Origin of the sequence: Micromonospora sp. NPDC050417 (assembly GCF_044458865.1) — a bacterium.
Classification (GTDB): domain Bacteria; phylum Actinomycetota; class Actinomycetes; order Mycobacteriales; family Micromonosporaceae; genus Micromonospora_G.
In genome coordinates this window covers 168,917-253,712 of the sequence record NZ_JBITIH010000006.1, presented here as the reverse complement: position 1 = coordinate 253,712, position 84,796 = coordinate 168,917, and the positions used below count along the sequence as shown (strand labels likewise).

The following is an 84,796-nucleotide window of genomic DNA, read 5'->3' as shown; positions in this document are numbered from 1 at the left end:
CGTAACCCCCCCCACAAACCCGCAGCCCACCCCGCCCCCGTTGTATCGGCGGGCCCCCTTGTAACCTCTTTGCTTAAACACGGGGCCCCTCCTTTCACTGCGACTCAGGCGGGGGGAAGGACGGCGTCCCGTCGGGCGGCCCACTCCAGCGAGTGTCGGATGCCGTCCTCCAGGGTCAGTTCCGGCTTCCAGTCGAGCAGTCGCCGGGACCGGCCGGTACGGGTGTAGGAACCGGCCGAGTCGCCCGGCCGGGGTCCGGTCTCCCGTACCCGCAGGGGCCGGTCGCTGACCGCGTTGAACGCGGTGACGAACTCCCGCACGGTGGTGCCGTTCCCGGTCCCCAGGTTGATCACGTCGTGCGACCGTCCGCCGCCGGGCGGCAGGATGTCGTCGAACCGGCGTAGCGCCTGCACGTGTGCACGGGCCAGGTCCCAGACGTGGATGTAGTCACGGATTCCGGAGCCGTCGCGGGTCGGCCAGTCGACGCCGGTGATCAGGAATTCGTCGTCGCTCTCGACCGCGCTGATCATCTTGCCGAGCGCGTGACTGGGGCGGCGCAGTTGCAGCCCCGTACGCATCATCGGATCGGCGCCGACCGGGTTGAAGTAGCGCAGCGACAGCGCCCGCAGCGGGGAGGCGTCCGCGGTGTCGGCGAGGATCGCCTCCAGCATCGCCTTGGTGCGGGCGTACGGGCTGGTCGGATCGAGCACCGAGTCCTCGTCGACGGAGAAGTCCTCGCCCGGCCGGTAGATCGAGGCAGATGAGCTGAACAGCAGCCGCTCGCAGCCGTTGCGGAGCAGATGGTCGAGGAAGTCGACCGACTTGGCCACGTTCTCCCGGTAGTAACGCAACGGCTGGGCCACCGATTCGGGGACCACGATCAGGGCCGCCGCGTGCACCACCGCCCCGATCTCCGGGTGCTCGGCGAAGATCCGGTCGATCAGCGCGCCGTCGGCGATGTCGCCCTGGTAGAAGATCCGGTCGCGGGTGAACTCCCGTCGGCCGGTATTGAGGTTGTCCAGGATGACCGGCTCCAGCCCGTCGTCCAGACAGGCCGAGACCACGGTGCTGCCGATGAAGCCCGCACCACCCGCTACCAGTACCTTCAACGCCGCCTCCGTGTCGCCCTGCCTGGTCACGATCAACCTACCGGACCGGCTGGGGGGACCCGACGTACGCGGTGTGGCCTGGGCCACAGAAGGTGTACTGACAGCGATAGTTACTGGCAAGTAGCATCCGAGACACACCCCGCCGCCAAGGAGGCTCAAGTGCCCCGTGAAGTCCGGGATGTCGTCTTCGTCGACGGCGTCCGCACCCCGTTCGGCAAAGCGGGTGGCATGTACGCCAACACCCGCGCCGACGACCTGGTGATCCGTTGCATCCGCGAACTGCTGCGACGCAACCCCCAACTGCCACCGGAGCGGGTCGACGAGGTCGCCATCGCCGCCACCACCCAGATCGGTGACCAGGGCCTCACCATCGGCCGGACCGCCGCGCTCCTCGCCGGCCTGCCGAAGACCGTGCCCGGCTACGCCATCGACCGGATGTGCGCCGGCGCGATGACCGCGGTGACCACAGTGGCCGGCGGCATCGCCATGGGCGCGTACGACGTCGCCATCGCCGGTGGCGTCGAGCACATGGGCCGGCACCCGATGGGCGAGGGCGTCGACCCGAACCCCCGCATCCTGGCCGAGAAGCTGGTCGACCCGTCCGCGCTGGTCATGGGCTCGACCGCGGAGAACCTGCACGACCGGGTCCCGCACATAACCAAGGAACGCACGGACGCGTTCGCGCTCGCCTCGCAACAGAAGACCGCCAAGGCGTACGCGAACGGCAAGCTCCAGGACGACCTGGTGACCGTGGCGATCCGCGACCCCGAGACCGGCTGGGGCCTGGCAAGTGTGGACGAGGCGCCCCGGGACACCTCCCTGGAGAAGCTGGCCGGGCTGAAGACACCGTTCCGCCCGCACGGCAGGGTCACCGCCGGCAACGCCGCCGGACTCAACGACGGCGCCACCGCCAGCCTGCTCGCCGCCGAAGATGTCGCCCACGAACTGGGCCTGCCGATCGGCATGCGCCTGGTGTCGTACGGCTTCGTCGGGGTGGAGCCGGAGGTGATGGGGATCGGCCCGATCCCCTCCACGGAGAAGGCACTGCGGATCGCCGGCCTGACCATCGACGACATCGGCCTGTTCGAGCTGAACGAGGCGTTCGCCGTCCAGGTGCTCGCCTTCCTGGACCACTTCGGCATCGCCGACGACGATCCCCGGGTCAACCAGTGGGGCGGGGCGATCGCCATCGGTCACCCGCTCGCCTCCTCCGGCGTACGGCTGATGACCCAGCTCGCCCGGCAGTTCGCCGAGCAGCCCGAGGTCCGGTACGGCATCACCGCCATGTGCATCGGCATTGGCATGGGCGGCACGGTCATCTGGGAGAACCCGCACTGGACCGGGGAGAGCGCGAGGAGTGAGCCGGTCCTGCGAGCCCCGCAGTCGGGAGCGGAAGGTGTGACGGCGTCATGAGCACCGTGCAGAACCCGAACGAGGTCGTCACGAAGGCGCTGCTGCGGCTGGTCGCCGTACCCGGGCTGGACCGACCCGCCGCACTGATCACCCTGGACAACGGCTTCGACCACAGGAAGCCGAACACCCTCGGCCCGGCCGGTCTGGCCAGTCTGGACGAGGCGATCACCGCCGCGCTCGCGGCCGAGCCGGCGCTGGTCGCGGTGACCGGCAAGCCGTACATCTTCTGCGTCGGCGCGGACGTGACCGGCATCCCGCTGGTCACCGACCGGGAGCAGGCGCTCGAACTGGGCCGCCTCGGCCACCGGGTCTTCGCCCGGTTACGGGACAGCGCGGTGCCGACCTTCGCCTTCGTCAACGGCGCGGCGATGGGCGGCGGGCTGGAGTTGGCCCTGCACTGCCACTACCGGACCCTCTCCGGGGGCGCGGCGGCGCTGGCACTGCCCGAGGTGTCGCTGGGGCTGGTCCCCGGCTGGGGTGGAACCCAACTGCTGCCGAACCTGATCGGCATCCCGATGGCCACCCAGGTGATCATCCAGAACCCGCTGATGCAGAACCGGATGCTCAAGCCGAAGCAGGCGGCCGAGATGGGCATCGCCGACGTACTGCTCGAACCGGCCGACTTCCTGGAGCGGTCGCTGGAGTGGGCGGCCGGTGTGGTCCGGGGCACGGTCCCGGTCAGCCGCCCCGAGGTCGACCGGGAGATGTGGGACGGGGTGATGTTCTTCGCCAAGCAGACCCTGGACGAGCGGCTGCACGGCGCGGTGCCGGCCGCGTACCGGGCGCTGGAACTGCTCGGGCTGGCCAAGGACGCACCGTTCGAGGTCGGTACGGCAGCCGAGGACGAGGCCCTGGCCGACCTGGTGCTCAGCGAGGAGCTGCGCAGCGGCCTGTACGCCTTCGATCTGGTGCAACGGCGTGCCCGCAAGCCCGTCGGTGCTCCCCCGGCCACCCTGGCCCGCCCGGTGACCAAGGTCGGCATCGTCGGCGCCGGTCTGATGGCCTCGCAGCTCGCGCTCCTGTTCGCCCGACGGTTGCAGGTGCCGGTGGTCCTCACCGACCTGGACCAGACCCGGGTCGACAAGGGCGTGGCGTACGTGCACGGCGAGATCGAGAAGCTGGTCGGCAAGGGCCGCCTCGACACCGGTACGGCAGCCAAGCTGCGCGGCCTGGTCGGCGGCTCGGTCGACAAGTCCGTCTTCGCCGACGCCGACTTCGTCATCGAGGCCGTCTTCGAGGATCTCGGGGTGAAGAAGCAGGTCTGGGCGGAGCTGGAGAAGATCGTCTCGCCGGAGGCGGTGCTCGCCACGAACACCTCCTCGCTCTCGATCACCGCGATGGCGGCCGACCTGGAGCACCCGGAGCGGGTGGTCGGCTTCCACTTCTTCAACCCGGTCGCGGTCCTCCCCCTGCTGGAGATCGTCCGAGGCGAGCGGACCGACGACGCCACCCTCGCCACCGCGTTCGCGGTCGGCAAGGAGTTGCGCAAGTCCTGCGTACTGGTCAAGGACGCCCCGGCGTTCGTGGTCAACCGGCTACTCACCCGCTTCATCGGGGAGATCTTCTCGGCGGTCGACGCGGGCACCCCGTTGGCGGTGGCCGACTCCGCACTGGACCCGCTGGGGCTGCCGATGCGGCCACTGGCACTGGTGCAACTGGTCGGGCCGGCGGTCGCGTACCACACCGGAGCGACCCTGCACGCGGCCTTCCCGGACCGGTACGGGACGAGCGAGAACCTGAGGCGGATCGCCGAGTCCGGCCGGCCGCTGCTGGTCGATGGCGAGGTGGACCCGGAGGTCGCCGCCCTGCTCCAGGTCGGTGACCAACCGCTCGACGCCGCACAGGTACGCCAGCGGGCGCTGGACGCGGTGGCCCAGGAGATCCGGTTGATGCTGGACGAGGGCGTGGTGGCCGGGGCGGCGGACATCGACCTCTGCCTGATCCTCGGCGCGGGTTGGCCGTTCCACCTGGGCGGCATCACGCCGTACCTGGACCGCAGCGGCACCTCGGAGCGGGTGACCGGCCAACGCTTCCTGCCGTACGGCGTGGCCGGCCTGCCGGCCTGAGTCCGACGGCCCGGAGGGCCGCACCTGGCGCCTGTCGGCGGCGGGTGCGGCCCCCGGGCACACACTCGGCTCAGCCGACGTCCGCCGTACCGCCCCCCGACGGGGTCGACGCCCCCGCCGCTCCCTCCGCCGCCGCCGTGGCCGGGGCAGGGACCGGGGCGGGGGCGGGAGCTGGGGCCGACGTCGGTGTTCCGGCGCTGGTCGGTGCCCGTGCCGGTGTTCCGGCGCTGGTCGGTGCCCGTGCCGGTGTTCCGGCGCTGGTCGGTGCCGGTGCCGGCGCGGCGGACTGGGTGGGGACCACCACCGCGGACGCCGCCACCACCGGGGTCGCTGCCGCGGCCGGCAACGTCACCGTGACCTCCAGCCCCCCACCTGGTTGGGCCACCGCGCTCACCACCCCACCGTGGGCATCGCAGACCGCCGAGACGATCGAGAGTCCGAGACCGGAGCCGCGGGCGCCGGTCCGTTCCCGACCACCGCGCCGGAACGCCTCGAACAGGCCCGGCACGTCGGCCTGCTCCACCTCGAAGCCGGTGTTGCCGACCACCAGTTGCACCTGGACGGCGTCCGAACTGGTCCGCACCCAGAGCCGGCCGTGCAGGTGGTTGTACCGAACCGCGTTCTCGATCAGGTTGCCGGCCAAGCGTTCGAGCAGGCTGGGATCACCGACGACCGGCGCCGGCCGCAGGGACGTGGTGACCTCCAGCCCGAGCCGGTTCACCTCGGCCCGCATCGCCGACAACGCGGCGGCAGCGCCGTCGGCCAGGTCGGTCGGTGCCTTGCGACTCAACCGGCGACCCGACTGGGCCTCGCTGCGGGCCAACACCAGGAGCGAGTCGACCAGCCCGTTGGCCCGTTCGGAGGCGTCCCGGACCACGGTCGCCATCCGGCGGTACTCGGCCACGTCCGCGTCCGGATCGGCCATGGTCACGTCGACCTCGGTACGCATCACCGCCAGCGGCGTACGCAACTCGTGCGAGGCGTTCGCGACGAAACGTTTCTGCGCCTCGAAGGCGCCACCGATCCGGTCCAGCATCGCGTCGAAGGTGTCGGCCAGTTCGGCCACCTCGTCGTCCGCCCCGGAGTAACGGATCCGCTGGTCGAGGGTTGCCTCGCCGAGTCGCCGGGCGGTGGAGGTGACCTGGTGCAGCGGGCGCAGGGCACGGCCGGCCACCGCGTACGCGCCAGCCACCCCGACCACACTGATCGCGAGCAGCGCGACCAGCCCCTTGACGAGCAACTCCCGGGTGGCGGCGGCGAGTAGCTGATCCTGCCACTCCAACGCGCTCACCTGCGTGTTGTCGGCGAGCACCACGGTGCCCGAGCGCAGCTCGCCGGCCCCCCGGAGCCCGCCGGTGACCAGCAGCCAGGCCAGCAACAACAGGATGGCGCCGGCACCGACCAGTAGCACCCCGTTGAGCAGGGTCAGTCGCAGGCGGAGCGTGGGCCGCAGCCGGGCGCGGCGACGGGTCAGGTAGACGGTCATACGCCCACCTGCTCGGGCAGGTAGCGCTCCGGCATCCGGTAACCGGCGCCGACCACGGTCTCGATCAGCGGTGGGTCACCGAGCTTCTTCCGTAGGGTCATCACGGTCACCCGTACCGTCGTGGTGAACGGGTCGGTGTTGGCATCCCAGACCCGTTCCAGCAGTTCCTCGCTGGACACCACCGCACCCCGGGCCTTGAGCAGTTCCTCCAGCACCCCGAACTCCTTGCGGGTCAGGTCGATCGGCATCCCGGCCCGGGTGGCCACCCGCCGGGCCGGGTCGACCACCAGGTCCGCGACGGTGAGCACCGGGGGCGCGGCCGGGGTGGCCCGCCGGCCGAGCGCCTGCACCCGGGCGACAAGTTCGTCGAACGCGAACGGCTTGGGCAGGTAGTCGTCGGCCCCGAGTTGCAGCCCCTCCACCCGGTCGGCGACCGTACCGCTGGCGGTGAGCATGAGCACCCGGGTCAGCGCGCCGGAGCTGACCAGGTCGGCGCAGATCTGGTCGCCGTGCACGCCGGGCAGGTCCCGATCCAGGACCACCACGTCGTAGCGGGTCACCATGGCCATCTCGTGCCCCACGGTGCCGTCGTAGGCCAGGTCGACCGCCATGCCCTGACGGCGTAATCCCCGCCCGATCGCGTCGGCGAGATTCCGCTCGTCCTCCACCACCAGTACCCGCACCGCGACCTCCAGTTCTCGGCTCTGCCCAGCCCTTGCGAAACAACCTAGCCGCGTCCGCCAAACCCCAGCTCAACCCGGTCCGCCGAGCAGTCGTCCAGGCTGGGTCTCCCGCAGGGCCACCGGGCTGGGCGGGCGGGTCAGACGGGTAGGCGCCAGACGCCGATCGTGGCGTCGAGCCGGCGGCAGATCAGCACGGCGTGGGCGTACCGGCAGTCACCGGAGATGCCGGACAGCACCGCCAGCGGCCGGGTCGAGACCGTCGCCAGGTCGACGGCGGCGACCAGGGCGCGACCGTCCTGCCCGGTGCGGAATCCGATCAGCCGAGGCCCGCCCGTCCACCCGTCGGCCGGGGCGGCGCCGTCGGTGAGCGACCCGAGCACCTGCCACGCGCCGAGGTCGCCGAGCACCCGGCCGGTGCCCGGATCCAGCACGCTCAGCCCGGGCGCCGGCTGCTGCCGGGCCTCGTCGCTCCCGATCAGGTACGGCCCCACCGAGTGCAGGACGCTCCACCGGTCGTCGGACCACCGGACCGCCCCGGTGTCGGGGTCGAGCACCCGCACCCCGCCGTTCGGGCGGAAGGCACAGAGCACGGCGCCGCACGGCTGGGGCCACGGATCCCGGTCGGTGTCCCAGTCGATCGTCCACCGCCGTTCGAACCGCTCCAGCCCGTACGCGGTCAGGCTGCGTGCGCCCTCGGGACGCAGCAACAGGTCACCGACGGCCCCCGGTGGCCAGGACCCGACGCCACCCGCCCCCGGCGCGGGCAGTTCCGCCGACCGGACCACCTGACCGGAGTCCAGGTCCCGCACCTCGATCCGGCCACCCGGCAGCCCGATCATCGCCCGGTCCGGCAGCGGGCCGTCGAACCAACCGGCGGCCTCGTCGGTCGTAGCGGTGTAGTCGTGCACCGCCCCGGCCGGCAGCTCGACCGACCACCGCACCGCACCCGAGTCCGGCGCGATCGCCTCCAGGGTGCCCGGGGTCCACATGCCGAAGCCGTCCGGGATTTCCTCCCCGTCCGGGACGCCCGCACCGGTGGTGTCGGCGTCCGGGGTCCAGAGCAGCACGTCGCCGTGGGCGCTCACGGCGTCGAAAGAGGCCGTACGAAGCCACGAGATCGCCCCGGTCGCGGTGTCCACGCCGACTGTCCGCCGGGGGGCGACCGAACCCCAGTCCGAGGTCAGCACCAGCGTGTCGCCGATCAGGGTGTAGCCGCCGAGCGGGCCGGGCACCGGCATCCGTACCCGCCACAGCGGCTCGCCGCCGGGCAGCCGGTACGCGCTGACCTGCTGCCGGGATTCCGCCGCCGGGTCGACCGGGTCGATCAGGAAGAGCCGGTCGACGCCGGTCACCACCGACGTGCCCAACCGGGCCGGAATGGTCACCTCCGAGATCCGGGCTGGCCCGGTGCCGGCCGCGCCCATGGTGGCGAGCAGCAGCGCCAGCAGCACACCGAGACGGACCGACCGGGCGGCCAACCAGGAGCGGGCCAGCGGCCGATCCTCCACCGTCGGCTCGGTCCACCGGTCACCCAACTCGATCTGGCCCACCCGCCACCCCCGTCCAGACACCCGCCGCCCACGCCGACCGGGAGCCACCGTCGCGGTCGGCCCGATCGGCGGCGCCGCGACGCCTGGTCCGCTGCCTCGGCGACGATCGGGGCGGCGACCGCGGGCCGATTCCGGCCGGCTGGCCAGGCTCACCCCAGCGCTCGCCTGTACGATGTCGCGTCGTGGCAATCCCGGTAGTAAATAACAATTCGGACGCAGAAGCCGGTTCCGGCCCGGAGCCCGCACCCTCGTCGTCGGTGGAAACCGACCAGGACCGAGCACGCCGACGGTACCGGAAACCGGCCCGCGCCGACCTGCTGGCCATCGCGGCGTACGTTCTGCTCGGCATCGTGGTCTGCGCCAACTACTGGGTCGACATCCAGCACCGGGTCTCGTCACACCTGCCCACCGACCACAGCTGGTTCGAGTGGCTGCTGTCGCACGGCGCCTACTCGGTCCGGCACTGGGAGAACCCGCTCTTCTCCGCCCGGCAGAACGCCCCGGACGGCGTGAACATGATGGCGAACACCTCCGTGCTCGGCATCAGTCTTCCGCTGGCCCCGCTCACCCTGCTGCTCGGACCACAGGTCACGTACGCGATCTACCTTGGCGGGGCGCTCGCGGCGACCGCGGCCACCTCGTACTGGATGCTCTCCCGGCACCTTGTCCACTCGCGCGGTGCGGCCTTCGTCGGCGGGGCGTTCCTCGGCTTCGCGCCGGGAATCGTGCACCACGCGAACGGCCAGCCCAACTTCGTCAGCAACTTCCTGCTCCCGGTGATCGTGGTCCGGGTGCTGCGCCTCGGCGAGCCGGGACGGTGGCTGCGTAACGGGATCGTGCTGGGCCTGCTGGTCACGTACCAGATCTTCATCAACGAGGAGATGCTGCTCCTGACCGCGCTCGCCTGCCTGGTGATCGTGGCCGCGTACGCGGTCCAGCGCTGGTCGGCGGTACGGGCCCAGGCGGTGCCGTTCCTGCTCTCGATCGGTGTCGGAGGGGCGCTGGCCCTGCTGCTCGCCGGCTACCCGATCTGGTACCAGTTCAACGGCCCGCAGTCCTACCGGGGACTACAGGGCGGCGTGTTCCACAGCTGGGGTGAAGATCTGGCGGCGTTCGTCACCTACTCCCGGGACACCATCGCCGGTTCCGACGCGGTGGAGAAGACAATCGGCCTGACCGAGCAGAACACCTGGTTCGGCTGGCCGCTGGTCGGACTCGCCCTGCTGGTGATCGTGCTGCTCTGGCGGATCTCGCTGGCCGCCCGTACGGCCGCCGTACTGGCCCTCGTCTTCGGCATCGCCTCGATCGGACCCTTCGTCCGGCTGGACGGCACACTGACCGAGGTCCGCGGCCCGTGGAGCTTCATCCCGGACGACCTGCCGCTGGTCGAGATGATGATGCCGACCCGGCTCAGCCTGGTCGTCGCCGCCGTGATCGGAGTGCTGCTCGCGCTCGCCTGGGACACCGTCGCCTCCACCCCGGCCGGCACCGGGCCCACCGGGCGCAGGGTCAAGGTCCTGGCGTACGCGGCGATCGCGCTCGCGCTGCTGCCGCTGGTGCCGAAGCCACTGCCGGCGATGCACGTCGACCCGCCGCCGCGATTCATCACCAGCGACGAGTGGCGCCCCTACGTGCCCGCGGGTCGCACCCTGGTCCCGGTGCCGGTGCCCAGCAACGTGCACGGCCTGTCGACGCTGCGCTGGAGTGCGCTGACCGGACACGAGTTCCCGGTCCCCGGCGGCTACTTCATCGGTCCGAGCGCGGAGGGCCTGGGGGTCTTCGGGGCCGTGACCCGTCCGACCGCGATGCTGATGTACGTCACGATCGACACCGGCAAGGTTCCGGACATCACCCCGGAGGTACGCGCCCAGGCGGTCGAGGACCTGCGGTTCTGGCGCGCCTCGGTGGTGGTGCTCGGCGACCACCCGCACGAGGGGGAACTGCGCGCCCTGATGACCGCACTGATCGGACCGGCGCAGCGGGTCGACGACGTGTGGCTCTGGGACGTCCGCTCCCTCGTCGGCTGAGGGGTAAGGAAGGGGCCCTTGTTAACGCATAGCGTTAACAAGGGCCCCTTCCTTACCCCACTTGGGAGCGGACGTCCCAGACCCAGGCTCCGGAGATCATGCGGCCGGGACCGAGCAGCAGGTCGACCGTCTCCTTGACCGGGTTACCCCGGTGCAGCCCGCCCTGTACGACGATCGCGGCGCGCCAGTGCCGCAGGTCCTCTACCGCCTGGCGCCGCTGCTCGTCGCCGATCACCGGCACCTGGCCGGTACGTGCCACCGCGTCGAGCAGCACCGATGTCGGACGGTCCGGGGTCCCCCAGCGGGCCTGCCGGTCGGCGGAACTGATCGGGCCGATGAAGTAACCACCGGGGGCGGTGAAGGCCAGTCCGGTCCGGGCCGACCAGTACATGCCGGCGATCGCCTCGCCGCCCCGGGTCGGCGGCACCGGCACGAGGGTGCGCCCCGGCGGGACGTAGGCGCGCCACTCGCCGGTGGCGACGAACTCCGGCACCGGCCAGGTCGGCACGGTCCGGATCGGCAGCGGCGCCACCGGCAACAGCACGGCGACCAGTGCCCCGCCCCAGAGCAACCGGACCGGCAGGACAGGGCTCTCCCCCGCCCTCCGGATCGGGGCCGGCAGCGGCACCGGTCCGCGCCGGAACACCTGGTCGGTGGCGAGAGCGAGCAGGGTGGCCAGCATGGGGAGGCAGACCAGCGGGAACCGGGCCGGCACCGCCAGGTCGATCAGCGGCAGGTCGGCGACGAGCCGGTACGGACCCGGCAGCCCGGTCAGCCTGCCGTCCAGCCGGATGTCGTTGCCCAACGACAGGGCGGCGAACGCGACCACACCGACGGCCAGTGCCTTGACCAGCGGACGCCGCCACTGCCAGACCACCACGACCGCACCGAGGACGAGCAGCGGCAATCCGAAGAAGGAGTTCTCCTCGGTCGGGTTCGGCGACAGCACCCCGGGCACCGAGTCGTGGCCGGTCAGCGACTGGCGGGCGGACGCGGTGAACGAGCCGAGGTCCAGCGCGTACGCCCCGGGTTCGAACGGCAGGCCCCGGTAGTGGCCGGGGCCGAAGAACTGGAACCAGAGCGGGTACGCCAGCAGTGCCGCCGCGACCAGCGCGCCGATCCCGAGCCGGCCGAGGAAGGCTCCCCCGAGCCGACGTACGGTCGCCGGGCTCGCCGCCGCGTAGCAGACGGTGAACAGGCCGCAGGCCAGCACCAGGAAGGCCAGCACCTCCTCGCCCAGGAAGACCTGGTAGGTGACGAGCAGCCCGAGCAGCAGCCCACGCCGGAGCACCCGGTCGGTCGCCGGGGCGAACACCACGGCAAGGATCGCCGGCACCAGGAACTGCGAGATCATGTGCAGGTGGCCGGTTGCCTGGGAGACCATGCCCGGGGCGAAGCCGCAGATCAGCCCGCCGACCGCGGCGGCGACCCGGGAGTCGACCAGGCGGCGGGAGAAGAGCAGGTACCAGGCGGTCGCGGTGCCGGCGAGCGAGCCGACGATGGCCACCAAAAACGTGGTGTGCGAGCCGAAGAGCAGGGTCACCGGGGCCAGCGGCAGGCCCAGGCCGAGCACCGACGTGTTCGCCATCAGGTTCACGCCGTCGGGGGCGTTGAGGGCGGTGCTGTAGAGCGGGTTCTCCAACTGGGTCACCGCGTGGGCGGCACGGGCCAGCATCCACTCGAACAGCATCTGGTCGTTGCCCGCGCGGGTCGTGTGGTCCGGGTGCAGCCAGAGTCGGCTGGTGACGTACCCGGCCGCCAGCAGATAGCTGGCGATCACCGCCAGGTCCGTCGGCCACCGCCGGCGGCGGGCTCCGGCGACCAGGCGGTCGAGGGTACGCCGCAGCCGTACCCGTGCCGTTGTCGCGGCCTTGCCAGTCGACGCACCGGGAGGGGTGTCCGTGACCACGGTGGTGGCCGTGGTCCGATCGGATTCCGCTCCCGGGGTCGTGTTCATCCGACCGGGACCGGTGTTCGCTCGCCGGGTCGACCGGCGTGGACCCGCCGCATCAGCTACTCGGGCCGGTCAGGCTGCGGATGTCCCAGAGCCAGACGTCGTCGACCCGCCGTCCTGGGCCGACGACCTGTTCCACGGTCCGGCGCAGTGGCTCGGCGTTGCGCTCGTCCACCGGGAGCACCAGGATCGCGGTTTTCCAGTGGCGCAGCTCGTCCATGGAACGACGGCGCTCGCGATCGGTGAGGGTGAGCACCCGGCCGGTGGTCGAGACCTGGTCCAGCAGTTCGCTGATGCCACTCGGACGGCCGCCGAATCGACCCGGGTCTCCGGTGTTGCCGTTGCGCGGGGCGAGGAAGTAACCCCCGGGAATCTTGAAATCGAGGTCGGTCGAGGCGGCCCAGCGCATCCCATTGGTGTGTCCCATCGCCGGCACCGGCACCGGCACCAGGGACTGGTTCGGGCCGACGTACGGCCGCCAGTGCCCGGACGTGATGAAGTCGGGCACCGGGGGCCGGGACCCGACTTTGAGCGGCAGGGGCACGAGCGGGATCAGCACGATGGCCAGTGCGGTGATCACGACGGTCCGACGGGTCCGACGGTCGACGCTCTCCATCAACCAGGCCCGGTCGACAGCCATGGCGAGCAGCACGCCGATCACGACCGTGGTGATCAGACCGAACCGGGTCGGCACCACCGCGTCCAGCAGCGGCAGCTTGACCAGCCACTCCCACGGTCCCCAGAACAGTTCCCGGTTCCAGTAGGAGACCCGCTCACCCAGGGACAGGATGGCGAAGAAGAGACCGGTGAAGGCGAGCGCCCGTACGATCACCTCGCGCCGCAGCCAGACCACGATAGCGACGGTGAGCAGGGCCAGGCCCCAGCCGAAGAAGGCGTTCTCCTCGGAGTAGTTGGGGGCCAGGTTGGCGTTGGCCCGCTCGTTGCCGCCGAGCGTCGGCGACCCGGGACTGATGAACGCGGCCAGGTCGTTGCCGTAGTCGCGAACCGCGTCGCTGAGGCCGTGGTACGCCTGCCGACCGGCGAACTGGACGTAGAGCGGGTAGGCGAGCAGGGCGACGGCGATGACAGCGCAGACGGCCAGACCGCCGGCGAGCGGGCGCCACGCCGCACGCCACCGCCCCGGTTGCTGGGCCAGTACGGCGAGCAGGAAGACACCGCAGGCCAGAGCGGTGAAGAGCAGGATCTCCTCGTTGATGAACGCCTGGTAGCTGACCAGCAGGGCGAGCACCACACCGTCGCGGACCACCCGGGTGGAGCGGGTCAGCAGGATGACCCGCCAGACGATGAACGGGAGCAGAAACTGGGAAATGATGTTCGGGTGCCAGTTGGCGTGTGACAGCAACGCCGGTGAGAACCCGCAGAACCAGCCGCCGACAATCGCCGCGATCGGGGTCCGGACCACGTGACGGGAGAGCACGAAATACCAGGCCGACGCGGTACCGGCGAGTCCGAGCGTCACCAGGACCACGAAGGACACCGCCGGGCCGAACAGCAGTGTCACCGGGATCATGGGGATGCCCAGTCCCAGGATGGCGGTGTTCGCCATCAGGTTGACTCCGTCAGGATAGTTCAACCGGTCCGTGAAGAACGGGTATTCGCCGTGCAACACCACGCGTACCGAGTGGGCGAGAAAGTACTGCACCTGGGCCGGGTCGCTGCTGTAGAGCGACGCCACCCGTCCGGCTGGGTCGAGCCAGATCTGGCTCGTCACCCAGAAGGCGGCGAGCAGAAAGGCGCCGAAGACCAGCAGGTCACGTCGCCGGGTGGGCCAGCGGCGCAACCGTGTCCCCTGGTCGGCGGTCCCCCGATCCGAGCCGGCGGCCGGGGGCGTGGGCGTCGAACCGGCCGCAGCCTCCGCATCGACGGAAACCGGGCCCTTTCTTGCCGCCGGATCAATGGCAGCGTGCCCGCCGGGCCCGGATGTATCCGGATCCGGTGTCGTTTCGAGACGGGGCTCGGCAAGCGTCACAGTCGGCGGAGTCTACCGGAGCGTCAGGGACGTATCGGACGGCACATACGGGATTGCGCCACGATATAAGCGGTAACGCGTAGTGTCCGGCGAAAGCTGGTACGGCTTTGCGAGGTGTGGCCCGGGCCCCGTCCGAGATCTCGTAAGATGTGGCTTCCGCAGCACGCCGACGGGATCGGGGGCTTACAGGTGGTTTCGGTCCGTCGTGGCGGTGTGCTGGGTGCGGCACTGGCGCTGGCGTTGTTTGTCTCCGGGTGTGGTCCGAGCACGACGGAACCTGCGGCGCCGTTGCGGGTCGGCGCCGACTCACGGGACGGTTCGCTGGAGGTCTGGCCCGCCCGGGGCGCACTCGCCGCCGATCCACAGGCGACGGCCGCGGTCACCCGGGCGGTGGCCGACTGGCGTTCGCCGGTGGACGACCGGGTGCACCTCTCCTCGTCCGGCATCCTCTGGCTCGGACAGCTCGACAGCGGCCCGGTCGCCCTGGTCGCCGCGGACGTACCCGGCGACTCGGCGTCCTGGCTGCTTCAGCTCTCCGGTCGGGGTGCCGAATTCGAGGTCACCAGCGCGGTCGACTACTCCGACCCGGGCTACCTGATCTACTCCGACGTGCTGCCCTTCAACGTGCCGCAGGGTCGGCGCTACCTGACCTCCGCCCGGGTCGAACGGTTACTCGGGCCGGACGGCAAACCGCTGACCGTGACCGACGGGGTGACCGAGCCGGTGAACGTACCGAGATGCGGGGCGGTGCCGATCACGGCCCGGCTGCGCACCACGGAGTCACTGCCCCAGGGAAAGGCGAACGATCGGCTGATCGACCTCGGCACCGGCGTCGCCGGCCCCCGGTATCCGCTGGTGGTGGACGACTCCGGCTCCGGGGCAAGCGCCCTGGACGGGTTGGACACCTGCGTGCTCGCCGCCGCCACGGGCCCGTTCGGCAGCGTTCCGCGCCGCATCCACGACCGGGAGCATCTCGGGTCGGTGCCGACCTCCTGGCCGGCGGACCGGGTGGCCGCCCGACCGCTGGGCCAGGTCGATCTGGGTACGGAGAAGGCCGGCCGGCTTGAGCAACTCTCCTGGCACACCGACGCGGGCGTGTGGAACGCGGTCGTGTTGCGCCCGGCCGAGGGCACGGCGGTGGCGTCCGAGGCGGACCGGGTGAACCCGCTCCAGGCGTACGAGCTGCCGACACCTGGCCGGAACCTGGTGGTGCTGGTCTGGCGGGCCAATTCGGAGACCAACCTGACCCTGCCGCCCGGCGCGAAGGCCCTGGTGAACCGGCCGGGCCTGGCGGTGGTCGAGGAACCGGCCGTCCGGCAGACGTTCACGCTGACCACCGCCGACAAGTCGTACCAGCGGCAGATGGGCGGCCAGTAGTTCCGCTCGCCGCAGCCCCGGCCAGCGGATGACCGGGGCCGCCCAGCGGGGGTGACCACGCCGCCCAGCGGGTGACGAGGTCGGACCGCAGCGGCGACCGGGTCCGGAAAAACGGCACCGCCAGCGCCGCCGCGACCCGGTGACCGGGCCAGGCGACGCTGGCGGTGGAGGTGTCGCGGGTCAGGCCCGGCCGTTGCGGCCCTTGGCCCGGTCCCCGGTGGCGGGCCGCTCCCCGGCGGGCGCCGAGATCCGTACCGGTTCGATCGGGGCGTCGAGGCGGGAGACCCAGCCGGTGACGTCGCGGGCCACGTCCTGGGCGGTCAGTCCGAGGTCGGCGAGGATCTGTGCCCGGGTGCCGTGGGGCTGCCAGACCGGCGGCACGCCGAGGTCCCGCAGCGGCACCATCAGGTCCGCGTCGCGCATCGCCTTGGCCAGCGCGTCGCCGACCCCGCCGGCGCGTACGCCGTCCTCGACGGTCACCACCAGCCGGTGCGAACTGGCGAGGGTGACCAGCTCCTCGGGGATGGGACGGATCCACCTCGGGTCGACCACGGTAACGCCGTAACCCTGCTCGGCCACCCGGGCCGCCACCTCGACCCCGAGTTGGCCGAACGCGCCGACAGCGACCAGCAGCACGTCGGTACGGCTGGACTCGGCGAGCACGTCGACCTGCCCCACCCGACGGACGGCCGGCAGGTCCTTGGCGACCGAACCGGTCGGGAAGCGCAGGATGGTCGGGCCGTCGTCGACCGCGACCGCCTCGCGCAGTTCGGCGCGGAGCGTGGCGGCGTCCCGGGGCGCGGCGATCCGGAGTCCGGGCACCACCCCGAAGACGGACATGTCCCAGATGCCGTAGTGGCTCGGCCCGTCCGGGCCGGTGATGCCGGCGCGGTCCAGCACGAAGGTGACCGGCAGCTTGTGCATCGCCACGTCGAGCAGGACCTGGTCGAAGGCGCGGTTGAGGAAGGTGGCGTAGACCGCGACGACCGGGTGCAGGCCACCGAGCGCGAGGCCGGCCGCCGAGGTGGCCGCGTGCTGCTCGGCGATGCCGACGTCGTAGACCCGCTCGGGGTACTTGCGCGCCAGCGCGGCGATGCCGGTCGGCTCGGCCATGGCGGCGGTGATGCCGACGACGTCGGGTCGCTCGTCGGCGATCGCCACCAGTTCGTCGGAGAAGACGTGGGTCCACTTCACCGACGGCGCGGCGAGTTGCTTGCCGGTGGCGACGTCGAAGGCGCTGGGGCCGTGGAAGCAGTCCGCCTCGTCCTCTTCGGCCGGCCGGTAGCCGTAACCCTTGCGGGTCACCGCGTGCACGATCACCGGGCCACCGAAGCCCTTGGCGCGGCGCAGGGCCGACTCGACCGCGGCGACGTCGTGTCCGTCCACCGGGCCGACGTACTTGATGCCGAGGTCCTCGAACATCGCCTGCGGCGCGACGGCATCCTTGATGCCCTTCTTGACCGCGTGCAGCACCTCGTACATCGGGCGGCCGACCAACGGCGTCGAGCCGAGCGCGTCCTTGACCACGTCGAGCACCCGCTCGTAACCGGGATTGAGACGCAGGGTGGAGAGGTGGTCGGCGAGGCCGCCGATGGTCGGCGCGTACGACCGGCCGTTGTCGTTGACGACGATGACCAGCGGGTTGCGCGCGGCGGCGATGTTGTTCAGCGCCTCCCAGCACATGCCGCCGGTGAGCGCGCCGTCGCCGACCACGGCGACCACGTCGCGCCGCTCGCCGCGCAGGGCGTACGCCTTGGCCAGGCCGTCGGCGTAGGAGAGCGCGGTCGAGGCGTGCGAGTTCTCGATCAGGTCGTGCTCGCTCTCGGCCTGGCTCGGGTAGCCGGAGAGCCCGCCGCGCTGGCGGAGCGTGTCGAATCCGCTCTGCCGCCCGGTCAGCATCTTGTGCACGTACGCCTGGTGTCCGGTGTCGAACAGGAAGCGGTCCCGGGGCGAGTCGAAGACCCGGTGCATGGCGAGGGTCAACTCGACCACGCCGAGGTTCGGTCCGAGGTGTCCGCCGGTACGGGAGACCTTCGTGACCAGGAAGTCGCGGATCTCGGCGGCGAGCAGGTCGAGTTCCTCGGCCGACATCCGCTTGACGTCCTGGGGGCCGCGGACGCCTGCCAGCAGCCGGCCCGGGTTGGCCGCACCCTCTTCAACTCTCATGACCGCAGAGTCTATCGGCCTCGGCGGCGCCCGCAGCCCGGGCCGAGATCGTGCCCGTAATTCGACCGACGCCGCTCCGGCTACCGTCCGGGTCGGCCGGTACGCCGATCAGGTAACCGGTTCTGACAGATCGTCAATAACTCCGAGCAGTAACGATGCGGGCACCCTGGGCGGAAGCGACGTTAACATGGCGGTAACACCCTCCTCTTCCAGAGGTGCAGCAGATGTCGCCTCGTCCCCGTCCCCCGCACTGGCCGGGTCAGGACGTCCCGCGCAACCGGCACTCCGGCCGGTACGCCACCGGTCAACTACTCGCGCTGCTGGTGATCGCCCTGATCAGCCTGCCGCTCCTGCCGTTGCTCCTACTGATCATCGCCTGGATCCGGCTGCGGGACCGGGCCCAGTCCCGGTCCGAGCGCCGGGCCGCCCGCCGGGCGAGCACCACCCCGACGGCACTGGTGCACGGTCTGCTCTCCCGCTGAGGCCACCACCTACGGTGACTACGCCGGCGTGAACAGCCCGACGCACTCCACGTGCTGGGTCATCGGGAAGAGGTCGTACCCGCGCAGCTCGACCAGGCGCCAACCGGCCTCGGCGAAGATCCGAACGTCCCGGGCGAACGCCGCCGGGTCGCAGGCCACGTACGCGACCGCGCGTGCCCCGGTGCCGGTCAGTGCCCGAACCACGTCGGCACCGGCGCCGGTACGCGGCGGATCCAGGACCACCAGGTCGACCGGACCGGTGATCCGGCGGCGGGCCAGCGCGGTCTCCACCTTCGCCGAGACGACCTCGACCTGTGCCAGGTCGGTCAGGTTCTCCCGAGCCGCCGCGATCCCGGACGGCGAAGCCTCGACCATGGTCACCCGCCCGGTGGGTCCGACCCGCTCGGCGAGCGCGGCGGCGAAGAGCCCTGCCCCGCCGTACAGATCCCAGGCGCGTTCCCCGGCGGTAGGCGCGAGCAGTTCCAACACCGCGCCGACCAGGGTGTCCGCGGCGGCCGGGTGGACCTGCCAGAACGCGTCCACCGGCAGTTGCCACTGTCGGCCGGCGGCCAGCTCACGAACGGTCGAGGGGCCCTGCTCGGCGAAGGACGTGCCGTTCACGACGGTCTGCACGGCCACGTCGCCACCGGTCGAGGCGACCGTCTCCACCGCTTCCGCCGCCGACCACCGCTGCCCGTCGCCGGAGAGCACCGGCAGGGTCTGGATCGCGGGGTGGGCGATCAGGCAGCGCTCCACCGGCACCACCTCGTGGGAGCGGTGCTTGAGCAGACCGGCCCGGCCCGCCGCGTCGACCGCGTACCGGACCCGGGAACGCCAGCCCAGTGACCCGCCGGGCAGCGGCGCGACCCGCAGGCCCAGCGCGTCGACCTCGACCTGGCTGAGGTGGCCGAGGCGGCGCAACTGCTCGCGTACGACCTCGGCCTTCCACTCAAGCTGAGCCTCGGGCGCGACATGCTGCAGGTCGCAGCCCCCGCAGCGATTCGGCCCGGCGTACGGGCACGGCGGGCTGACCCGCTGCGGTGCCGCCGCGAGCACGGAGACCGCGTCGGCCCGGAGAAATCCCCGGTTCACCTCGGTGATCTCGGCGATCACCCGTTCTCCGGGGAGGGCGTGCCGGACGAAGACGATCTGCCCGTCGAGCCGGGCCACGCAGTGTCCGCCGGGCGCGACCGCGTCCACGGTCAACTCGACCCGCTCCGCCTCGCCCGGGCCGGTCCGCTCCTGCGCCCGCGCCGCATCGGCGTCCGCCCCGGACCCCGGGATGGGGCGGGACTGCTCCGGGCTCGTCCGGCTCGTTTCTGCCCGGCTCATCGCTGTTCCGCCTTTGGTTCGGGGTCGTTCGGGGTGGGACCGGCCTGCGCCGGCCGGGGTGGGGTCGGGACGGCCTCCGGTGGCCGGGGCGAGGTGAGCAGGCCACCTGTGTTGGCCCCGCGCGGGCCACGGGCCGGGCCGCGGCTGAGCGTGGCGTCGTACCGGTCGAGGTCCTTGTTCGCCGACGAGGCGAGTTGCCAGGGCACGCTGGTCACCATCACGCCCGGCTCGTAGAGCAGCCGTCCCTTGAGCCGCAACGCGCTCTGGTTGTGCAACAGGTTCTCCCACCATCGGCCGACGACGTACTCCGGGATGAAGACGGTGACCACGTCGCGCGGCGCGTCGCGGCGCACCGAGGCGACGAAGTCGAGGATCGGCCGGGTGATCTCCCGGTACGGCGAGTCGATCACGGTCAGCGGCACCGGTACCCCGCGACGTTCCCACTCGGCCTGGATCGCCCGGGTGTCCTTCTCGTCGACGTTCACCGTCACCGCGGTCAGCGTGTCCGGCCGGGTCGCCTGGGCGTACGCGATCGCCCGCAGGGTCGGCTGGTGCACCTTGCTGACCAGCACGATGGCGTGGTTACGCGCGGGCAGCATCGGCCGCCCGTCGGCCGGGGTCAGCTCGGCCGAGACGGTGTCGTAGTGCTTGCGGATGCCGAGCATGAGCGCGTAGATCACGGCCATCGCGGCGATCGCGATCCAGGCGCCGAGCAGGAACTTCGTGATCAGCACGATCACCAGTACGACGCCGGTGAGTCCCATGCCGAAGCCGTTGATCGCCCGTGAGCGGATCATCTTGCTGCGGCGCTCCGGGTCCCGCTCCACCCGCAACAGCCGGTTCCAGTGTCGGATCATGCCGGCCTGGGAGAGGGTGAAGGAGACGAAGACGCCGACGATGTAGAGCTGGATCAGTCGGGTGATCTCAGCCTGGAAGCCGACGATCAACACGATCGCGGCGATGGAGAGAAAGACGATGCCGTTGGAGAAGGCCAGGCGGTCGCCCCGGGTGTGCAGTTGGCGGGGCAGGTAGCGGTCCTGGGCCAGGATCGAGCCGAGCACCGGGAACCCGTTGAAGGCGGTGTTCGCGGCCAGGAAGAGGATCAGCGCGGTCACCCCGGCGACCACGTAGAGCAGGAACGACCCGCTGCCGAAGACGGTCTCGCCGAGTTGGGTGGTTACGGTCTTCTGCACGTACCCGTCCGGGCCGGCGATGATCTGTCGGACCGGGTCCTCGACGAACTGCAGGTGGGTGAGGCGGGCCAGCCAGATGATGCCGACCAGCATGGTGATCGCGACGACCCCGAGCAGGAGCAGCGTCGACGCCGCGTTCTTGCTCTTCGGGGGCTTGAACGCCGGTACGCCGTTGGAGATCGCCTCGACGCCGGTCAGCGCCGCCGCTCCAGAGGAGAAGGTACGTAGCAGGAGGAAGACCAGGGCGAACCCGGTGACGCTGTGTTCGGCCTGGATGTGCAGGTCGGCGCTGGGCGCGCGGAGGTCGTCGCCGAGCACGAAGATCCGGAACAGACCGGTGAGGACCATGCCGATGATGACGATCATGAAGCCGTAGGTCGGGATGGCGAACGCCGTCCCCGACTCCCTCAGCCCTCGCAGGTTGATCGCGGTCAGGATCACCACCGCCGCCACCGCGACGCCGACCTTGTGCTCGGCCACGAAGGGCACCACCGAGCCGAGGTTCGCCACCCCGGAGGAGACCGAGACCGCGACGGTCAGCACGTAGTCGACCAGCAGTGCGCTCGCCACGCCCAACCCGAAGCGCGGCCCCAGGTTGACCGTGGCCACCTCGTAGTCGCCGCCGCCGGAGGGGTAGGCGTGCACGTTCTGCCGGTAACTGGCCACCACCGTGAGCATCACCACAACCACGGCGAGCGCCACCCATGGCGAGAAGACGAACGCCGAGGCGCCCGCGATCGACAGGGTCAGCAGGATCTCGTCCGGCGCGTACGCCACGCTGGAGAGCGCGTCGGAGGCGAAGACGGGCAGCGCTATGCGTTTGGGTAGCAGGGTGTGCTGCAACCGGTCGGACCGGAACGGTCGACCGAGAAGCAGCCGCTTCATCAGAGAGGTGGGACTGGCCACAACCGCTAAGAGTACGACCGGCCGATACCGGTCGACACCGGGTGGCGATCAACCTCTCCCCAGCCGTTACCGGTACGGTCGGGCGGCGTGAACGGCCCCCGGCATGGCACGCTCTGGAGGTTCCCCCGGCCGCCGGGTGGAACAGACGGCTCACGCCAGGAGGATGCACCGTGCACATCGTGATCATGGGGTGTGGGCGGGTCGGGTCGACGCTCGCCCACGATCTGGAGTCCCGCGGTCACTCGGTGGCCGTCATCGACCAGAACGCGGATAGTTTCCGCCGGCTCGGCCCGGATTTCGGCGGGGTCACGGTCACCGGGGTCGGATTCGACGGCGACGTGTTACGTCAGGCCGGCATCGAGCGGGCGGACGCCTTCGCCGCCGTCTCCAGCGGCGACAACTCCAACATCATCTCGGCCCGGTTGGCCCGGGAGACGTTCGGCGTGAGCCGGGTGGCGGCCCGGATCTACGACCAGAGGCGGGCCCAGGTCTACGAACGGCTGGGCATCCCCACCGTGGCCACCGTCCGGTGGACCGCCGACCGGATGATCCGCCACCTGGTGCCGGAGGGGAACGTGGAGATCTTCCGTGACCCGACCAGCACCGTCTCGATCATCGAGGTGCCGGTACACAAGGACTGGGTCGGCCGGCCGGTACGCGCCATCGAGGAAGCGACCGGTGCCCGCGCCGCGTACGTGATGCGGTTCGGAATCGGCACGCTGCCCACCGTGTCCAGCGTCCTACAGGAGGGTGACCAGCTCTTCATGCTGGTCACCGACGACATGGCCGGCGGGGTCACGACGGCGGCCAGCCAGGCGCCGGAAGGGGGACAGTGACATGCGGGTCGCCATCGCGGGAGCCGGCAACGTGGGCCGGTCCATCGCACAGGAACTGATCGACAACGGCCACCAGGTCATGCTGGTGGAGCGACAGCCGAAGATGCTGCGCCCCGAGCGGGTGCCGGCCGCCGACTGGGTGCTCGCCGACGCGTGCGAACTGGCCAGCCTGGAGGAAGCCGACCTGGCCAGTTGCGACGTGGTGGTCGCGGCGACCGGCGACGACAAGGTCAACCTCGTCGTCTCGCTGCTGGCGAAGACCGAGTTCGCGGTGCCCCGGGTGGTCGCCCGGGTGAACCGCGCGGAGAACGAGTGGCTCTTCACCGACCAGTGGGGAGTCGACGTGGCGGTGAGCAAGCCCCGGGTGATGGCCGCGCTGGTCGAGGAGGCGGTGACCGTCGGCGACCTGGTCCGCCTGATGACCTTCCGACAGGGGGAGGCGAACCTCGTCGAGATCACCCTGCCGGCCGCCGCGCCCTACGTCGGGCACCCGATCCACGCCGTACCGCTGCCCCGCGACGCCGCCCTGGTCGCCATCCTGCGCGGCCGGCGGGTGCTGGTGCCGAGTCCGGACGACCCGCTCGAGGCGGGCGACGAACTGATCTTCGTCTGCACCGCCGAGGTGGAGGACGCGGTCCGCGCGGTCATCCTCGGCGCGGACAGCGTGGAGCGGACCCGGGCGGAGAGCTGACCTGAGCCCCGGCCCGGCCGGTCAGCTCGCGCTGGTCGCGGTGGTCGGCACCGACGGCGACGCGTCGCGGGTCACCCGACGCACCGTCCACACCGTGATCGCCAGGAGCAACAGGTACGGCGGGTAGCCCAGCGCCAGCCGGGCGACGCCGAGCGCGGTGTCCTGGTCGGCGAGGTAGAGCGCGGCCTGCACACCGACCTTGGCCAGCCAGACCACGCCCCAGAGCACGGTCAGCCAGACGAACGTACGCACCAGCCGGGGGTCCTGGCGCCACTCGGACTTGCCGCCGGCGGCGAAGACCGACCAGACCCAGCCGACCAGTGGCTGACGGACCGCCGCCGAGACCAGCAGCGCCACCCCGACCGCTATGCCGTAGAGGATGCCGGGCAGGTAGAAGTCCTTCGAGTCGCCACTGCGGTAGGCGATGAAGGCGCCGATACCGAGGCCGAAGAGCCCGTTGACCGCGTGCCGGATCGGCCGCCGCTGGACCAGCCGGATCGCCGCGATGGCCAGCGCCACCGCCAGCGACGAGATCAACGCCGGACGCAGGTCGGCGAGTACGTTCACCAGGACGAAAACCAGCACCGGGATGCTCGACTCGACCATCCCCCGCCAGCCACCGAGCTGCTCGGACACCTGCTCGGCGATGCTCGGCAGCGGCGCCTCCTCGGCCGGGTCGGGGTCGACCCCGGCGGCCGGCTGTGGTCCAGTCGTCATCTAGGCGTCTTCCGTTCGGGGCGGCTGCCCGGCCTCGGACTTCAACGGGGCAGTTCCAACTCGTAGTGCGGGTTGTAGATGACTTTACGGTCATCGCGGATCGCGACGCGACCACGAACGGTCAATTGCCGACCCGGCTCGATGCCGGTGATGTGCCGGCGACCCAACCAGACCAACGTGACCACGTCGCTGCCGTCGTAGAGGTCCGCCTCCAGTGTCGGCAGGTTGGTCCTCGGCGTGTAGACCACCGTACGGAGCCGCCCGGAGATCGACACCTGCTCGCCCCGCCGGCACAGCCCGGCCGGCGTACCGCCACACTGCGCGCTCTCCCGACGCAGTTCCTGCGCCTCGATCTCCGCCTCGCTCGCGGTCAGCCGCTGCAGGAGGTTGCGCAGCGACCCCCGACCCTCGTCGGTCGCCATGACCTCTGTTCCTCCTTGATCCGCCCGGGTCACCCCGTCGCGGCCTGCTCACCGGCCCCGGCAAAGGAACCAACTACGCCAGCGTACGCCGATCAGCCGTCGCGTCGCGGACCCGGTGGAACCGACCCGGGGTGGCGGGCGACGCTGACCGGTCGGAGGTGTCAGGCCGAGCCGCGCGGACGCGGCGACGGCTTGCCCCGCCCCGGTCCCGGGTCGGAGGCGCCGTTGATCCGGGACACCGCCCCGGAGCCGTTCGGCCCGTCGCCGTCCGGCGAGATCACGGTCTCGCCACCCGGCCGGGTGCCGGCTGCCGCCGCCTCCGCCGCCTGCCGCTCGGCGATCTCCCGGGGCAGGCGCAGGGGCAGCGGCTCCCGCACCGGCTTGGCCTCCTGACCCCGGTCGACCACCAGGCCGTGCAGGCATTCGACGAGCGGGCCGCCGAGACCCGGGTCGCTCGCCACCCGCCCCTGGTAGACGCCACGGACCATCCAGCGCGGCCCGTCGATGCCGACGAACCGCAGGTCGGTCAGCTGACCGTCCGGGGTGCGCACCCGGGCGCGCAGTTCGACGCCGTACTCGCCGTCGGTCTCCTCGGCCGCGGTCCCCTCCTTGAACAGGGACTCCCGGATCTCCTGGCGCACCTCGTCCCAGATTCCCTCGGACCGGGGCGCGGCGAAGACGCCGAGTTGCAGGGCGTTCTCCCCGTGCAGCAGGACCACTTGCTGGACCGCACCGTCGGGGTCCGCCTGGACCCGGATCTCGACGTCGGCCACCGCGGGAATCCGCAGGCTGCCCAGGTCGAGGCGCTCCACGCCGGCGGGGGCCTCCGTGACGTCGTACGGGCCCTGGTCGCGGGTCGGGACGTCGGGCGAGGAGTCGACGTCCGGCTGGTCGGGCGCCGGGCGCTCGGACCGACCGGCCCGCTCCGCCCGGGCGTGCCGTCCACCACGTCCTCGAGAAAAGATCACCGTGCCGACCTTTCGTTGTGGTGCTCGCTTGCGTCGCGTGGGGCGACCAGGCCCGCGTGCCCGCCCGTCGAACCGTGCCCGCCCTCGCCCCGCTGGGTGGTCGGCAGTTCGTCGACAGGATGGAAGCGGGCACGTTCCACCCGCTGCACCACCAGTTGCGCGATCCGGTCGCCGCGACAGATCTTCGCAGGATTCACCCGGTCATGGTTGATCAGGTTCACCATGATCTCGCCGCGGTAGCCGGCGTCGACCGTACCGGGCGCGTTCAGCACCGTCACACCGAGCCTGGCCGCCAGGCCGGAACGCGGGTGGACCAGGCCGACGAAACCCTCCGGCAGGGCGATCGCGATCCCCGTACGGACCAGGGCCCGCTCCCCCGGCGCCAGCTCCACGTCGTGCGCGGCGAGCAGATCGGCGCCCGCGTCGCCGGGATGGGCGTACGCCGGCAGCGGTAGGTCCGGGTCCAGTTGACGGACGGGTACGGGCACGGCTTGGGTCACGGTCTCACTCTTCCGATCCGGTGGTCCCTGGACGGGTCGCCTCTATCCTGCCGGGTCATCCCACCGCGCCGCGCCGTACCCTCACACTGTGGCACCAACTCGTCTCAGTTCCGCCGCGGGCCCGGTCGGGTCCGGCGCCGACGGCTACCACGAACGGCTGCGCCTGCCCTGGTGGTGGTGGCTGGCCGGGGCGGTGGCGGCGTCCCTGCTGGCGATGGAGGTCTGGCTCGGCTCGGGCGGCGTACGCGCCTGGCTGCCCTTTGCCGTGCTGCTGCCCGCGACGGCGCTGCTGCTCTGGTGGCTGGGCCGGATCATGGTCCGGGTACGCGACGGCGAACTGCTCGTCGACGACGCCCGGCTGCCGGTCGGCTTCGTGGCCGACGCCATCGCCCTGGATGCGGAGGGCCGGCGGGAGGTGCTCGGCGTGGGCGCCGACCCGCTCGCGTTCGTGGTCCAGCGTCCCTGGGTGGGTGGCGCCGTACAGGTGGTGCTCGACGACCCCGCCGATCCGACCCCGTACTGGGTGGTCAGCTCCCGGCACCCGGTCCGGCTCGCCGAGGCGATCCTGGCCGCCCGCGACGTGGCCCACAGGACAGCGCCCGCGAGCGCCGGTTAGAGCCGGTCCGGGTCGTCCGTTCGCCGTTCCAGTTCTGCACCGTGCCCCGGTTGGGGCGGTCCGGTGATGGCCCGGAACTGCTTGCGCAGGTCGGTACGGATCGCGTCGCCCAACCCGAGGGTCGCCCGCCGGTTCAGGTAGCCCGCCACCGCCGCACCGGTCAGCATGGGACCGAGCGTGGTCAGGTTGCGGCCGAACCGCCGCAGCAGCATGTCGCGGAGCTGTTTGCGGGCCGGCGCGCCGAGTATGGCGCTGACCCCCATTCCGGGCAGGAAGGGGTTGACCCCGCGTCGACTCGCCCACGACTGGATCATGGCCCCGGCGCGTTGGGTGGTGCTGCCGGGCACCGGAACCCCGTACGCCTCGTGCAGTTCGCCGATCAGCTTGATCTCGATCGTCACCACCGCGATCGTCTCCGCGGCCAGCAGCACCGGCGCGGAGAGCAGGGACGGCGTCACCGCCCACTCGACCGCCGCCACCCCACCGCCGGCCGCCCCGACCCCGGCGGTGGCGCGAGCCGCGTTGCGGATCAACCGCTCGGCGAGCGCGTCCCCGTCGAGGCCGCCGTAGTGCCGCCGGAGCGTCTCCCGGTCCCGGATCGGGATGTGCGGCACCACCTCGCCGACCACGTCGCTCATCCAGCGGATCGCCGCCCTGGGCCGGAACAGGTCGCCCAGGCCACGGGCGCGGACCTGGCCGACGAGCCGGCCCAGTAACCTGGTCCGCCGCGCCGGCTCGATGTCGTCCTCGGTCAACGCGGCGATGGTCGCGCCAAGGTTTCCCTCGGCGCTTGCCGCCTCGGCATCCGGTGGTGGATCCACCGGGCCGGTCCCCCCAGTCGGCGCCGGCACCCCCGCAGGGGTTTCCGGCGCCTGCTCGGAGCGGGTCATGCGCTGACCTCCAGCCGTGCCGATCCGTCCAACGTCGAGTTAGTCGGATCGAGTCAAGCAGGTCGGTGCCACCCGCGCATCTCGAATCGATCGTCGGCCCGCCGGCCGCGCCTCACCCACGCCGCCCCCGGCGTCGGTGCGAACTCAGGCGCACTCGCGGCAGATCAGCTCACCGTTGCGCTCCACCGCCAGCTGGCTGCGGTGGTGTACGAGGAAACAGCGGGCGCAGCGGAACTCGTCCGACTGCATCGGCAGCACCTTCACCGTGAGCTCTTCGTCGGCCAGGTCGGCACCGGGCAGTTCGAAGCTCTCGGCAACTTCGGCCTCGTCGACGTCCACGGCGCCCGACTGTGAGTCGACGCGCCGGGCCTTCAGCTCTTCCAGGCTGTCCTCGCCGAGGTCGACCTCGTCGCGACGCGGGGCGTCGTAGTCGGTGGCCATCGGTTTCACTCTCCTATATCGATATAGTCGCTTCCGGTTGTAACGCCGGAAGACACTGTTTCGGTTCCCGCTGGCCGGTCATCTTTTTCCGGTCCCCCGACCCCGGCTACGTGCCCGGGCCACGGTCGCCTGGGGAACACCCCCGGCGAGCGCGGTACCTTACCCCCCATCGGGCGAGGCATGTATACCGCCCTCGCGGCATGCTTGTACGCCCGAGCGGCCAGAGTTGTTCCCAATGTGACTCAGGCGACACGAAGATAGGGGTAGCGGTAGTCCGAACGGCGTCGGCACGCCGGCATGTTCGCCGGTTTCCGCGCCGGGCCGGACAACAGCTAGCCTCAGCGGCATACTCGGTAGCCGACGGCAGCCCGGTCCGGCCAGCCGCCCGGCACCGCCGAACCGAACCTGTACGGGGAGCCAACCAGATGAGTTTTGCCCGGGTGCGTGCGCTTGTCGTCGTCGGGGTGCTGGCGGTCCTCGCCCTGGCGTTCGTCACCGCGGCACTGCTACGCGACACCCAGCGCGGCTCCGCTTCCGGCGACACCTGTCCGGCGGGGTTCAAGCGGGCCAATGTGGCGCTGCGCGAGCCCAAGGACGTCAAGATCAACGTCTTCAACGCGACAGACACCGTCGGCCTGGCGAACGGGGTCGCCACGGACTTCAAGAACCGCAAGTTCCAGGTGATCAAGCAGGGCAACGACAAGAAGCGGGTCGAGGAGGTCGCGGTCCTGCGGTTCGGCCCGAAGGGGGTGGCCTCGGCGCACCTGCTCAAGGCGTACTTCCTCAACGAGGCCACGCCCGAGTACGACCCGAACCGCGATGACGAGACGGTCGACGTGGTGATCGGTGGCAGCTACACCCAGCTCGCCACCACCACCGAGGTCAACCAGGCACTGAGCGCCGCCGGTGCGCCGACGCTCCCGGAGGGCACCTGCGCCGCCAAGGAGGGCGACAACTAGCACCGCGCGGCGCCGGTGGGCCGGTTCTCCCGACACCCACCGGTACGCCGACGAGGATTTCCACCGAAGGGTGGATCGATGCCGCCTGAAGGGACGGGATCGATCCACCCTTCGGCTTTCGGTCCGCCAACGGCGGGCCGGAACCTGCGCACCCCGCCGGCGTCCCGCTCGTGACGCGACGGCACGTCCGGCGGGTGGGCAGGGCCTACGGCCCGCCGGCGGCGTCGAGCTTGGCCAACCGTTCGTGCAGCGGGCCGAAGAGTGCCGGCGGTGCGGCGATGACCAGGTCCAGCCCGGGTGGGGCACCGTCCAGCCCGCCGACCAGGAGCCCGGCCTCGGTGGCGACGAGACCACCGGCCGCATGGTCCCAGGCGTTGAGGCCCTTCTCGTAGTAGGCGTCCACCCGCCCCTCGGCCGCCATGCACAGGTCCAGCGCCGCCGCCCCGAACCGGCGGATGTCGCGTACGTGCGCGATGAGTCCGGCCAGCACGCCGGCCTGGTGGGAGCGACGGGCGGAGTCGTACCCGAATCCGGTGGCGACCAGCGCCTGACCGAGATCGGTTTCGGTCGACCCGGTGAGTCGGCGTCCGTCGCGCCATGCCCCGCCACCCCGGGTGGCGGTCCACTCGTCGCCGGTCGCGGCGTTGCGTACGACCCCGGCGACGACTTCTCCGTCGACCTCGGCGGCCAGCGAAACGGCGTACTGGGGCAGGCCGTACAGGTAGTTCACGGTGCCGTCGATCGGATCGAGGATCCACCGTACGGAGCCCGGACCGGGCGTGTCCCCGCCGGCCGCGTCGCCGTACTCCTCGCCGAGCACGGCGTCATCCGGTCGTACCTCGCGGAGTGCGGCGATGACCTGCCTTTCCACGGCCCGGTCGGCGGCGGTCACCACGTCCGTGACGGTGCTCTTGGTCGCCACCGCCGATACCCCCTCGGCGCGCATCCGCCGGGCGGTGTCGGCCGCCCTTCGGGCCACCTCGACGGCGAGTTCCAGCAGTTCGTCGGCGCTGGGCTGACTGCTGACCATGACGTCCCCTTCTCGCACGGCTGCGACGTCCGCGCCGCACGCGAGTATCATCCTTACAAAGTCCACATGCGCTCCGAGTCGGCGGCCTCCAGCCGCCGTTTCGGCGTGCGGCGGGGGATGATCCCCGCAGACGGCGTTACAATTCACGCCTGCCCACGCGCCACGGACCGCCGACACCGGCCGGCCCGGGACTCGGGGGTCCCTCAACCACATCGGTCCGGCACGACGCCTAGCGCTGCGCTGGCCGACCCGGCCGTGCTCGCTCATCGCCTCCGGAAGGTCATTCGTGACAGAACCCCGCCACACCGGCGCCGACGTACGCTCCCTCACCGACACCCTGATCGCCCACGCGCAAAACGCCGGCGGCCAGCTCACGTCGGCTGAGCTGGCGCGCACGGTCGAGTCCGCCGAGGTGACCCCGGCCCAGGCCAAGAAGATCCTACGGGCGCTCTCCGACGCGGGCGTCACCGTCGTCGTCGACGGCTCCGCAAGCACCCGCCGCCGGGTTGCCGCCGCCCGGTCAGCGACTCCCGCCTCCAGGGCCACCACCGCCAAGGCGACCGCCAAGAAGGCGTCGCCGGCCCCGAAGCAGGCGCCCGCTGCCGACGAGGCCACTCCGGCCCGCAAGGCGGCCGCCCCCCGCGCCGCCGCCGAAGCGGGGAAACCCGCTGAGACGGCCACCAGAGCCGCGACCCGGACCACCCGGGCCACCAAGGCGGCCGGTGCGGGTTCCGGCGCCACCGGGGCCGTGAAGGCCGCCAAGACGGCGGTCAAGACCAAGCCCGGCGAGGACCCGGGGGTCGACGGCGAGATCGATCCCGAGGAGCTCGCTGCCGAAATCGAGGACGTCGTCGTCGAGGAGCCGGCCGAGCTGACCCAGGCGGCCGAGTCGGATGCGGCCAACTCCGCCACCGACAACGACTTCGAGTGGGACGACGAGGAGTCCGAGGCGCTGAAGCAGGCGCGTCGTGACGCCGAGCTGACCGCCTCCGCCGACTCGGTCCGGGCCTACCTCAAGCAGATCGGCAAGGTTCCGCTGCTCAACGCGGAGCAGGAGGTCGAGCTCGCCAAGCGGATCGAGGCCGGCCTCTACGCCGCCGAGCGGATCCGGGCCGCCGAGGAGGGCGAGGAGAAGCTCGTCATCACCATGGCCCGCGATCTCGGCTGGATCTCGCGGGACGGGGAGCGGGCGAAGAACCACCTGCTGGAGGCGAACCTCCGTCTCGTGGTGTCGCTGGCGAAGCGGTACACCGGTCGTGGCATGGCCTTCCTCGACCTCATCCAGGAGGGCAACCTCGGCCTCATCCGGGCAGTCGAGAAGTTCGACTACACCAAGGGCTACAAGTTCTCCACCTACGCCACCTGGTGGATCCGCCAGGCCATCACCCGCGCCATGGCCGACCAGGCCCGCACCATCCGCATCCCGGTGCACATGGTCGAGGTGATCAACAAGCTCGGCCGGATCCAGCGCGAGCTGCTCCAGGACCTGGGTCGCGAACCCACCCCGGAGGAGCTGGCCAAGGAGATGGACATCACACCTGAAAAGGTGTTGGAGATCCAGCAGTACGCCCGAGAGCCGATCTCGCTCGATCAGACCATCGGCGACGAGGGCGACAGCCAGCTCGGCGACTTCATCGAGGACTCCGAGGCGGTGGTCGCGGTCGACGCGGTCTCCTTCTCGCTCCTGCAGGACCAGCTCCAGCAGGTGCTCCAGACGCTCTCCGAGCGGGAGGCGGGCGTGGTCCGGCTGCGCTTCGGGCTCACCGACGGGCAGCCCCGCACCCTCGACGAGATCGGCCAGGTGTACGGGGTGACCCGCGAGCGGATCCGGCAGATCGAGTCGAAGACGATGTCGAAACTGCGCCATCCGTCCCGTTCCCAGGTACTCCGGGACTATCTTGACTGACCCGAAACGTCAACCAGTTGTGTCGCTTTGATCACCAGGTGTACAACACCCGATAGCGATCGGCCGGTTTCCCGGTTGTGATCGTTGACGTGGCACCCTTGGTGCACGGCACACTGTCTCTACCACGTGTGACCTCGGTCCCCCGCGGGCACACTGGGAAGGCCACACCCCGCCAGGGTGTTGCAGGATAGGTGAGCAACGACCGAAGAGAGTGTTCATCGGTGACGACCCGAGGAGGAAGGCGATGACCCCGACCCTCACGCCGCCGCCCGAGACGGTGGCTCCCCCAGCCGCCGATGAACGGTGCGACCGCTGCAACGCCGCCGGCAAGCTCCGGATCACCCTCGCGGGTGGGAGCGAACTGGTGTTCTGTGGGCATCACGCGAACAAGTACGCCGAGGATCTCGTGAAGATCACGGTCCGGTTCGCTGCTGACCCGGAATTCACGTGGCGTGGCGCCGATCTGATGGCGAACTGATACGAAACCCTAGATAGCTGACCGGAGGTACCCAGACGGGTGCCTCCGGTTAACTATCTCCGCTCCGACCAGCGGGACATCGGGGGATGGCTGTGACCCGTACCGGGACAGTCCGGACGTACGGGCGGGACGGGTCGGTCAGAGGGTCTGGACCGTCGCGATCCGCTCTTCCAACTGTTCGATCGTGGCCTGGGCACTCGGCGGGCCACCACAGAGCCGGCGCAGCTCCGCGTGGATCTTCCCGTGCGGTAGCCCCGTCCGGTGGTGATGGGCCGCCACGAGTGTGTTGAGCTGACGGCGCAGCGCGACCCGGCGCTCGGCGGCACTACGGGGCGCGGTCGGTTCCCGGGGTGCCGGCACCGGCTCCTCGGACGCCCGACGCCGCTTGGCGGCCAACTGTTCCGCCTGGCGCTTGTTCAGCAGCACCGCCACCTGGTCGGCGGTGAGCAGGCCGGGCAGACCCAGATACTCCTCTTCCTCGGGCGTACCGGCCTGGGCGGTGGTGCCGAAGGAGGCACCGTCGAAGATCACCTGATCCAGGTGTGCGGTCGCCTCAAGAACCTCGAACCGCTTCTCCAGCTCGCCGCTGGCCTTCTCCTCACGCTGCGCCCGCTCCAGCAGGTCGTCCTCGAAGCCCTCCCGCTTCTTCGGCTCGCCGAGTACGTGGTCGCGCTCCGCCTCCAGTTCGCTGGCGAGTCCCAGCAGGTGCGGAACGCTCGGCAGGAAGACCGAGGCGGTCTCCCCCTGCCGACGGGCCCGGACGAAACGACCGATCGCCTGGGCGAAGTAGAGCGGGGTCGAGGCGCTGGTGGCATAGACGCCGACCGCGAGCCGAGGGATGTCCACTCCCTCGGAGACCATCCGGACGGCGACCATCCAGCGCTGCTCGGAGGCGGCGAACGCGGCGATCCGGGCGGACGAACCCACATCGTCGGAGAGCACCACGACGGCCTTCTCACCGGTGTGCCGCTCGATCAACCGGGCGTACGCCCGCGCCGCCTGCTGGTCGGTGGCGATCACCAGACCACCGGCGTCGGTCATCCCGCCGTCTCGCAGCACCTGCAACCGGGCGTCGGCGGCCCGCAGCACCTGCGGCATCCAGTCACCGGCCGGGTCCAGGACCGTCCGCCACGCCTGGGCGATCAGGTCCGGGGTCATCGGGTCACCGAGTCGGGCGGCCAACTCGTCACCGGCGCTCGTACGCCACCGGGTCTCGCCGGAGTAGGCGAGGAAGATGACCGGCCGGACCACCCCGTCGCGGAGCGCGTCGGCGTACCCGTAGGTCGAGTCCGACCGCGAGCGGGGCAGCCCGTCACCCCCACGCTCGTACGTGACGAAGGGGATCGGGTTGTCGTCGGAGCGGAACGGCGTACCGGTCAGCATCAGTCGGCGTACGGCCGGTTCGAAGGCCGCCTTGACCCCGTCCCCCCAGGTACGGGAGTCGCCGGCGTGGTGCACCTCGTCCAGGATCACCAGGGTCCGGCGGGTCATCGTGCGCCGGCGGTGCACCTGCGGCGCCATGCCCACCTGCGCGTACGTCACCACGGCGCCGTGGAAGTCGGCGGAGGAATGCAGGTCGGCGTTGCGGAACGCGGAGTCGAGCTGGATGCCGACCCGGGCCGCGGCCAGCGCCCACTGCGTCTTCAGGTGCTCCGTCGGGGCGACCACGGTGACGGCCTCGACCGTGCCGTCGCAGAGCAGCTCGGCGGCGATCCGCAGGGCGAAGGTGGTCTTCCCGGCGCCGGGGGTCGCGACCGCCATGAAGTCCTCGGACGGTCGGCGCAGGTATCCCACCAGTGCCTTGCGCTGCCAGTCCCGCAGCGGCGGGAAGGTGTCGATCGCCGGCAGTCGGGCACCCACGCGAGAACTCCCCTCCGGCTACCGGAACGACCCGGTCGCGGACCGCCGGACTGCGGTGCGCCGGTGGTAGCGGTAACGGCGGACCATGAAAACGCCCCCGCGTCGCAGGTGGCGCGCGAAGGCCGTCCCAGCATAACCAGGCGGCGCGGGACGGCCCAGGCGACACCACCGCCCCAGCGGTCACACTCTTGTGTGCCCGCCCACCCCGTCGGAGGACGCCGCGCCGCCCGGGGCGGCATCGTCCGCAGAAGCCACGCTGCCGCTGTGGGCGGCATCGTCACCCGGGGTCGGGTCACCGTCCGGGGTGGTGGCGCCTGCCCGGGCCGTTCCACCGCCGGTCCGGTCGGTACGACCCCAGAGGCGGCGGGCCGCCGGTCCGGCTGCGGGTGTGGTCCTGCCAGCCTGCGCCGGGATGACCGCGACCGGGGCGGACCAGCGCCGGCGCAGTGCCACCAGACGCAGGCCGAAGACGAGTACCACGGCGCCGACCAGCGGCAGCGGTCCGGTCACACCGGCGAAGTCGAGTGACACCACCACGATCGCCCCGGCCAGGGCGGCCAGCGCGTAGATCTCCCGACGCAGCATCACCGGGATCTCACCGGTGAGCAGATCCCGACCGAGTCCGCCACCGATGCCGCCGAGCATGCCGATCAGCACCGCACCCACCGGGGGCACGTTCGCGTCGAGCGCCTTGAGCGTGCCGGTGACGGTGAACAGGCCCAGGCCGGCCGCGTCGAGGACCAGGACCGCGGTCCGCAACCGGGCCAGTTGGGGATGCAGCCAGAAGACCGCGCCCGCGGTGACCGCGGCGGTGACCGCGTACCGCCAGTCGGCGAAGGCCAACGGTGGCACCTCGTCGATCACCAGGTCCCGGAAGATCCCGCCTCCCAGGGCGGCGACGAACCCGACGAAGACCACGCCGAAGATGTCGAGCCGCTTCACCACCGCGGCCGACGCACCGGACGCGGCGAACACGGCGACGCCCAGCAGTTCAGCCAGGAGCAGGGCGGTCGAGGTGGTCACCGCAGAAGGTTACGCGGCCGGGTGGGAGGAGGGCGACGACTCAGTCACGCATCGAGTCGTAGATCTCCTTGCACCGGGGGCAGACCGGTGAACCCGGCTTGGCCGCCTTGGTGACGGGGAACGTCTCGCCGCAGAGTGCGATCACGAAGGTTCCCATGACCGCACTCTCGGCGATCTTCTCTTTCCGGACATAATGAAACATCTCGGGCCCGGTGTCCGCGTCCTTCAACTCCGGACGCTCGAGAACCTCAGTGCTCACGTCGGTAATACCTCCCAGAATGACCCCGCAACTTTCCAGTTTGGCAGGTGACGGGCGCAGGGTCCACCGGAACGACCGCCGAGCGCCCCCGTACTACCGTGATCATGTGACCAACTTCAACTTCCGGTACGGCGCCGAAGTGGCCGACGCCCGACGCGGCGGGCGCCCCATCGTGGCGCTGGAGAGCACCATCGTCTCGCACGGCCTGCCCCGGCCCGACAACCTCCGGGTCGCCCGGGAGATCGAACAGGCGGTCCGGGCCACCGGCGCCGTGCCCGCCACCATAGGCATGGTCGAGGGCACGCTCGTGGTCGGCCTCGACGACGCCCAACTGACCCGCCTGGCCAGTACGGACGGGGTGGTGAAGCTCTCCGTACGCGACCTCGCGGTCGCCGCCGCGACCGGAGCCGACGGTGCCACCACCGTCGCCGCGACCAGCGCGGTCGCCGCCGCCGCCGGCATCCGGGTCTTCGCCACCGGCGGCCTCGGCGGCGTGCACCGCGAGGCGGCACAGACCTTCGACGAGTCGGCCGACCTCACCGCCCTGGCCCGGACCCCGATCGCGGTGGTCTGCGCCGGGGTGAAGTCGATCCTCGACGTCGGCGCGACGCTGGAACGGCTGGAGACGCTCGGCGTCACCGTCGTCGGCTACCGCACCCGCCGCTTCCCCGGCTTCTTCATCAGCGACAGCGACTTCGAGCTGGACTGGTCGCTGGAGACACCGGAGCAGATCGCGGCGATGCTCGCCGCACGGGCGGAGCAGGGCGTGCAGCCCGGCGGAGTGATCGTGGCCAACCCGCTCCCGCTCGACGAGCAACTCGACCCGGAACTGCACGACCGTACCCTCGCCGACGGGCTGGCCCTGATGGCCGAGAACGGGGTGACGGGCAAGGCGGTGACGCCGTTCCTGCTCTCCCACTTCCATGCCTCCACCAGCGGCGCGAGCCTGGCCGTGAACATACGGATCATCCTGCGCAACGCCGCCCTCGCCGGCCAGATCGCGGTCGCGTCGGCGGCACGTACCAGCGCCACGGCCGGATGAGCGGCGCGGCGCGGATCATCGCCGTCGGCGACATCGTCACCGACGTACTCGCGGTGCTCTCCGCGCCGCTCACCACCGGATCGGACACCCCGGCGGGCATCCGGCTCACCGGAGGCGGCCAGGCCGCGAACACCGCAGCCTGGCTGGCCTGGCGAAACGTACCGGTGACCCTGGTCGCGGTGGTCGGCGACGACGAGCCGGGACGGTCACGGCTGGCCGAACTCACCGCACACGGCGTCGACTGCGCGGTACGTCACTGCCCCGACACGCCGACCGGCACCGTCATCGTGCTCGCCCGCGACGGGGAACGGACGATGGTCAACGACCGGGGCGCCAACCTGCGACTGGCCCCGGCCGACGTGGAATCGGCGCTGGATCGGGCGGGCGACGCGCGGCACCTGCACCTGTCCGCGTACACCCTGCTGGACCCCGCGTCGCGCGCCGCCGGCCGCCACGCACTCGCCGCCGCCCGCGGACGCGGGCACACCACCAGCGTCGACGCGGCCTCCGCGGAGCCGCTGCGGCAGGTCGGCCCGGCAGTGTTCCTGGACTGGGTACGCGACGTCGACCTGCTCCTCGCCAACGCGGACGAGGCAGAGGCTCTCGCCGGGGCGGGAAGCGCCCACGCACAGGCCGAGATGTTGACCGGCACCGTACGGAACGCGGTGGTCAAACGGGGCGGAGACGGTGCGGTCTGGGCATCGCGCGGCGGCGCGACCATCGAGGCGGTAACCCGGCGGATCCCGGTACGGGACGCGACCGGCGCGGGTGACGCCTTCGCGGCCGGACTGCTCGCCGCCTGGGTCGAGGGCGCGACGCCGGACGTGGCGCTGGCGCTCGGCAGCGAACTGGGGGCGGTGGCCGTGTCCGTGGTGGGTGCGCGGCCGGTTGGGTTTGGGGGTTGGGGGGCGGCGTACCCCGCTCTGGGCGGTCAGGCTTGATCCCGTCGCGGGGCACGCCGCCCCCCAACGCGTAGCGGGTCAGCGGTACGCGTTGGGCTCGGCTGGAAGCGGCTGCTGCTCGGTGTGCTGCCGGACGGATTCTCCCCGATGTTCCGAGTGTCACCGGATGCGAGGTTTCTGGGCTTGATCAACATGGTCCGGGGCGTGGTCGGTGGAATGTTGGCGGGGGTGGGGTCGTTATACATCGCGTACGACCGGAGCAGCGCCGAGGCAGTGTTCTTCCCCGCCTCATAGAGGGCCTGTGGCCTCGTACTTCTTCTTCCTTCGAGCACGGCACCTTCCCCTTTGTGTGTGCGTGCTGGGAGAGCCCCCGATTGGAAGGTGAACCATCGTGAAGACGACTTTCACCGCTGTTACCAAGACTTCGTTCGTTCGTAGGACCGCTCTGGGTGTCGCCAGCCTCGCCTTCGTTGGTGGTGCTGTTGCCGGTCCGGCGTCGCACGCGTTCGCGTCCCCGGTGGAGCACGCCGCCCCGGCGATGACCACGGTTGCCGCGGTGACCAGTGACAAGCCGGGCATGGACAAGCTTGTCCCGCACGGCACGCAGGGTGCCCAGTCGCAGATCAGCCTGTCGAAGGAGCAGACCGACAACGCCAAGGCGATCACTGATACCGCCAAGAAGTTGGGTATGGGTGAGCGTGGTGCGGTGATCGCGGTCGCTACCTCGATGCAGGAGTCGAAGTTGGAGAACCTGGGTCACCTGGGTGACATGAACGACCACGACTCCCTGGGTCTGTTCCAGCAGCGCCCGTCCTCGGGTTGGGGTACCCCGGCGCAGATCACCGACCCGACGTACGCGGCGACGGCGTTCCTGAGCAATCTGAAGCAGGTTGATGGTTGGCAGGATCTGCCGTTGACGGTGGCGGCGCAGAAGGTTCAGGTGTCGGCGTTCCCGGACGCGTACGCGCAGTGGGAGAACCAGGCCGCCCACATCGTCCAGGACGTCTGGACCAAGTAATTCCGAAACAGCAATATGAAAAGCCGGACCCCGAGAGGGGTCCGGCTTTTCGCTGTCCGCGTTCCGTTCTCAGCGGGGTCGGCTGGCCCGCACCGCCGGCTCAGGGTTCGGCGTCGATGACCGGGTGGGGACGCTCCTGCGCGGTGAGGCTGCGGGGCGGGGCGTCGTCGAGATTGCGCTGACGGAAACGAGCGAGCCGGTGCTGGTCCTTCGGCGGCCGGTCGTTGGCGAGCAGCACGGCCAGCCAGGGTACGAGGACCATGCCGACCGCACAGAGCGGCAACCAGAGCCAGAGCAGGGGCGCCTTGACGCCCACCAGGACGGCACCGGCGACGATGCAGACGATCCGGATGGACATCATCACGACGTACCGCACCTGCCGGCTGTGTAACTGGTCTGGCTGGCTCCGTGAGGCGTCGGTGATCAAAATTGGCTGGTACGCCTGGTGCTTCACACGGTCCTCCTCGGGGTGCCGCTCCATCCTCGCACCTCAAGGAGAGTGCCGCCGACGAGCTGACCAGGGACATCCGTGTTACGTACGTGGTACGCTCCCCGCGTGGGCAGCAGGTTCGGCTTCACCGACGAGGCATTGGACAACCTGAAGGTCTACGACGTCACCCCCGGCGAGGTCTGGGAGGCCCTGCACAGCGCACGGCGGGTCATCCGGCACCTCGGCGACGACGTGATGGTCGTGTACGCGACCGCACGGCGGGGACGGCGTCTGGCGATACTGCTGGCCGAGGCCGACCATGCCGACAACGACTGGGACATCCTCTCCGCGCGTGACCTCAGCGACACCGAGTCCAAGCGCTACGAGGAGGCCATCCGGGGATGGCGACGATGAGGAGGCGGTGACGATGAACCGACACGACGCAACCAAGCACTTCCACGAGGGCGGCGACCGGCTCGCGGACCTGATCGACGACGCTGCACCGGTCGAGTTGCCCACGCCCGACACCGACGTGCCGATGGTCAGTCGCTCGGTGCGGCTGCCAGTGGAGACGTACGAACGGGTCCGGGCCGCCGCCGACGCCCGTGGCATCGGAGTCACCACCCTGATGCGGCAGTGGATCGAGGCCGGCCTCGCCGACCTGGACGACTCCGCGACCGTGTCCCTGGCCGACGTACGCCGGGCGCTGGCCGCGCTCGCCCACCCGACCGCCGCCTGAGCCGTACCGGCCGGCAGAGGGTCAGGCTTTCGAGGCGGCCTTCATCCGCTGCTTGTGCACACGCACCTTGAGCAGCGACTCGGGATCGGTGATGTCGGCGACCGAGTAGTGGGCGTCCGCGTCGCCGTACTGACCGGCCGCCTCCTGCCAGCCCGTCGGCCGCACGTCGAACCGCTTGCCGAGCAGGGCCAGGAAAATCTGCGACTTCTGCTTGCCGAACCCCGGCAACTCGTTGATCCGCTTGAACGCGGTCCGGCCGTCCGGTGCCTCGGTCCAGATCTTCGCCGGGTCGCCGTCGTACCGCTCCACCAACACCCGGCACAGTTCCTGGACCCGCGCGGCCATCGCCTTCGGGAACCGGTGCGGCGCGGGCCGCTCGGCGAACACGGCGGTGAGCGCCTCCGGGTCGTACCCGGCCAACTCGGCGGCGTCCGGCTCGTGCCCCAGCCGACGCACCAGGTCGTACGGGGCGGCGAACGCCCCGTAGTGTCCGATTGGTTGGCCCGCAATCGGAAAAGGTTCGATAGAGTCTGCGGACTGGTTTGAGCAGAAGACGCAGGAGTCGAGCTGCCATGATGGCGAACCGAGTGACGGCTCGGCATGTCTGATGCGGTGAGCGTGAGAGACCGGTGGATCTATCACTTCACGCACGTGGACAACATCGAGGCGATCTTCAGTTCGGGCCACGTGGCCTGTGACGTGACCGCACGCGAGGGTCTGACTCGCACCGAGGTCGGCGACCCTGCAATCAAGGAGTCCCGTCGTCGACGACCGGTACTGGCCGGGCCGGGCGGACAGGTGGGCGACTACGTCCCATTCTACTATGCCCCGAGATCGCCCCATGATGTTCCGAATTGCCTGCGACCACCGGGACAGCAAGCCGAACTGCTATCCGGGCGGAGACCAGCCGCTCGTCTACCTCGTGACCAGGGTCGGTTCTGCGGTCGACGGCGCATCAGGATGGGTCGGCACGGACGGCAACGCCGCCACCGCCACCACGGAGTTCACCGCCGACGTCCAAGCGTTGAGCGAGATGGTCGACTGGCCGCTCATGACTGCCGAGCGCTGGAACAACACCGCCGAGGACATGGACCGCCAGCGCCGGCGTCAGGCAGAATTCCTCGTTCACCAGAAGTTGGACGCGCAGTTGATCACGTGGGTTGGCGTATACGATGATCACCACCAGTCACGGGTACAGGCGTTCCTAGCAGGGCATCCGCTCACAGAGCGCGTTATTGTCAGGCCAAGCTGGTACTACGGGTACGGAAGGAGGTGAGAAGCATGATTGAGGATGGGCACGGCAACCTGCTCACCGCCGAGGTCGAGGCTCTGGTCAACACGGTCAACACGGTTGGCGTTATGGGTAAGGGCATCGCTCTGCAGTTCAAACGGGCATTCCCCGCGAACTTCCGCGCCTACCGGAGCGCCTGCACGAGGGGTGAGGTTCGCTTGGGTCAGGTCTGGACGTTTGACAATGCCATACTCGGGCTCCATCGATACATCCTGAACTTTCCAACCAAGGGGCATTGGCGGGGCAGGTCACGCCTGGAAGACATCGCAGCGGGCCTGGACTCGCTGGTCGAAGTCGTCAACGAACGAGCCATCACCTCCATCGCCATACCCGCCCTGGGCTGCGGCAACGGTGGCTTGCGGTGGAGCGACGTTCGTCCGCTGATTGAGCAGGCCGCCGACCGTATGTCTAACGTCCGCGTCGTGATCTTCCCTCCGGAGGGAGCTCCAGAGCCTGCCGCGATGCCCAACGCAACGCCAGTCGCCGCCTTGACTCCCCTGCGCGCCGTGCTACTGATCGCGATCGCCCGGTACCTCGACCGCGCTCGGCTTCAGGAGGTTCGGGAGGGGATCAGTGAGCTGGAGATTCAGAAACTCGCCTACTTCCTTCAGGTTCTAGGCACACCGCTGAGGTTGGCGTTCAACCGGGGAACCTATGGGCCCTATGCGCCGAGCCTCGGCCATGTGCTGGACAGCCTTGAGGGTCACTACCTGTCGGGCATTGGAGATCGGTCTGCACCGGTGACTCAGTTCGCTCCGATCAACCCCCTTCCCGAGAGCGTCGAGGCAGCCGAGACAGCCCTACGAGGTGAAGATGAAATCGTCCGACGCGTGGATGAGCTTTTAGAGCTGGTCGAGAGCTTCGAAACGCCTTACAGTCTCGAACTGCTCGCCACGGTGCACTTCGCCTCTATTCAGGCACCCCTGACGGCCGAGCCAGCCGAGTTGGCCGACCGAGTGGGGTCTTGGAGTCTCCGCAAGGCACGCATGTTCACAGACAAGCACGTACGAGTAGCCGCAGCCCGTTTGCAGGAACACGAGCTTCTGCCAGCCCAACAGAAGCGAGCCCGCTTCCCATAGGCACCACATGCTGAGGTCGCGGACATTAGCGTGCGAGGCTCAGCCCACACCAATGGAAAGAAGTTCACTTGCGAGCCGAGGACTAACTCTCCGCCTTGGCCTCGGCCTTCATCTGCTTCTTGTACTCGCGAACCTTGGCCAACGACTCTGCATCAACGATGTCCGCCACGGAGCGGTACACCCCCTCGTCTCCGTACCCGCCCGCAGCCTTCCGCCATCCGTCCGGCTGTACTCCGTACTGCTTTCCCAGCAGCGCCACGAAGATCTGCGACTTCTGCTTGCCGAATCCAGGCAGCGCCTCGATCCGCTTCACCAATTCCTTGCCGTCACTCACGTTGCCCCAAAGCGCCGAGGCGTCCCCGTCATACTGATCAACCAGTACCCGACACACCTCCTGAGCCCGGGTTGCCATGGCCTTCGGAAAGCGATGCAGCGCCGGAGGCGTCGAGACGATCTCGATCAGCTGATCGGGGTCGTAATCGGCTAGTTCTGCCGCGGTCGGCTCATGTCCGAGTCGTTGCGCGAGCACGTACGGTGACGTGAACGCCTTCTCCATTGTGATTTGTTGATCCAGGGTCATGCCGAGCAGCAGTGCCAGCGGGCTGCGCTGAAGCAGTTCGTTCGCCTCGGCGTCGATGGGCAGCGACAACGTCATGCCCACCATCCTGCCGCCTGACCCACGGCACCGGCAGACGGACCCGCCGCCGGTTACCCTCACCTCGTTCCGCCGTCGCCAGGCCGAGCGGTCCCACCACCCCGACCGGAGCGGTCGGGGTGCGCCGACTGCGGCGTGGCGGACGGTAGCCGTACCCGGAAGGAGCGTCACCCGTGACCACGCCGCCCCGGCCCGACCTGGCCGCCCAGCTCGACCTTGCCCCCCACCCCGAGGGCGGCTGGTTCCGCGAGACCTGGCGGTCCGCACACACCTTCGAACCCCAGGGGTACGCCGGCAAGCGCAACGCCGCCACCGCGATCCACTTCCTGCTCGCCCCCGGGGAGGAGTCCCGCTGGCACCTGGTCCGCTCGGACGAACTCTGGTTCTGGCACTCCGGCGGCCCGCTGACGCTGCGCTTCGGCGGCACCGGAACGGAACCGGACGCCGACCCGGTCGAGGTCGTGCTCGGTGCCGACGTGGCGGCCGGCGAACGGCCCCAGGTGCTGATCCCCGGCGGGGTGTGGCAGGCGGCGGTGCCGGCCGGCGACGAGCCGGTGCTGGTGAGCTGTGTGGTGGCGCCCGGCTTCGACTTCGCGGACTTCGAGCTGCGCTGAGCGCCGCACCGGCTCACGGGCGCGGGGCGCAGGATCGCGCTCCGGGCGTTTCTGCCGGGGTTGCGCCGGGCGGCCCGGGACCACCGGGCAGGATGGCGGGGTGGACGAAAACGACATGCTCCTCTCCCCGGCCGGCGTCGACCAGCTACGCACCGCGCTGACCAACGCCGGTTACACGTCGAGCGGCATCGCCGAACGGCTCGGACCGCAGGCGACGAGCGGGATGGCCCGCAACGACTTCCGGGCCGCGCTGCGGGCCACCGCCGACCGGGACCCGCTCGGCACGCTGATCCGCCTCTTCGTCTGCGCCCAGACCGAATCGGAGTCGGCGGTCGCGGCGGCCCTCGCCCCTCTTCCGCTCGCCGACGCGCTCGCCGCCGGCATCGTCGAACCCGCCGACGGCGGCCTGCGCCAGGGCATCGACCTCGAACCGTACGGGGACGCCTGGTGGGCGCTCTCCGACGTCCCAGGGAGCGCCCGTCCGGGCCGTCCGCTCGCCGCCGACCATGTGCTCGGCATCGGCGGGGCGTCCACCACGCTGGTCGGTGCGACCGTACGGCGACCGGTCGAGACCGCACTGGACCTCGGCACCGGCTCCGGCGTACAGGCGCTGCACCTGGCCACGCACGCGCGCCGGGTGACGGCCACCGACGTCTCGGCCCGTTCGCTGCGTTTCGCGGCCACCACCGCCGCTCTGAACGGCCAGAGCTGGGAGTTGCTCTCGGGCGACATGACCGCGCCGGTCGCGGGTCGCCGGTTCGACCTGGTGGTGAGCAACCCGCCGTTCGTGGTGGGGCCCGGCACCACCACCCACAGCTACCGTGACTCGGGACGGGTCGGTGACGGGATCGCCGCCGAGTTGGCAGCCGCCGCCCCCGATCTGCTCACCGAGGGCGGAACCATGCAGTACCTGGCGAACTGGGTACACGTCGCCGGCGAGGACTGGGGCGAGCGGGTGGCCGGCTGGTTCACCGGCACCGGTCTGGACGCATGGGTGATCCAACGCGAGGTGGCCGACCCGATGGCGTACGTCGACCTCTGGCTGGCCGACGCGAGTGAGGCGGCCGACCCGTACCGGATCGCGGCGTGGCTGGACTGGTTCGACGCGCAGAAGGTGGAGGCGGTTGGCTTCGGTGTGATCAACCTGCGCCGCTCCGGTCATGACCAGCCGGTGGTCCGGGTGGAAGATCTCCGCCAGCCGGTGCAGCCGCCGATGGGCGATCAGATCGCCGCCTGGTTCGACCGCCAGGACTGGCTCCGGGTACGCGACACCGAGGCGCTGCTGGCGAGCCGTTACCGGATGGCGGAGGGTCTGAAACTGCGCCAGGAGGCGACGATGGGCCCGGAGGGCTGGGCGGTCGACCGTCAGGTGCTCGCCATGCCGAACGGGCTGCGGTGGAGCGAGGAGGTCGACCCGTTGGTGCTGGCCCTGGTCAGCGGTGCCGACGGGCAGTTGCCGCTCGGTGACCAGTTGGAGGTCCTGGCGGTCGCGCACGAGGTGCCGGTGGAGGATCTGGCGGAGGCTGCTGGACCGATCGTCGCCCATCTGGTCGAACGGGGTCTGATCACCCCCGAGACGGACTGACGCGGTGCGCGCACTGATCCAGACGGTCAGCCGGGCCAGTGTCACGGTCGACGGGGAGGTGGTGGGCGCGATCGCCGACGGTCTGCTGGTGCTGCTCGGCATCACCCACAGCGACACGGCCACGACCGCGGAAACCATGGCCCGGAAGGTTCATGAGCTGCGGATCCTGGATGACGAACGGTCGGCCGCCGAGGTCGGGGCACCGGTGCTGGTGGTCAGCCAGTTCACCCTCTACGGCGACGCCCGCAAGGGGCGGCGTCCGAGTTGGGGAGCGGCTGCTCCGGCGGAGTTGGCCGAGCCCCTGGTGACCGCGTTCGGCGAGGCGCTGCGGGCGCGTGGGGTGAAGGTGGAGACCGGGCGGTTCCGGACCCACATGCTGGTCGAGAGCGTCAACGTGGGACCACGGACGATTCTGCTCGACCTCTGATCCGCGCCGCCCCGCCCGGGTGATGCGAGTCCGGGCGGGGCGGGGGTCCAGGCACCTTCTTCCATGCCTGTTCTTCCAGGTCGAGTGGTCTAGAAGAACAGGCCGCGCTGGCGCATCGACTGGCGCAGCCAGCCGTCGAGCTGCGCGCCCCAGTCGGTCTGGTCGGCGGTGGCGTAGTCGACGGTGAATCGGCCGAAGGCGTCCCGGCCCTCGGTGAAGACACCGCCCCGCTTGTCGACCTCCAACACCACCTGAAGGTGCTGAGCGGTGCCGACGAAGGTCAACTCCAGTTGGTTGATCGCGCGGGCGTACTGGGGGGCGGGATAGAACTCGATCTCCTGGTAGAACGGGAGCGTCTGCTGCACGCCGTAGATCCGGCCCCGCTCGACGTCGGCGCGGGTGAAGCGGAAACCGAGCCGGAGCAGCGCGTCCAGGATGCGCTCCTGGGCCGGGAGCGGATGCACCGCGACCGCGTCGAGGTCCCCCTTGTCGACCGCGCGGGCCACTTCGAGTTCGGTCCGTAGCCCCATCGTCATGCCGTGCAGGTGCTGGCCGTATACCTCGGTGATCGGGGTCTCCCAGGGGACCTCGAACCGGAACGGGATCTCGTGCCGCTGCCCGCTCTCCAGACGGAAGGCGCCGGTGGCGCGCTGGCGCTGGAACTCCTGCGTGGTGTCGTACTCGCCGTCGCCGCTCTCCACCTCGACCCGGGTGACCAGACCGAGGGCGATGTACTCGATGTCGACCGGGTGGTCGCCACCGGCGACCTGGATCCGGCCCTCCAGTTGACCGCCGGGGCGGCAGTTCGGATTGTCGAGCACGGTTTCCACCGACGGACCCCCCACGCCCATCGCCTGCATCAGTCTCTTGAAGACCACGCCGTCCTCCGTTGGCACTCGTTGGCTGTCGTTGGCGGCCGGATGCGTTGCGGGCCGCATGGCCGATCGGTGGCACAGTATTCGGTCCTGGCAAGCCCGGCGCTGGGCACGAGCGCCAAGAACATTACCGACGCAAAGCAGCAAAAGGTGTACGACGGCGCTGCCAAGCTCCCGCTTTCATGCCACCTCGACGATCGCCTCACCTCCGCTTCACGCCCCACCGGCCAAGCTGTTTTCTATCGGCGCCACACGGCTGCCGGTGCGCACCACTTAGTCGACGCGGGGAGGCGACTGAAGATGGTCCTACAGATGACTCAGAACGAACTTCACCCGGCCGCCATCATCGGGCCCGATAGCAACCGACGTACCGAGAGCGACGCGAAGCTCGTCCCGAGCAACGCCGCGCCGACGGAGACCACCACCGACAACCTGGCCGACCTCGACGCCACCGACGAGCGCGGCGTCTCGGCCGACCTGGTCCGGGCGTACCTCAACGGCATCGGCCGGACCAAGCTGCTCACCGCTGTCCAGGAGGTCGAGCTGGCCAAACGGATCGAGGCCGGCCTGTACGCCGAGGAGAAGCTGGCCGGTGACCCGCCCGCCGCGCTCCGGCGTGACCTGGAGATCGTCGCCGAGCAGGGTCGGCTCGCGAAAAACCACCTGCTGGAGGCGAACCTTCGTCTCGTGGTCAGCATCGCGAAGCGGTACACCGGTCGTGGCATGGCCTTCCTCGACCTCATCCAGGAGGGCAACCTCGGCCTCATCCGGGCAGTCGAGAAGTTCGACTACACCAAGGGCTACAAGTTCTCCACCTACGCCACCTGGTGGATCCGCCAGGCCATCACCCGCGCCATGGCCGACCAGGCCCGCACCATCCGCATCCCGGTGCACATGGTCGAGCAGGTCAACCGGATGGTCCGGGCCCGGCGTGACCTCGCCACCACCCTCGGCCGCGAACCGACCGTGGCGGAGGTGGCCGTCGCGCTCGGCGTACCGGAGTTCCAGGTGATCGAACTGATCTCGTACGACCGGGAGCCGGTCAGCCTGGACCAGGCGGTCGGCGAAGACGGCGAGAGCGCGCTCGGCGACTTCGTCGCGGCGGTGGACCCGCGCGAGGAGCCTGGTGACGCGGTCTCCCAGGGCATGCTGCGCAACGAGGTGGAGATCGTGCTGGCCACGCTGTCCCAGCGTGAGCAGGCCGTCATCCGGCTCCGGTTCGGACTGGACGACGGTCGGCAGCGCACCCTGGACGAGGTGGGTCGCGAGTTCGGCCTCTCCCGGGAGCGGATCCGGCAGATCGAGAAGGTGACGCTGCTCAAGCTCCGTCACCCGTCCCGCGCTGACCGGCTGGAGGCGTACGCGAGCTGACCAGCTCACGGCCGCGAGGAGGGCCCCCGTCGACAGCGGTTCGCGTCGACCGGGGGCCTTTCCCTGTGCCGCTGTCTGCTCCCGTCGCCCCGGCTACCCGTTGCCCCGGTGCCCGTCGCCCCGGCTCTCCGCTCCCGCGCGGCCACGGAAGCGGCTGCCGGATGCGGCTGCCGGACACCGGTGCTTTCCGGAACCGACCGGTGCTTTCCGCGACCGACCAGGGCCACCCCGTACGGGATGAGAGAGTTCGGGGATGAGAATCGCCAACCTCGGCCTGCGATTCCTGCTGGAGCTATGCGCGCTGACCGCACTGGCGTACGGCGGCTGGCTCGCCGGCGGCCCACACCTCTGGCAGCGCGTGCTGCTCGCCGTACTCGCCCCACTCGCCGCGGCGCTGATCTGGGGCCGGTGGGTCGCGCCACGATCGGACCGAAAGCTGGCTGACCCGTTACGACTCATCCCGGAATGGGTGGTCTTCGGCGCGGCGACCGCCGTCCTCGTGGTCGCCGGCCATCCCGTCCTCGGTGGCGCGCTGGCCGTACTCGCCGCCGCCAACCGCTTCGCCCTGTGGCGCCTCAACAGCGACACCGACGGCCGGGCCATCGGTTAGGAAGGGCCCCCTATACCACCGAATCCGATAACAAGGGGCCCTTCCTTACGGGTCAGAGGCGGCGGGGGCCGGTGTCGGGGCGGGGAGCGGACAGGCCGAGGTGAAGTTCGGCGTGCAGGACCGCCAGGCCGTCGGGGCGGGCGAGGACGGGATTGAGACGCAGGAGCCGTACCCGTGGCTGCTCGTCGACCAGTCGACCGACCCGCTGCAACAACTCCGCCAACGCGGCCCGGTCCACCGGCTCGGCGCCCCGGTAGCCGTACAGCAACGGTGCCGCCCGTGGTTCCTCGATCAGCGCGGAGGCGTCCCGGTCGGTCAAGGGCGCGACCCGCCACGCCCGGTCGCCGAGAAGGTCGGTCGCCACGCCGCCCAGGCCGAATCCGACCACTGGACCGAAGGCGGGGTCCTCGACCGCCTCGACCACACAGGCCACCCCCGGCGGCACCATCGGCTGGACCAGCACCCGGGGGCCGAACGAATCGGCGATCTCCTGGTACGCCCGGCGTACCGCGTCGTCACCGAACTGGTCCAGCCGTACGGCACCCAGGTCGAGACGGTGCCGCAGCCCCTCCCGGGCCGATTTGAGCACCACTGCCGAGCCCCAGTGCCGCGCCGCCGCCACCGCCGCGTCGACGGAGTCGACCACCGTGGACGGTACGACCGGGATGCCGTACGCGGCGAGCAGCCGCTCGACCAGTCCAGGCCCGGCGTTCGCCGCCTCGGAGCGGGCCTCGGCGCTGGCGGATCCGTCGCCGAACGGCCCCGCCCCCTCGTCCGACGAGAAGGCGCTCCCCGGCTCCCCGGCCCTGGCGAGTACGGCAGCAGCGGTGTCCGGGGCGGTCCCGGCGAACTCCGTCAACTCGCCGACCGGCTGGCGCAGCCAGTCGGCGTAGCCGATCACCCGGGCCAGGGCCCGGACCGCCTCCTCCACCGTCGGGTAGGACGGCACCCCGACCGGCGGCGGCCCGACCGGGAACGTCGCCACCGTCGGCCGGTCACCGGCGAGCGCCACACTCGCCACCGCTGAGGTGAAGTCGGCGTCCGCATCGACCAGTTGTCCGGGCAGCGGCGGGGCGAAGTGCACGAGCAGGGCGTCGACCCGGGGATCGACCGCGGCGTCGGCGAGCGCGTCGGCGAAGTCGTGCGCGGTGGCCTGCGGCCCCACGTTGACCGGGTAGCCAACGGCGACGGGCAGCCCGTGGGACCGGCAGGCGATGGCGGCCAGGTCGGCCAGGGCGGTGGAGTTCCCCACGATGCCGACCCGCCGACCGGCCGGCAGCGGCTGGTGGGCGAGGAGCATCCCGACGTCGAAGAGTTCCGCCACCGTCTCCACCCGGATCACCCCGGACTGTGCGTAGAGCGCGGTCAGCGCGGTGCCGTCGGGCCCCCTCGGGCCCGGATCCGTATCCGTGTCGGCGGACTGGTCGGCGGGACGTCGGGCGGAGGCGGCGAGGGCGACCACGGGTTTCGTACGGCCGATCCGCCGCGCCAACCGGGCAAACTTGCGCGGGTTACCGAAGGTCTCCAGGTAGAGCAGGATGACGTCGGTGCCCGGGTCGTCCTGCCAGTACTGGAGCAGGTCGTTGCCGGAAACGTCGGCCCGGTTGCCGGCCGAGACGAAACTCGACAAACCCAGCCCACGCCGCTCCGCCTCGGCGAGCAGCGCCACCCCGAGCACACCGGACTGGCTGAAGAAGCCGACCCGTCCGGCCACCGGCAGCCGGGGCGCGAGGGTGGCGTTGAGGCGTACCCGCTGGTCGGTGTTGGCGATGCCGAGACAGTTCGGGCCGACCACCCGCATCCCGGCCGCACGGGCCGCCCGGATCAGCTCCCGCTGGGCGGCGGCGCCCTCGGCACCGGACTCGGCGAACCCGGCCGAGACCACCACCAACGCGTGCAGTCCGGCGTGGGCCGCGTCGGCCACCACCCCGGGGACGGCCTCCGGCGGCACCGCGACCACGGCCAGGTCCAGCGGCACGGGGGCATCGGCCGCCGACGGGTACGCGGGCAGGCCGCCGACCCGGACGGCGCTCGGATGCACCGGTACGAGGTGTCCGGTGAAGCCGCCGTCGCGCAGGTGCCCGAGGATGGCGGCGCCGATTCCCTGACCGGTGGCGCTGGCGCCGTACACGGCGACACCGTTCGGGGCGAGCAGACGGGCGATCGAACGCGCTTCGGTCCGGTGCTCCCGCCCCCACTGCACCCGCAACGACTCCTCCGTCGGGGCGATCGGGAAGCTGAGGTGGACCACGCCGTCGGCGTACCGGCGCTGCACCTGGTAGCCGAAGTCGGCGAAGACCCGCAGCATGGTCCCGTTGGCCGGGAGCACCTCGGCGAGGAAGCGGCTGATCCCCTCCCGGCGGGCCGCCTCGGCCAGGTGTTCCAGCAGCACCGGTCCGATGCCCCGGCCCTGGTGGGCGTCCTCCACCACGAAGGCGACCTCCGCGTCGCCCGCCTCCGGCCCGAGCCGGTCGAACCGGCCGACGGCCAGGATCCGCTCGCCGGAGAGCACCACGAACGCCTCCCGGTGGTGGTGGTCGACGGTGACGAAACGTCTCAGGTCCCGGTCCGGGATCCGCGGGTACGGCGAGAAGTAGCGCAGGTAGCGGGTGCGCTCGGAGAACCGCGAATGCATGGCGACGATGCCGGCCGCGTCGTCGGTGCGGATCGGTCGCAGGTGGACGGTCGTGCCGTCGCTGAGCAGTACGTCCGCCGAGCGGTCCGCTGCGCCGTCGACCACGCTCGGCTCGCCTCCGTTCAGTCCCTCGGGTCGTACGGGTCGAGACCGTGCAGCGGGAAGACCGCCTTGCGGGTCGCCAGGATGGCACGGTCCACCCCGTCCGGCTCACCGGTGGGCTGCCACGGCTCGTACGCCGGGTCGACGTCGTCGGTCATCCGCAACGGCACGTCCCGCTCCGGGCGGCGTTCCCGGGCCAGTTTGCGCCAGGCCGGTGGGGTCAGCGTCGCCGGTGCGATCGGGTCCCCGGTGGCGATCGCGAGCAGGTGCGTCCAGGCTCTCGGTACCACCTCGACCAGGGCGTACCCGCCTCCGCCGGTGGCGATCCAGCGGCCCTCGCAGAGTTCGTCGGCGAGCGCCCGCAGCGCCAGGTAGCTGGCGCGCTGCCCGTCCACGGAGAGTCGCAGGTCGGCGAGGGGGTCGAGCCGGTGGCTGTCCGCGCCGCACTGGGTGACCAGGATCTGCGGTCGGAAGGCGCGCAGCACCGACGGGACCACCGCGTGGAAGGCACGCAACCAGCCGGCGTCGCCGGTGCCGGGCGGTAGCGGCACGTTGACCGCGCTTCCCCTGGCTGCCGGACCGCCGATCTCGTCCGGGAACCCGGTGCCCGGGAAGAGCGCGAGCGGGCTCTCGTGCAGGCTGACGGTGAGCACCCGGGGGTCGTCGAGGAAGATCTCCTGCACCCCGTCGCCGTGGTGCACGTCGACGTCCACGTAACCGATTCGCTCGGCACCGAGGTCGAGCAGCCGGGCGATGGCCACCGCGGGATCGTTGTAGACGCAGAATCCCGCGGCCCGTCCGGTCATGGCGTGGTGCAGGCCACCGGCGACGTTGACGGCGCGCCGGGCCTCGCCGCGCCAGACCATCTCCGCCGCGGCGAGACTGGCCCCGGCGACCAGTGCGCTGGACTCGTGCATGTTGTCGAAGACCGGGTTGTCGGGGGTGTTCAGGCCGTACCCGGAGAAGAACGGATCGTCCGGTGCGGCCCGGACCGCGTCGAGGTAGTCGGGCCGGTGCACCCGGGTCAGTGCCGTCTCGTCGGCCGGGGTGGGTGTCACCACCCGGACCCCGGCCCGGTCGAGGATGCCGAGTTCCCGCGCCAGCGCGACGGTCAGCTCGACCCGGACCGGGTCGAGCGGGTGCTCACCGAGGTCGTAGGCGAGCAGGGATTCGTCCCACATCACCACCGTGTCATGCGACATGGCGCCATCGTCGCACGCCTGGACGCCACCTCCCAGGCGCGCGCCGGGGTATGGCGCCGGTGCCGGATCAGGTGCCGGAGCCGGTGGCGACGGGCCGGTCCGGGTCGGTGAGCCAGTGGCTCCACGAGCCGACATAGAGCGCGGCGTCCGTACGTCCCGCCCGGTGCAGGGCGAAGACCGTGTGCGCGGCGGTCACCCCCGACCCGCAGTACGCACCCACGCGTACGCCGGGCGCGACGCCGGCCTCGGCGAACCGGGACCGGAGCGCGTCGGCGGCCAGCAGCCGGCCGTCCGCGCCGATGTGCTCGGTGGTCGGCAGGTTGACCGCTCCGGGGACGTGCCCGGCGACCGGGTCGACCGGCTCGGTCTCACCCAGGTAGCGGGCGGCGGCCCGGACGTCGAGCAGTACGCCGTCACCGGCGGCGAGCGCGGCGGCGTCCCCGGCGGCGAGCACCGGCAGCCCGCCGGGGCGGACCGTGACGTCGCCGGGGACCGGGGTGGGGACCTCCTCCGTGACCGGCTGCCCGGCGGCGACCCAGGCGGGGTAACCGCCGTCGAGCACCCGGACCGCGTGGTGCCCGGCCCAGCGCAGCGTCCACCACGCGCGGGCGGCGGCGGGCCCGTCTCCACCGTCGTAGACCACCACCGGGTGGCCGGCCCGGACCCCGGCGGCACGCAGCGCCCGTTGCAGGTTCTCCGGGTCCGGCAGCGGGTGGCGCCCGTCGGCACCGGGTACGCCACACAGCTCCGCGTCGAGATCGGCGAAGACCGCTCCGGGCAGATGCCCGGCGTCGTAGTCGACGCGACCGGGCTGGCCGCTGAGGCGCCAACGCACGTCCACTACGGTAGGTACGGCGGTCTCCGCGCCAGCCAGTTCGACGGCGAGGGCGGCAACGTCGATCAGAAGATCATCTGTGACGAACATGTGTCTCAGTCAACACCATCGGAACTGGTCGCCATGAACGCCAGACGCCCCGCTCGGGCTACGGCTTCGTGTCGGTAACTCGGGGTAGCATTACCTACCGGGAGGGCGGCTGACGTGAATGACCTTGTCGATACGACAGAGATGTACCTGCGCACCATTCTCGAATTGGAAGAGGAAGGTGTGCCGGCGCTGCGTGCGCGGATCGCCGAACGGCTACACCAGAGCGGACCGACCGTCAGCCAGACAGTGGCCCGGATGGAACGCGATGGGCTGTTGACCCTAGAGGACGACCGGCACCTACGACTCACCGCCGCCGGCCGGAGCCTCGCGATCGCCGTCATGCGCAAGCACCGGTTGGCTGAGCTGCTGCTGGTCAACGTGATCGGGATGCCCTACGAGGAAGCCCACGAGGAAGCCTGCCGGTGGGAACACGTGATGAGCGACGCGGTGGAGCAGAAGGTCTACGACCTGCTGAACCGTCCGACCCGTTCGCCGTACGGCAACCCGATTCCGGGGCTGGAGGCGCTCGGCAGCGAACACGGCTTGTCGGCTGCGGAGAGCCCGGAGGCGGAACGCAACCTCGCCTTCCCCGGCCTGACCGGCCCGGTGGTGGTCCGGCGGATCTGCGAGAGCGTGCAGACCGACGGTGATGTGCTGCGCCAACTACACGCGGCCGGGGTTGACCCGGGTGCGACCGTGACGGTGGCGCAGGAACGGGACGGTGTGACCATCGACCGTTCCGGCGACAAGATCAGGTTGCCTCGCGAGGTCGCCTCGCGGGTCTTCGTCGCCGCTTCCTGAGCGGGCCCCGTCCGCACCGGATTCTTCCCCGGCGCCGTTCGAAACGACACCGGACCGGCGACGCCCCACGACCACGCCGCCGGTCCGGCCGCCCGAAACGGCGGCCGGACCGGACGGAACGGGTGTCAGCGCTCGGCGGCGTCGATCTGCTTGGCCAGCGTGACGAGTTTGGCCGCGATGGCCTCCGCCGCCGGCTTACCCTCGTCCGCCGGGAGGGTGTAGCGGAGGCTGATCATCTGCCCGTCCGAGGCAAGCCAGCACACCTCCACCCCGGGGCCGTGGTCCTTGCCAGCGGCGACGATCAACCGGTACGCGGCCTTGCCCAGCCCCTTGACGGACTGCCCCCCGTCCGGCGCCTCGTCGTTGAAGACCGACGCGTCGGCCGAAGTCGGCGTCATCGCCAGCGCCAGATCAGGAAGACTCGCCTGCTCCGCCTGGAGCACGCAGCTACTCGTCTCGCCCTGGGAGGTCGCGGCCGACACGTCGAACGTGGTGCCGATGGCCTTCTCGATCGCCGAGTAGTCCAGCACCCGGCAGACCCCGCCGGCTGCCGCCGCCGGCAGCTTGACGACCGGAGGGATGGGCAGCGGTTCGCTCCTCGCCACGGCTGACTCGCCGCAGCCGGAGAGCACCAGCAACCCGGCGCCGATCAGTAAGAGCCGCCCTCGCACGATGACCTCCCGCTCGGCCCGGCCGGGGGCGGCCGGTGAGTGTCCGTCGGACACCGTACGGGTTCGAGCGGCAGGGGCGAAAGTCCCCAGGCCGTCGAGCCTTTCCTTTCGCTACTAGGGCAGCTCGCTACGCGGGCAGCTCGCTACGCGGGCAGCTCGCTACGCGGGCAGCCGGGCCACGATGTGCTTCGCGATCTCCAGCGAACTGGTCGCCGCCGGTGAGGGCGCGTTGAGGACGTGCACCTGCCGGTCGGCCTCCACGATGAGGAAGTCGTCCACCAGTGAGCCATCCGGGGCGATCGCCTGGGCCCGTACGCCGGCCGGGCTCGGGACCAGGTCCCGCTCGGTCAACTCGGGCACCAGCCGGGCCAGGCTGGACGCGAACCGGCGGCGGGACAGTGAGCGGCGTACCTCGGTGAGACCGTACCGCCCGTGGCGGCGGGCCAGCCGCCACAGCCCCGGGTAGCCCACCAGGTCGGCCACCTCCCTCGGGTTGATCCGACCCCACGAATAGCCCTCCCGGGCAAGCGCGAGCACCGCGTTCGGACCCGCGTGCACGCTGCCGTCGATCATCCGGGTCAGGTGTACGCCCAGGAACGGGAACTGCGGGTCGGGGACCGGGTAGATCAGGCCCCGGACCAGGTCCCGCCGCTCTGGCCGCAGCTCGTAGTACTCACCCCGGAAGGGGATGATCCGGGCGGGTGGCACGACGCCGGCGAACTGGGCCACCCGGTCGGCGTGCAGACCGGCGCAGTTGACCAGTACGTCCGCCAGCACCTCACCGGCGGTGCTGCTCACCACGAGTTCCGGGGCACCGCCCGGGCCGCCCCGCCGGCTCGCGATCCCGGTGACCCGGGCACCGAGACGGATCCCCGCACCGGCCTTCTCCGCCAGCGCCGCCAACGCGACGCAGACCTCGGTGAAATCGACGATCCCGGTGGACTCCACCCGCAGCGCCTCGACACAGCGCATCGCGGGCTCGTACTCGGCTGCCTCGGCCGCGTCGAGCAGCCGTACCGGTAGACGGTTGGCGAGCGCACGCTCGTGCAGGGCCCGGAGCCGGGGCAGTTCCGCCTCGTCGGTGGCGACGATCAGCTTGCCGCACCGCCGCACCGGTATGCCGTTCTCGGCGCAGAACTCCACCATGGAGCGGCTGCCGGCCCGGCACAGTTCGGCCTTGAGACTGCCCGGCCGGTAGTAGACCCCGGCGTGGATCACCCCGGAGTTGTGGCCGGTCTGGTGGGCCGCCAGCCGGGGCTCCTTCTCCAGCACGGTCACCTCGGCGCCGGGCCGGTCCAGGATGATCCGGTGCGCCGTTGCCAGCCCGACGATGCCGCCACCGATGACCACGTACCTCGCCATGGGCGCAGACGCTACCTGCCCGGGTCGTCGATGGGAGCCGGGTCACCGGTCGGCTCGTCGTCGACATACGGACAGTGCCGGCATCCCCGTCCGCAGCAGGTGCCCCGCCGGGCCAGGAAACCGGCGGTGAGGACGAAGAGTCCGGTCGCCGGGTCCTGGTACCCGGCCTGCCCTGCGGCGAGGGCTGCGGCGTGCGCGGCGACGATCGCCGCCCGCCCCGGGTGGTCCGGGGCCAGTCGGGACGGGTGCGGCTGTGTTAGCGGCCTGGGCGCCAACGGCAGCCGCCGCTCCCGCCCGCCGTCACCCATCCCGCGAGGTTACGTCAGCCTGGAACGGCGCGATCAAAGCCGTACCGGTGGGCGGAGCCGTACCCGTGGGCGGAGCCGCACCCGGACCGTGGAGGGTTCGACTCCCCCGTGCGAGCCGAGCCTTCCACGATCGAAGGTGCGCCGTTTCCCCGGCCGCGCGTCAGGCGGTGGTCCGCCTCATGAGGAGCTGGCCGGCGCCGGCCAGCAGCAGGGCGAGCAGGGCCGGCCAGCCGGCGAAGAGGGCCAGTGCCGACTGGTCGGCGAACCACCGCCCCACCGCGGGCCACCAGTGCTGCCAGGTGACGAGCACGGCGAGCAGGCCCAGCAGGAGCAGCAGCACGATGCTCAGCAGGTAGAGACCACCGACACCCCACCGCTTGAGGACCAGCGCGGCGAACATCCCGATGTAGCCGAGCACGATGAACGGGACCGTAAAGATCAGGATCTGTGCGAGCGGGTTGTCGTTCTGCATGAACGGCATGACGAAGAACCCCAGGGACAGCCCCCATCCGTCGGTCGCCCGCTCCGCCAGCGAGCAGAGGTAGAGCAGCACCCCGAAGACCAGGGACTCGGCGACCAGCAGCAGTGAGGTGGCGGCATAGAAGGTCCGCCGGGTCAGGCTCAATCCGAGCGAGAACGGGAAGAACTGGGTGATCGTCTGAGCGGCGCCGATCATCACGACGACGTAGATGCTGACCAGCCCACCGGTTCGGGGATCGTCCGGCATCTCGTCGGCGATCAAGGCAAAGACGGCCAGGTTGATCAGGAAACTGGAGGCCAGGATGCCCCAGGGCCAGCTGACCATGGCCGGCCAGCTGATCAGTTGGACGCGGGTGGCGGCGAGCACACGGCTCATCGGAGCTTCTCCCTGTCTGCCGTACGGACACCGCTCGTCGTACCGGTGAGTCGGACCACCAGCTCCTGCAACGAGACCGGGGCCACCTCCAGCCCGAGCGTGCTGGCCCGGTGGCGGTCCGACGGTTCGAACGGACCACGGAGCGTGGCCCGAACCAGGTTCCCGATGCGTTCGCGGTGCAGTTCCTCGGCCCCGTTGCGCCACTGCTCCACCACGGCCAGCGGCCCCGAGACCGTGACCAACTCGGCGCGAAGCTCCTCCGCGCTCTCGTCCAGCAGGATCCGCCCCCGGTCGAGCAGCAGTACGTGCTCGATCAGGTTGGCGACCTCGTCGATGAGATGGGTGGAGAGCACGATGGTGCGCGGGTGCTCGGCGTAGTCGACGAGCAGACGGTCGTAGAAGAGCTGCCGCGCGGTGGCGTCCAGCCCCAGGTACGGCTCGTCGAAGAAGGTGAGCTCGGCACGGGCGGCAAGCCCGATGATCACGCCGAGCGCGGAGAGCATGCCCCGGGAGAGCTTGCGCACCTGGCGCCGGAGCGGCAGTTGGAAGTCCTCGACGAGGGCTGCGGCGAAGTCCTCGTCCCAGTTCGGAAAGAGCAGTCGGGCCGCTTCCAGCGCATGCCGTACCTGGAAGACCTGGGGGTAGGTCTGGCTCTCCTTGATGAAGCAGACCCTGCTCAGCACCTCGGCGTTCTCGTACGGGTGCTGCCCGAACACCGACAGGTCTCCGGAGGTGGCGTGGTTCTGTCCGGTGAGGACCTGCATCAGGGTCGTCTTGCCGGCACCGTTGCGTCCGAGCAGACCGTGGATGGTGTTCTCGGTCAGAGTGAAGCTGACCTCGTCCAGGGCGGTGGTCCGACCGAATCGCTTGGTCACCCCGCTGGCGGTGACGACCGGACTCATCGTTCCCCCTCCCGGAGGTCGATCATCGACTTGAGTTCGTCGGCACCGATGCCGAGTTTGCGTGCTTCGGCGAGCAGGGGGCGGACGTACTGGTTGGCGAACTCTTCGCGGCGTCGTTCCCGCAGCTTGGCGCGGGCGCCGGTGGAGACGAACATCCCGATTCCTCGTTTCTTGTACAGAACGCCGTCGTCGACGAGTTGGTTGACGCCCTTCGCGGCGGTGGCCGGGTTGATCCGATGGAAGGCGGCCAGTTCGTTCGTCGAGGGGACCTGGGTCTCCTCGACGAGAGTGCCGTCGATGATCGCGGTCTCCAGCAGCTCCGCGACCTGGAGGAAGATCGGTCGGCCTTCCTCCATCACCCGCACCCGCCCACCGTCACGTCCGGGCGGCCGAGCCAACCATGGTTAGCCGGTTCATTACTCATGTAACTAACCATGTAACCAGGGCCGCCGGTTGTCAAGTGAGGTTGCCGACAGGTGACGCGGTGGCCCGTCGGCCGGACAGATGTGTGTCGAGCCGACGGCGGTGCCGGTAACGTGCGCAACGCCTCCCGAACGCTCCATGTCCCGCGCAGTCCACGTACAGGCAGGTGCAACCCGTGACGCAGCAGTTGGCGGCGGGACCGGCGCGCGGAACACCGCCCCGCCCCTCCCTCTGGCGCAGCCGGAACTTCCTCCTGCTCTGGGGCGGTCAGACGGTCAGCGAACTGGGCACCCGGATCTCCCACGTCGCGGTACCGGTGGTCGCGGCGGACACCCTCGGCGCCAGTGTCTTCCAGATCCCGCTGCTGACCTTCCTCGCCTGGCTGCCGTACCTGCTCTTCTCGCTCCCCGCCGGTGCCCTGGCCGACCGGGTCGACCAGCGGAAACTGATGATCTTCTGCGACCTGGAGCGGATGGCCCTGATGTTGTCACTCCCGCTGGTCGCGATCGCGGGGCGGCTGACACTCCCGTTCCTGTACGTCGTCGTCGGGCTCTCCGGCGTCCTGACCGTCGGATTCACCGTCGCCTACCGGAGCTGGTTCCCCCGCCTGGTGTCGGCGGCCTGACCCTCGGGCTCTTCGCGAACCGCTCGACCAACCGGATCGGCACCGCCCGGGTGATCTGGGTCGCCATGGCCGCACCCGGACCCCTCTACCTGCTCATGCCGCTGGCACAGCCCGGCTGGGGGGTGCTGCTCTACGGTGTCGGCCTCGGCGCGCTCGTCGGCGGCACGCTCGGCAGCCAACTGGGGCTACGTACGGCACTGTGGATCTGCGTACTCGGCACCTGGAGTGCCGCGCTCTTTGTCGTCTTCTCGCCGCTGCGGACGATGCGGGACCTGCCGGCGACCTGACGGTACGCGAGCCAACCTAGGCACGGGCGGCTCAGAGCCGAAGCGCGCACCGTCCCAAACCCTCTCCAGGCAGCACATGGGGGAGTCGGACAACGCCCGACTCCCCCATGTGCACTACTGAACTGTCAGCACTCGACTCGCTGCGTCGAGTGTCGCGTCAGATGCGACTCCGCTCGGTTTCAGCTGCAACCCGAGGTGGAGCCGCAACCCTCGCAGACGTAGCAGCTACCCGCGGGGCGCATCTTCGTGCCGCAGGTGAAGCAGAGCGGGGCGTCGGCCGCCTTGCCGAGCACCGCCTCCAGCAGTTCCGTCGACGATCCCACCCGTACGCCGAGCGGCTTGGCCGCCGCGACCTCGGGCTCGGCCGGCACGGTGGCGGCGGGGGCTGCCACCGGCTCCGGCTTCGCCTCGGCCGGAACCGTCACCGGTGCCGAGGAGGCCATCACGCTCAACTCCAGGTTGTTCTCCGCCTCCGCCTCGGCCCGCAACTGCGCGGCCCGCTCGCTGGCGGTGAAGATGCCGAGTTCGGCCCGGCGCTCGTACGGCAGGAAGTCCAGGGCCAGCCGCCGGAAGATGTAGTCCATCACCGAGGCAGCCATCCGGATGTCCGGGTCATCGGTCATCCCGGCCGGCTCGAACCGCATGTTCGTGAACTTGCTGACGTACGTGTCCAGCGGGACGCCGTACTGCAGGCCGATCGAGATCGCCACGGAGAAGGCGTCCATCACCCCGGCGAGGGTCGAGCCCTGCTTGGACATCTTCAGGAAGACCTCGCCCAGACCGTCGTCCGGGTACGAGGAGGCGGTGAGGTAACCCTCGGCCCCGCCGACCGAGAAGGAGACCGTCTCCGACGGGCGCTTCTTCGGCAGCCGCTTGCGCACCGGGCGGTACTCGATGACCTTCTCCACAGCCCGCTCCGCGCTGGCCGGCGCGACCTCGACCGATGCCGACTCGGTCGCCTTCGCCGGCTTGGCCACCGAGAGCGGCTGACCGACCTTGCAGTTGTCGCGGTAGATCGCCAGCGCCTTCAGGCCGAGCTTCCAGCCCTCGAAGTAGATCTCCTCGACGTCGGCGACGGTGGCCGCCTCCGGCATGTTGACCGTCTTCGAGATCGCGCCCGAGATGAACGGCTGCACCGCGGCCATCATCCGTACGTGCCCCATCGGGGCGATCGACCGTTCGCCCATGGCGCAGTCGAAGACCGGGTAGTGCTCCGGCTTGAGGCCGGGGGCGTCGACCACGTGCCCGTGGTCGGCGATGTGCTCGACGATCGCCTCGACCTGCTCCTCCGGGTAACCGAGGCTGCGCAGGGCACGCGGAACGGTCTGGTTGACGATCTGCATCGAGCCGCCGCCGACCAGCTTCTTGAACTTGACCAGCGCCAGGTCGGGCTCGACCCCGGTGGTGTCGCAGTCCATCATCAGGCCGATGGTGCCGGTCGGCGCGAGCACCGACGCCTGCGCGTTGCGCCAGCCGTTGCGCTCGCCGACCTTGTTCCCCTCGGTCCACTGCTTGGTGGCCTCGCGGACGATCGCGGTGGCGACCGCACCGGTGGGCTTGATCTCGTCGTTGGCCGCGGCGTGCTTGCGCATCACCCGCTTGTGCCCTTCGGCGTTGCGGGCGTAGCCCTCGTACGCGCCGACCACACCGGCCAGTTCGGCCGAGCGGCGGTACGCGGTGCCGGTCATCAGCGAGGTGATCGCGGCGGCAACCGAGCGCCCGGTCTCCGAGTCGTACGGGTGACCGGTCGCCATCAGCAGCGCGCCGAGGTTGGCGTAGCCGATGCCGAGCTGCCGGTAGGCCCGGGTGGTCTCACCGATCTTCTCGGTCGGGAAGTCGGCGAAGCAGATCGAGATGTCCATCGCGGTGATCACGAACTCGACCGAGCGGACGAACTTCTCCACCTCGAATCCACCGTCGGCGCGGAGGAACTTCATCAGGTTGAGCGAGGCCAGGTTGCACGAGGAGTTGTCCAGGTGCAGGTACTCCGAGCACGGGTTCGAGGCGGTGATCCGCCCGGTCTCCGGGCTGGTGTGCCAGTCGTTGATCGTGTCGTCGTACTGCAGGCCGGGGTCGGCGCACTCCCAGGCGGCCTGGGCGATGGTCCGGAACAGCCCCTTGGCGTCGACGGTGTCGATCACCGCACCGTCGAGCCGGCCGCGCAGGTCGAAGGTGCCGCTCTCCTCGACCGCGCGCATGAACTCGTCGGTGACCCGGACCGAGTTGTTGGCGTTCTGGTACTGCACGCTGACGATGTCCGAGCCGCCGAGGTCCATGTCGAAACCGGCGTCGCGGAGCGCGCGGATCTTGTGCTCCTCGCGCGCCTTGGTGGTGACGAACTCCTCGATGTCCGGGTGGTCCACGTCGAGGATGACCATCTTGGCCGCCCGCCGGGTGGCGCCACCAGACTTGATGGTGCCGGCACTGGCGTCGGCGCCGCGCATGAAGCTGACCGGACCGGAGGCGGTGCCGCCGCTGGAGAGCAGTTCCCGCGAGGAACGGATCCGGGAGAGGTTGACCCCGGAGCCGGAGCCGCCCTTGAAGATCAGCCCCTCTTCCTTGTACCAGTCGAGGATCGAGTCCATCGAGTCGTCGACAGCGAGAATGAAGCAGGCGCTGACCTGCTGCGGCGACGCGGTGCCGACGTTGAACCAGACCGGCGAGTTGAAGCTGAACACCTGGTGCAGCAGCATCCAGGTCAGCTCGTGCTCGAAGATCTCGGCGTCCGCCGGGCTGGCGAAGTAGGAGTGCTGCTCCCCGGCCGCGCGGTAGGTCTTCACCACCCGGTCGATGAGCTGCTTGAGCGACCACTCGCGCTCCGGCGTGCCGACGGCACCACGGAAGTACTTGGTGGTCACGATGTTGGCCGCGTTGACGCTCCACGAGTCGGGGTACTCGACCCCGCGCTGCTCAAAGTTGATCGAGCCGTCGCGCCAGTTCGTCATGACGACGTCCCGACGCTCCCAGGTCACCTCGTCGTAGGGGTGCACCCCCTCGGTGGTCCAGACCCGCTCGACCTTGAGTCCGGTCGTGGTGGTCGCCCGTGACCGACTCTTGTTCGCTGTCATGCCTTCCCCCGCCATCTCATCCGCCCCCTAACCAGCACGGTCCGCCGCCGTGCCACCGAAATGATCAAAAACTAGAAAAGCTAGCTGGTACGGCCGCCGGCCGGCTCCGCCGTCAGCGGGTCCGCGCCAGGCGCCGGAGGCTGCTGCGCCGCACCGTCCCGCGCTGCCGTTCGGGCAGCCGCGGTGGCGCGCAGGGCCTCGATCTCCCGCTCGAAGTCCCCCAGCGAGTCGAACGAGCGGTAGACGCTGGCGAAGCGGAGGTACGCCACCTCGTCCAGCTCCCGCAGCGGCCCGAGGATGGCCAGTCCCACCTCGTTGCTCGGTATCTCGGCGGCGCCCTTGGCCCGGATGGTCTCCTCGACCCGCTGCGCGAGCAGTGCGATCGAATCCTCGACGACCGGGCGACCCTGGCACGCCTTGCGCACCCCGCCGATGATCTTCGTACGACTGAACGGCTCGGTCACACCGCTGCGCTTGACGACGGCGAGCACCGCCTCTTCGACGGTGGTGAACCGCTTCCCGCACTCCGGGCAGGACCGCCGGCGGCGAATCAGCTGGCCGTCGTCGGCCTCGCGCGAGTCGACGACCCGGGAGTCGGCGTGCCGGCAGTATGGACACCGCATAGCCGACCTCCTTTCACCACCACGTGGGGCACCCGCCACCTCCCGGACACCCGAACAGCCGGCGGGAACCACCGCGAGGTGGCCGTCGCCGTGCTGCTAAGCGGGGAGCGAGGGGCCGTCGAACCCAACCTATGGCCGACTTACACCCTTGTCACTACTACATCTAGGGGTCGACCGTATGCCGCAGAGCGGCCGGGGTCAAGTTGGCAGGCGGGTCGCGCGCGTCGCCGTTATCTTCCCAACATCGCCGATCGGCCCGGGGTTACCGGTTCCCGACAGACGGTCAGACAATCACTTAAAGTAATCAAGCCGACCCGGACAGTCACTCGTCGCGAGGCAGGGTCAACCGCTGCCCGGCATGGATGGTGTAGCCCTCGATCCCGTTGAGACGTCGAATCTCATCGATCACCCGGAACGGCTGACGACTCGGCCGGTGCCGTTCGGCGACCGACCAGAGCGTGTCCCCGGGCAACACCACCGCGATCGGCGCGGGACCGGGCGGGTCGGCCGCCCGAGAGGAGGGCGCCAACACCAGCGCCAGCCCGATCGCCACGATCACGTAAAGACCGAGCAGCACCGCCCGACCTCGTCGCGTCAAGCGGAGCCGAGTGCCCCGCGAGGGCCGGTACATCTCCGGTGCACCCACGCTGACCTCCAAGATCGAACGCCAGTTCGATAGAACAGACGTACGATGGTGTATCAGAACAGGCGTACGGATGTCGAGCTTGCGGACGCGACACGCCGACGCCACGTCGTACAGATGTTTGAAACTGTCCGATCTCACCTATACGGTCGTGAACAACCGAACCCGATCGGCGCAGCGACGCCACGGGCGATCGGTCCCATGCGCACCACGTGCCACCCAGGCACCCCCGCCGAGCAGGGAGGACGGACGTGTCGACCGACGACCGGACGAACGGGCAGCACCATCCGCAGAAAGCCGTCGCCGATTCCGGTGCCACCGCGGCCCGCCGTCGCGGCGCCGCCCGCGCCCGTACCGGCGAGCCGACCCTGCGGTCCGTCACTCCGGTGGTGAGCCACTTCCCCGACCTGGTCAGCGCCGACCTGACCACCCGGCAACGGCGGATTCTCGAATTCATCCGGGACTGGGTGGAGCGCTACGGCTACCCGCCGAGCGTGCGCGAGATCGGCGAGGCGGTCGGCCTGGTCTCCCCGTCGAGCGTCGCCTACCAGCTCAAGGAACTGGAGCGGAAGGGCTTTCTCCGCCGCGACCCCAACCGCCCCCGGGCGGTGGACGTGCGCCCCCCGAACGACCTGCTGGACGACGAGGCCGCGCGGGCGCAGCGACCGGCGCCGGCCTACGTGCCGATGCTCGGCCGGATCGCGGCCGGTGGGCCGATCCTGGCCGAACAGGCCGTCGAGGACGTCTTCCCGCTCCCCCGCGAGTTGGTGGGTGAGGGCGAGGTCTTCATGCTCAAGGTCAAGGGCGACTCGATGCTCGACGCGGCGATCTGCGACGGCGACTGGGTCGTGGTCCGGCAGCAGCCGACCGCCAACTCGGGCGAGATCGTCGCGGCGATGCTCGATGGCGAGGCGACGGTGAAGACCTACCGTCAGCGCGACGGTCACGTCTGGCTGATGCCGGCCAACTCGGCCTTCGACCCCATCCCCGGCGACAGCGCGTCGATCATGGGTCGCGTGGTGGCCGTCCTCCGCCGGATCTGAATCCTCCGCCGGATCTCATCCCGGCACCGGCCTGCCCGGTTTCGTCACCTCGCCAGCGGTGGATTCTCCCGACAGCTCGGGAATCCACCGCTGCCGCTCGTCACCGGATCAGCGGCGTCCCTGCTCGGGATAGCCCTGTTCCGGATAGCCCTGTTCCGGATAGCCCTGCTCCGGATGCCCGTTCTGGCCGGGACGCGACTGGGGCCGGGGCTGGCCGTACTGCCCGCCCTGCTGCGGCCGGCCGTACCCGTTTGCCGGTTGACCGGGGGCGGAGCCGTTCGCCGGTTGCCCGTAGCCGTTCACCGGGGGCTGACCAGGGCCGTACCCGTTCGCCGGTTGCCCGTAGCCGTTCACCGGGGGCTGACCCTGCCGGCGGTTCTCCGCCGCGGCGCGCGGGTCGACGGGGGCCGGGCGGCCACCACGTACCCCACCGTAGACCGGGCCCTGACCGGGCTCCCCGGGCCTGCCGGGTCCGCCGCCGTACACGCCCGCACCGGAGGGCCCCCCGCCGGCCGGCGGGCGGGGGCCCGTCGGGGCGCCACCGCCGTAGACCGCTCCACCGGCGGGCTGGCCTCCGTAGACCCCGGCCGGCGGGCGGCCGGGCTGTTCGTACTCGCCACCGGGACGGTAACCACCGGGGCCCCCGGCCTGGCCTCCCCCGCCGTAGGTGGTGCCCCGCGCCGGCGAGGACTCGTACGAGCCGTCACCGGGCACCTGCCCGCCACTGCGCTGCCCGTCCGGGTCACCTACCGGATTCGCGGGCTCCGCCGCCTCCGCGGCCCGTGCCCTGCGTGCCCGGACGATGCCGAAAATCCCCAGGCCGACGAGGAGAGCACCGAGCACACCCACCGCCGCGATCAGGTAGGTGATGTCCGTCAGTGTCAGGTCGGCCGTCCAGGACTTGCTGCTCTCGCTCTTGGCATCGTCCCCGCCTGCCGCCGCGGCCACCTCGACGACCTGCGTCGACGGCACATAGCTCTGGATCACGACGTCGGTGTCGTCGGCGAGACTGCCGACATCGGAGACGGTCACGAACGACTTGCCGTCCGGGGTGTACGAGATCGCCTCCCCGAAGGCGTCCTCCAGCGGGGTCATCCGGGGCTTGCCGGTGGTGAGCGCCTTGACGATGTCGCCGTCGGGCACGTCCCACTCGAACGCGTCGGCGTAGGTGCGCACGACGATCCGCTTGCCGTCCGGCGAGGTCGCCGCCCCGGTGACCATCAGCCGGCCGGTCGCGGTGAGCAGGTTCTCGGTCGTGCTCTTGGGAAGGGTGATCTCGCCGGCCAGCTCCATCGGCACGCCTTCGGCGTTGTCCTTCTGCAAGGGAGCGGTGGGGCGGTAGATCTCGCTCTTCGCGGTGCCGGTCTTGGTGATGATGTACGGGGTGCCGTCCGCCCCCAGCAGCAGCGCCTCGGCGTCGTGCGGCTTGTTGCCCGGGTAGGACAGCCGGTGCAGGGTGGTCTTGCCGGAACCGTCCGCCGGCAGGCTCCAGAGCACCACGCTGCGCCGGCGGGTCTGGGCGTCAGGGTTGTCACCGATGTCGGCGATCCAGAGCGTCTTGCCGTCTGCCGAGAGCGCCACGTCCTCCGGATCGGCCGCCGCCCGGTTGACGTACGGCACCGACTTGGTCACCTTGCACTTGGTGCTGAGGAAGAAGACCCGGTCGTGGCTCTCGAGATCGGTGCCGTCGTTGATCACGACGTAGCCGCTGGTGGTGGCGACCAGGCCGGAAAGCTCGTTCGTCCGGTCGTCGTCGACGGTGCAGACCTTGGTCGGGGCAGCGAGCGCCGGGGTTGCCGCCAACCCCAGGCTCGCGCCGACCACACCACCGATAACCATGATCGAGGAGAGGACACGCCGCATCGGCCAAGTGTCGCACGTCGCAGACGGACGCCGGGCAGGCCGTGATCCTTCGTCCCGAAGCTGCCGTTCGGGCAGTTTCAAACTACTCCTCGTTGGCCAGATATGGGGTCAATTCGGCCGCCAGTGCCTCGTCGACCCGCACGTGCAGCAGGGTCCCCTCGGCGAGGTGTGTGGTGCCGAGTACCTCCCCGCGCCGATGCACCCGTGCGACCAGGTCACCCCGGGCGTACGGCAGGACCGCGCGGAGTTCCACCGCCGGCCGGGGCAGCCGCTGTTCGATGGTGGCGCGCAGCTCGTCGATGCCCCGCCCGGCGTGGGCGGAGACGAAGACGGCGTCCGGCCACTCCCGCTTGAGCCGGAGCAGCGTCTCCTCGTCGGCGACGTCGGTCTTGTTCACCACCAACAACTCGGGCAGCTTGTCGGCGCCCACCTCGGCGAGCACCTCGTGCACCGCCCGGACCTGCTCCTCGGGGTCCGGGTGTGCCCCGTCCACCACGTGCACGACGAGGTCGGCCTCGGCCACCTCCTCAAGCGTCGAGCGGAACGCCTCGACGATCTGGTGCGGGAGGTGCCGGACGAAGCCGACGGTGTCGGAGAGGGTGTAGACCCGGCCGTCGGAGGTGTCCGCCCGCCGCGTGGTCGGGTCCAGGGTCGCGAAGAGTGCGTCCTCGACCAGCACCCCGGCGCCGGTGAGCCGGTTGAGGATGCTGGACTTGCCGGCGTTGGTGTATCCGGCGATGGCAACGGCCGGGATGGCGTTGCGTCCGCGCCGCGCACGCTTGGTCTGCCGTACCACCCGCATGCTCTTGATCTCGCGCCGCAGCTTGGCGATCCGGTGCCGGATCCGGCGCCGGTCCGTTTCGAGCTTGGTCTCACCGGGGCCACGGGTGCCGACACCGCCGCCGGCGCCACCGCCACGGCCGCTACCGCCGGCCTGCCGGGAGAGGCTCTCACCCCAACCGCGCAGCCGGGGTAGCAGGTATTCCAGCTGGGCCAGCTCGACCTGGGCCTTACCTTCCTTGCTCTTCGCGTGCTGGGCGAAGATGTCCAGGATCAGGGCGGTCCGGTCGACCACCTTGACCTTGGTGCGCTGCTCCAGGTTACGCAACTGGGACGGAGAGAGCTCTCCATCGCAGATCACCGTGTCGGCGCCGGAGGCGAGCACCTCGGCGGCCAGGTCCTCGACCTTGCCACGGCCGATGTACGTGGCCGGGTCAGGCCGGGAACGGCGCTGGATCAGCCCTTCGAGCACCTCGGAACCGGCGGTCTCGGCGAGTGCCGCCAGTTCGGTGAGGGAGTTCTCGGCGTCGGTGACGGTGCCCTCGGTCCAGACCCCGACCAGGACCACCCGCTCCAACCGGAGTTGCCGGTACTCGACCTCGGTGACGTCGGTGAGCTCGGTGGAGAGGCCGGCCACCCGGCGCAGCGCCGCGCGGTCCTCCCGCTCCAGCTCACCGGTGGTGACCTCCGCGCCGAGCAGGGCGTCGAGGTCCTGGTCGGTCAGCGGAGCGAAGCTTTCCTGATTTCGCAAGCGGGTCTCCTGTCCGTTTGATCCCTGCGCTTCAATCGTGACACGCTGCGCCGCCGATCGCACCGCCATAATGCGGCACCTCGGCAGACCGGTCCGCCCGCCGTCGATTCGCGTTGGTTATGGCACCCGTGGGGGATGCGCTGAAGACGGTCCGCACGCAGCGGGTAAGAATGCGAAGCGGCGGCCGACCGGCCGTGCCCACCAACGACGGAGGGACCCCGTGACCACCACCCGCCTGCCGAGCGCCGGATTCTCGATAACGATCCGGATCGGCGTCACCGCTGACGCCTCGGCCATCGGCCGGCTCACGACCTGCGTCGGCGAAGCCGGCGCCATCGTCACCGCGCTCGACGTGGTCGACTCCGACCCGACCACGGTCCTGGTCGACCTCACCTGCGACACCGCCGACGCCAACCACGCCGACCACGTCGTCAAGTCGCTGACCGCGCTGGAGGGCGTGGACGTCCGCAAGGTCTCCGACCGTACGTTCCTGCTGCACCTGGGCGGGAAGATCGAGGTCAGCCCCAAGGTCGCGCTGCGCAACCGGGACGAGCTGTCCCGCGCGTACACGCCGGGGGTGGCCCGGGTCTGCCTCGCCATCGCGGAGAACCCGGCCGACGCCCGTCGGCTCACCATCAAGCGCAACACCGTCGCGGTGGTCACCGACGGCTCGGCCGTACTCGGGCTGGGCAACCTCGGGCCGGCCGCGTCGCTGCCGGTGATGGAGGGGAAGGCGGCGCTGTTCAAGCGCTTCGGCGGGGTGGACGCGTGGCCGGTGGTGCTCGACACCCAGGACGTCGACGAGATCGTCTCGATCGTGCGCGCGATCGCGCCCGCCTACGGCGGGATCAATCTGGAGGACATCGCCGCGCCGCGCTGCTTCGAGATCGAGGCGAAGCTGCGGGACCTGCTCGACATCCCGGTCTTCCACGACGACCAGCACGGTACCGCGATCGTCGTACTCGCCGCGCTCACCAACGCGCTGCGCGTCGTGGGCAAGCGGCTCGCCGACGTCAAGGTGGTCGTCTCCGGGGCCGGAGCCGCCGGTACGGCGATCATGAAGCTGCTGCTGCGCCAGGGCGTCGGCGACATCATCGCGTACGACCGGGCGGGTGCCCTGCACCGTGGGTTGACCAACACCAACCCGGCCTGGCAGTGGCTGGCCCAGAACACCAACAAGGAGAACTACAGCGGCGACCTGCCCGGGGCGATCCGAGGTGCGGACGTCTTCATCGGGGTGAGCGCGCCGAACCTGCTCACCGGCGACGACATCGCGGCGATGGCGCCGGACTCGATCGTCTTCGCGCTGGCCAACCCCGATCCGGAGGTGGACCCCCGGGAGGCCCGCAAGTACGCGGCCGTCGTCGCCACCGGCCGTTCCGACCAGCCGAACCAGATCAACAACGTGCTCGCCTTCCCCGGCGTGTTCCGCGGCATGCTCGACGCGCACGCCGAGGAGTTCACCGAGGAGATGGCGCTCGCGGCGGCCCGGGCCATCGCGGACGTGGTGGGCGAAGACAAGATCAACCCGACGGTGATCGTGCCCAGCGTCTTCGACTCGCGGGTGGCCACCGCGGTCGCCGCCGCCGTACGTGCCGCGGCCCAGCAGCCCGCCCCGGCGCCCGCCGCCGACCCGGGTCCCGCCGACCTGCCCGAGATCGCGGCCTCCGCCGCCGCCCCGGCGGCCCCGCTCTCCGCCGGCAACTGACCCGGCTCGGCTCCGACGGGGGCCGCCGAGCATGACGTGGTTGGCGCGGATTCCGGTCCCGGGATCCGCGCCAACCTCATGATCGGCTCTGGCCGGTCTCCCGGACCGGACTCCGGTCAGCGGAGCGTGTCGCCCTCGGCGACCAGTACGGCGGGCCCGGCCAACCACGCGCTCTCGCTGTCCACGCTGATGGTGAGCCGGCCACCCGGTACGTCGACCGCGACCACGCCGGCGCCCAGCCCCGCCGCGCGCAGGACGGTCGCGGCCACCGCCACGGCACCGGAGCCACAGGAGAGCGTCTCCGCCGAACCGCGCTCGTACACCCGCATCAGCACGTGCAGGTCGGCTCCGGGAACCGGTTGGGCCGGGGCGACGAACTCGACGTTGACCCCGGCCGGGAAGACCGCCGGGTCGAATCCGGGCGCCCGGGTCAGGTCCAGCGCGGAGAGCTCCACCCCGGCCGGCACCGGGCAGACCAGGTGCGGGTTGCCGCAGTCCACGACGGTTCCGGCCAGGGTCAGCCCGTCGACGGTCGCCGTGCTCTCGCCGTACAGCCGGGGTGCGCCGAGGTCGACGGAGATCTCCCCGTCGGCGACGACCGCGAGCCCGGCGGTGGCCGGACCGACCACGGCCCGGACCACTCCGGACCGGGTGGCGATCGGCAGCCCGCCCTCGACCGGCTCGGCTAGTCCGCTGGTCAGCAGGTAGCGGGTGAAGACCCTGGTCCCGTTGCCGCACATCTCGGCGATGGAGCCGTCCGCGTTCCAGTAGTCCATGAACCACTCGGCCTCGGCCGAGTACGCCGCACCGTCCGGGTGTTTCGCCGCCCGGATCACCCGGAGTACGCCGTCCGCGCCGACGCCTCGGCGACGGTCGCAGAGCGCGGCGACCGTGGCCGGGGTGAGCGGAAGCTCGCCGTCCGGATCGGCGAGGATGACGAAGTCGTTGCCGGTGCCATGACCCTTGGTGAACTGCACCAACCCATCATTCCCGATCCGCCGCCGAATCATCCCGCGGGCCGGTACGCGCCAGCCGGCCTCAGTAGCGGCGTGCCGACCGGACCACGTCGAGGCCGGCCTCAAGCAGGTCGGGGCGGGCCGCGTCGAGCCACTGGATGCGGGGATCGCGGCGGAACCAGGTGCGCTGGCGACGAACGAACCGTCGGGTCTTGCGGACCGTCTCGGCGAGCGCCTCCGCCTCGGTCAGCTCCCCGTCGAACATGCGCAGCACCTGCTGGTAGCCGAGGGCCAGGCCGGCCGTACGCCCCTCCCGCAGCCCCTGGGTCACCAGTCCACGTACCTCGTCGACCAGCCCGGCCGCCCACATCCGGTCGACCCGGGTGGCGACCCGCTCATCCAGCGGCGTGTTGTCCCGGTCGACGCCAAGTTGCACTGATTCGTACCAGGGTTTCGGGTCCGGCAGCGCGGCCGTGAACGGCCCACCAGTGAGTTCGATCACCTCCAAGGCCCGGACGATCCGCCGCCCGTTGCCCGGCAGGATGCTCGCCGCCGCCGCCGGGTCGGCCGCATGCAGCCGGGCGTGCAGCGGCGCCGGCCCGGACTGTGCCAGTTCGGCCTCCAGCCGGGCGCGCAGATCCGGGTCGGTACCGGGAAACTCGAACTCCTCCAGCACCGCGCGGACGTAGAGACCGGAGCCGCCGACCAGCAACGGCACCCGTCCCCGGGCCAGGATGTCGTCGACGGCGCGCCGGGCCAGCCGCTGGTACTCCGCGACGCTCGCCGGCTCGGTGACGTCCCAGATGTCCAGCAGGTGGTGCGGCACCCCGGCCCGCTCCGCCACGGTCAGCTTGGCGGTGCCGATGTCCATCCCCCGGTAGAGCTGCATCGAGTCGGCGTTGACCACCTCGCCACCGAGCGCCTCGGCCAGGCCGATGCTCAGGTCCGACTTGCCGGCGGCGGTCGGCCCGACGACGGCGACCACGAGGCTCATCGCGTTCCCTCCCGCTCCCAGTTGGCCACGAAGTAGCCGACACCGTACGGCGCGGCACAGTAGGAGAGTTCGCCGGTCCACCCGGTGCCGGCGGCCGAGGCGGCGCCGGCCAGGACCTGCCAGGCCGCCCGGCCAGCCACCCGCAGGTCCGCCGAGAGCGACGGGTCCAGGCCGAGGAGAGCCTCGGAGTCCGCGCCGCCGAGGGCGGAGGCGACCCCTTCGTCGTACGCGTCCGCGCGCGGGTCGTCGTAGCCGGGCGACTTCTCCCCCCGGCAGGCCGAGCCGTCGCCCAGCACCAGCATGGCGATCCGGGGGCGGCGTCCGCTCCACTCGGCCCCGTAACCGGCGCAGTCGGCAGTGGGGGCGTCGGTGGCGACGGCGTCCAGCATCAGGGTCCGGTCACCGAGGTCGTGGCGGCTCAGCAGCCAACCACCGACGAGCAGGCTCAGTGGGGTGACCGGCGTAGCGGCCGACTGGCCGCCCTCCGACTGGCCGCCCGCCGTCAACTGACCGAGCACGAAGCCGCTCGACACTCCCCACGGAGCGAAACTGCCCGCGTACGGATAGGTGAAGCGTTCCGTCCGGGTGCCACCACCGACCACCAGCACCGCATCGGCCGTAACGGAAAGTAACCTGGTGATCGCGGCATCGACGGCGGTTCGCATCTCGTCGAGTTCGGCGGCGGCCGCACCGGCGACCTCGGGCACGATCAGCGGCGGATTCGGGCAGATGGCGGCGGCAACCAGAGACACGCCACCACCGTAGCCGGGTTCGGACCTTACACCCGCTTGCACACCGATCGGCCATGGTCAAGGACACCGTATGGTCACGGTCGACCACAGGCGCTCGACGTGGACCGGGTTGGACCTGTGACAATGCCGGGAGAAACTTCGCTGCAATATATGACTGCGCCGTGGCGGCGACCCCGGGGGATCCTTCTCTTCGGCGGCGCCGGGAGAACGAGGATGGGCACATGAGCGACTGGACGGCCTTCGGACGGGTGGACGCGGACGGCACGGTCTACGTCAAGACGGCCGAGGGCGAGCGGGTGGTCGGTTCCTGGCAGGCCGGTGCGCCGGAGGAGGGGCTGGCGCACTTCGCCCGCCGCTTCGCCGACCTGGTCACCGAGGTGGACCTGATCGAGGCGCGGCTCAACTCCGGCGCCGCCGACGCGGCACACTCGCTGGCGAGCGTACGGCGACTTCGCAGCACGCTGGGCGAGGCGCACGTGGTCGGTGACATCGACGCGCTCGCCAGCCGGCTGGAGAAGCTGGCAGGGGTTGCCGAGGAGAAGGCCGGCGAGGCCCGAGCGGCCCGCGAGACGGCCCGGACCGAGGCACTGGAGCGCAAGACGGCACTGGTGGAGGAGGCGGAGAAGCTGGCCGCCGAGTCGACCGGCTGGAAGACTGCCGGTGACCGACTCAAGGAGATCCTCGACGAGTGGAAGACGATCCGGGGGGTCGACAAGAAGACCGACGGTGAACTCTGGAAGCGGTTCGCTGCCGCACGGGACGGCTTCACCCGCCGCCGGGGCGCCCACTTCGCCACTCTGGACGCCCAGCGCAAGCAGGCGCAGGGAGCCAAGGAGGAGTTGGTCGCCGAGGCCGAGTCGCTCACCGAGTCGACCGACTGGGCGGCTACGGCGAACCGGCTCAAGGACCTGATGACGGAGTGGAAGGCTGCTCCGCGCGCCTCGAAGGAGGCGGAGCAGAAGCTGTGGGACCGGTTCCGGGCCGCACAGGACGGCTTCTTCTCCCGTCGGAGCGAGGTCTTCTCCGCCCGGGACAACGAGCAGCGCGGGAACCTGGAGCGCAAGCAGGCACTGCTGGCCGAGGCCGAGGCGCTGGACGTGGACGCCGACCCCCGGACCGCACAGGCCAAACTGCGCGAGATCCAGGGCCAGTGGCACGACGCCGGCCGGGTGCCCCGCGAGGCAGCGGCCGGTCTGGACCGCCGCATGCGGGTGATCGACGAGAAGGTTCGCCAGGCGATGGACTCGGCCTGGCGGCGTACCGAGCCGTCGGCGAACCCGCTGCTGGTGCAGATGCGTGACCAGGTGGCCGAGGCCGAGCAGCGACTGGCTCGGGCGCAGGCGTCCGGGGACGCCAAGCGGATCCGTGAGGCGGAGTCGGCGCTCGCCGCCAAGCGTCAGTTCCTCCAACTCGCCGAGCAGGCGAGCTGACCCAACGGCAGTATCGGGAAGGGCCTCCTGCCACCGTCACCGGTGGCCGGAGGCCCTTCCCCGTAGCCGGGGCCACTTCGAGGAGAAGGAAGGGCCCCTTGTTATCGGAAAACGTTGTACAAGGGGCCCTTCCTCACGCTTCTAGCGGTCGCAGGCGCTCGCGGTGGCGGTGGGGACGGCGACGGGCGCACCGAGGGTGGGCAGGCCGAGCGAGACGGCGGAGGTACGCGGAACACGTCCCGCCTCGTACGCGTCGCCGGCCCGGGTCCGACGGTGGGCCAACGGCGCCCCGTCGGCGTTGAGGTGGTGCGGCGCGGCGTACGTGGCCACGGTGTGCACGATGTCGCCGGGTCGAATCGAGCCGGCGTCGGGCCCACCGTCGAAGTGCACCAACCGGCCGTCGCGAGCCCGGCCGGACATCCGCCCGGTCCGCTCGTCCTTGCGGCCCTCGCCGACCGCGACCAGCACCTCGACCGGTTCGCCGACCAGCTTCTTGTTCTCCGCCCAGGTGATCTCCTCGACGGCGGCGATCAGCCGCTCGTACCGCTCCTGCACGACCTGCTTCGGCAACTGGCCGTCCATGGTCGCGGCCGGGGTGCCGGGACGCTTCGAGTACTGGAACGTGAACGCGGAGGAGAACCGGGCCTCGCGTACCACGTCCAGGGTGCGCTCGAAGTCGGCGTCGGTCTCGCCGGGGAAGCCCACGATGATGTCGGTGGTGATCGCCGCGTCCGGCATCGCCGCCCGGACCTTCTCGATGATCCCCAGGTAACGGTCGGACCGGTAGGACCGGCGCATGGCCTTGAGGACGTCGTCGGAGCCGGACTGCAACGGCATGTGCAGGGAGTGGCAGACGTTCGGCGTCTCGGCCATCGCCGCGATCACGTCGTCGGTGAAGTCCTTCGGGTGGGGGCTGGTGAAGCGGACCCGCTCCAGCCCTTCGATCTCACCGGTGGCGCGCAGCAGCTTGCCGAAGGCGAGCCGGTCACCGAACTCGACGCCGTACGAGTTGACGTTCTGCCCGAGCAGGGTCACCTCGAGTACGCCCTCGGCGACCAACGCGCGTACCTCGGCCAGCACGTCGCCGGGGCGGCGGTCCTTCTCCTTGCCGCGCAGGGAGGGGACGATGCAGAAGGTGCAGGTGTTGTTGCAGCCGACCGAGATCGACACCCAGCCGGCGTAGGTCGACTCGCGCCGGGTCGGCAGGGTGGACGGGAAGACGTCGAGGGATTCGAGGATCTCCACCTCGGCGCTGGAGTTGTGCCGGGCCCGCTCCAGCAGCACCGGCAGCGAGCCGATGTTGTGGGTGCCGAAGACCACGTCGACCCAGGGCGCCCTTCGGACGATCTCGCTGCGGTCCTTCTGTGCCAGGCAACCGCCGACCGCGATCTGCATGCCCGGGTGCTTGTCCTTCACCGGGCGGAGATGACCGAGATTCCCGTAGAGCCGGTTGTCGGCATTTTCGCGTACGGCGCAGGTGTTGAAGACCACCACGTCCGGATCGTCGACCTCGGCGGCGCGTACGTAACCCGCCTGCTCCAGCAGGCCGGAGATCCGCTCCGAGTCGTGCACGTTCATCTGGCAGCCGTAGGTCACGACCTTGTAGCTCTTCGACACCGTCGCAAGCCCCTCTCCCACGGCCACCAAGCGTAGCCGTCTGCCCAGTCCTGTCCGGGCCGGGTGGGCCAGCGGTGGACCGAGGCCGGGTCGACCCGTCACCGATCGCCCGTGTGCGGCCGGCGACAGCGCCGGCTCGGTGGCAGAGTAGGCGCCGAAGCGGCGGTCGTCGACTGGCTGCCAGCGCCCGGACCAGGAGGAATCATGTGCCGCAGCATCAAGACCCTTCGTGAGCCGTACGCCGAGGAGGTGACGCCGGCCGATGTCGAGGCAGCCGCGTTGCAGTACGTACGGAAGATCTCCGGATTCCGTACGCCGGCGGCGCACAACGCGGCGGCCTTCCACGCTGCGGTCGCCGCGGTGGCGGAGGCAACCCAGACCCTGCTGGACCAGCTCGTGGTCCGTGGCGGTGGCCCAGCTACGGCGGCAACCGGAGCTTCCGGCGCGGTCGGCGACAGCCATGCCGAGACTGTCCCGGCTGCCGGCTGACCCGCAACCCACTTCGTGCCACGGGCGGCGACCGCCCCTGGCTCGCACCTGACCCGGCCGGCGACCGGTCCGTGGCCCAGCGGGCACCACGCGGGCGTCGGCCCCACCGGTGAACGCGCCCCGGCGCGACCCGGTGACATGCTCTCCCCCGCCCGCGTGACCGCCCGCTTGGCGGCCGGTCAGGCCGCGGCGAGCGCCGGCACGACGGAGTCCGGCGCCCACTGCGACTGGTGACACTGCGACCAGGCCCGGCACCGAGGGCTGTGCGTGCTGCACAGGCGCAGGTTGCTCAGGACGTCCCCGTCGTCGTCCTCACGCACGTCGAGATGCACCGGACGGATGGTGCCGTCCGATCCGACCAGCAGGTGCCGGCCGGGGTCGAGTGTGTCGTCCACGAAGAGACACGGCCGGCCGAGCCGTCGGGCGAACGCCGCGATCGCCGCGACCTCGGACACCCCGTCCGGAATCCCGTAACAGTCCACCGAGGTGGGGAAGTCGCCGGGCCTGAGCCAGACGTCGCACACCACCGCGTCGAGTGGCAACCGGGCCGGATCGGCCGCGCCCATCGACACCACCGCCAGGCCGAGTACGTCGGCAAGTGCGGTACTGACCTCCGCGACCGTCATACGGTCGTCGATCTTCCAATTCCACAGCTCGGTCACGCCGCCTCCTCGCTGTGCGCAGCCACGGCCGCAGCAACGGCCCCTACTGACGATGGTGACCGGCAGCCGAGGCCGCATGTGGCTAAGTTACCGGTCTGTGACCATATCTGCCGAAATCCGCCTATCCCACTACCATCCGTAATCGAGTGGTGACACTCTACCGCTCCGAAATGTGCCCCGCACTCACTTAGCGTATTCCAGTGGTGGCAGTAGGTTTTCCGACACCAGGTCGTGTCACCCGGCCCGGTTGACCAGGGCCACGCGGATCGACGTACCCGAATCAAGGGACACGAGGTCTGGGCCTCCCCGGAGGGGCCAGACCACGGTGCACGGGGGACACTTCCTGGCCAGAGTGATCCTTTTAATTGACAAGACGGAAGCGCGTTGACGACCCGAAGCGCGTCCACCCGCACCCGCGACCTGGGTTCGCGACTGTTTCCGCAGCCCACGCCCGGTACGCCCGCTGTCGCAAGCGGACCGAGCGCGCCCACCGGCAGCTCCACGGGTCCAGATCGTGTTACCGCCCCGTGACCAGATCGTTTGCGTCGCCGCACGTCAAGTCCCCTACAGTTGCGTAACCAAAGCAGACTGGGGCTCACAGTTGGGGCTACAGACCAGACAGGTGGGGGCATGACCGCGGCGACCGACCAACCGCTCATCAAACTTGACGGGGTCAACAAATGGTTCGGCCCGCTTCATGTGCTGCACGACGTGGATCTCTCGGTCAGTCGCGGCGAGGTGGTCGTCGTGATTGGTCCGTCCGGCTCCGGTAAGTCGACGCTCTGCCGGGCGATCAACCGCTTGGAGCCGATCAACTCGGGCACCATCACCTTCGACGGTGAGCCGTTGCCGGCCGAGGGTAAGGCCCTGGCCCGGCTGCGCAGCGAGGTCGGCATGGTGTTCCAGTCGTTCAACCTCTTCGCGCACAAGACGATCCTGGAGAACGTCACGCTCGGCCCGGTGAAGGTACGCAAGGAGAAGCCGGCCGCCGCACGGGAGCGCGCTCTGGCGCTGCTGGATCGGGTGGGTATCGCGAACCAGGCCGACAAGTACCCCGCGCAGCTCTCCGGCGGACAGCAGCAGCGGGTGGCGATCGCACGGGCCCTGGCGATGCAGCCCAAGGCGATGCTCTTCGACGAACCGACGAGCGCGCTCGACCCGGAGATGGTCGGCGAGGTGCTGGACGTGATGACGTCACTCGCCCGGGACGGGATGACGATGGTCGTGGTGACCCACGAGATGGGCTTCGCCCGCCACGCCGCCAACCGGGTCATCTTCATGGCCGACGGGCAGCTCGTCGAGGACGCTCCCCCGGCCGAGTTCTTCGCCAATCCTCGCAGCGAGCGGGCCAAGGACTTCCTGTCCAAGATCCTGACCCACTAGGTGTCCACTGTGGGGCGCGTCGGACCCGGCGGGCTCCGTCGTCGAAGAAGGAGAAACGAAAGATGCGTATCAAGCGTATGGCGGCGCTCGCCGCCGTCGCCGCCCTGTCGGTGAGCCTCGCCGCCTGTGGCGGGGAGGACGGCGCGGGTAGCGGCACCAATGACGGTGCTGCCAAGTCGTTCGCTGCCGGCAGCACGATGGAGAAGCTCAACAAGGCGCAGAAGCTCACCGTCGGCACCAAGTTCGACCAGCCGGGCTTCGGTCTGAAGGGCCTCTCGGGCAAGCCCGAGGGCTTCGACGTCGAGATCGCGAAGCTCATCGCCACCGAGCTCGGCATCCCGACCGACAAGATCGAATACGTCGAGGCGCCGTCCAAGGTACGCGAGGACGTGATCGTCAACAGCAACGTCGACCTGGTCGCCGCCACGTACACGATCAACGACAAGCGCAAGGAGCGGATCGCGTTCGCCGGCCCGTACTACGAGGCCGGGCAGAACATCATGGTCCGCAAGAACGAGACCGCGATCACCGGCCCGGACTCGTTCGCCGACGGCACCAAGAAGGTCTGCTCGGTCACCGGCTCGACCCCGGCCGAAGAGATCAAGAAGCACGTCAAGGACGTCGTGAGCCAGGTCGTCCTCTTCGACACCTACGACAAGTGCCGGGACGCCCTCAAGGGCTCCCAGGTCGACGCGGTCACCACCGACAACGTGATCCTGCTCGGCTACATCGCCAAGGACGAGGCGTCGTTCAAGATGGCCGGCAACAACTTCACCAAGGAGCCGTACGGCATCGGCGTGAAGAAGGAAGACACCGACTTCCGCAACTTCGTGAACGACGTACTCGAAAAGATCTTCGCGGACGGCCGTTGGAAGAAGGCCTGGGATGACACCGCCGGCAAGTTCGGCGCCACCCTCGGCACCGCCCCCACGCTGAACCGCTACTGAGACACCTGACGGATCTGGAGAGTGGGCGGGAAGGCAAACACGTGGATGTACTGATCGACAATTTCGACGTGTTCGCGGGTGGCTTCTGGGTCACCCTCCAGATCTGTCTCCTCGCCGCGATCGGCGCCCTGATCCTGGGCGCCGTCGTGGCGGTCTTCCGAATCTCGCCGGTGCCGCCGCTGCGCGCGGTCGGCACCGCGTACGTGACGGTCTTCCGAAACCTGCCGCTGACCGTGGTCATGTTCTTCTCCGCATTCGGTCTGCCCGCACTCGGCTCGAACGCGGACTTCCTGCGCATCCCCGTCCTCGACTCGCTGTTCACGCGGCTCGGCACGGACCTGCCGTACTTCCGCTTCGCGCTCATCGCTCTCGTCCTCTACACGGCGGCGTTCGTCTGCGAGGCGCTGCGTTCCGGGGTCAACGCGGTCTCGGCGGGTCAGGCCGAGGCCGCCCGGTCGCTGGGGCTGACCTTCAGCCAGAACCTGCGCCACGTGGTGCTGCCCCAGGCGTGGAAGGCCGCGACGGTGCCGCTCGGCTCGGTCATCATCGCCATGATCAAGAACTCGGCACTGGCCGGCTTCTTCGGGGTGGTCGGCGACCTCGCCCAGTCCGCCGACCAGCTCACCTCCGCCGAGGGCTACGCGTTCATCCCCGTCGCCATCGGCATCTCGATCGGATACCTCATCATGACCGTCCCCCTCGGCGCCCTTCTCGACCGGCTGGAGAAGCGTCAGGCGGTGGCCCGATGAGCGGCCAGACGAGCGTCCTCTACGACATCCCGGGTCCCCGGCAGCGAAGGATCACCTGGATCAGCAGCATCGCGGTCGGCATCGCGCTGCTGCTCGCCGCCTACTTCCTGATCTACCGGCCGCTGGACGAGAAGGGCCAGCTGTCGATGGAACTCTGGGGTCCGCTGATCGACCCCGGCAACGAGAACTTCAGCCAGGTCTGGGACCGGCTCGGCTTCGGCTTCCGCCAGACCCTGGTCGCCGCCGCGCTCTCGATCCTCTCCTCGCTCGTGCTCGGCACGCTCCTGGCGATCCTGCGGATCCAGCTCAAGAGCCTGGCGCGCCGAAGGTTCACCGGTCTCAGCACGCCGCTGTCGTACCTGCTGCGTGGGCTGAGCACCCTGCTCGCCGCCATCACCCGGGTCTGCGTCGAGGTGTTCCGGGGGCTCCCGGTGGTCATCACCATCTTCTTCGTCGCGCGCGGTCTGCCGGAGTTCGGCGTCAGCTTCGACACCCTCTGGTACCTCGTCATCGGCCTCACCATCTACAACATGGTGGTGATCGCGGAGATCCTCCGCTCCGGGATGGAGGGCCTGCCGGGCGGTCAGGCAGAGGCAGCCGCCGCGATCGGCCTGTCACCGCTGCAGACCACCCGGATGATCCTGCTGCCGCAGGCGTTCCGCGTCATGCTGCCGGCGCTGATCAGCCAGCTCGTGGTGGTCCTCAAGGACACGTCCCTGGGCTTCATCATCGCCTACGAGGACACCCTCAACATCGCCAAGCAGATCATCGGCGTACTGAGCAATCCGATCCAGACCTATGTGATCATCGCGGTGATGTTCATCGTGGTGAACTACTCGCTGTCCAAGCTGGCCCAGTACGTCCAGCACCGGCTGGCGCGTGGCCGGAAGACGGCCAACACCCCCGCGCAGAACCCGCCGGCCACCGCCCTGATCGCCCAGGCGAGCGCGGGCGGCGGCCCGGCCTAGGGGCCAGCAGGGAGCCCCCCCGGGGCAGTAGGAGACGTTCCGGTTCGACAGAGCGTCCCCGCCAGGAAAGCAGCAATGCGATCCCGGCGGGGACGTTTTCCGTACTGCCTACGGAGTCCCTACGAGTATCGGGCAAGGGGCGCAGGAGCAGAGCCGGAGCGCCCGGCCCCGGCCTCGGTCAACGGGCGATCTCGGTGACCCGGGACTCGCGTACGACGGTGACCCGGATCTGACCCGGGTAGGTCAGCTCCTCCTCGATCTGCTTCGCCACGTCCCGGGCCAGCACGGCCGCGCCGATGTCGTCGACGTCGTCCGGCTTCACCATCACCCGGATCTCCCGGCCCGCCTGCATCGCGAAGACCTTCTCCACACCCGACTTACCGCCGGCGATCTCCTCGATCCGTTCGAGCCGCTTGACGTACGCCTCCAGGCTCTCCCTGCGGGCGCCCGGCCGACCACCGGAACAGGCGTCCGACGCCTGGGTGAGAACCGCCTCGATGGTCTGCGGCTGCACCTCGTTGTGGTGCGCCTCGATCGCGTGCACGACCTCCTCCGACTCCCCGTACTTACGGGCCAGGTCGGCGCCGATCAGCGCGTGGCTTCCCTCCACCTCATGGGTGAGCGCCTTGCCGATGTCGTGCAGGAACGCGCAACGCTTGATGGTGGGCGCGTCCAGGCGCAGCTCAGCGGCCATGATGCCGGCGATGTGCGCGGTCTCGACGAGGTGCTTGAGCACGTTCTGCCCGTACGACGTCCGATAACGCAACCGGCCGAGCAGGGTGACGAGTTCCGGGTGGATCTCGGTGATCCCGACTTCGACCAGCGCGTCCTCGGCGGCCCGCTGGCAGAGCCGCTCCACCTCGTGCCGGGCGGTCTCGAAGACCTCCTCGATCCGGTGCGGGTGGATCCGGCCGTCCAGCACCAGTTTCTCCAGGGTGAGGCGGCCGATCTCCCGGCGTACCGGGTCGAAGCAGGAGAGCAGGACCGCCTCGGGGGTGTCGTCGATGATCAGGTTGACTCCGGTGACGGACTCGAAGGCGCGGATGTTGCGCCCCTCCCGCCCGATGATCCGACCCTTCATCTCGTCGCCCGGCAGGTGCAACACACTGACCACACTCTCCGCGGTCTGCTCGCTGGCGACCCGCTGGATGGCGTCGACGACGATGTGCCGGGCCCGCTGGTCGGCGGTGTTACGCGCGTCGGCCTCGATGTCCCGAATCAGGATCGCCGCCTCGCGCTTGGCCTGTCCCTCGATCGATTCGACCAGCTCACCCCGGGCGGCGTCGGCGGTGAGCCCCGCGATCCGCTCCATCTCCCGGCGACGTTGCTCCTCCGCCTCGGCGAGCGCCGCCTCCCGGACGGTCAGTGCGCCCTCCCGACCGGTCAGTTCGCCGGCGGCGGTGGTGAGTCGGCGCTCCCGCTCGGCCAGCCGCTCGACCTCCTCGGTGTGCAACCGCTCGCGCTCGTCCATCCGCTGAGCCCGCCGCTCGACCTCGACGGCCTGTTCCTTGGTGGTGGCCGCCAGCGAGGCGATCTCCCGCTCACCGCTGCGCCGCGCCGCGGTCCGCACCTGCTCGGCGTCGGCCTCCGCCTGACGGTGCGCCCGGTCGAGCACGGTGTCCGCCTCGACCCGGGCCGCGTCCAGGACCCGACGTGCCTCGGCCCGCGCGGCGCTCGCCTCGGCCTTGGCGGCGGCGGCCTCGGCCCGGGCCGCGGCGGCCGCCGACTTGGCCGCGTCGACCGTCGAGTACGCCTCGTCGGCCGCCAGTCGCAGCGCCGCCAGCGACTGCTCCTGACGGTCCTTCTCGGCGACGAAAGCAGGGTCGTCGGTGGTTGGACCGGCCCCCATGACGCCGAGCCGGCGCAGCGCCCGTGCGCCCAGGACCAGTCCGGTCAGCACCAGGGCGGCGAGCACCGCGATCGCGGCGAGCAGTCCCCACTCAAGCGCGCTCATGCCGACGCCTCACAGCGACTCAACCCGATGTCCCCGCGCCCGGTCATGGCCGCCTCCCCTCACCGTCCCGGCGCCGGAGGGTCGCCCTCCTGGTCACGCGCCCTACGGCTGTTGAGACGCCCGACCGAGGCGGCTGGCCGAGGATAGGCTCCATCGGCGGTGTGTTGGGGTACACCGCCGAGGGCCGAAAACCGTGTGCGCCGTTACCGGACCGGCCTGTCCGGCAACGGCCTATCTGGCCTCTGAACTGGCCAAAGTGATGCCGTACTGTTACGCGATCTATGTTGTGCGTTTAGCCTGCAATGGTCGGGCAGTCTCACCTGTAACGCGAGGCTAGGTCGCGAGGTGCCCTTCGGTCAAGGACTCATGATCCAGCATGAGTCGGACGTACGGCACACGGATGCCTACCCGCAGCTCATAAAGGGTCGGGCATACCCGGACGAGCCAGGCCACCGGGTGCTCCGGCCGTCAACCCGGCGGGTCCTCCGCGCGGGCACTGCGGTCCAGTTCGGACTCGGCGTCGGCCAACGCGTCCGGGTCGATGTACTCGGCGAACTCGGCCGCCTCCGCGCTCTGCGCGGCAAGAGCGTCCTTCACCGCCCGGATCGCCACCCCCGGCGGATAGCCCTTACGGGCGAGCATGCCCACCAGGCGCCGGAACACCGCCTCCGGCGTGCCCCGGGCAGTGCGCAGTTTCCGCTCCACCAACGCGCGGGCGGTCTCCTCCTCGGTCGTCTCGTCCAACTCGCCGAGCGCCTCGGAGGCGATGTCACGGTCGACACCGCGCTGGCGCAACTCGTTGGCGAGAGCCCGGCGGGCCAGCCCTCTCCCCTGATGGCGGCTGGTGACCCAGGCACGGGCGAAGGCGGCGTCGTCGATGATGCCGACCTCGTCGTAGCGGTCGAGCACCTGGTGGGCGATCTCCTCACTGATCCCCCGCCGGCTCAGCGCGCCGGCCAACTCCGCCCGGGTGCGCGGGCGCACGGCGAGCTGGCGCAAACAGATCTCCCGGGCCAGTTCCGCCTCGTCGCGGGGCGGAACCGGGGCGGCGTCGTCCCGGCCCCGACCACGCCGACGACCACCGCTCTCCGGCTGCTCGGAGCCGCTGCCGGGCCCACCGGCACCGGGCAGGTCGGAGGCGGACGCCAGCGTGCTGCCGTCGGGCCACCCCTGCTCGTCCTCGGACCAGCCGTTCGGGTCGGGAGCGAGCAGATCGCCGCCGCTCCCGGTCGGATCGGCGTTCGCGGTACGGCCCCGCCGCGAACGCCCCACAGTGCTACCCCCCGATCGGGGTGGTGCGGCATCCCAGCCGCGCCCCGACCGGGCACCACGTCGTCCCGCCACAATGAGGAGAAAGGATCAGCGGTCGGTCAGAAGTCCACCGGCGGCAGCTCCGGCCCGCCGGCGGCGTCACTCTGACTGACACCGACGCCGAGCTTCTCCAGGATCTTCTTCTCGATCTCGGCGGCCACGTCCGGGTTCTCCTTGAGGAACTCCCGGGCCTTCTCCTTGCCCTGGCCGAGCTGGTCACCGTCGTACGTGTACCAGGCGCCGGACTTACGGATGATCGACTGCTCCACCCCGACGTCGATCAGCGAACCCTCGCGGGAGATGCCCTTGCCGTACATGATGTCGAACTCGGCCTGCTTGAACGGCGCGGCGACCTTGTTCTTCACCACCTTGACCCTGGTCCGGTTACCGACCACGTCGGTGCCGTCCTTGAGGCTCTCGATCCGGCGCACGTCGAGCCGGACCGACGCGTAGAACTTCAGCGCCCGACCACCGGTGGTGGTCTCCGGGCTGCCGAACATGACGCCGATCTTCTCCCGGAGCTGGTTGATGAAGATCGCGGTGGTGCCGGTGTTGTTGAGAACACCGGTGATCTTCCGCAGCGCCTGGCTCATCAACCGGGCCTGGAGGCCGACGTGGCTGTCGCCCATCTCGCCCTCGATCTCGGCCCGCGGCACGAGTGCGGCCACCGAGTCGATCACGATGATGTCGAGCGCGCCGGAGCGGATCAGCATGTCCGCGATCTCCAGCGCCTGCTCACCGGTGTCCGGCTGGGAGACCAGCATCGCGTCCGTGTCGACCCCGAGCGCCTTGGCGTATTCCGGGTCGAGCGCGTGCTCGGCGTCGATGAAGGCGGCGATGCCGCCGGCCCGCTGCGCGCTGGCCACCGCGTGCAGCGCCACGGTGGTCTTACCGCTGCTCTCCGGTCCGTAGATCTCGATCACCCGGCCCCGGGGCAGACCCCCGACACCGAGTGCCACGTCGAGCGCGATCGAGCCGGTCGGGATGACCGCGGTCTGTACGACCGGCCGCTCGCCAAGTCGCATCACCGAGCCCTTG

At 70.5% G+C, this 84,796-nt stretch carries 77 protein-coding genes and 3 pseudogenes (1 of these 80 only partly in view); 35 read left to right on the top strand and 45 right to left on the bottom strand.

Features of this window, described 5'->3' with window-relative positions:
• Positions 1–104 precede the first annotated feature (104 nt).
• Positions 105–1,139 (bottom strand): UDP-glucose 4-epimerase GalE, encoded by a 1,035-nt coding sequence (gene galE, locus ACIBF5_RS11075; RefSeq protein ID WP_396810366.1) that lies wholly within the window; start codon positions 1,137–1,139, stop codon positions 105–107.
• A 129-nt stretch (positions 1,140–1,268) separates the two neighbouring features.
• Here galE and ACIBF5_RS11070 point away from each other — a divergent pair, with 129 nt between their 5' ends.
• Together ACIBF5_RS11070 and ACIBF5_RS11065 are read left to right on the top strand one after the other, a co-directional pair.
• On the top strand, positions 1,269–2,522 hold the full coding sequence (locus ACIBF5_RS11070) for a thiolase family protein (RefSeq protein WP_396810364.1): 1,254 nt from the start codon (positions 1,269–1,271) through the stop codon (positions 2,520–2,522).
• Positions 2,519–4,588 carry a 3-hydroxyacyl-CoA dehydrogenase NAD-binding domain-containing protein gene (locus tag ACIBF5_RS11065; RefSeq protein WP_396810362.1) on the top strand — a complete coding sequence of 690 codons (2,070 nt, stop codon included), beginning with the start codon at positions 2,519–2,521 and terminating at the stop codon, positions 4,586–4,588. The genes ACIBF5_RS11070 and ACIBF5_RS11065 overlap by 4 nt, the downstream gene beginning before the upstream one ends.
• A 334-nt stretch (positions 4,589–4,922) precedes the next feature.
• On the opposite strand, the pseudogene ACIBF5_RS11060 reads toward ACIBF5_RS11065, so the two are convergent.
• The 3 genes and pseudogenes from ACIBF5_RS11060 to ACIBF5_RS11050 all read right to left on the bottom strand — a co-directional run.
• Positions 4,923–6,074: pseudogene (locus ACIBF5_RS11060) on the bottom strand (sensor histidine kinase); the annotation flags it as partial.
• Complete coding sequence (locus ACIBF5_RS11055) at positions 6,071–6,757, bottom strand: response regulator transcription factor (RefSeq protein ID WP_396810360.1); 687 nt, start codon at positions 6,755–6,757, stop codon at positions 6,071–6,073. The pseudogene ACIBF5_RS11060 and the gene ACIBF5_RS11055, both read right to left, overlap by 4 nt.
• A gap of 137 nt (positions 6,758–6,894) precedes the next feature.
• Positions 6,895–8,307 (bottom strand): PQQ-binding-like beta-propeller repeat protein, encoded by a 1,413-nt coding sequence (locus ACIBF5_RS11050; protein ID WP_396810358.1) that lies wholly within the window; start codon positions 8,305–8,307, stop codon positions 6,895–6,897.
• Between the two features lie 257 nt (positions 8,308–8,564).
• Between ACIBF5_RS11050 and ACIBF5_RS11045 the strand changes: the two genes are divergently transcribed.
• A complete protein-coding gene (locus ACIBF5_RS11045) occupies positions 8,565–10,334 on the top strand; it encodes a hypothetical protein (RefSeq protein ID WP_396810356.1) in 1,770 nt (589 codons plus the stop codon).
• A 52-nt stretch (positions 10,335–10,386) separates the two neighbouring features.
• Here the strand turns inward: ACIBF5_RS11045 and ACIBF5_RS11040 are convergent, their stop codons facing one another.
• Together ACIBF5_RS11040 and ACIBF5_RS11035 are read right to left on the bottom strand one after the other, a co-directional pair.
• Positions 10,387–12,291 (bottom strand): hypothetical protein, encoded by a 1,905-nt coding sequence (locus ACIBF5_RS11040; RefSeq protein WP_396810355.1) that lies wholly within the window; start codon positions 12,289–12,291, stop codon positions 10,387–10,389.
• Positions 12,292–12,343: 52 nt separating this feature from the next.
• Positions 12,344–14,206, bottom strand: a complete 1,863-nt coding sequence (locus tag ACIBF5_RS11035) for a hypothetical protein (protein ID WP_396810441.1) — start codon at positions 14,204–14,206, stop codon at positions 12,344–12,346.
• A gap of 261 nt (positions 14,207–14,467) precedes the next feature.
• On the opposite strand from ACIBF5_RS11035, the gene ACIBF5_RS11030 reads away from it, so the two are divergent.
• Positions 14,468–15,655 (top strand): hypothetical protein, encoded by a 1,188-nt coding sequence (locus tag ACIBF5_RS11030; protein WP_396810353.1) that lies wholly within the window; start codon positions 14,468–14,470, stop codon positions 15,653–15,655.
• A 180-nt stretch (positions 15,656–15,835) separates the two neighbouring features.
• Here the strand turns inward: ACIBF5_RS11030 and dxs are convergent, their stop codons facing one another.
• The gene (gene dxs, locus ACIBF5_RS11025) at positions 15,836–17,821 is read right to left on the bottom strand and encodes a 1-deoxy-D-xylulose-5-phosphate synthase (RefSeq protein WP_396810351.1); all 1,986 of its coding nucleotides are present in this window, start codon (positions 17,819–17,821) and stop codon (positions 15,836–15,838) included.
• Between the two features lie 224 nt (positions 17,822–18,045).
• Here dxs and ACIBF5_RS11020 point away from each other — a divergent pair, with 224 nt between their 5' ends.
• Entirely contained in the window at positions 18,046–18,303 is a 258-nt protein-coding gene (locus ACIBF5_RS11020) for a hypothetical protein (protein WP_396810349.1), read from the top strand.
• Between the two features lie 18 nt (positions 18,304–18,321).
• On the opposite strand, the gene ACIBF5_RS11015 is transcribed toward ACIBF5_RS11020, so the two are convergent.
• Complete coding sequence (locus tag ACIBF5_RS11015; protein ID WP_396810346.1) at positions 18,322–19,635, bottom strand: class I SAM-dependent RNA methyltransferase; 1,314 nt, start codon at positions 19,633–19,635, stop codon at positions 18,322–18,324.
• A complete protein-coding gene (locus tag ACIBF5_RS11010) occupies positions 19,632–21,734 on the bottom strand; it encodes an APC family permease (protein WP_396810344.1) in 2,103 nt (700 codons plus the stop codon). Before ACIBF5_RS11010 ends, ACIBF5_RS11015 begins: the two co-directional genes overlap by 4 nt.
• Positions 21,735–21,904: 170 nt before the next feature.
• On the opposite strand from ACIBF5_RS11010, the gene ACIBF5_RS11005 reads away from it, so the two are divergent.
• Positions 21,905–22,570: a potassium channel family protein gene (locus ACIBF5_RS11005; protein WP_396810342.1), complete on the top strand. Its 666-nt coding sequence runs from the start codon at positions 21,905–21,907 to the stop codon at positions 22,568–22,570.
• Between the two features lies 1 nt (position 22,571).
• Complete coding sequence (locus ACIBF5_RS11000) at positions 22,572–23,261, top strand: TrkA family potassium uptake protein (protein ID WP_121159131.1); 690 nt, start codon at positions 22,572–22,574, stop codon at positions 23,259–23,261.
• Between the two features lie 21 nt (positions 23,262–23,282).
• Here the strand turns inward: ACIBF5_RS11000 and ACIBF5_RS10995 are convergent, their stop codons facing one another.
• From ACIBF5_RS10995 to dut, 4 genes are all read right to left on the bottom strand, one after another.
• Positions 23,283–23,978 carry a DUF3159 domain-containing protein gene (locus tag ACIBF5_RS10995; protein ID WP_396810340.1) on the bottom strand — a complete coding sequence of 232 codons (696 nt, stop codon included), beginning with the start codon at positions 23,976–23,978 and terminating at the stop codon, positions 23,283–23,285.
• A gap of 41 nt (positions 23,979–24,019) precedes the next feature.
• Complete coding sequence (locus ACIBF5_RS10990; protein ID WP_396810338.1) at positions 24,020–24,400, bottom strand: OB-fold nucleic acid binding domain-containing protein; 381 nt, start codon at positions 24,398–24,400, stop codon at positions 24,020–24,022.
• Between the two features lie 161 nt (positions 24,401–24,561).
• Positions 24,562–25,368, bottom strand: a complete 807-nt coding sequence (locus ACIBF5_RS10985) for a DUF3710 domain-containing protein (protein WP_396810336.1) — start codon at positions 25,366–25,368, stop codon at positions 24,562–24,564.
• Complete coding sequence (gene dut, locus ACIBF5_RS10980) at positions 25,365–25,868, bottom strand: dUTP diphosphatase (RefSeq protein ID WP_396810335.1); 504 nt, start codon at positions 25,866–25,868, stop codon at positions 25,365–25,367. Before dut ends, ACIBF5_RS10985 begins: the two co-directional genes overlap by 4 nt.
• A gap of 88 nt (positions 25,869–25,956) precedes the next feature.
• On the opposite strand from dut, the gene ACIBF5_RS10975 reads away from it, so the two are divergent.
• Positions 25,957–26,484, top strand: a complete 528-nt coding sequence (locus ACIBF5_RS10975) for a DUF3093 domain-containing protein (protein WP_396810333.1) — start codon at positions 25,957–25,959, stop codon at positions 26,482–26,484.
• Here ACIBF5_RS10975 and ACIBF5_RS10970 read toward each other — a convergent pair.
• Positions 26,481–27,374 (bottom strand): hypothetical protein, encoded by an 894-nt coding sequence (locus ACIBF5_RS10970; RefSeq protein WP_396810331.1) that lies wholly within the window; start codon positions 27,372–27,374, stop codon positions 26,481–26,483. The two genes, ACIBF5_RS10975 and ACIBF5_RS10970, sit on opposite strands and share 4 nt — an antisense overlap.
• A gap of 144 nt (positions 27,375–27,518) precedes the next feature.
• Positions 27,519–27,815, bottom strand: coding sequence for a DUF4193 domain-containing protein (locus ACIBF5_RS10965; RefSeq protein WP_121159124.1), 297 nt, complete (start codon positions 27,813–27,815; stop codon positions 27,519–27,521).
• Positions 27,816–28,255: 440 nt separating this feature from the next.
• Here ACIBF5_RS10965 and ACIBF5_RS10960 point away from each other — a divergent pair, with 440 nt between their 5' ends.
• Positions 28,256–28,774, top strand: coding sequence for a LytR C-terminal domain-containing protein (locus ACIBF5_RS10960; protein WP_396810439.1), 519 nt, complete (start codon positions 28,256–28,258; stop codon positions 28,772–28,774).
• Positions 28,775–28,979: 205 nt separating this feature from the next.
• Here the strand turns inward: ACIBF5_RS10960 and ACIBF5_RS10955 are convergent, their stop codons facing one another.
• A complete protein-coding gene (locus ACIBF5_RS10955) occupies positions 28,980–29,804 on the bottom strand; it encodes an inositol monophosphatase family protein (protein WP_396810329.1) in 825 nt (274 codons plus the stop codon).
• A 286-nt stretch (positions 29,805–30,090) separates the two neighbouring features.
• Here ACIBF5_RS10955 and ACIBF5_RS10950 point away from each other — a divergent pair, with 286 nt between their 5' ends.
• Positions 30,091–31,710, top strand: coding sequence for an RNA polymerase sigma factor (locus ACIBF5_RS10950; RefSeq protein WP_396810327.1), 1,620 nt, complete (start codon positions 30,091–30,093; stop codon positions 31,708–31,710).
• Between the two features lie 244 nt (positions 31,711–31,954).
• Complete coding sequence (locus ACIBF5_RS10945; RefSeq protein ID WP_121162601.1) at positions 31,955–32,188, top strand: hypothetical protein; 234 nt, start codon at positions 31,955–31,957, stop codon at positions 32,186–32,188.
• A gap of 138 nt (positions 32,189–32,326) precedes the next feature.
• On the opposite strand, the gene ACIBF5_RS10940 is transcribed toward ACIBF5_RS10945, so the two are convergent.
• From ACIBF5_RS10940 to ACIBF5_RS10930, 3 genes and pseudogenes are all read right to left on the bottom strand, one after another.
• Complete coding sequence (locus ACIBF5_RS10940) at positions 32,327–34,048, bottom strand: DEAD/DEAH box helicase (protein ID WP_396810325.1); 1,722 nt, start codon at positions 34,046–34,048, stop codon at positions 32,327–32,329.
• A 384-nt stretch (positions 34,049–34,432) separates the two neighbouring features.
• Positions 34,433–35,071: pseudogene (locus ACIBF5_RS10935) on the bottom strand (trimeric intracellular cation channel family protein); the annotation flags it as partial.
• A gap of 40 nt (positions 35,072–35,111) precedes the next feature.
• Positions 35,112–35,330 (bottom strand): DUF3039 domain-containing protein, encoded by a 219-nt coding sequence (locus ACIBF5_RS10930; RefSeq protein WP_121159119.1) that lies wholly within the window; start codon positions 35,328–35,330, stop codon positions 35,112–35,114.
• Positions 35,331–35,436: 106 nt separating this feature from the next.
• On the opposite strand from ACIBF5_RS10930, the gene ACIBF5_RS10925 reads away from it, so the two are divergent.
• From ACIBF5_RS10925 to ACIBF5_RS10915, 3 genes are all read left to right on the top strand, one after another.
• A complete protein-coding gene (locus ACIBF5_RS10925; RefSeq protein WP_396810323.1) occupies positions 35,437–36,372 on the top strand; it encodes a pseudouridine-5'-phosphate glycosidase in 936 nt (311 codons plus the stop codon).
• Complete coding sequence (locus ACIBF5_RS10920) at positions 36,369–37,313, top strand: carbohydrate kinase family protein (protein WP_396810321.1); 945 nt, start codon at positions 36,369–36,371, stop codon at positions 37,311–37,313. Before ACIBF5_RS10925 ends, ACIBF5_RS10920 begins: the two co-directional genes overlap by 4 nt.
• A 352-nt stretch (positions 37,314–37,665) precedes the next feature.
• The gene (locus ACIBF5_RS10915; protein WP_396810318.1) at positions 37,666–38,292 is read left to right on the top strand and encodes a hypothetical protein; all 627 of its coding nucleotides are present in this window, start codon (positions 37,666–37,668) and stop codon (positions 38,290–38,292) included.
• Between the two features lie 100 nt (positions 38,293–38,392).
• On the opposite strand, the gene ACIBF5_RS10910 is transcribed toward ACIBF5_RS10915, so the two are convergent.
• Positions 38,393–38,746: a DUF3099 domain-containing protein gene (locus ACIBF5_RS10910; protein WP_396810438.1), complete on the bottom strand. Its 354-nt coding sequence runs from the start codon at positions 38,744–38,746 to the stop codon at positions 38,393–38,395.
• A 102-nt stretch (positions 38,747–38,848) separates the two neighbouring features.
• On the opposite strand from ACIBF5_RS10910, the gene ACIBF5_RS10905 reads away from it, so the two are divergent.
• Together ACIBF5_RS10905 and ACIBF5_RS10900 are read left to right on the top strand one after the other, a co-directional pair.
• The gene (locus ACIBF5_RS10905) at positions 38,849–39,136 is read left to right on the top strand and encodes a hypothetical protein (protein ID WP_396810316.1); all 288 of its coding nucleotides are present in this window, start codon (positions 38,849–38,851) and stop codon (positions 39,134–39,136) included.
• Positions 39,137–39,149: 13 nt separating this feature from the next.
• Positions 39,150–39,461 (top strand): hypothetical protein, encoded by a 312-nt coding sequence (locus tag ACIBF5_RS10900; protein ID WP_396810313.1) that lies wholly within the window; start codon positions 39,150–39,152, stop codon positions 39,459–39,461.
• 21 nt (positions 39,462–39,482) lie between these two features.
• Here the strand turns inward: ACIBF5_RS10900 and ACIBF5_RS10895 are convergent, their stop codons facing one another.
• Positions 39,483–40,103 (bottom strand): HhH-GPD-type base excision DNA repair protein, encoded by a 621-nt coding sequence (locus tag ACIBF5_RS10895; RefSeq protein ID WP_396810436.1) that lies wholly within the window; start codon positions 40,101–40,103, stop codon positions 39,483–39,485.
• Here ACIBF5_RS10895 and ACIBF5_RS10890 point away from each other — a divergent pair.
• From ACIBF5_RS10890 to ACIBF5_RS10880, 3 genes and pseudogenes are all read left to right on the top strand, one after another.
• Positions 40,062–40,289, top strand: a pseudogene (locus ACIBF5_RS10890) (DarT ssDNA thymidine ADP-ribosyltransferase family protein); the annotation flags it as partial. The gene ACIBF5_RS10895 and the pseudogene ACIBF5_RS10890 overlap by 42 nt on opposite strands.
• A gap of 13 nt (positions 40,290–40,302) precedes the next feature.
• Positions 40,303–40,737, top strand: a complete 435-nt coding sequence (locus ACIBF5_RS10885; RefSeq protein ID WP_396810311.1) for a DarT ssDNA thymidine ADP-ribosyltransferase family protein — start codon at positions 40,303–40,305, stop codon at positions 40,735–40,737.
• 5 nt (positions 40,738–40,742) lie between these two features.
• Positions 40,743–41,831, top strand: a complete 1,089-nt coding sequence (locus ACIBF5_RS10880; protein ID WP_396810308.1) for a macro domain-containing protein — start codon at positions 40,743–40,745, stop codon at positions 41,829–41,831.
• A gap of 82 nt (positions 41,832–41,913) precedes the next feature.
• Here ACIBF5_RS10880 and ACIBF5_RS10875 read toward each other — a convergent pair whose 3' ends face one another.
• On the bottom strand, positions 41,914–42,495 hold the full coding sequence (locus ACIBF5_RS10875; RefSeq protein ID WP_396810307.1) for an HhH-GPD-type base excision DNA repair protein: 582 nt from the start codon (positions 42,493–42,495) through the stop codon (positions 41,914–41,916).
• Positions 42,496–42,659: 164 nt separating this feature from the next.
• On the opposite strand from ACIBF5_RS10875, the gene ACIBF5_RS10870 reads away from it, so the two are divergent.
• The 3 genes from ACIBF5_RS10870 (at position 42,660) to dtd (ending at position 45,112) form a co-directional block, all read left to right on the top strand.
• Positions 42,660–43,100 carry a cupin domain-containing protein gene (locus ACIBF5_RS10870; RefSeq protein WP_396810306.1) on the top strand — a complete coding sequence of 147 codons (441 nt, stop codon included), beginning with the start codon at positions 42,660–42,662 and terminating at the stop codon, positions 43,098–43,100.
• A 100-nt stretch (positions 43,101–43,200) separates the two neighbouring features.
• Positions 43,201–44,685 (top strand): methyltransferase, encoded by a 1,485-nt coding sequence (locus ACIBF5_RS10865; RefSeq protein ID WP_396810305.1) that lies wholly within the window; start codon positions 43,201–43,203, stop codon positions 44,683–44,685.
• Between the two features lie 4 nt (positions 44,686–44,689).
• Positions 44,690–45,112, top strand: coding sequence for a D-aminoacyl-tRNA deacylase (gene dtd / locus ACIBF5_RS10860; RefSeq protein ID WP_396810304.1), 423 nt, complete (start codon positions 44,690–44,692; stop codon positions 45,110–45,112).
• An 89-nt stretch (positions 45,113–45,201) separates the two neighbouring features.
• On the opposite strand, the gene ACIBF5_RS10855 is transcribed toward dtd, so the two are convergent.
• A complete protein-coding gene (locus ACIBF5_RS10855) occupies positions 45,202–45,990 on the bottom strand; it encodes a sporulation protein (protein ID WP_396810302.1) in 789 nt (262 codons plus the stop codon).
• Positions 45,991–46,299: 309 nt separating this feature from the next.
• On the opposite strand from ACIBF5_RS10855, the gene sigB reads away from it, so the two are divergent.
• Positions 46,300–47,358: an RNA polymerase sigma factor SigB gene (sigB, locus tag ACIBF5_RS10850; RefSeq protein ID WP_396810300.1), complete on the top strand. Its 1,059-nt coding sequence runs from the start codon at positions 46,300–46,302 to the stop codon at positions 47,356–47,358.
• A gap of 253 nt (positions 47,359–47,611) precedes the next feature.
• Positions 47,612–47,968, top strand: coding sequence for a YrdB family protein (locus tag ACIBF5_RS10845; protein WP_396810298.1), 357 nt, complete (start codon positions 47,612–47,614; stop codon positions 47,966–47,968).
• 52 nt (positions 47,969–48,020) lie between these two features.
• Here ACIBF5_RS10845 and ACIBF5_RS10840 read toward each other — a convergent pair whose 3' ends face one another.
• The 3 genes from ACIBF5_RS10840 to ACIBF5_RS10830 form a co-directional block, all read right to left on the bottom strand.
• Entirely contained in the window at positions 48,021–50,708 is a 2,688-nt protein-coding gene (locus ACIBF5_RS10840; protein WP_396810296.1) for a GNAT family N-acetyltransferase, read from the bottom strand.
• Between the two features lie 17 nt (positions 50,709–50,725).
• Entirely contained in the window at positions 50,726–51,907 is a 1,182-nt protein-coding gene (locus tag ACIBF5_RS10835; RefSeq protein ID WP_396810294.1) for an acetoin utilization protein AcuC, read from the bottom strand.
• A 67-nt stretch (positions 51,908–51,974) separates the two neighbouring features.
• A complete protein-coding gene (locus tag ACIBF5_RS10830; RefSeq protein ID WP_396810292.1) occupies positions 51,975–52,832 on the bottom strand; it encodes a sulfurtransferase in 858 nt (285 codons plus the stop codon).
• Between the two features lie 114 nt (positions 52,833–52,946).
• On the opposite strand from ACIBF5_RS10830, the gene ACIBF5_RS10825 reads away from it, so the two are divergent.
• Positions 52,947–53,633, top strand: a complete 687-nt coding sequence (locus ACIBF5_RS10825) for a metal-dependent transcriptional regulator (protein WP_396810291.1) — start codon at positions 52,947–52,949, stop codon at positions 53,631–53,633.
• Positions 53,634–53,758: 125 nt separating this feature from the next.
• On the opposite strand, the gene ACIBF5_RS10820 is transcribed toward ACIBF5_RS10825, so the two are convergent.
• The 6 genes from ACIBF5_RS10820 to ACIBF5_RS10795 all read right to left on the bottom strand — a co-directional run bounded on the left by ACIBF5_RS10820 (position 53,759) and on the right by ACIBF5_RS10795 (position 58,088).
• Positions 53,759–54,358: a hypothetical protein gene (locus ACIBF5_RS10820; protein WP_396810289.1), complete on the bottom strand. Its 600-nt coding sequence runs from the start codon at positions 54,356–54,358 to the stop codon at positions 53,759–53,761.
• Between the two features lie 105 nt (positions 54,359–54,463).
• Positions 54,464–55,666, bottom strand: coding sequence for an L-2-hydroxyglutarate oxidase (gene lhgO / locus ACIBF5_RS10815; RefSeq protein WP_396810287.1), 1,203 nt, complete (start codon positions 55,664–55,666; stop codon positions 54,464–54,466).
• 11 nt (positions 55,667–55,677) lie between these two features.
• Positions 55,678–55,974 (bottom strand): DUF5522 domain-containing protein, encoded by a 297-nt coding sequence (locus ACIBF5_RS10810; protein WP_396810285.1) that lies wholly within the window; start codon positions 55,972–55,974, stop codon positions 55,678–55,680.
• 160 nt (positions 55,975–56,134) lie between these two features.
• Entirely contained in the window at positions 56,135–56,830 is a 696-nt protein-coding gene (locus ACIBF5_RS10805; RefSeq protein WP_396810283.1) for an ABC transporter permease, read from the bottom strand.
• The gene (locus tag ACIBF5_RS10800; protein ID WP_396810281.1) at positions 56,827–57,732 is read right to left on the bottom strand and encodes an ABC transporter ATP-binding protein; all 906 of its coding nucleotides are present in this window, start codon (positions 57,730–57,732) and stop codon (positions 56,827–56,829) included. Before ACIBF5_RS10800 ends, ACIBF5_RS10805 begins: the two co-directional genes overlap by 4 nt.
• The gene (locus ACIBF5_RS10795; protein WP_396810279.1) at positions 57,729–58,088 is read right to left on the bottom strand and encodes a GntR family transcriptional regulator; all 360 of its coding nucleotides are present in this window, start codon (positions 58,086–58,088) and stop codon (positions 57,729–57,731) included. Before ACIBF5_RS10795 ends, ACIBF5_RS10800 begins: the two co-directional genes overlap by 4 nt.
• A gap of 242 nt (positions 58,089–58,330) precedes the next feature.
• On the opposite strand from ACIBF5_RS10795, the gene ACIBF5_RS10790 reads away from it, so the two are divergent.
• Both ACIBF5_RS10790 and ACIBF5_RS10785 read left to right on the top strand, forming a co-directional pair.
• Complete coding sequence (locus tag ACIBF5_RS10790) at positions 58,331–58,780, top strand: MFS transporter (RefSeq protein ID WP_396810277.1); 450 nt, start codon at positions 58,331–58,333, stop codon at positions 58,778–58,780.
• A 65-nt stretch (positions 58,781–58,845) separates the two neighbouring features.
• Complete coding sequence (locus tag ACIBF5_RS10785; RefSeq protein WP_396810275.1) at positions 58,846–59,067, top strand: hypothetical protein; 222 nt, start codon at positions 58,846–58,848, stop codon at positions 59,065–59,067.
• A gap of 179 nt (positions 59,068–59,246) precedes the next feature.
• Here ACIBF5_RS10785 and ACIBF5_RS10780 read toward each other — a convergent pair whose 3' ends face one another.
• The 3 genes from ACIBF5_RS10780 to ACIBF5_RS10770 form a co-directional block, all read right to left on the bottom strand.
• A complete protein-coding gene (locus ACIBF5_RS10780; RefSeq protein WP_396810273.1) occupies positions 59,247–62,150 on the bottom strand; it encodes a vitamin B12-dependent ribonucleotide reductase in 2,904 nt (967 codons plus the stop codon).
• A 65-nt stretch (positions 62,151–62,215) separates the two neighbouring features.
• Complete coding sequence (gene nrdR / locus ACIBF5_RS10775) at positions 62,216–62,758, bottom strand: transcriptional regulator NrdR (RefSeq protein WP_396810271.1); 543 nt, start codon at positions 62,756–62,758, stop codon at positions 62,216–62,218.
• 322 nt (positions 62,759–63,080) lie between these two features.
• Positions 63,081–63,335 carry a LysM peptidoglycan-binding domain-containing protein gene (locus ACIBF5_RS10770; protein ID WP_396810269.1) on the bottom strand — a complete coding sequence of 85 codons (255 nt, stop codon included), beginning with the start codon at positions 63,333–63,335 and terminating at the stop codon, positions 63,081–63,083.
• 317 nt (positions 63,336–63,652) lie between these two features.
• Between ACIBF5_RS10770 and lexA the strand changes: the two genes are divergently transcribed.
• Entirely contained in the window at positions 63,653–64,444 is a 792-nt protein-coding gene (gene lexA, locus ACIBF5_RS10765; RefSeq protein ID WP_396810267.1) for a transcriptional repressor LexA, read from the top strand.
• 108 nt (positions 64,445–64,552) lie between these two features.
• Here lexA and ACIBF5_RS10760 read toward each other — a convergent pair whose 3' ends face one another.
• Both ACIBF5_RS10760 and hflX read right to left on the bottom strand, forming a co-directional pair.
• Positions 64,553–66,307, bottom strand: a complete 1,755-nt coding sequence (locus tag ACIBF5_RS10760) for a hypothetical protein (RefSeq protein WP_396810265.1) — start codon at positions 66,305–66,307, stop codon at positions 64,553–64,555.
• A gap of 82 nt (positions 66,308–66,389) precedes the next feature.
• On the bottom strand, positions 66,390–67,838 hold the full coding sequence (gene hflX, locus ACIBF5_RS10755; RefSeq protein WP_396810263.1) for a GTPase HflX: 1,449 nt from the start codon (positions 67,836–67,838) through the stop codon (positions 66,390–66,392).
• 220 nt (positions 67,839–68,058) lie between these two features.
• Between hflX and ACIBF5_RS10750 the strand changes: the two genes are divergently transcribed.
• A complete protein-coding gene (locus tag ACIBF5_RS10750; RefSeq protein WP_396810261.1) occupies positions 68,059–69,546 on the top strand; it encodes an NAD-dependent malic enzyme in 1,488 nt (495 codons plus the stop codon).
• 116 nt (positions 69,547–69,662) lie between these two features.
• On the opposite strand, the gene dapF is transcribed toward ACIBF5_RS10750, so the two are convergent.
• From dapF to ACIBF5_RS10735, 3 genes are all read right to left on the bottom strand, one after another.
• On the bottom strand, positions 69,663–70,523 hold the full coding sequence (gene dapF / locus ACIBF5_RS10745) for a diaminopimelate epimerase (protein ID WP_396810260.1): 861 nt from the start codon (positions 70,521–70,523) through the stop codon (positions 69,663–69,665).
• 61 nt (positions 70,524–70,584) lie between these two features.
• The gene (gene miaA, locus ACIBF5_RS10740; RefSeq protein WP_396810258.1) at positions 70,585–71,496 is read right to left on the bottom strand and encodes a tRNA (adenosine(37)-N6)-dimethylallyltransferase MiaA; all 912 of its coding nucleotides are present in this window, start codon (positions 71,494–71,496) and stop codon (positions 70,585–70,587) included.
• Positions 71,493–72,248: a hypothetical protein gene (locus tag ACIBF5_RS10735; protein WP_396810256.1), complete on the bottom strand. Its 756-nt coding sequence runs from the start codon at positions 72,246–72,248 to the stop codon at positions 71,493–71,495. The genes miaA and ACIBF5_RS10735 overlap by 4 nt, the downstream gene beginning before the upstream one ends.
• 221 nt (positions 72,249–72,469) lie before the next feature.
• On the opposite strand from ACIBF5_RS10735, the gene ACIBF5_RS10730 reads away from it, so the two are divergent.
• Positions 72,470–73,678: a DUF349 domain-containing protein gene (locus tag ACIBF5_RS10730; RefSeq protein ID WP_396810253.1), complete on the top strand. Its 1,209-nt coding sequence runs from the start codon at positions 72,470–72,472 to the stop codon at positions 73,676–73,678.
• A 141-nt stretch (positions 73,679–73,819) separates the two neighbouring features.
• Here ACIBF5_RS10730 and miaB read toward each other — a convergent pair whose 3' ends face one another.
• Complete coding sequence (miaB, locus tag ACIBF5_RS10725) at positions 73,820–75,316, bottom strand: tRNA (N6-isopentenyl adenosine(37)-C2)-methylthiotransferase MiaB (protein WP_396810251.1); 1,497 nt, start codon at positions 75,314–75,316, stop codon at positions 73,820–73,822.
• Between the two features lie 183 nt (positions 75,317–75,499).
• Between miaB and ACIBF5_RS10720 the strand changes: the two genes are divergently transcribed.
• The gene (locus tag ACIBF5_RS10720; protein WP_396810250.1) at positions 75,500–75,784 is read left to right on the top strand and encodes a DUF2277 family protein; all 285 of its coding nucleotides are present in this window, start codon (positions 75,500–75,502) and stop codon (positions 75,782–75,784) included.
• 179 nt (positions 75,785–75,963) lie between these two features.
• On the opposite strand, the gene ACIBF5_RS10715 is transcribed toward ACIBF5_RS10720, so the two are convergent.
• Complete coding sequence (locus ACIBF5_RS10715) at positions 75,964–76,446, bottom strand: hypothetical protein (RefSeq protein ID WP_396810249.1); 483 nt, start codon at positions 76,444–76,446, stop codon at positions 75,964–75,966.
• 630 nt (positions 76,447–77,076) lie between these two features.
• Between ACIBF5_RS10715 and ACIBF5_RS10710 the strand changes: the two genes are divergently transcribed.
• From ACIBF5_RS10710 to ACIBF5_RS10695, 4 genes are all read left to right on the top strand, one after another.
• Positions 77,077–77,829, top strand: a complete 753-nt coding sequence (locus ACIBF5_RS10710) for an amino acid ABC transporter ATP-binding protein (protein ID WP_396810247.1) — start codon at positions 77,077–77,079, stop codon at positions 77,827–77,829.
• A gap of 62 nt (positions 77,830–77,891) precedes the next feature.
• Complete coding sequence (locus ACIBF5_RS10705) at positions 77,892–78,776, top strand: glutamate ABC transporter substrate-binding protein (protein WP_396810245.1); 885 nt, start codon at positions 77,892–77,894, stop codon at positions 78,774–78,776.
• 41 nt (positions 78,777–78,817) lie between these two features.
• On the top strand, positions 78,818–79,525 hold the full coding sequence (locus tag ACIBF5_RS10700; RefSeq protein ID WP_396810243.1) for an amino acid ABC transporter permease: 708 nt from the start codon (positions 78,818–78,820) through the stop codon (positions 79,523–79,525).
• Entirely contained in the window at positions 79,522–80,493 is a 972-nt protein-coding gene (locus tag ACIBF5_RS10695; protein WP_396810241.1) for an amino acid ABC transporter permease, read from the top strand. Before ACIBF5_RS10700 ends, ACIBF5_RS10695 begins: the two co-directional genes overlap by 4 nt.
• Positions 80,494–80,671: 178 nt before the next feature.
• Here the strand turns inward: ACIBF5_RS10695 and rny are convergent, their stop codons facing one another.
• The 3 genes from rny to recA form a co-directional block, all read right to left on the bottom strand.
• Complete coding sequence (rny, locus tag ACIBF5_RS10690; protein ID WP_396810434.1) at positions 80,672–82,342, bottom strand: ribonuclease Y; 1,671 nt, start codon at positions 82,340–82,342, stop codon at positions 80,672–80,674.
• Between the two features lie 573 nt (positions 82,343–82,915).
• Positions 82,916–83,596, bottom strand: a complete 681-nt coding sequence (locus ACIBF5_RS10685) for a regulatory protein RecX (protein WP_396810433.1) — start codon at positions 83,594–83,596, stop codon at positions 82,916–82,918.
• A 221-nt stretch (positions 83,597–83,817) separates the two neighbouring features.
• Positions 83,818–84,796 carry the 3' portion of a recombinase RecA gene (gene recA / locus ACIBF5_RS10680; protein ID WP_396810239.1) on the bottom strand. It continues 68 nt past the right edge of the window, so the window shows 979 of its 1,047 coding nt (coding positions 69–1,047); the start codon falls outside the window, past its right edge; the stop codon is at positions 83,818–83,820.

Bases quoted from the DNA above. Each gene is read 5' to 3' on its own strand.
- ACIBF5_RS11065 (WP_396810362.1), top strand. From the start codon at position 2,519: ATGAGCACCGTGCAGAACCCGAACGAGGTCGTCACGAAGGCGCTGCTG.
- ACIBF5_RS11040 (WP_396810355.1), bottom strand. From the start codon at position 12,291: ATGAACACGACCCCGGGAGCGGAATCCGATCGGACCACGGCCACCACC.
- dxs (WP_396810351.1), bottom strand. From the start codon at position 17,821: ATGAGAGTTGAAGAGGGTGCGGCCAACCCGGGCCGGCTGCTGGCAGGC.
- ACIBF5_RS11020 (WP_396810349.1), top strand. From the start codon at position 18,046: ATGTCGCCTCGTCCCCGTCCCCCGCACTGGCCGGGTCAGGACGTCCCG.
- ACIBF5_RS11015 (WP_396810346.1), bottom strand. From the start codon at position 19,635: ATGAGCCGGGCAGAAACGAGCCGGACGAGCCCGGAGCAGTCCCGCCCC.
- ACIBF5_RS11000 (WP_121159131.1), top strand. From the start codon at position 22,572: ATGCGGGTCGCCATCGCGGGAGCCGGCAACGTGGGCCGGTCCATCGCA.
- ACIBF5_RS10995 (WP_396810340.1), bottom strand. From the start codon at position 23,978: ATGACGACTGGACCACAGCCGGCCGCCGGGGTCGACCCCGACCCGGCC.
- ACIBF5_RS10990 (WP_396810338.1), bottom strand. From the start codon at position 24,400: ATGGCGACCGACGAGGGTCGGGGGTCGCTGCGCAACCTCCTGCAGCGG.
- ACIBF5_RS10970 (WP_396810331.1), bottom strand. From the start codon at position 27,374: ATGACCCGCTCCGAGCAGGCGCCGGAAACCCCTGCGGGGGTGCCGGCG.
- ACIBF5_RS10965 (WP_121159124.1), bottom strand. From the start codon at position 27,815: ATGGCCACCGACTACGACGCCCCGCGTCGCGACGAGGTCGACCTCGGC.
- ACIBF5_RS10955 (WP_396810329.1), bottom strand. From the start codon at position 29,804: ATGGTCAGCAGTCAGCCCAGCGCCGACGAACTGCTGGAACTCGCCGTC.
- ACIBF5_RS10945 (WP_121162601.1), top strand. From the start codon at position 31,955: ATGACCCCGACCCTCACGCCGCCGCCCGAGACGGTGGCTCCCCCAGCC.
- ACIBF5_RS10920 (WP_396810321.1), top strand. From the start codon at position 36,369: ATGAGCGGCGCGGCGCGGATCATCGCCGTCGGCGACATCGTCACCGAC.
- ACIBF5_RS10900 (WP_396810313.1), top strand. From the start codon at position 39,150: ATGAACCGACACGACGCAACCAAGCACTTCCACGAGGGCGGCGACCGG.
- ACIBF5_RS10885 (WP_396810311.1), top strand. From the start codon at position 40,303: ATGATGTTCCGAATTGCCTGCGACCACCGGGACAGCAAGCCGAACTGC.
- ACIBF5_RS10880 (WP_396810308.1), top strand. From the start codon at position 40,743: ATGATTGAGGATGGGCACGGCAACCTGCTCACCGCCGAGGTCGAGGCT.
- ACIBF5_RS10875 (WP_396810307.1), bottom strand. From the start codon at position 42,495: ATGGTGGGCATGACGTTGTCGCTGCCCATCGACGCCGAGGCGAACGAA.
- sigB (WP_396810300.1), top strand. From the start codon at position 46,300: ATGACTCAGAACGAACTTCACCCGGCCGCCATCATCGGGCCCGATAGC.
- ACIBF5_RS10845 (WP_396810298.1), top strand. From the start codon at position 47,612: ATGAGAATCGCCAACCTCGGCCTGCGATTCCTGCTGGAGCTATGCGCG.
- ACIBF5_RS10835 (WP_396810294.1), bottom strand. From the start codon at position 51,907: ATGTCGCATGACACGGTGGTGATGTGGGACGAATCCCTGCTCGCCTAC.
- ACIBF5_RS10830 (WP_396810292.1), bottom strand. From the start codon at position 52,832: ATGTTCGTCACAGATGATCTTCTGATCGACGTTGCCGCCCTCGCCGTC.
- lhgO (WP_396810287.1), bottom strand. From the start codon at position 55,666: ATGGCGAGGTACGTGGTCATCGGTGGCGGCATCGTCGGGCTGGCAACG.
- ACIBF5_RS10810 (WP_396810285.1), bottom strand. From the start codon at position 55,974: ATGGGTGACGGCGGGCGGGAGCGGCGGCTGCCGTTGGCGCCCAGGCCG.
- ACIBF5_RS10805 (WP_396810283.1), bottom strand. From the start codon at position 56,830: ATGAGCCGTGTGCTCGCCGCCACCCGCGTCCAACTGATCAGCTGGCCG.
- ACIBF5_RS10800 (WP_396810281.1), bottom strand. From the start codon at position 57,732: ATGAGTCCGGTCGTCACCGCCAGCGGGGTGACCAAGCGATTCGGTCGG.
- ACIBF5_RS10795 (WP_396810279.1), bottom strand. From the start codon at position 58,088: ATGGAGGAAGGCCGACCGATCTTCCTCCAGGTCGCGGAGCTGCTGGAG.
- ACIBF5_RS10785 (WP_396810275.1), top strand. From the start codon at position 58,846: ATGGCCGCACCCGGACCCCTCTACCTGCTCATGCCGCTGGCACAGCCC.
- ACIBF5_RS10780 (WP_396810273.1), bottom strand. From the start codon at position 62,150: ATGGCGGGGGAAGGCATGACAGCGAACAAGAGTCGGTCACGGGCGACC.
- nrdR (WP_396810271.1), bottom strand. From the start codon at position 62,758: ATGCGGTGTCCATACTGCCGGCACGCCGACTCCCGGGTCGTCGACTCG.
- ACIBF5_RS10760 (WP_396810265.1), bottom strand. From the start codon at position 66,307: ATGCGGCGTGTCCTCTCCTCGATCATGGTTATCGGTGGTGTGGTCGGC.
- miaA (WP_396810258.1), bottom strand. From the start codon at position 71,496: ATGAGCCTCGTGGTCGCCGTCGTCGGGCCGACCGCCGCCGGCAAGTCG.
- ACIBF5_RS10730 (WP_396810253.1), top strand. From the start codon at position 72,470: ATGAGCGACTGGACGGCCTTCGGACGGGTGGACGCGGACGGCACGGTC.
- ACIBF5_RS10720 (WP_396810250.1), top strand. From the start codon at position 75,500: ATGTGCCGCAGCATCAAGACCCTTCGTGAGCCGTACGCCGAGGAGGTG.
- ACIBF5_RS10710 (WP_396810247.1), top strand. From the start codon at position 77,077: ATGACCGCGGCGACCGACCAACCGCTCATCAAACTTGACGGGGTCAAC.
- ACIBF5_RS10705 (WP_396810245.1), top strand. From the start codon at position 77,892: ATGCGTATCAAGCGTATGGCGGCGCTCGCCGCCGTCGCCGCCCTGTCG.
- ACIBF5_RS10695 (WP_396810241.1), top strand. From the start codon at position 79,522: ATGAGCGGCCAGACGAGCGTCCTCTACGACATCCCGGGTCCCCGGCAG.
- rny (WP_396810434.1), bottom strand. From the start codon at position 82,342: ATGGGGGCCGGTCCAACCACCGACGACCCTGCTTTCGTCGCCGAGAAG.